The organism is Neisseria sp. CCUG17229 (assembly GCF_047839235.1).
Classification (GTDB): Bacteria; Pseudomonadota; Gammaproteobacteria; order Burkholderiales; family Neisseriaceae; genus Neisseria; species Neisseria brasiliensis.
Window position 1 is genome coordinate 516687 of record NZ_CP181247.1, and the last position, 115343, is coordinate 632029.

General features: G+C 50.2%; 92 protein-coding genes, 1 pseudogene, 1 CRISPR repeat array and 1 riboswitch (2 of these 95 cut by a window edge). Of the genes and pseudogenes, 62 read left to right on the plus strand and 31 right to left on the minus strand.

From position 1 onward, the window contains the following. A protein-coding gene (locus tag ACM67B_RS02505) for a penicillin-binding protein 1A (protein WP_416190016.1) crosses the window boundary here: on the plus strand, positions 1–1586 show its 3' portion. The gene continues 808 nt to the left of window position 1, outside the view; the window shows 1586 of its 2394 coding nt (coding positions 809–2394); the start codon falls outside the window, past its left edge; it ends in the stop codon at positions 1584–1586. Positions 1587–1691: 105 nt separating this feature from the next. Here ACM67B_RS02505 and yihA read toward each other — a convergent pair whose 3' ends face one another. Then, positions 1692–2324, minus strand: a complete 633-nt coding sequence (yihA, locus tag ACM67B_RS02510) for a ribosome biogenesis GTP-binding protein YihA/YsxC (RefSeq protein WP_095502383.1) — start codon at positions 2322–2324, stop codon at positions 1692–1694. Between the two features lie 138 nt (positions 2325–2462). Here yihA and ACM67B_RS02515 point away from each other — a divergent pair, with 138 nt between their 5' ends. The 3 genes from ACM67B_RS02515 to ccsB all read left to right on the plus strand — a co-directional run bounded on the left by ACM67B_RS02515 (position 2463) and on the right by ccsB (position 6456). Further along, complete coding sequence (locus ACM67B_RS02515; RefSeq protein ID WP_416190017.1) at positions 2463–3086, plus strand: c-type cytochrome; 624 nt, start codon at positions 2463–2465, stop codon at positions 3084–3086. Positions 3087–3320: 234 nt separating this feature from the next. Then, positions 3321–5285: a cytochrome c biogenesis protein ResB gene (locus ACM67B_RS02520; protein ID WP_416190499.1), complete on the plus strand. Its 1965-nt coding sequence runs from the start codon at positions 3321–3323 to the stop codon at positions 5283–5285. Beyond that, complete coding sequence (gene ccsB / locus ACM67B_RS02525) at positions 5269–6456, plus strand: c-type cytochrome biogenesis protein CcsB (RefSeq protein WP_416190018.1); 1188 nt, start codon at positions 5269–5271, stop codon at positions 6454–6456. Before ACM67B_RS02520 ends, ccsB begins: the two co-directional genes overlap by 17 nt. A gap of 75 nt (positions 6457–6531) precedes the next feature. Here the strand turns inward: ccsB and ACM67B_RS02530 are convergent, their stop codons facing one another. Then, a complete protein-coding gene (locus ACM67B_RS02530) occupies positions 6532–6903 on the minus strand; it encodes a hypothetical protein (RefSeq protein WP_416190019.1) in 372 nt (123 codons plus the stop codon). Between the two features lie 277 nt (positions 6904–7180). Here ACM67B_RS02530 and tsaD point away from each other — a divergent pair, with 277 nt between their 5' ends. Next, positions 7181–8248 (plus strand): tRNA (adenosine(37)-N6)-threonylcarbamoyltransferase complex transferase subunit TsaD, encoded by a 1068-nt coding sequence (tsaD, locus tag ACM67B_RS02535; RefSeq protein WP_416190020.1) that lies wholly within the window; start codon positions 7181–7183, stop codon positions 8246–8248. Between the two features lie 76 nt (positions 8249–8324). On the opposite strand, the gene ACM67B_RS02540 is transcribed toward tsaD, so the two are convergent. After that, entirely contained in the window at positions 8325–9131 is an 807-nt protein-coding gene (locus ACM67B_RS02540) for a DsbC family protein (RefSeq protein WP_416190021.1), read from the minus strand. A 153-nt stretch (positions 9132–9284) separates the two neighbouring features. Between ACM67B_RS02540 and ACM67B_RS02545 the strand changes: the two genes are divergently transcribed. Beyond that, positions 9285–11453, plus strand: a complete 2169-nt coding sequence (locus ACM67B_RS02545) for a primosomal protein N' (RefSeq protein WP_416190022.1) — start codon at positions 9285–9287, stop codon at positions 11451–11453. Positions 11454–11576: 123 nt separating this feature from the next. On the opposite strand, the gene ACM67B_RS02550 is transcribed toward ACM67B_RS02545, so the two are convergent. Beyond that, on the minus strand, positions 11577–13310 hold the full coding sequence (locus tag ACM67B_RS02550; protein ID WP_416190023.1) for a SulP family inorganic anion transporter: 1734 nt from the start codon (positions 13308–13310) through the stop codon (positions 11577–11579). Between the two features lie 93 nt (positions 13311–13403). On the opposite strand from ACM67B_RS02550, the gene ACM67B_RS02555 reads away from it, so the two are divergent. The 10 genes from ACM67B_RS02555 to cas2 all read left to right on the plus strand — a co-directional run bounded on the left by ACM67B_RS02555 (position 13404) and on the right by cas2 (position 26451). After that, positions 13404–14279 carry an MBL fold metallo-hydrolase gene (locus ACM67B_RS02555; RefSeq protein WP_416190024.1) on the plus strand — a complete coding sequence of 292 codons (876 nt, stop codon included), beginning with the start codon at positions 13404–13406 and terminating at the stop codon, positions 14277–14279. Between the two features lie 190 nt (positions 14280–14469). Then, positions 14470–15882: a D-alanyl-D-alanine carboxypeptidase/D-alanyl-D-alanine-endopeptidase gene (gene dacB / locus ACM67B_RS02560; RefSeq protein ID WP_416190025.1), complete on the plus strand. Its 1413-nt coding sequence runs from the start codon at positions 14470–14472 to the stop codon at positions 15880–15882. A 666-nt stretch (positions 15883–16548) separates the two neighbouring features. Further along, complete coding sequence (gene putP, locus ACM67B_RS02565; protein ID WP_416190026.1) at positions 16549–18066, plus strand: sodium/proline symporter PutP; 1518 nt, start codon at positions 16549–16551, stop codon at positions 18064–18066. A 171-nt stretch (positions 18067–18237) separates the two neighbouring features. Beyond that, the gene (cas3, locus tag ACM67B_RS02570) at positions 18238–20670 is read left to right on the plus strand and encodes a CRISPR-associated helicase Cas3' (protein WP_416190027.1); all 2433 of its coding nucleotides are present in this window, start codon (positions 18238–18240) and stop codon (positions 20668–20670) included. 14 nt (positions 20671–20684) lie between these two features. Continuing rightward, positions 20685–21428: a type I-C CRISPR-associated protein Cas5c gene (gene cas5c / locus ACM67B_RS02575; RefSeq protein ID WP_416190028.1), complete on the plus strand. Its 744-nt coding sequence runs from the start codon at positions 20685–20687 to the stop codon at positions 21426–21428. Continuing rightward, positions 21425–23527, plus strand: coding sequence for a type I-C CRISPR-associated protein Cas8c/Csd1 (gene cas8c, locus ACM67B_RS02580; RefSeq protein WP_416190029.1), 2103 nt, complete (start codon positions 21425–21427; stop codon positions 23525–23527). The genes cas5c and cas8c overlap by 4 nt, the downstream gene beginning before the upstream one ends. A 22-nt stretch (positions 23528–23549) precedes the next feature. After that, the gene (cas7c, locus tag ACM67B_RS02585) at positions 23550–24386 is read left to right on the plus strand and encodes a type I-C CRISPR-associated protein Cas7/Csd2 (protein WP_416190030.1); all 837 of its coding nucleotides are present in this window, start codon (positions 23550–23552) and stop codon (positions 24384–24386) included. Next, positions 24387–25058 (plus strand): CRISPR-associated protein Cas4, encoded by a 672-nt coding sequence (cas4, locus tag ACM67B_RS02590; RefSeq protein WP_416190031.1) that lies wholly within the window; start codon positions 24387–24389, stop codon positions 25056–25058. It abuts the gene before it with no gap. After that, positions 25059–26072 (plus strand): type I-C CRISPR-associated endonuclease Cas1c, encoded by a 1014-nt coding sequence (cas1c, locus tag ACM67B_RS02595; RefSeq protein WP_416190032.1) that lies wholly within the window; start codon positions 25059–25061, stop codon positions 26070–26072. Positions 26073–26157: 85 nt separating this feature from the next. Next, positions 26158–26451: a CRISPR-associated endonuclease Cas2 gene (cas2, locus tag ACM67B_RS02600; protein WP_100563183.1), complete on the plus strand. Its 294-nt coding sequence runs from the start codon at positions 26158–26160 to the stop codon at positions 26449–26451. A gap of 188 nt (positions 26452–26639) precedes the next feature. Continuing rightward, a CRISPR array of direct repeats spans positions 26640–32455; the repeat unit is 32 nt; unit sequence CCAGCCACCTTCGGGTGGCTGTGTGTTGAAAC. A gap of 183 nt (positions 32456–32638) precedes the next feature. On the opposite strand, the gene ACM67B_RS02605 is transcribed toward cas2, so the two are convergent. Beyond that, complete coding sequence (locus tag ACM67B_RS02605; protein ID WP_095502869.1) at positions 32639–33121, minus strand: Lrp/AsnC family transcriptional regulator; 483 nt, start codon at positions 33119–33121, stop codon at positions 32639–32641. Positions 33122–33372: 251 nt separating this feature from the next. Continuing rightward, a riboswitch (glycine riboswitch) is annotated at positions 33373–33470 on the plus strand. A 220-nt stretch (positions 33471–33690) separates the two neighbouring features. On the opposite strand from ACM67B_RS02605, the gene gcvT reads away from it, so the two are divergent. The 7 genes from gcvT (at position 33691) to gcvP (ending at position 41570) form a co-directional block, all read left to right on the plus strand. Next, positions 33691–34791, plus strand: a complete 1101-nt coding sequence (gcvT, locus tag ACM67B_RS02610) for a glycine cleavage system aminomethyltransferase GcvT (RefSeq protein WP_416190033.1) — start codon at positions 33691–33693, stop codon at positions 34789–34791. Positions 34792–34852: 61 nt separating this feature from the next. After that, positions 34853–34981, plus strand: a complete 129-nt coding sequence (locus tag ACM67B_RS02615) for a hypothetical protein (protein ID WP_416190034.1) — start codon at positions 34853–34855, stop codon at positions 34979–34981. A 39-nt stretch (positions 34982–35020) separates the two neighbouring features. Beyond that, positions 35021–35404, plus strand: coding sequence for a glycine cleavage system protein GcvH (gcvH, locus tag ACM67B_RS02620; RefSeq protein ID WP_416190035.1), 384 nt, complete (start codon positions 35021–35023; stop codon positions 35402–35404). Between the two features lie 68 nt (positions 35405–35472). Further along, on the plus strand, positions 35473–36024 hold the full coding sequence (locus tag ACM67B_RS02625) for a DNA-3-methyladenine glycosylase I (protein ID WP_416190036.1): 552 nt from the start codon (positions 35473–35475) through the stop codon (positions 36022–36024). Between the two features lie 141 nt (positions 36025–36165). After that, on the plus strand, positions 36166–37338 hold the full coding sequence (locus ACM67B_RS02630) for an MFS transporter (protein WP_416190037.1): 1173 nt from the start codon (positions 36166–36168) through the stop codon (positions 37336–37338). Positions 37339–37391: 53 nt separating this feature from the next. Continuing rightward, positions 37392–38624 (plus strand): chloride channel protein, encoded by a 1233-nt coding sequence (locus tag ACM67B_RS02635; RefSeq protein ID WP_416190038.1) that lies wholly within the window; start codon positions 37392–37394, stop codon positions 38622–38624. Between the two features lie 96 nt (positions 38625–38720). Then, a complete protein-coding gene (gene gcvP / locus ACM67B_RS02640; protein ID WP_416190039.1) occupies positions 38721–41570 on the plus strand; it encodes an aminomethyl-transferring glycine dehydrogenase in 2850 nt (949 codons plus the stop codon). Positions 41571–41673: 103 nt separating this feature from the next. Here the strand turns inward: gcvP and ACM67B_RS02645 are convergent, their stop codons facing one another. Next, the gene (locus ACM67B_RS02645; RefSeq protein WP_416190040.1) at positions 41674–42816 is read right to left on the minus strand and encodes an extracellular solute-binding protein; all 1143 of its coding nucleotides are present in this window, start codon (positions 42814–42816) and stop codon (positions 41674–41676) included. A gap of 311 nt (positions 42817–43127) precedes the next feature. Here ACM67B_RS02645 and rpsT point away from each other — a divergent pair, with 311 nt between their 5' ends. The 5 genes from rpsT to lpxH all read left to right on the plus strand — a co-directional run bounded on the left by rpsT (position 43128) and on the right by lpxH (position 48339). Then, positions 43128–43391: a 30S ribosomal protein S20 gene (rpsT, locus tag ACM67B_RS02650; protein ID WP_416190500.1), complete on the plus strand. Its 264-nt coding sequence runs from the start codon at positions 43128–43130 to the stop codon at positions 43389–43391. Positions 43392–43632: 241 nt separating this feature from the next. Further along, entirely contained in the window at positions 43633–44775 is a 1143-nt protein-coding gene (locus ACM67B_RS02655; RefSeq protein ID WP_416190041.1) for a phospholipase A, read from the plus strand. Positions 44776–44935: 160 nt separating this feature from the next. Next, complete coding sequence (locus ACM67B_RS02660) at positions 44936–45634, plus strand: DUF502 domain-containing protein (protein WP_416190042.1); 699 nt, start codon at positions 44936–44938, stop codon at positions 45632–45634. A 78-nt stretch (positions 45635–45712) separates the two neighbouring features. After that, entirely contained in the window at positions 45713–47521 is a 1809-nt protein-coding gene (gene aspS, locus ACM67B_RS02665; RefSeq protein ID WP_095503348.1) for an aspartate--tRNA ligase, read from the plus strand. 110 nt (positions 47522–47631) lie between these two features. Then, positions 47632–48339 (plus strand): UDP-2,3-diacylglucosamine diphosphatase, encoded by a 708-nt coding sequence (gene lpxH / locus ACM67B_RS02670; protein WP_416190043.1) that lies wholly within the window; start codon positions 47632–47634, stop codon positions 48337–48339. A gap of 293 nt (positions 48340–48632) precedes the next feature. Here lpxH and ACM67B_RS02675 read toward each other — a convergent pair whose 3' ends face one another. The 3 genes from ACM67B_RS02675 to secA all read right to left on the minus strand — a co-directional run bounded on the left by ACM67B_RS02675 (position 48633) and on the right by secA (position 53338). After that, positions 48633–49094: a ProQ/FINO family protein gene (locus ACM67B_RS02675; protein ID WP_416190044.1), complete on the minus strand. Its 462-nt coding sequence runs from the start codon at positions 49092–49094 to the stop codon at positions 48633–48635. A 155-nt stretch (positions 49095–49249) separates the two neighbouring features. Beyond that, entirely contained in the window at positions 49250–50347 is a 1098-nt protein-coding gene (aroC, locus tag ACM67B_RS02680; protein ID WP_416190045.1) for a chorismate synthase, read from the minus strand. A gap of 234 nt (positions 50348–50581) precedes the next feature. After that, positions 50582–53338, minus strand: a complete 2757-nt coding sequence (gene secA, locus ACM67B_RS02685; protein ID WP_416190046.1) for a preprotein translocase subunit SecA — start codon at positions 53336–53338, stop codon at positions 50582–50584. 152 nt (positions 53339–53490) lie between these two features. Here secA and ACM67B_RS02690 point away from each other — a divergent pair, with 152 nt between their 5' ends. From ACM67B_RS02690 to argF, 7 genes and pseudogenes are all read left to right on the plus strand, one after another. Next, a complete protein-coding gene (locus ACM67B_RS02690) occupies positions 53491–53919 on the plus strand; it encodes a DciA family protein (RefSeq protein ID WP_416190047.1) in 429 nt (142 codons plus the stop codon). Between the two features lie 219 nt (positions 53920–54138). Next, the gene (gene azu / locus ACM67B_RS02695; protein ID WP_095503353.1) at positions 54139–54720 is read left to right on the plus strand and encodes an azurin; all 582 of its coding nucleotides are present in this window, start codon (positions 54139–54141) and stop codon (positions 54718–54720) included. 118 nt (positions 54721–54838) lie between these two features. After that, entirely contained in the window at positions 54839–55348 is a 510-nt protein-coding gene (locus tag ACM67B_RS02700; RefSeq protein WP_416190048.1) for a hemerythrin domain-containing protein, read from the plus strand. A 98-nt stretch (positions 55349–55446) separates the two neighbouring features. Further along, positions 55447–56064 (plus strand): HI_0552 family protein, encoded by a 618-nt coding sequence (locus tag ACM67B_RS02705; RefSeq protein ID WP_416190049.1) that lies wholly within the window; start codon positions 55447–55449, stop codon positions 56062–56064. A gap of 148 nt (positions 56065–56212) precedes the next feature. Then, positions 56213–57346, plus strand: a complete 1134-nt coding sequence (gene dapE / locus ACM67B_RS02710; RefSeq protein ID WP_416190050.1) for a succinyl-diaminopimelate desuccinylase — start codon at positions 56213–56215, stop codon at positions 57344–57346. 79 nt (positions 57347–57425) lie between these two features. Continuing rightward, positions 57426–57932, plus strand: a pseudogene (locus ACM67B_RS02715) (methylated-DNA--[protein]-cysteine S-methyltransferase); the annotation flags it as partial. A gap of 82 nt (positions 57933–58014) precedes the next feature. After that, positions 58015–59010, plus strand: coding sequence for an ornithine carbamoyltransferase (gene argF, locus ACM67B_RS02720; protein WP_416190051.1), 996 nt, complete (start codon positions 58015–58017; stop codon positions 59008–59010). 79 nt (positions 59011–59089) lie between these two features. Here argF and ACM67B_RS02725 read toward each other — a convergent pair whose 3' ends face one another. From ACM67B_RS02725 to ACM67B_RS02745, 5 genes are all read right to left on the minus strand, one after another. Continuing rightward, the gene (locus ACM67B_RS02725) at positions 59090–60745 is read right to left on the minus strand and encodes a multidrug ABC transporter permease/ATP-binding protein (RefSeq protein WP_416190052.1); all 1656 of its coding nucleotides are present in this window, start codon (positions 60743–60745) and stop codon (positions 59090–59092) included. 56 nt (positions 60746–60801) lie between these two features. Continuing rightward, entirely contained in the window at positions 60802–62055 is a 1254-nt protein-coding gene (gene hemA, locus ACM67B_RS02730) for a glutamyl-tRNA reductase (RefSeq protein WP_416190053.1), read from the minus strand. A 187-nt stretch (positions 62056–62242) separates the two neighbouring features. After that, the gene (rpoH, locus tag ACM67B_RS02735) at positions 62243–63106 is read right to left on the minus strand and encodes an RNA polymerase sigma factor RpoH (RefSeq protein ID WP_095503369.1); all 864 of its coding nucleotides are present in this window, start codon (positions 63104–63106) and stop codon (positions 62243–62245) included. 443 nt (positions 63107–63549) lie between these two features. Next, a complete protein-coding gene (gene lnt, locus ACM67B_RS02740) occupies positions 63550–65094 on the minus strand; it encodes an apolipoprotein N-acyltransferase (protein WP_416190054.1) in 1545 nt (514 codons plus the stop codon). 111 nt (positions 65095–65205) lie between these two features. Beyond that, complete coding sequence (locus tag ACM67B_RS02745; RefSeq protein ID WP_416190055.1) at positions 65206–66078, minus strand: DUF808 domain-containing protein; 873 nt, start codon at positions 66076–66078, stop codon at positions 65206–65208. A gap of 288 nt (positions 66079–66366) precedes the next feature. Between ACM67B_RS02745 and ACM67B_RS02750 the strand changes: the two genes are divergently transcribed. Next, positions 66367–68097 carry a potassium/proton antiporter gene (locus ACM67B_RS02750; protein WP_416190056.1) on the plus strand — a complete coding sequence of 577 codons (1731 nt, stop codon included), beginning with the start codon at positions 66367–66369 and terminating at the stop codon, positions 68095–68097. Between the two features lie 218 nt (positions 68098–68315). Here ACM67B_RS02750 and nagZ read toward each other — a convergent pair whose 3' ends face one another. The 5 genes from nagZ to hemC all read right to left on the minus strand — a co-directional run bounded on the left by nagZ (position 68316) and on the right by hemC (position 74547). Then, positions 68316–69368 (minus strand): beta-N-acetylhexosaminidase, encoded by a 1053-nt coding sequence (gene nagZ / locus ACM67B_RS02755; protein WP_416190501.1) that lies wholly within the window; start codon positions 69366–69368, stop codon positions 68316–68318. An 86-nt stretch (positions 69369–69454) separates the two neighbouring features. Further along, a complete protein-coding gene (locus ACM67B_RS02760) occupies positions 69455–70978 on the minus strand; it encodes a Na+/H+ antiporter NhaC family protein (RefSeq protein WP_416190057.1) in 1524 nt (507 codons plus the stop codon). A gap of 159 nt (positions 70979–71137) precedes the next feature. Continuing rightward, positions 71138–72622 (minus strand): DegQ family serine endoprotease, encoded by a 1485-nt coding sequence (locus ACM67B_RS02765; protein WP_416190502.1) that lies wholly within the window; start codon positions 72620–72622, stop codon positions 71138–71140. A 248-nt stretch (positions 72623–72870) separates the two neighbouring features. Further along, positions 72871–73509: an endonuclease III gene (gene nth, locus ACM67B_RS02770; RefSeq protein WP_416190058.1), complete on the minus strand. Its 639-nt coding sequence runs from the start codon at positions 73507–73509 to the stop codon at positions 72871–72873. 102 nt (positions 73510–73611) lie between these two features. Beyond that, positions 73612–74547, minus strand: a complete 936-nt coding sequence (gene hemC / locus ACM67B_RS02775; protein WP_416190059.1) for a hydroxymethylbilane synthase — start codon at positions 74545–74547, stop codon at positions 73612–73614. A gap of 237 nt (positions 74548–74784) precedes the next feature. Here hemC and ybeY point away from each other — a divergent pair, with 237 nt between their 5' ends. Both ybeY and ACM67B_RS02785 read left to right on the plus strand, forming a co-directional pair. Continuing rightward, entirely contained in the window at positions 74785–75300 is a 516-nt protein-coding gene (ybeY, locus tag ACM67B_RS02780) for an rRNA maturation RNase YbeY (RefSeq protein ID WP_416190503.1), read from the plus strand. Between the two features lies 1 nt (position 75301). Then, positions 75302–76132, plus strand: coding sequence for an HlyC/CorC family transporter (locus ACM67B_RS02785; RefSeq protein ID WP_416190060.1), 831 nt, complete (start codon positions 75302–75304; stop codon positions 76130–76132). Between the two features lie 69 nt (positions 76133–76201). Here ACM67B_RS02785 and ACM67B_RS02790 read toward each other — a convergent pair whose 3' ends face one another. Further along, positions 76202–76657, minus strand: coding sequence for a type IV pilin protein (locus ACM67B_RS02790; RefSeq protein ID WP_416190061.1), 456 nt, complete (start codon positions 76655–76657; stop codon positions 76202–76204). Between the two features lie 329 nt (positions 76658–76986). Here ACM67B_RS02790 and ACM67B_RS02795 point away from each other — a divergent pair, with 329 nt between their 5' ends. The 14 genes from ACM67B_RS02795 (at position 76987) to ACM67B_RS02860 (ending at position 93190) form a co-directional block, all read left to right on the plus strand. Further along, the gene (locus tag ACM67B_RS02795) at positions 76987–78159 is read left to right on the plus strand and encodes an efflux RND transporter periplasmic adaptor subunit (protein WP_416190062.1); all 1173 of its coding nucleotides are present in this window, start codon (positions 76987–76989) and stop codon (positions 78157–78159) included. 88 nt (positions 78160–78247) lie between these two features. After that, positions 78248–80182: a MacB family efflux pump subunit gene (locus ACM67B_RS02800; RefSeq protein ID WP_416190063.1), complete on the plus strand. Its 1935-nt coding sequence runs from the start codon at positions 78248–78250 to the stop codon at positions 80180–80182. Between the two features lie 56 nt (positions 80183–80238). Further along, a complete protein-coding gene (locus ACM67B_RS02805; RefSeq protein WP_416190064.1) occupies positions 80239–81621 on the plus strand; it encodes an efflux transporter outer membrane subunit in 1383 nt (460 codons plus the stop codon). Between the two features lie 125 nt (positions 81622–81746). After that, complete coding sequence (gene recO / locus ACM67B_RS02810) at positions 81747–82535, plus strand: DNA repair protein RecO (protein ID WP_095502706.1); 789 nt, start codon at positions 81747–81749, stop codon at positions 82533–82535. An 83-nt stretch (positions 82536–82618) separates the two neighbouring features. Then, complete coding sequence (pdxJ, locus tag ACM67B_RS02815) at positions 82619–83350, plus strand: pyridoxine 5'-phosphate synthase (RefSeq protein ID WP_416190065.1); 732 nt, start codon at positions 82619–82621, stop codon at positions 83348–83350. Between the two features lie 60 nt (positions 83351–83410). Further along, complete coding sequence (acpS, locus tag ACM67B_RS02820) at positions 83411–83788, plus strand: holo-ACP synthase (protein WP_095502700.1); 378 nt, start codon at positions 83411–83413, stop codon at positions 83786–83788. Positions 83789–83905: 117 nt separating this feature from the next. After that, on the plus strand, positions 83906–84712 hold the full coding sequence (locus ACM67B_RS02825) for an NUDIX domain-containing protein (protein WP_416190066.1): 807 nt from the start codon (positions 83906–83908) through the stop codon (positions 84710–84712). A 2-nt stretch (positions 84713–84714) separates the two neighbouring features. Beyond that, positions 84715–85140 (plus strand): hypothetical protein, encoded by a 426-nt coding sequence (locus ACM67B_RS02830; protein WP_416190067.1) that lies wholly within the window; start codon positions 84715–84717, stop codon positions 85138–85140. Positions 85141–85333: 193 nt separating this feature from the next. Beyond that, positions 85334–86476, plus strand: coding sequence for a THUMP domain-containing class I SAM-dependent RNA methyltransferase (locus tag ACM67B_RS02835; protein WP_416190504.1), 1143 nt, complete (start codon positions 85334–85336; stop codon positions 86474–86476). A 295-nt stretch (positions 86477–86771) separates the two neighbouring features. Then, complete coding sequence (locus ACM67B_RS02840) at positions 86772–87299, plus strand: thioredoxin family protein (protein ID WP_416190068.1); 528 nt, start codon at positions 86772–86774, stop codon at positions 87297–87299. A 288-nt stretch (positions 87300–87587) separates the two neighbouring features. Further along, complete coding sequence (gene fdnG / locus ACM67B_RS02845) at positions 87588–90704, plus strand: formate dehydrogenase-N subunit alpha (protein WP_416190069.1); 3117 nt, start codon at positions 87588–87590, stop codon at positions 90702–90704. Positions 90705–90715: 11 nt separating this feature from the next. After that, a complete protein-coding gene (fdxH, locus tag ACM67B_RS02850) occupies positions 90716–91630 on the plus strand; it encodes a formate dehydrogenase subunit beta (RefSeq protein WP_416190070.1) in 915 nt (304 codons plus the stop codon). Beyond that, positions 91630–92301 (plus strand): formate dehydrogenase subunit gamma, encoded by a 672-nt coding sequence (locus ACM67B_RS02855; protein WP_416190071.1) that lies wholly within the window; start codon positions 91630–91632, stop codon positions 92299–92301. Before fdxH ends, ACM67B_RS02855 begins: the two co-directional genes overlap by 1 nt. Positions 92302–92773: 472 nt before the next feature. Further along, entirely contained in the window at positions 92774–93190 is a 417-nt protein-coding gene (locus ACM67B_RS02860) for a phage virion morphogenesis protein (RefSeq protein ID WP_416190072.1), read from the plus strand. Positions 93191–93337: 147 nt separating this feature from the next. Here the strand turns inward: ACM67B_RS02860 and cytX are convergent, their stop codons facing one another. Both cytX and ACM67B_RS02870 read right to left on the minus strand, forming a co-directional pair. After that, positions 93338–94537 (minus strand): putative hydroxymethylpyrimidine transporter CytX, encoded by a 1200-nt coding sequence (gene cytX, locus ACM67B_RS02865; RefSeq protein ID WP_416190073.1) that lies wholly within the window; start codon positions 94535–94537, stop codon positions 93338–93340. A 190-nt stretch (positions 94538–94727) separates the two neighbouring features. Beyond that, positions 94728–95030 (minus strand): DUF2288 domain-containing protein, encoded by a 303-nt coding sequence (locus ACM67B_RS02870; RefSeq protein WP_416190074.1) that lies wholly within the window; start codon positions 95028–95030, stop codon positions 94728–94730. Positions 95031–95297: 267 nt separating this feature from the next. Between ACM67B_RS02870 and ACM67B_RS02875 the strand changes: the two genes are divergently transcribed. The 4 genes from ACM67B_RS02875 (at position 95298) to ACM67B_RS02890 (ending at position 99794) form a co-directional block, all read left to right on the plus strand. After that, positions 95298–96023 carry a metal ABC transporter ATP-binding protein gene (locus ACM67B_RS02875; protein ID WP_416190075.1) on the plus strand — a complete coding sequence of 242 codons (726 nt, stop codon included), beginning with the start codon at positions 95298–95300 and terminating at the stop codon, positions 96021–96023. A 98-nt stretch (positions 96024–96121) separates the two neighbouring features. Beyond that, a complete protein-coding gene (locus tag ACM67B_RS02880; RefSeq protein WP_095503217.1) occupies positions 96122–96997 on the plus strand; it encodes a metal ABC transporter permease in 876 nt (291 codons plus the stop codon). An 82-nt stretch (positions 96998–97079) separates the two neighbouring features. Continuing rightward, positions 97080–97994 (plus strand): metal ABC transporter solute-binding protein, Zn/Mn family, encoded by a 915-nt coding sequence (locus ACM67B_RS02885; RefSeq protein ID WP_416190076.1) that lies wholly within the window; start codon positions 97080–97082, stop codon positions 97992–97994. A gap of 138 nt (positions 97995–98132) precedes the next feature. Continuing rightward, on the plus strand, positions 98133–99794 hold the full coding sequence (locus tag ACM67B_RS02890) for an electron transfer flavoprotein-ubiquinone oxidoreductase (protein WP_416190077.1): 1662 nt from the start codon (positions 98133–98135) through the stop codon (positions 99792–99794). Positions 99795–99900: 106 nt separating this feature from the next. Here ACM67B_RS02890 and ACM67B_RS02895 read toward each other — a convergent pair whose 3' ends face one another. Then, on the minus strand, positions 99901–101049 hold the full coding sequence (locus ACM67B_RS02895; protein WP_416190078.1) for a polyamine ABC transporter substrate-binding protein: 1149 nt from the start codon (positions 101047–101049) through the stop codon (positions 99901–99903). 336 nt (positions 101050–101385) lie between these two features. Between ACM67B_RS02895 and ACM67B_RS02900 the strand changes: the two genes are divergently transcribed. The 3 genes from ACM67B_RS02900 to ACM67B_RS02910 all read left to right on the plus strand — a co-directional run bounded on the left by ACM67B_RS02900 (position 101386) and on the right by ACM67B_RS02910 (position 104763). Next, a complete protein-coding gene (locus tag ACM67B_RS02900) occupies positions 101386–101910 on the plus strand; it encodes an RNA pyrophosphohydrolase (RefSeq protein ID WP_095503725.1) in 525 nt (174 codons plus the stop codon). A gap of 126 nt (positions 101911–102036) precedes the next feature. Then, positions 102037–104016, plus strand: coding sequence for a DNA topoisomerase IV subunit B (locus ACM67B_RS02905; RefSeq protein WP_416190079.1), 1980 nt, complete (start codon positions 102037–102039; stop codon positions 104014–104016). Positions 104017–104202: 186 nt separating this feature from the next. Beyond that, the gene (locus tag ACM67B_RS02910) at positions 104203–104763 is read left to right on the plus strand and encodes a cysteine hydrolase family protein (protein ID WP_416190080.1); all 561 of its coding nucleotides are present in this window, start codon (positions 104203–104205) and stop codon (positions 104761–104763) included. Between the two features lie 63 nt (positions 104764–104826). Here the strand turns inward: ACM67B_RS02910 and ACM67B_RS02915 are convergent, their stop codons facing one another. Continuing rightward, positions 104827–106356: a helicase HerA-like domain-containing protein gene (locus ACM67B_RS02915; protein WP_416190081.1), complete on the minus strand. Its 1530-nt coding sequence runs from the start codon at positions 106354–106356 to the stop codon at positions 104827–104829. Positions 106357–106616: 260 nt separating this feature from the next. Between ACM67B_RS02915 and ACM67B_RS02920 the strand changes: the two genes are divergently transcribed. Beyond that, positions 106617–107852 (plus strand): multidrug effflux MFS transporter, encoded by a 1236-nt coding sequence (locus ACM67B_RS02920; protein ID WP_416190082.1) that lies wholly within the window; start codon positions 106617–106619, stop codon positions 107850–107852. Positions 107853–108011: 159 nt separating this feature from the next. Continuing rightward, positions 108012–109094, plus strand: coding sequence for a prephenate dehydratase (gene pheA / locus ACM67B_RS02925; protein ID WP_416190083.1), 1083 nt, complete (start codon positions 108012–108014; stop codon positions 109092–109094). Between the two features lie 76 nt (positions 109095–109170). On the opposite strand, the gene nqrM is transcribed toward pheA, so the two are convergent. Further along, positions 109171–109395, minus strand: coding sequence for a (Na+)-NQR maturation NqrM (gene nqrM, locus ACM67B_RS02930; RefSeq protein ID WP_416190084.1), 225 nt, complete (start codon positions 109393–109395; stop codon positions 109171–109173). 21 nt (positions 109396–109416) lie between these two features. Beyond that, on the minus strand, positions 109417–110457 hold the full coding sequence (locus ACM67B_RS02935) for an FAD:protein FMN transferase (RefSeq protein WP_416190085.1): 1041 nt from the start codon (positions 110455–110457) through the stop codon (positions 109417–109419). Positions 110458–110736: 279 nt separating this feature from the next. On the opposite strand from ACM67B_RS02935, the gene ACM67B_RS02940 reads away from it, so the two are divergent. Then, a complete protein-coding gene (locus ACM67B_RS02940; RefSeq protein WP_416190086.1) occupies positions 110737–111198 on the plus strand; it encodes a DMT family transporter in 462 nt (153 codons plus the stop codon). Between the two features lie 191 nt (positions 111199–111389). Here the strand turns inward: ACM67B_RS02940 and nqrF are convergent, their stop codons facing one another. The 5 genes in view from nqrF to ACM67B_RS02965 are tightly spaced (at most 12 nt apart) and all read right to left on the minus strand, a layout consistent with a single transcriptional unit that may run on beyond the window. After that, a complete protein-coding gene (nqrF, locus tag ACM67B_RS02945) occupies positions 111390–112607 on the minus strand; it encodes an NADH:ubiquinone reductase (Na(+)-transporting) subunit F (RefSeq protein ID WP_095502002.1) in 1218 nt (405 codons plus the stop codon). A gap of 12 nt (positions 112608–112619) precedes the next feature. Further along, positions 112620–113213 carry an NADH:ubiquinone reductase (Na(+)-transporting) subunit E gene (nqrE, locus tag ACM67B_RS02950; protein WP_416190087.1) on the minus strand — a complete coding sequence of 198 codons (594 nt, stop codon included), beginning with the start codon at positions 113211–113213 and terminating at the stop codon, positions 112620–112622. 3 nt (positions 113214–113216) lie between these two features. Next, positions 113217–113843: an NADH:ubiquinone reductase (Na(+)-transporting) subunit D gene (locus tag ACM67B_RS02955; RefSeq protein ID WP_416190088.1), complete on the minus strand. Its 627-nt coding sequence runs from the start codon at positions 113841–113843 to the stop codon at positions 113217–113219. After that, the gene (locus ACM67B_RS02960) at positions 113843–114613 is read right to left on the minus strand and encodes a Na(+)-translocating NADH-quinone reductase subunit C (protein ID WP_416190089.1); all 771 of its coding nucleotides are present in this window, start codon (positions 114611–114613) and stop codon (positions 113843–113845) included. Before ACM67B_RS02960 ends, ACM67B_RS02955 begins: the two co-directional genes overlap by 1 nt. Then, positions 114606–115343, minus strand: partial view of an NADH:ubiquinone reductase (Na(+)-transporting) subunit B gene (locus ACM67B_RS02965; protein WP_416190090.1) — the 3' portion only. It continues 495 nt past the right edge of the window; only the last 738 of its 1233 coding nucleotides appear in the window; its start codon lies beyond the right edge, outside the window; it ends in the stop codon at positions 114606–114608. The genes ACM67B_RS02960 and ACM67B_RS02965 overlap by 8 nt, the downstream gene beginning before the upstream one ends.

The window sequence follows — 115343 nt, forward strand, 5'->3', positions numbered from 1 at the left end:
TCCGCCAAGAGTTGTATGAGAAATATGGTGAAGATGCCTACACCCAGGGCTTTAGGGTGTATACCACTGTCAGTACCGATCATCAAAAAGCGGCAACGACTGCGTTGCGGCGTGCTTTACGCAATTTTGATCGTGGCAGCAGCTATCGCGGTGCGGAAAATTTTATTGATTTATCTAAAGTGGATGATGTGGAAGATGCGGTCAGCCAGCATCTTTCCACACTTTATACGGTAGACAGTATGGTGCCGGCAGTGGTGTTGGAAACGGCGAAGAAAAGTGTACAGATTCAATTGCCAAGCGGCCGTAAAGTAACGTTGAATAGTGCGGCATTAGGTTTTGCTGCGCGTGCAGTAGAAAATAAAAAAATGGGTGATGACCGTATTCGGCGTGGTTCGATTATCCGCGTGAAAGGCAGCGGTGACAGTTGGCGTGTGGTTCAAGAGCCGCTGCTGCAAGGTGCGCTGGTATCGTTGGATGCACAAACTGGTGCAGTACGCGCTTTGGTGGGCGGTTATGATTACCACAGCAAAACGTTTAACCGTGCTACTCAAGCCATGCGTCAACCGGGTTCAACGTTCAAGCCATTCGTGTATTCTGCGGCATTGGCAAAAGGTATGACGGCATCAACCCAAGTGAATGACGCGCCGATTTCCTTGCCGGGAAAAGGCCCTAACGGCACGGTATGGACACCGAAAAATTCAGACGGCCGCTACTCGGGCTATATTACTTTGCGCCAAGCGTTGACTGCTTCAAAAAATATGGTTTCTATCCGTATTTTAATGTCGATTGGTGTGAACTATGCGCAGCAATATATCCAGCGTTTTGGCTTCAAGCCGTCTGAAATTCCGCCAACATTGTCGATGGCCTTGGGTACCGGTGAAACCACGCCGTTGCGCATGGCAGAAGGTTATGCTGTATTTGCCAATGGCGGTTACCGCGTATCGGCGCATGTGATTGATAAGATTTACGACAGCCAAGGCCGCTTGCGTGCGCAGATGCAGCCGTTGGTGGCTGGAGAAAATGCGCCGCAGGCAATTGATCCGCGTAATGCGTATATCATGTATAAAATTATGCAGGATGTGGTGCGTTCCGGTACGGCGCGCAGTGCAAATGCTTTAGGTCGTTCGGATATTGCTGGCAAAACCGGCACGACTAACGACAATAAAGATGCATGGTTTATCGGTTTCAATCCGAGTGTGGTTACGGCGGTATATATCGGTTTCGACAAACCGAAGAGCATGGGACGTGCAGGCTATGGCGGTACAATTGCTGTGCCGGTATGGGTTGAGTACATGCGCTTTGCACTGAAAGGTACGAAAGCAACAGGCATGAAAGCCCCGGAAGGAATGGTCACTAAAAACGGTGAATATTACATGCGGGAGCGTCAGGTAACCAGCAGTGATTTGTCGCTGGATAATAGAGGCAGCGTACCGCGTAATAATGCTGCGCCACGACGTGCTAGTCCTAGTGCTGCCGAAACGCGGAGACAAACGAATGAAGCAACACCGTCCGAGCCGGTAGAAAAGCCTTTGCCACCTACCAGTAGTCATGATGGCGGCAACAAACAGTTGGATTCGTTGTTTTGATGATGTGAAAGGCCGTCTGAAACGTTTCAGACGGCCTTGTTTTTATTATTTGCCCGTGATTTGCGGTTTATCAATACCGCATGGGCTACACTTGGTTACAATATTTTAATCGTTTGATTGCATTCCGGCTATTTCTGCATGATGATGGGCAAACCATTCGCCAACAACTTGATTTACTTCCTCAATGCCTTGTTTTTTTAAGCTGGAAAAGAGTTGAATGCTGATGCGTTGGCGTTCCATGTAAGGTTTGAGCGATTTTTTTACCACACCCAGCGTTTTAATTTGGTCGTTTTTGGAAAGTTTGTCGGCTTTTGACAACAGAATATGCACCGGTCGGCCGGTAATATGGAAAAAGTCCAACATCTGAATATCCAAGGCTTTTAACGGATGGCGGGCATCCATAATCAGTACTAAACCAATGAGCTGATGGCGGGTCTGTAAATAGTCCCCTAAGAGTTTCACCCAGTGCGCACGGATGGCTTCCGGTACTTGTGCATAGCCGTAGCCGGGTAGGTCGACCATGAAGTTGCCGTTGGTCAGCTCAAAGAAATTGATGTGTTGCGTGCGGCCGGGGGTTTTGGAAACATAAGCCAAGCGCACATGATTGGTAAGTGTGTTAATCGCGCTGGATTTGCCCGCATTACTGCGTCCGACAAAGGCGATTTCGGCCGGTGTGTCGGGTAAATCTTTCAAATGATTAACGGTGGTGAAGAATTTTGCGTTTTGGAAGAGATTCATAGTAGTAATTTAATGTAAATTTAGTATAGAATACCATGTTTATAGAATCATCGGTTTTAATCCGGTAAAAATATATCCGGTATTTGAGTATAAAAAAGGCATTGTTTCGCTACGCAATGCTGTAATCAGGAGCACTCCATGAAACGATTCACTTTATTGGCTTTAGCCTTGGCAGCTGGTGCGGTAACAGCTGCGCCAAAAGCCGATGTGGCAAAAGGCAAAGAAATTGCAAACAACGTTTGTGCGGCGTGTCACGCTGCCGACGGTAACAGCGGTATTGCCATGTATCCGAAAGTATCTGCCCAACACGAGGCTTATATTTTCCAACAAACGCTGGATATTAAAGAAGGTAAACGTATCCACGGTTCTGCTGCGGCAATGAAACCTTTGGTGATGGGTTTGTCTGAGCAAGACATCCGCGATGTGTCTGCTTTCTATGCTAAGCAACAAGCCAAACCGGGTGAAACCAATCCGAAAGAAAATGCGGAATTGGGTGCGAAAATTTTCCGTGGCGGTATTGCGGATAAGAAAGTACCGGCTTGTATGTCATGCCACGGCCCGAGCGGTGCAGGTATGCCGGGCGGTGGTGCCGATATTATCGCCTATCCGCGCATTGGTGGTCAGCACAAAGCCTATATCGTGGCACAAATGCAGGCTTACCAATCTGATCAGCGTGAAAACGCGATGATGCAGGATATTGCCAAACGCATGTCGGCTGAAGAATTGGAAGCAGTAGGTAACTTCATTCAAGGTCTGCATTAATTTGCACGATTACGCGATTGCATAATAAGGCCGTCTGAAAGAATTTGATTTCAGACGGCCTTAAGCACATACGGTAACAAATCATTTAAAATAATTATCAATATTTTCTGATTAATTGTACTCAATGATTTATACTGTATTTTTAAAGTTGTTGTATAGAATCTACATTTTATGAGCACTACTTCAAAACCCGTTCCGTTTATCCGTCGGCCATGGTTTGCTTTTTTAAGCTCCATGCGCTTTGCCGTTGCCCTGTTGAGCTTGTTGGGCGTGGCTTCGATTATTGGTACGGTGTTGCAGCAAAATCAGCCGCAAGTGAACTATGTGGTGAAATTCGGCCCGTTTTGGTCGCAGATTTTCGGTTTCTTGGGCTTGTACGATGTGTATGCATCGCTTTGGTTTGTCATCATCATGCTGTTTTTGGTGATTTCAACCGGTTTGTGTCTGATTCGCAATGTGCCACCGTTTTTGCGTGAGATTAAATCCTTTCGTGAAAATGCCAAAGAGAAATCACTGGCGGCCATGCGCCATTCTACAGAGCTGGAGCAGAACATTTCACCTGACGTGGCGCAGCGCTATTTGGAAGTGCAGGGCTTTTCTGCTAAAACCGTGCAGCGTGATGACGGCTCGGTATTGGTGGCAGCCAAAAAAGGCGCAATGAACAAATGGGGCTATATTTTTGCCCACGTTGCGCTGATTGTGATTTGTATCGGTGGCTTGATTGACAGTAATTTGTTGCTCAAAGTGGGTATGCTCACCGGCCGTATTGTGCCGGACAACAATGCCATGTACGCCAAAGATTTTAAGCCGGAAAGTGTGTTGAGCACCGCTAATCCGTCTTTCCGCGGCAACGTCAATATCAACGAAGGGCAGAGCGCCGATGTGGTGTTTGTGAATGCGGATAGTGGCATGCTGGTGCAGGATTTGCCGTTTGAAGTGAAGCTGAAAAAATTCCACATCGATTTCTACGATACCGGCATGCCGAAAGACTTCGCCAGCGATTTGGAAGTGACTGACAAAGCCACTGGCGAAAAAATCGAACAAACCATCCGCGTTAACCATCCGCTGACTTTGCACGGCATCACCATTTACCAAGCCAGCTTTGCCGATGGCGGCTCGGATTTGAAATTTAAAGCGTGGAGCTTGAGCGATCCAAGTCGCCAATCGATTGAGCTGAAAGCCACGTCGATGCGCGATTTTCCGTTTAATATCGGCGATACCTCATACCGCTTGGAATTCGATCAGTTTACGGCCATGAACGTTGAAGACATGAGTAAGCCGTCTGAAAAAGCGGATGCCGGTTTGCAGGGCACGATTAACGATGTGCGCGCCGTATCGCAGGAAAACAAAAAATTCACCAACATCGGCCCATCGATTATCTACCGCTTGCGAGACAGCGCAGGGCAGGCCGTAGAATATAAAAACTACATGCTGCCGATTAAGCAGGAAGAAGATTATTTCTTCATCACCGGCACGCGCGCAGGCTTGGCGCAACAATACCGTTGGCTGCGTATCCCGATGGATAAAAGCGGCAAAGTTGATACCTTTATGGCTTTGCGCGAGTTGCTGAAAGACGAAGCCGAGCGCAAAAAAGTGGTGCAGCAGGCCACGCTTGGCGCGCCGTCTGAAATCAGTGAGCAGTTTAAGCAGGCAGCGACCAATACCTTGAGTATTTTTGCACAAGGCGGCTATTTGGCCTTGGATGAGTTTGTTACGAAAAACATTCCAAAAGAGCAGCAGGAAAAAATGCAGGGCTATTTCTATCAAATGCTGTTTGGCGTGATGAATGCTGCCGTTGATGAAACCCTGAAAAAATATAATTTACCCACTTGGCCGCAAGATGACGCGCGTAATCGTTTTGTACTGCACAGCATGGATGCCTACACCGGCTTGACCGAATATCCGGCGCCGATGTTGCTGCAACTTGACGGCTATACCGAAGTGCGCTCATCAGGCTTGCAGATGACGCGTTCGCCGGGCGCATCATTGGTGTATTTAGGCTCGGTTTTGCTGGTGCTGGGCACGATTTTCATGTTCTACATTCGTGAAAAACGCGCATGGCTGCTGTTTTCAGACGGCCGCATCCGCTTTGCCATGTCATCAAGCCGTAACGAGCGCGATTTACAAAAAGAATTTCCGCAACACACCCAGCGTTTGCAACAGCTGGCGAAGGATTTAAACCATGACCACACAAAATAAAGCCGTGCCTGAACACGAGCTCTTAACACACAAATCATTCATGCGCAGCCTGAATGCCTTGGATTGGGGCTTTGCTTTAGTCATTGCCGCCATTGCCTATTTTGCGCAAACCCACGTCGGCCATCACATGGATATTTACGAGATGGTGATTTTGTGGACAAGCGCGGGCATTGCCATTTTCTTGGGCTGGTTTTTCAAACCGATGCGCTGGTATATCGTGCTGTGTTTGGCCTTGGCGTATGCGGCAGTGAATTTGTACGCGGGCGACATCAAGAATGCAGACAGCTTCTTGCTGAAATATTTCCTAAGCAGCCAATCGGCGATTATGTGGCAATGCGCGTTTGTGTTTTTTGCGCTGTTTGCCTACATTGCCGGCGCAATTATTGCCAACCGCCAACATCAGGAAACTAATACCTTGCTCGGCATGGGCACAGTATTCGGCTGGATTTCTGCGGTGGCCGGCTTTACCGGTTTGTTGGTTCGCTGGCATGAAAGCTATTTGCTGCGTCCGGATGCCGGTCATATTCCGGTATCCAACCTGTATGAAGTGTTTATTTTGTTCTTGGTGATTACCGGTTTGATGTATGTGTATTACGAAGGCCGTTTTGCCGTGCAGAAGCTGGGCGGGTTCGTTTATACCTTTATGGCGGTGGTGGTGTGTTTTGTGTTGTGGTACAGCATTTCGCGTGAAGCGCACACCATTCAGCCTTTGATTCCAGCCTTGCAGTCGTGGTGGATGAAGATTCACGTTCCGGCCAACTTTATCGGCTACGGCGCATTCTGTATTGCCGCCATGTTGGGTGTGGCGGAACTGTGGTCGTTGCGCAGCGAAGAGAAGGGCAAGAAATCATGGTTGCCTGCTTCGCAAGTGATTGAAGAAGTGATGTATAAAGCGATTGCTGTCGGTTTCTTGTTTTTCACCATCGCGACGATTCTCGGCGCTTTGTGGGCAGCAGATGCATGGGGCCGCTACTGGAGCTGGGACCCGAAAGAAACATGGGCGTTTATCGTGTGGTTGAACTACGCGGTTTGGTTGCACTTACGCTTGGTGGCCGGTTGGCGTGGCCGTGTATTGGCTTGGTGGGCGATTATCGGCTTGTTTGTCACCGCCTTTGCCTTTATTGGCGTGAACATGTTCTTGAGTGGTTTACACTCGTACGGTACGCTGTAAATTTTATCATAAAGGCCGTCTGAAACAGATTATGTTTCAGACGGCCTTTTATCATTTTAAATGGATTCAATCCAATTAGTTTTTATCCAAGTCCAAATCGGCTTTATATTCGATACGGCCATGGTCTTTGTCTTCGATTGATACGTCTAATTCATGATTGCCGCGTTTGAATTTCAAATCGGCATCGTCGCGTTTGATTTCAGATTCAACCACTTTAAAGCCTTTGCGTTTAGCGTGGGCAATCACTTTTTTGGCTAATGCAGGAATTGAAGTATTGCGTGAAGACAGTTCGGCTTCGTATTCAAATTCGCCATTACCTTGACGATCGGCTTTGATGGTTTTCGCGCCGGCAGGTTTGTAGATTTCAGACGGCACTGGTGCGGCAAACGCGCTGGCTGAAAACAGAGCCAAAATACCGGTCAACATCAAAGATTTGGTTTTATTCATGATAGATTCCTTTTCTTCAAGGGTATTAAATTTGTGATGTAGCGGATTGTAGCGCCAGCCTGAAAAAATCGGCAAGCGGCTAAACCAGCTTTTACCTTGGCGGATTTTCTTACCATTTGGCTTAAGAATCTTTGCAAAATCTGCGGAAACTTACGCAAATTGCTGCGCATAAATCAGTAAAAAACTAAGCTTTAAATATAGTCTTCATCAATGTGCGCAGCAAGCAAGATTAAAATCGGCTAAAATACAGCATTATTTTTTCAGACGGCCTTAAGTTATGTTGGTATTGGGAATCGAATCTTCTTGTGATGAAACCGGTGTTGCCTTGTATGACACCGAACGCGGCTTGCTGGCGCATCATCTGCACACGCAAATGGCCATGCATGCCGAATATGGCGGCGTGGTGCCTGAATTGGCCAGCCGTGACCATATCCGCCGCGTGGTGCCGCTTACCGAAGGCGCGTTGCAGGAAGCCGGTGTCGGCTATGACGATATTGATGCGGTGGCCTTTACCCAAGGGCCGGGCTTGGGCGGCGCATTGTTGGCCGGTTCCAGCTATGCGAATGCCTTGGCCTTTGCGCTTAATAAGCCGGTGATTCCGGTGCACCATTTGGAAGGGCATTTATTGTCGCCGTTGTTGGCGGATGAAAAACCGGCATTTCCGTTTGTCGCCTTGCTGGTGTCGGGCGGCCACACGCAATTTATGGCGGTGCGCGGTATTGGCGATTACACGCTGCTGGGCGAAAGCGTGGATGACGCAGCAGGCGAAGCGTTTGATAAAACCGCCAAGCTGCTGGGTTTGCCGTATCCGGGCGGGGCGAAATTGTCGGAGTTGGCTAAATTAGGCACGCCTGATGCGTTTACCTTTCCGCGCCCGATGCTGCATTCGCACGATTTGCAAATGAGCTTTTCCGGCTTGAAAACCGCCGTGTTGACTGCGGTGGAAAAAGTACGCGCGGAAACGGGCAGCGATGAGATTCCCGAGCAAACGCGCAACGACATTTGCCGAGCGTTTCAAGATGCGGTGGTCGATGTGTTGATTGTCAAATCGAAAAAAGCCTTGCTGGATACCGGATTCCGCACCTTGGTGGTGGCCGGTGGTGTGGGGGCAAACTGGAAGCTTCGCGACGAATTCAGTCGCTTGAGTGTAACCATGCCGTCTGAAAAAGGTAAGCCGAAACCAAAAGAAGAAGCGGTAAACGTGTTTTTCCCGCCGATGGCTTATTGCACCGATAACGGCGCGATGATTGCCTTTGCCGGTGCCATGCGTTTGCAGGATAGGCAACAGGCAGCCGGTTTTAATGTCAAACCGCGCTGGCCACTGTCGGATATTGTGAAAGCGTGATGCTTTCACCTGATTGAACAAAAAGGCCGTCTGAAATCAAATTCTTTCAGACGGCCTTTCCTGTATCTAAACCAAATTATTTTTGGTTTTTCTCAATAATTTCTTTCAGCTGCGGCATCGGGCTGTAACCGCTTTGCGTGCGGCCGTTCGGGAACACGATGGTCGGTGTGCCGGTGAAGCCCAGTTGCTCGCCTAAAGACATGGTTTCGGCGACCGGATTGTCGCAAGCTTTGGCGGCAGGCGGGGTTTTGCCTTCGCGCATCCATTCTGTCCATGCTTTGGTGGCGTTTGGTTGGCACCAGATGTTTTCGGCTTTGCGCTGCGCATCAGGGTGCAGGCTGGCGATTGGCATCATGAAGTTGTAAATCGTGATGTCGGTCATTTTGGCAAATTCGTGCTCCAAGCGTTTGCAGAACGGGCAATCCGGATCGCTGAACACGGCTACTTTTAATTTGCCGTTGCCACGCACTTCTTTAATCGCTTTATCCAAAGGCAGGCTGTCGAAATCAATCTTGTTCAATTCCGCTGCACGCTCGTCGGTCAGGCTCGCGCGCGAGTTCACGTCAATCAAATCGCCGACCAGCATGTAATCGCCTTTTGAGTCGGTGTAGATAATTTGATTGCCGCTCACAACCACTTCATACACGCCTTGCATCGGGGTTTCGCCCACGCTCATCACTTTCAAATCCTGCGCTTCATACACTTTTTCCAGCTTGGTTTTCAGTGATTCGGCTACGCTTTTATCGGCGGCTTTCGGTGCGGCAGCAGAAGCGGCTGCAGCAGGAGCGGAAGCGGCGCCTTTATTGGTCACGGTGGTTTGGCCGCAGGCAACCAAAGGCAGCATGGCCAATGGCAGTAAGGTGTTGATTAATTTTAATTTCATGTTGCTCTGAATGAGAATGTAAAAACCGCATTGTAGCAAAACTCGGCGCACTATGCAGATAAGTTTATTGCTGTGTGGCTTACTGATAAAATGGCTTTTTTCAGGCCGTCTGAAACATCAGGCGCGCAAAACCCAAACTAATTGATTTAAATCATGATTTATCATCATATTGCCCTTAATGTACCGCTTTCAGACGGCCTGTTGACCTATGCGCACCACGAAGCCTTGCCGGTTGGCACGCGCGTGGTGGTGCCGTTTCGCAACAAACCGCAAGTCGGCATGGTGTGGGCAAACGATGTCATGCCCGATATTGATGTGCGCAAGATTCAAAGCGTTCAGACGGCCTTTAGCGATGAACCGCCGCTACCGGAAGATTGGCGCGCATTGTTGGCGTTTACCGCGCGCTATTACCATTATCCGCTGGGGCAGGCCGTGTTCACCGCGTTGCCGCAAGGCTTGAAGGAAACCAAGCCTGTGGCCATGCCCGAGCCGCCGCTGTTTTACCGCTTAAACGAATGCGGCAGGGTGCAAACGCCGCCGCCCGAGCGCTTCCATAAAAAACGCGCCGTGTGGGAGGCTTTGCTTTCAGACGGCCTTACCTTATCCGTGTTGAAAAAAATCCATGCCCAAGCAGAAAAATTGTTAGATGAATGGGCGGAACCAGGCTGGATAGACGCGTTTCACTCCGCCGCACCAAAATTGATGCCGTCTGAACACATGTTAAACGCCGAGCAGCAACACGCTTCGCAGCAGATTCAGACGGCCTTCGGGCAGTTTCAACCGTTTTTGCTCTACGGCATCACCGGCAGCGGCAAAACCGAAGTGTATTTCGATGCGATTGCCCAAGTGTTGGCGAAGGGGAAACAGGTGTTGTTTTTACTGCCCGAAATCAATTTGACGCCGCAGCTGTTGAAGCGCGTGCAAAATCGTTTTGCCGATGTGCCGACCGCTGTGTTACACAGCCAAACCGCCGCCGGCAAGCGCACGCAGGATTATTTGCGCGCGATGTCGGGGCAGGCGCAATTGGTGATTGGCACGCGGCTGGCGGTGTTTACGCCGATGAGCGACATCGGTCTGATTGTGGTCGATGAAGAACATGATTCGTCGTTCAAACAAGACAACGAATTGCGCTACCATGCGCGTGATTTGGCGGTGTGGCGGGCGAAACAGGCCGATTGCCCGATTGTGTTGGGCAGCGCGACGCCGAGTCTGGAAAGCTGGCACAAAGCGCAGAGCGGTGCTTATCAGCTGCTTGAATTGACCGAACGCGCCCACACCGCCGCGCAGTTGCCGCAAGTGGAGATTTTAAACGTAGGCCGTCTGAAACTCGACAACGGCTTTTCGCCGCAAGCCTTGAAATTGCTACAGCAAAATTTTGAAGCGGGCGGCATGTCGCTGGTGTATCTCAACCGCCGCGGCTTTTCACCGGCCTTGTTTTGCGGCGATTGCGGCCATACCTTTGGCTGCCCGAACTGTTCGGCCAAAATGGTGTTGCACCAACGCGCGCGGCAATTGCGCTGCCACCATTGCGACCACCGTGAGCCTGTGCCTTACAAATGCCCCGATTGCGGCAATCAGGATTTGACCGCCGTCGGCCACGGCACGCAGCGCGTGGAAGAAACGCTGCGAAACTTCCTGCCGCAAGCCAAAGTGGTGCGCGTGGATCGCGATAGCACGTCACACAAAGATGATTGGGCGGATTTGTACCAACGCATTGCCGCGGATGATGTGGATATTTTGGTCGGCACACAAATGTTGGCAAAAGGGCACGATTTCGCACGGCTGAATCTGGTGATTGTGCTGAATGCCGATGGCAGCTTATACAGCTCCGATTTCCGTGCGCCCGAACGTTTGTTTGCCGAGCTGATGCAGGTGTCCGGCCGAGCGGGGCGCGCCGACAAAGCAGGGCAGGTGCTGATACAAACGCAATTGCCCGACCATGCCGTATTTGCCGCTGTAAAAGCGCAGGATTACCGCCATTTTGCCGCCAACGAATTGAGCGAACGAGAAATGTTTGCCATGCCGCCATTCGGTTTTCAGACGGCCATCCGCGCCGATGCGCCGAATGTGGCGCAGGCGATGGATTTTCTAAATGAAATGAAAGCCCTAGTTCAGCCCTTGCTGCAAGAGAGCGTGACCCAATTCGGCCCCGCGCCCATGCTGATGGTGCGGTTGGCCGAGCGCGAACGGGCGCAGCTTTTTCTGGAATCGGCTTCACGCAAGGATTTGCATCATGCGGTAAGTTTGTGGGTGCAGGTATTGCAACAAAACCGTGACCACAAAATCCGCTGGAGTGTGGATGTGGATGTGCAGGATATGTAGCAATAGTCGTTCCAAATCAAAATAATATAGTGTTACCAGCTTCTTTAAACGATTATATTTTAGACAGATAAAACGAGGCCGTCTGAATCTTCAGACGGCCTTGTTTGCTTGATTCAATGATATTCAAATCATCGGTGACCACACGCTTTCTTCTTTTAACAGGGTATCGACCGCTTCGGCAGTGCTGACAAAAACGCTGCCGGAGAGGCTTTTGATCATCACCGAATGCTGCAGCTTGTCTGCCAACGGGCCTTTGATGTCGGCAAAGTGCAGCGAAATTTGCTGTTTTTGCAAATCATAATTGAGCGCGAGCAGCATTTCTTGTGCGGTTAAGTCGATGTTATTCACGGCAGAAAGCATTAAAATCAAATGTTTGCAGTCGGATTTTTCGGCAAGGGTACGTTCCAAATAATGGCGGACTGGCTGGGCGTTGCCGTAAAACATACTTTCGTCGATGCGCACAATCAGCAGGCTAGTGTATTGCGTGGTTGCGTAGCGCTTGATGCTGCGGAAATGGCCGTCTGCCGTTTGGCCGACAACGGTTAAATGCGGATGGCTTGATTGCCAAATCAAACCGGCAAACGACACCAAAATCCCCAATACCAAACCAATATTCAAACCAAACAGCAACACGCCGAAACAGGCCGTCAGAAATGCGGCGACATCGGTTTTGTCGCTGCGGACGGCGCGTTTGAGCGTGTCCCAATCCATCATGCTGAGAATCGCCACCATGATGTTGGCCGCCAATACGGCATAGGGCAAAGGCTCGAGATAATCGGTCAGCAGCAATAAAAAAGCTGCCATGACACCGACTGAAATGATGCTGGCTAACGGCGTTTGCGCACCGGCATCGACATTCACCGCCGTGCGCGAGAAGCCGCCGACTACAGGGAAACTTTGGAAAAACGCGCCAATCATGTTCGCCCAGCCCAAGCCTTTCAATTCCTGATTGGTGTCGAAGACTTCCTGCCGTTTGCGCGCGCAACTGGCGGCCACGGAATTGCTGGATATAAAGGTAATCAGCGCCATCAAGGCGGCAGTGGGCAAAAGCTGAATGACTTGGTTCAACACATCATGCAGGCCGCCTGAAAATGGCAGCACAAAATGTGGCAGCTTGGCCGGCACATGCTCGATCACGGCAATGCCGCGGTGTTGGAAATCCAATATCAAACTAAACACCACCGCCGCAATCATGATGATTAAAGGCAGCAGGCGCACGATGAATTGGGCGGTTTTGGGTGCAAGCCAATGTGATAACCAGCGGTTGAGATAATAGCGGTTGATAAAAAACAGGCCAAACGCCAGCGCACCGACCATCAATGTCGGCAAATGCAGCGTGTGAATGCGGTTGAGAAAGGCTAAGGCGTAATCGATGATGGTGCTGCCGGAAAGGTTAATACCGACTAAAAATTTGATTTGGCTGATAAAAACCAGAACCGATGCGCCGGTGACAAAACCGGCCGTGACCCCTTGGCTGATAAAGCGGGTAATCCAACCCAAGCGAAACAGCGAAGCCAGCCACAATAATGCGCCCATCAGCAAAGCCAAAAATCCGGCCAAGAGCGCATATTGCTCTGGCGACAGATGTTGGTAGTTTTGCAGTGCATGGGCGGTCATGATGGCGGTCACCGCCACAGGCCCCACCGCATTGACATTGCTCGCACCAATCCACGCATACACCAACACCGGCACAATCGCGCTGTATAAACCATACACCGGCGGCAAACCTGCCAGCGCGGCATAACCCAAGCTTTGCGGAATCACGATGATGCCGACAATCAGTCCGGCCATAATATCTTGGCTCAGACAGCGGCGGTCGTAGCGGCGCAGCCAATCAGGTAGAAAAGATAAAGGCATAGTGAATCTCAACAAAGTCTAAGAATTTTTTATTTTATATATAATAAAAATATAATATAATGGTTCCGTGATGAAATCAATCAGGAGAAAAACATGACCATGCAGATAAAATCGTTTTTGGATCCCGATACAGAAACCTTCAGCCATATTTTGACCGACGAAGGCAGCAAGCTGTGTGCCGTTATCGATCCGGTATTGGATTTTGACCCTAAAGCCGGCCGTGTTTCTTATGATAATGCCGATAAACTGATTGATTTTGTGCGGCAAAACCAGCTGCAGCTTGAATATATCATCGAAACCCACGCCCATGCCGACCATTTATCGGCGGCGCCTTATTTAAAGCGCGAATTGGGCGGGCGTTTGGTCATCGGCAAACACATTGAAAAAGTGCAGAAAGTATTCAAGCCCTTGTTTAATTTGGGCGATGATTTCAAAACCGATGCACGTCAATTCGATATTCTAACTGAAGAGGGCAGCGAACTGTGTTTAGGCAGCTTGCGCATCAAGGCGATCCATGTGCCGGGACATACCCCTGCCGACATGGCGTATCTGGTTTCAGACGGCCTGAAAACGGCGGTGTTTGTCGGCGATACCTTGTTCGCACCCGATGTCGGCACCGCGCGTTGCGATTTCCCCAAAGGCAGCAGCAGCGATTTGTATGATTCCATACAGCGTTTGCTGGCGTTGCCTGATGAAACCGAGCTGTATTTGTGCCATGATTATCCGCCGGAAGAGCGAACGACATACATTGCCAAAACCACTGTGGGTGAACAAAAATGCAGTAATATCCATGTCAAACAAGGTACTGACAAAGCCGCGTTCATCAAAATGCGCGATGAGCGCGATGCCACATTGGCCATGCCGCGCCTGATTTTACCGTCGGTGCAGACCAATATTAATGCCGGCCAATTACCGCAACCGGAAGACAACGGCGTGCGCTATCTGAAAATTCCGCTGAATCAGTTGTAGCTTGTTCAGACGGCGTTTGGGATGGCCGTCTGAAACGCAAAGCCGCAGTGTAGAATATGCGGCTTTGCTGGGGATGCCGTCTGAAATGCTTTATGCGTTTCAGACGGCCTTTTTATGTAAACCAAGACTCAGGCCGTCTGAATGGCTTATAATATTGCCGTTTTACCCAAAACAATCTCTTGAAATCACAATGAAATTACGCGAAAGCCTTACTCTTTTCATGCTCACCGCCTTCTCGTTACCCGCTATGGCCTTAAACTTCGGAAAAATCCCTGCCGATGAAATTTCGGTGTATGTGCAGGATTTGGACACGGGCAAAGTGCAGATTGACCATCGCTCGGGCGTGTCGGTGAATCCGGCTTCCACCATGAAACTGGTGACCGCGTTTGCCGCGTTTCAAGCCTTGGGCAAAGATTACCGCTGGACGACCCATTTCAAAAGTGCGGCGCCTATTGTTGGCGACACGCTCAACGGTGATATTTATTGGGAAGGCAGCGGCGACCCGGTGCTCGATCAAGACGGCCTGATTGCTTTGCAGCAGCAATTGCGCGACCGCGGTATCCGCAATATTGCCGGACAACTGGTGCTCGACCGCAGCCTGTGGGGCGACATCAGAAACAGCAAGGAATTTGCCGCCGACGAAGCCGAGACCTACATGACGCCGCCCGACCCCAACCGCTTGGCGTATAAAGTGGTGGCGGTGAAGGGCGAACGCAGTCCTTTGGGTGATATTGTGTGGACGACCAATCCGCCGCTCCCTAATATCAAGCTCGACAATCAAACCACCATTGTCCCATCTGCTGCCGAATGCAAATCCATCAGCCGCTACATGAGCGGACGATACAGCGGCGGCGCATTGATTATCAGCGGCAATGTGCCGGAAACCTGCTTGAGCGAGACTTTGTATGTGAACATGCTCACGTCGCAAGATTTCGCCCGTCGCAGTTTTATCAATCAATGGCGCGCTGGCGGCGGCTCGATTTCAGACGGCCTGAAAGTCGCGGCCACGCCGTCTGAAGCCAAGACCTTAGCCAGCTTGCAATCCAAGCCTTTGAGCGAGATTTTGGTGGATATGAACAAGTTTTCCAATAATCTGATTGCGCGTTCGGTGTTTTTAAAACTGGGGCAAGACAAGGATTTACATGAAGCCTTACACCGCGCTGATTCGGCGGTGAAGCTGGAATTGGGCATGGCGGGTGTGGATACCACCAATTTGGTGCTGGAAAACGGCTCGGGCTTGTCGCGCAAAGAACGCGTGACCGCGAAAATGATGGGGCAATTATTGGAACAAGCCTATTTCAGCCGCTATAAAGACGAGTTTATCAACACTCTGCCGATTGCCGGTGTCGACGGCACGCTGAAAACGCGTTTGAAACAAGCCGGCGACAGCCTGCGCTTGAAAACTGGCACACTCAAAAACGTGCGCGCGCTGGCCGGCTATTGGCTGGGGAAAGAGCCTAAAATTATTGTGGTGATGATCAACAGCCCGAATTCGGATGCTTATGTGAAAGATATGGATAGGCTGGTGTCAGAAATTGTTTTGCCCGGCGGCAAAAGTTGGGTGGCATTAGGTAACACTTGCGAAGTGCGGCAAGATGTTTGATTGGGTTGAATTTATATAACAAGCCGTCTGAAACCATGGGGTTTCAGACGGCTTGTTTGTCAATTTAAAAGCTTCACAAAGATTGAGACCTTTACAAAATCTCATGAATACCAATAAAACTCTACTAGCCGTCATTCCCGCGCAGGCGGGAATCCATCTCAACGTTTAAGAACCTTGTTTTATTCAATAGCTTGCTATGCTGAAAAATGGATTCCCGCCTGCGCGGGAATACGTAGGTTTTTTATGCGCGGGCGTTTAGAGAGGTTTTGCAAAGATTTTAGATTGCTTCTGTTGTTCAATTACTTTTTATTTCAAATAATTAGCTAAAAGCAAGGAAGATAGTTTCATGTTGGGTGCGAAAATAAAGCCGGTTGATTTTTCGGTAAATATTTGTTTTATTTATAAAATTGAATAGATTTTATTCGATTATCAAAAAAATCATGGCTGGTCGCTTTGCAAGGCGCGGGAATTGCGGTATGCTGAAACCAAATATTTACAAATCTTGATGTAATTTAAACATATCTAATTGTAAATGAAATAAATTTGTCTTGAATGTGCATGAAAAACGCATAAAAGCCAAGTTGTTGTTTTTTTTAACAAAAGAAAAAAGCCCAGATCTGAATCTGCTTATCAAAAGTAAGTTTATTAAAAATGAGGAGCGATAACATGAATCCCATGTATATCACGTTTGGTTTATACCTTGTGGCGGTGTTGCTGATTGGCTTGGCCGCTTATTTTTCCACCCGCAACTTTGACGACTATATTCTCGGTGGCCGCAGCTTAGGCCCTTATGTGACGGCGATGTCGGCAGGTGCATCCGATATGTCGGGCTGGCTGTTGATGGGCTTGCCGGGTGCTATTTACGCGGTGGGTTTGAGTGAGGCTTGGATTGCCATCGGCTTGACTATCGGCGCGTGGCTGAACTGGTTGTTTGTGTCCGGTCGTTTACGCGTGCACACCGAATACGCCAACAATGCCTTGACTCTGCCGGATTATTTCTTCCACCGCTTCGGCGCCAAAGGCCAAGCGATGAAAGTGATTTCCGCGATTATTATTCTGTTTTTCTTCACTATTTACTGCGCTTCAGGCGTAGTGGCCGGTGCGCGTTTGTTCCAAAGCCTGTTTGAAGGTATGAGCTACGAAACCGCCATTTGGCTGGGTGCGGGTGCGACCATTGCCTACACCTTTATTGGCGGCTTCTTGGCAGTAAGCTGGACGGATACCGTACAAGCGACCCTGATGCTGTTCGCTCTGATTTTGACGCCGGTGATGGTGTATTTGAGCTTGGGCGGTGCGGAAGAAATGAGCGCGGCAGTGCAAGCCGTAGCTGCAACCACCGGCAAAGAATACGGCAGTCTGTTTGCCGGAACCACCTTCTTGGGCATTATTTCTACCGCCGCATGGGGCTTGGGCTACTTCGGCCAACCGCACATCTTGGCGCGCTTTATGGCGGCTGAAAACGTGCAATCGCTGAAAAGCGCCCGTCGCATCGGCATGACATGGATGATTGTCTGCTTGGCCGGTGCCGTAGCCGTAGGTTATTTCGGTATCGCCTATTTTGGCGGTCATCCTGAACAAGTGGCTGCGATGGAAGGCAACAACGAACGCGTATTCATTGCCTTGGCCACCTTATTGTTTAACCCATGGATCGCCGGTGTGATTTTGAGCGCGATTCTGGCAGCGGTAATGTCCACCTTGTCTTGCCAATTGCTGGTGTGTTCAAGCGCGATTACCGAAGACTTCTACAAAGGCTTCCTGCGCCCTGATGCCGAACAAAAAGAATTGGTATGGGTCGGCCGCATCATGGTATTGGCCGTAGCCGTGATTGCCATTCTGATTGCCGGTAATCCCGACAGTAAAGTCTTGGGCTTAGTGTCTTACGCATGGGCAGGCTTCGGCGCTGCGTTTGGCCCGGTGGTAATCTTATCCGTATTCTGGAAACGCATGACCGCCAATGGCGCATTATGGGGCATGATTACCGGTGCTGTTGTGGTGGTATTGTGGGCAGAGTTTGCCAATCCGGCACTCAAAAACGCCGGCATGGCCACCATGTACGAAATCGTGCCGGGCTTTATCGCCTGCTGGTTGGTGACTTACATTGTGTCACTGATGGGCAAAGAGCCTAGCCGCGAAGTGATTGAGAAATTCGAAAAAGCCGACGCGGATTATCGTGCAGCAAGCTGATTGAAATAAGTAAATGAGGCCGTCTGAAAAGAGATTTTCAGACGGCTTTTTTATGTGTTTTAAATTTTATTTATTTGTTATATTTATAATGAAAATCACGGGGCAAACAGTTACAATGATTTGGTATGAATGTCTGGGATTGTTTGAATATTAGCTGAAAGGAGGAGGGAAGTGAAACAAGCTATTGCGCATGTGCGGCAATCTGATAAAGCCGTGCAATCGGTTGAAACTCATTTGATTGAAACGGCAGAGATTGCTCAGGCTTTGGCAAAAAAGCTGGAATTGTCTGAAGCAGGGGCATTGATGGGTTTAATGCATGATTTTGGAAAATATTCTAGTGCTTTTCAAGAATATATCCGCGCAGTTACCAAGCAGGATCCTGATGCGGATAATGATTATGTGTTGCCTAATGGGAAAAAAATTGACCATTCTACAGCTGGGGCGCAATGGATTTACCGCCGTTTGAAAAAATTCGGGGCACAAAACGGAATCGGCGAGTTGGTCGGGCAAATATTGGGCTTGTGTATTGCTTCGCATCACGGCGAAGGCTTGATTGACTGTTTAAGCATGAACGGTGAAGCGGTGTGGCAAAAACGCTTTGATAAAGAAGATGCATTGACCCATTTAAGCGAATGCGAACAACGTGTTGATAAGGTGGTAAAAATACGGGCGGAAGAACTGGCAGGCGAAAATTTGGTGAAATCGCTATTAAAGCCGCTTGCCGCCATTTGTAAGAACCCTGACAGTAACGACAAAATCAAAGAATTCTATCTCGGCTGTTTAACCCGTTTCCTGTTTAGTTGTCTGATTGATGCCGACCGCATCAACAGCGCCGATTTTGAACGGGAGGAGCAGAAAGACTTACGCCGCCTGAATCAATCCCCTGATTGGCAGCAAGCCATTGATAAATTGGAAACGCATTTGGCAAATTTTGAAATCCGTTATCCGATTGATGAAATCCGCCGTGAGATTTCCGCCACTTGCCTAGAGCGTGCAAATGATCTTCAAGGCATTTACACTTTAACCGTGCCGACAGGCGGCGGTAAAACATTGGCCAGTCTGCGTTACGCCCTTCACCATGCGAAAAAGCACAGTCTTGACCGTATTATCTACATCATTCCCTACACGTCCATTATTGACCAGAATGCTTCTGCCGTGCGAGAGATTTTGGGCGAAGACTGGGTGCTGGAACACCATTCCAACCTTGAACCCGAACAGCAAAACTGGCAAGACAAACTGCTTTCGGAAAACTGGGACAAGCCGATTGTTTTCACCACCATGGTGCAGTTTCTGGATGCCTGGTTCGGCGGCGGTACGCGTGGTGTGCGGCATGTGCATGCGATGACAAAAAGTGTACTGATTTTTGACGAAATCCAAACCTTGCCGGTGAAGTGCGTACATCTGTTTTGCAATGTGCTGAACTGGCTGACGCAATTCGGCAAATCTAGTGCGGTATTGTGCACGGCAACCCAGCCATTACTGGATAAATTGCACAAATCCGATTTGGGGGCGTTAAAGCTGGCGGAAAATGCGGAAATTATGGGACGGAACAAAACGCTGAATCAATTATTTGATGATTTATCGCGCGTGGAAATTCACTATAAGCCAAAGGCGGGCGGTTGGTCGACGGATGAAGCCGGTGCATTCTTGCTGGAACAGTTTCAGACGGCCTCAAGCTGCCTTTTTATCGTCAATACCAAAAAATGGGCGCAGGAGCTGTATCAATATTGCCAACGGCAGGATGTACCGCCCGAAGCCTTATTTCATCTCAGCACTAATCAATGTTCGGTACACCGCAAAGCCATCTTTGATGAAATCAAAGGCCGTCTGAAAAACAAACAACCCGTGATTTGCATTAGCACCCAGCTGATTGAAGCGGGGGTGGATATTTCCATGAGTTGTGTGATTCGAGCCTTGGGCGGGCTGGACAGCATAGCTCAAGCGGCGGGGCGTTGTAACCGTCATGGTGAGAAAGCGGGCAAAGGGCAGGTGTATGTGCTGAACCTGCAAGAGCCGAATTTGGCACGGGTACTGCCCGATATTGACCAAGGGCAGCAAAATGCCGAACGCGTACTGCGCGAATTCGCCGAACAGGATATTTTACAGCCTGATGCCATGCGGCAGTATTTTGAATACTATTTTTATAGTCGCAGCAACGAGATGAGTTATACGGTTAAAGGCAGCACTTCAGGCAGCCTGTTAGACTGGCTTTCCGATAACCGTTTAAACGCCTATGCCGCGAAAAACGACAAACGCCGCCCTAAATTACCGTTGCTGATGCAGTCGTTCAAAAGTGCGGGGAGAGCCTTTCAGGCGATTGACGCACCGACCCGCGCAGTTATCGTGCCTTATAGCAAGGGCAAAAATTTAATCGCCGAACTGTGCGGCGCCTGGAATCCGAAAGAAATGTGCCGCACTTTGACCAAAGCGCAGCGTTACAGCGTGAACGTATTTCCGAATGTGTGGGAAAAGCTGGAAAAAGAACAAGCCGTGCAGGAAGTGCAGGCCGGCTTGGGTATTTATTATTTAAAAGATCGTTATTACAGCGACGAATACGGCTTGTCCGTCGATGAAGTCGGTGCGATGACTTTTTATGAATTGTGATTTAAGGAAATGTGATGAACAACAAAAATACATTCCGCAGTAAACCGTTCTGCTTCCGTGTCTGGGGACGGCAGGCGTTGTTTACCGACCCCGTCACCAAAATCGGCGGCGAAAAATTCAGTTATCAAGTGCCGACTTATGAAGCGCTTAAAGGCATTTTAAAAAGCATTTACTGGAAACCGACCCTGATTTGGCACATCGACCGCGTGCGGGTGATGAAAGCGATCCGTACCCAAAGCAAATCCACCAAACCGCTGGATTGGAACGGCGGCAACACACTGGCGATTTACACCTTTCTGCAAGACGTGGAATATCAGGTAGAAGCGCATTTTACCTGGAACGAAAACTGGGAAGAACTCAAAGGCGACCGTAATGAAGGCAAACATACCGCGATTGCCGAACGAATGCTCCATCGTGGTGGTCGACAGGATATTTTCCTCGGCACCCGCGATTGTCAGGGCTATGTCGAACCATGTGAATTCGGTTCAGGTAAAGGCTTTTACGATGAAATCGACAATCTGGATTTCGGGTTGATGTTCCACAGCTTCGGCTATCCGGAAGAAACGGGCAAACATGAGCTGATCAGCCGCTTTTGGAATGCCGGTATGCAGCGCGGCAAGATTGAGTTCCCAAGCGTGAATGACGTTTCGGGCAGCCTGAAAACCCGCTTTATCCGAAAAATGAAACCCGAAAAACCGTTTAAACGCGGTGAAAACGTGAAGCCTGTGGAAGACGAGACTAAGGAGTTGGGATTATGAGCTGGATGCAGAAACTGTATCGGACGTATGAATTTGTCCAAAACCAAGGATTGGATGATGAAGAATTAGCATTGCCTTTTCATCTGTCCAAAGCGGTTCACTTGAAAATTGTTCTAAACGACAAGGCGGAATTGGTGCGGGCAGAACGGTTTGAAGGCAAAAAGCAGGTTCCTATTCAAGTAACTGAAAAATCGTCAAAACGTTCCGGAACAACGATTGCAGCATACGCGTTACACGATGGTTTGCAATATATCGCCAAGACCGCAAAACGATATTTGACGATTGAATATCTTTCCAAAATAGCGGAAAAAACCAATGGCAAAAAATGGAAAGAATTTCTTGCAGGCACTGACGAGGAAAAACAAAAATTTGTCGATGCGGAAAAAGCAAAATATCAAAGCTGCTTTGAATTTTATGAGAAGCAACTATCCGATTGGGCTGAGTTTAGCCATTTGCAGGAGATAAACATTGTCTTGCGGTATATCCAAAAAGGTTCGCTGATTGAAGATTTGATCGAGAAAAAATATTTTTCTTTTGAAGATAATATTCTGTTATCTGTTAAAGATGATCCGTTTGGTCTGACGATCGTATGGGCAGTGGAAATGCCTGATGACCCTCATTCCGATTTATGGAGCAAAGGTAATATCAAGAACCAATGGATTAAATACCAAGAAAATCAATCTGAACAAGGCAATAAAAATAAAGCGTTATGTTACGTAACCGGAGAAGAAGATTATCCGGTAGAGGCATATCCGAAAATCGACGGTAATGCCAAATTAGTTTCTGCTAATGATGATACCGGATTTACTTTTCGGGGCAGGTTTTATGGAGATAAAGACAATGGAGAAAAATCTGAGCTAGGTAGCCAGGCTGTGACTTTGGGAAGAGATGTTTCTCAAAAGGCATTCAATATATTGAAATGGTTGATAAAACGTCAAGGTCTCAGCAATGGTGATCAAAAAACAGTTGCTTGGGCAATTAGCGGTAAAGAAATTCCCTCCCCGATGAAAGATTCTTTTGGTGTGATTGACTGGGACAATTTAGATACGAGTGCGGTTGAAAGTGAAACTGAAATTGATATGCTGTTTGAAGAAAAAACTTCAAGCAAAGATTGGTCAAGTAATGTTGGGAAGCCGGCAGCAGAAATTATCAAGAAAAAACTGCATGGTTATAAAGCCGAACTGGAAGAGCATGAGCAAATTTCTTTGTTAATGGTAGATAAATCAACGGATGGTCGCATGGCATTAACTTACTATCAAGAATTCCTGCCTGCTGATTACTTCGCTAATCTAGACGCATGGGTAGACGATTTTGCCTGGTATCAACGCCTCAGTATTGAAAAGAAAAACAGCAAAAAAAACGACAAACAAATCTGGCCGGTACTGCCGCCTTCGCCTTTTGACATCGGCCACGCCGTTTACGGAAAGGCATTGAGCGATACCCTGAAAAAACAGCTCTACGCCCGATTATTACCTGTGATTGCCGGCGGCAGACAAGCGCCGATCCCATACGATTTGGTACAGAAAAGCTTTCAGACGGCCTGCAACCCTTATGCACATCATCGCCCTGAAGATGGAGAAAAAATTCGTCATACAAACTGGCAACGCAATATCGGTGTCGCCTGCGCCTTATATAAAGGCTGGCGCGCCCGTCATCATGATTTATCACAACGGAGAATTTACCTTATGAGTTTAGACAAAGAAAACCGTTCGCGCGATTATCTGTTCGGCAGATTATTGGCGGTGGCGGAAAAATTGGAAAGTAAGGCTTTAAAAATTGCCGATGAAAATCGATCAACTAACGCCGAAAGGTATATGCAGCGTTTTGCTGTGCGTCCTCTAAGCACTTGGTTGCAAATCGAGCTCGGACTCGAACCCTACAAAAACCGCCTGCGCAGCAACCGCTATATAGGATTTTTACGCAATCGGGAAAAAGAGATTGATGAAATTATGTCGGCACTGAACGAATTGAACAGCCCGCTGGACAAACCGTTGGACGGCGAATTTCTGCTTGGTTATCACAGCCAAAAAATGGCTTACCGCAACAGCTCAAATACCACGTCTGAACAAGATGAACAAGAGCAAACCGAAACCCATTAACCCCCTTATGGAGATGAATAAAATGTCTTTAACTAAAAAAATCGATTTCGCCCTGATTCTTAAAGTAACCAATGCCAATCCCAACGGAGATCCCTTAAACGGCAACCGCCCGCGTACCGATTTTGCCGGAATCGGCGAAATGACCGATGTTTGTTTAAAACGCAAAATTCGCGACCGTCTACAAGACAGTGACGAAAGAATTTTTGTTCAGGCTAATGAACGCAAAGATGATGGAATGGGGAGTTTGAAAAATCGTTACGATGCTTTTATTAAATACCTAAAAAGTAATGATAAAGAAGAATTGAAAAAAGACCAAATTGCACATGAGGCTTGTAAAAAATGGGTAGATGTTCGTAGCTTTGGGCAAGTATTTGCTTTTAGTGGAAAGGATGAGGGGGGTGTTTCAATCGCTGTAAGGGGGCCTGTAACCATTCATTCGGCATTCAGTATAGAACCGATAAACATTACTAGTACACAAATCACCAAAAGTGTAAATGGTGATGGAGACAGTGATGTGAAAAAAAGCTCGGACACCATGGGCATGAAACACCGCGTGGACAGCGGAATTTACGTTGCCTTCGGTGCCATGTCGCCGCAACTTGCCGAACGCACCGGTTTTTCTGACGAAGACGCTGACAAAATCAAAGCCGTGCTCACCAAACTGTTTGAAGGCGACGCATCTTCCGCCCGTCCTGAAGGTTCAATGCAGGTATTGAAACTGATTTGGTGGGAACACAACTGCAAATCAGGCCAATATTCATCTGCCAAAGTACACGGTAGCTTAACGGTAAATCCTGACGGAAGTTACCAACTGGAGAATCTTGAAGGATTGCAGCCACAGGAAATTGAAGGTTTCTAAATGTCGATTGATTTGCCATCCACTACGCAAATCCCAGCAGCAGGGCAGAATAAAGAATATGACCAACGTCAGATTTCCCTATCCGCCCTGCAGCATTACGCCTTTTGCCCGCGCCAATGCGCATTGATTCACAATGAGCAGGTGTGGGCAGAGAATTTTCTCACCGCGCAAGGGCGTACTTTGCATGAGCGTGTCGATTCGGGCGAGCCGGAAACCCGCAAAGGCGTGCGCTTTGAGCGCAGCGTGCATGTGTCGGCAGAAAAGTTGGGCGTGAGTGGTATTGTCGATATGGTGGAACACGACTTGCAAACAGGCCGTCTGAAACCTGTGGAGTACAAGCGCGGCAAACCAAAGCCGACGGCGATGGACGAGATTCAATTATGCGCCCAAGCTTTGTGTTTGGAAGAAATGACCGGGCAGTCGATTGATGAAGGGGCATTGTGGTATATGCAAACCCGTCATCGCGTGCCTGTATTGTTTTCAGACGGACTCAGGGCACAAACGCTGGCAGCGATCGAACAGGTACGGGCGTTACTGGAAAGCGGGCAAACGCCGCTGGCAGAATACGGTAAACATTGTCAGGCATGTTCGCTGTTGGATATTTGTGAACCGAAATTGTTTGGGCAGGATCGGTCGGTAAAATATACAGAAGCGTTATTTGGAGAAAGCTAAATGAAAAAACTCCAAAACACTCTCTACATCACCACGCAAGGCTCTTATCTTCATAAAGAACGGGAAACCTTGGTCGTGGAGCAAGAGCGTAAAAAAGTGGCGCAGTTGCCGATTCATTCCATCGGGCATATTTTCTGTTTCGGTAATGTGCTGGTGTCGCCTTTTTTAATGGGGTTTTGTGGTGAAAATAACGTCAATTTGGCGTTTTTTACCGAAAATGGGCGGTTTTTAGGGCGCTTGCAGGGGCGACAGAGTGGCAATGTGTTGCTGAGGCGAGCGCAGTATCGGCGGTCGGAAAGCGATCCTGTACCGATTGCGCGTAACATTATCGCTGCCAAAATTCAATCCACTAAGCGGGTGTTGCAACGTCAAATCCGCAATCATGGGGAGAATGCCGATATTCAGACGGCCATTACGGCTTTGAATTTCAGCGTGCAGCAATTGAAGCTTGCCCATGATTTGGATGTGATACGCGGGATTGAAGGCGATGCGGCGGCGCGTTATTTTGGGGTGTTTCAGCATTTGGTTAATGAAAAAAGCGGTTTTGTGTTCGACGGCCGCAACCGCCGCCCGCCGCGCGATGAAGTCAATGCGTTGTTATCATTTACATACAGTATTTTAGGCAAAGATATCAGTGGTGCGCTGCAAGGCGTGGGGCTGGATCCGCAAGTGGGCTTTTTGCATGTGGATAGGCCGGGGCGCGACAGTTTGGCACAAGACATCTTAGAAGAATTCCGCGCTTGGTGGGCGGATAGGTTGGTGTTGTCGCTGATTAACCGCGGCCAAATCAAGCCGCAGGATTTTACCCGTGAAGCAGGCGGCGCAGTAGTTTTAAAGGCTGAGGCGCGCAAATTATTATTTCAAACCCTGCAGGCAAAGAAACAGGAAAAAATTCTTCATCCTTTTTTGCAGGAAGAAGTGGCAATCGGTTTACTACCGCATATTCAGGCCATGCTGTTGGCCAGACATTTGCGTGGCGATTTGGCCGAATATCCGCCATTTTTAATGCGTTAGGCAGGGTATGCTTTAGGCCGTCTGAAAATAAGTGGAAGAAACAATATTCAGACGGCCTCTGCTGTTGATTAATAGGGAAAGATTGATGTTAATGCTGATTACTTACGATATTTCATTGGAAGATGCGCAAGGCCAAGCCAGATTGCGGCGAATCGCCAAACACTGCCAAGATTACGGCGTGCGCGTGCAATTTTCGGTATTCGAATGCGACATTGCCCCCGATCAATGGGTCGTGCTCAAAGACAAACTGCTCAAAACCTACAACCCCGAAACAGACAGCTTACGCTTTTACCATTTGGGCAGCAAATGGCGCAGAAAAGTCGAACATCACGGCGCCAAACCGGCGGTGGATATTTTCCAAGATACATTGATTATCTGAATCGCTGACCACTGGTTCTCATGAAATCATCAGGAAGTTAGCGATTGAGAAATGTTCTTTAAAAATGAGGACTTATTTTTGATTAATGCCTTTTGCAGGAGTGTGCTATAATTTTTTCGGCTCTCTTGAATAACGCTAGCGAATCAGTGCATTATCTGCCTTGATTGGTAAGGATTGTACAAGGGGCTCCAGCCACCTTCGGGTGGCTGTGTGTTGAAACTTCATACAGCATCTCTCCATGCAGATCGGAAACAGCCAGCCACCTTCGGGTGGCTGTGTGTTGAAACAGTCCTTAGTCCAACACCTAGGGTTGCCTTCCCGACCAGCCACCTTCGGGTGGCTGTGTGTTGAAACTATACCACTGGTAACACCTCAATGTACGACATCATCCAGCCACCTTCGGGTGGCTGTGTGTTGAAACCGTAAGGGGGGATTTATACCCGCCACCACTCCCACCCAGCCACCTTCGGGTGGCTGTGTGTTGAAACCTCTTCAGGAATCTGAGGTACAACCACTTCATAATACCAGCCACCTTCGGGTGGCTGTGTGTTGAAACTCAACGAACTCAACATCAACCCCGCCTTGCAGCGCCAGCCACCTTCGGGTGGCTGTGTGTTGAAACACCTGCCAGGTGGCGCTGCGTGTGTATGGTGACCCCCAGCCACCTTCGGGTGGCTGTGTGTTGAAACTCTTCAAACTACGCATTTACCAACCAATCACTGCCAGCCACCTTCGGGTGGCTGTGTGTTGAAACATTGCCCTAGGCTACAAGATTGGCGGCGCACATACCCAGCCACCTTCGGGTGGCTGTGTGTTGAAACGTGTTGACGAGAGCAGCAGTCCGAACCGACCACAGCCAGCCACCTTCGGGTGGCTGTGTGTTGAAACAACCGCATTAGCGATGCTAAATTGTACATCAGCAGCCAGCCACCTTCGGGTGGCTGTGTGTTGAAACAGCGGAAAGATTACCTGAATAGATAAAGTCAATCCCAGCCACCTTCGGGTGGCTGTGTGTTGAAACAAATTCGCCCTTAGGTGGTCTGGTTACTTTTTCCTCCAGCCACCTTCGGGTGGCTGTGTGTTGAAACAAGTTCCCGTGCAGATAAACCGTCATCATGTTCACACCAGCCACCTTCGGGTGGCTGTGTGTTGAAACCATGCTCAATTTCTCAAGCAACGCGCGGAAATGCCAGCCACCTTCGGGTGGCTGTGTGTTGAAACCGACACGAAAATCCAAGCCTCGGCGAATAATGCAGCCAGCCACCTTCGGGTGGCTGTGTGTTGAAACTTCCACGCCACCATGGCGGGCGACGTCTCGCTGTCCCAGCCACCTTCGGGTGGCTGTGTGTTGAAACCTCTTGTTCGGCAGCTGCTCTGGTTGACTGATACCCAGCCACCTTCGGGTGGCTGTGTGTTGAAACACCCAATAAATCAATGATTTCCGCAACCTGTGCCCAGCCACCTTCGGGTGGCTGTGTGTTGAAACCAGTCTGTAGTTATCACCTTCTTCCCGCATGAGCCAGCCACCTTCGGGTGGCTGTGTGTTGAAACATTCCGAATCGGTTTGTTACTTCGGGAATAGGCAACCAGCCACCTTCGGGTGGCTGTGTGTTGAAACATCTGCACTGGTGACGTGACGAGTTGCTTTCAACCAGCCACCTTCGGGTGGCTGTGTGTTGAAACACTCAAGACGGTTTTAAACCGCCTTGATAAGGTTCCAGCCACCTTCGGGTGGCTGTGTGTTGAAACAAGTTCAAACCTAATAGCCTTCAGGAGCGCTGTACCAGCCACCTTCGGGTGGCTGTGTGTTGAAACCTCATTCCGCCCTCATAATTTTGAATACGATACAGCCAGCCACCTTCGGGTGGCTGTGTGTTGAAACGCCAACCGAGTTGTCGGTCAAACTTCAACGATTGCCAGCCACCTTCGGGTGGCTGTGTGTTGAAACCGCTCGGGCTTTGTCGTTGTCTGCAACAGTCTTTCCAGCCACCTTCGGGTGGCTGTGTGTTGAAACAAATGGAAATGGGCGCATATTCTGAATTGAGTGAACCAGCCACCTTCGGGTGGCTGTGTGTTGAAACCCTCACCAAATTGGAAGTTAATTCTAGCTACTTCCCAGCCACCTTCGGGTGGCTGTGTGTTGAAACAAGGTATTCACTATCCACTAATAGGTTAACACCACCCAGCCACCTTCGGGTGGCTGTGTGTTGAAACTTTTAAATTGAATCGTGATTGTTTGTTGTTTTGACCAGCCACCTTCGGGTGGCTGTGTGTTGAAACTACGCTTCGATACATGCCATCCCCTTAAATCTTACCCAGCCACCTTCGGGTGGCTGTGTGTTGAAACATACCCATGCCGCACGTTCCTGCCATGCGGTAATCCAGCCACCTTCGGGTGGCTGTGTGTTGAAACCTGATTGCTATTCAGCAGGGCGGTCAGTTGCGTGCCCAGCCACCTTCGGGTGGCTGTGTGTTGAAACGTTTTGACCAATACGGGATTTGGCAGCACGTAACCCAGCCACCTTCGGGTGGCTGTGTGTTGAAACCTTTGGTTTGTTGTTTCGATAGCTGCAACCGAAGCCAGCCACCTTCGGGTGGCTGTGTGTTGAAACAGGTTTCGGCATGGGCGGAAACGCGTGTTGGGGCCCAGCCACCTTCGGGTGGCTGTGTGTTGAAACATCGACCATCGCGCTTGTGATGGTCTGCTTGCCTACCCAGCCACCTTCGGGTGGCTGTGTGTTGAAACAATGCCTTAACCGCTTGTTGCTGCGGCTTCGACAACCAGCCACCTTCGGGTGGCTGTGTGTTGAAACTTGCCATCGGGCATGACCTTAGGGACATGTGTGTCCAGCCACCTTCGGGTGGCTGTGTGTTGAAACTCTTCAAACTATGCATTTACCAATCAGTCACTGCACCCAGCCACCTTCGGGTGGCTGTGTGTTGAAACTCCAAGCTGGCCGAGCCGGTAAGCAGGGGGAGCCCCCAGCCACCTTCGGGTGGCTGTGTGTTGAAACCACGGTTCGCTCTCAGCAGCACGCATTTCCCAAAGCCAGCCACCTTCGGGTGGCTGTGTGTTGAAACATCGGCATGGTGTGGCCGCCCGACCGGTTGAAATCCAGCCCCCTTCGGGTGGCTGTGTGTTGAAACCACACCAACCCAGCTCTCGGCGTCCACCTCTTTCCAGCCACCTTCGGGTGGCTGTGTGTTGAAACCCATAAAGTAAGGCCGCCTGAAATTCAGACGGCCCCAGCCACCTTCGGGTGGCTGTGTGTTGAAACCCGAGAAGCCCAGCAGCGAGCAATCAACGACATGCCAGCCACCTTCGGGTGGCTGTGTGTTGAAACCCCTTAATCTTGTAGGAGGTGGAATGACAGTATCACCAGCCACCTTCGGGTGGCTGTGTGTTGAAACATTTCTAATTCAAAAATTCTTTCTCAATCCGCACACCCAGCCACCTTCGGGTGGCTGGGTGTTGAAACTCCTTCGGGACTGGCTTTTTTTTATGCCGCCACATCCAGCCACCTTCGGGTGGCTGTGTGTTGAAACTGCTACAGTAATTTGCATTTCTCCTCCCTCCTACTTCCAGCCACCTTCGGGTGGCTGTGTGTTGAAACATACGTTGCGATGACCGGATTGCCGTCATCATCCCAGCCACCTTCGGGTGGCTGTGTGTTGAAACATTGTCGGCAAACGCCGCCACATCGTGCAAGCTCACCAGCCACCTTCGGGTGGCTGTGTGTTGAAACCCGCCGGAGGCTTTTCAGCGGCAGATTTGGGAAACCAGCCACCTTCGGGTGGCTGTGTGTTGAAACGGCAGCAACCATTTTGACTACATTGACACGCCGGAAGCCAGCCACCTTCGGGTGGCTGTGTGTTGAAACGCACAGATGGACGATGACTTTGTCGGCTTGGTGCAACCAGCCACCTTCGGGTGGCTGTGTGTTGAAACAGTTGGTGGCCCGAAAAAAGCCTATGAATACTACGCCAGCCACCTTCGGGTGGCTGTGTGTTGAAACTTGTTTGAAAACGCCGTGGGTTAATGCAGTGGGCCAGCCACCTTCGGGTGGCTGTGTGTTGAAACTTCAATTTCACCGGCGGCCAAGCCGTAAAACTTTGCCAGCCACCTTCGGGTGGCTGTGTGTTGAAACTTCGACACCGACCATCCGGTCAACAGCAAAACAGCCAGCCACCTTCGGGTGGCTGTGTGTTGAAACACACCGGCAACGGCGGAAACGATGGCAGCAAGACCAGCCACCTTCGGGTGGCTGTGTGTTGAAACATTAAACCATTGGGCTGACGAGGCCGCGCCATCCCCAGCCACCTTCGGGTGGCTGTGTGTTGAAACTTGGTTGTATGCGCCTCGGCAATGGTTCGCCTGCCCAGCCACCTTCGGGTGGCTGTGTGTTGAAACCTCGACAACGTAGTCGATGTTTTCGGACTGGTAGCCAGCCACCTTCGGGTGGCTGTGTGTTGAAACTGCACGATGTTGATTTTGCTCAAAAATGCGGAGCTCCAGCCACCTTCGGGTGGCTGTGTGTTGAAACGCCGACGAACGAAACGCGCGTTTTGTCCAGGCCACCAGCCACCTTCGGGTGGCTGTGTGTTGAAACAAGAATAAAACGTTTATTCAAAGCAGTAGCGATGTCCCAGCCACCTTCGGGTGGCTGTGTGTTGAAACCACGCCCAAATTCGGCATTATCGGCTTCAGAATCCCAGCCACCTTCGGGTGGCTGTGTGTTGAAACATCTGCCCGTAGGCGGTTGGTTGTTGTGGTAGGCCCAGCCACCTTCGGGTGGCTGTGTGTTGAAACCTCACCAATCTTAATTTCAACACGCAGCCGCTTAACCAGCCACCTTCGGGTGGCTGTGTGTTGAAACAATTTTTTTAACATCGGCCGCAAAGTCGCGTGATCCAGCCACCTTCGGGTGGCTGTGTGTTGAAACAATAGAAGCAGAAACGTCTGCCGCATGGTGGATCCAGCCACCTTCGGGTGGCTGTGTGTTGAAACGCCGACCAGCATTTCATGCTCGTCTTCGTCCTCTCCAGCCACCTTCGGGTGGCTGTGTGTTGAAACCCGGCAGTGTGTTTGCCGAACTCATGAAAAAATCCAGCCACCTTCGGGTGGCTGTGTGTTGAAACTACGCTGCGCGTAACCGACACGCCCGTCCAACCGCCCAGCCACCTTCGGGTGGCTGTGTGTTGAAACCTGCGTCCAACCGGCTACCGTTACCGATAAGCTGGTCCAGCCACCTTCGGGTGGCTGTGTGTTGAAACCAGCGTGAAAGCCAATAAAGCACCTTCGCCGCCACCCAGCCACCTTCGGGTGGCTGTGTGTTGAAACTGCTGCTTGGATGATTTTTGTCGGAGCTATTTTTACCAGCCACCTTCGGGTGGCTGTGTGTTGAAACGTCTTAATCAAACAGGCCGTCTGAAATTCAGACCCAGCCACCTTCGGGTGGCTGTGTGTTGAAACCGCGTTTCGGCGGGTTTCGGCGCAATCGCCGCGCCAGCCACCTTCGGGTGGCTGTGTGTTGAAACACCGCTCACCGTATCGATGGTGTAGTTTTCGCCTCCAGCCACCTTCGGGTGGCTGTGTGTTGAAACCGCCATTACGAATATATCGGTCGCTAACCTTAGGCCCAGCCACCTTCGGGTGGCTGTGTGTTGAAACTGCAAGCCGTCGAAGCCATCGCAGATGCGGTGACCAGCCACCTTCGGGTGGCTGTGTGTTGAAACCACCGCCGATTCATACAGTGAGCGCAACAGCGGCACCAGCCACCTTCGGGTGGCTGTGTGTTGAAACATATTTATTACCCCATCTCCATCATCTCTTGCGCCGCCAGCCACCTTCGGGTGGCTGTGTGTTGAAACTGCGTCCTAAGCTTCAAACATGGGATGTGTAGAACCAGCCACCTTCGGGTGGCTGCGTGCTGAAACAGGTAACAATAACCGCGCTGTTTGCCCAGCGTAAATCAGCCACCTTCGGGTGGCTGAATGTTAAAATACAGAAAAATACGGCGCACTTTGGCTGTATTGCACCACAAAGAAAAGGCCGTCTGAACATTTCAGACGGCCTCAGCTACTGAGCCATTTTCTTTGAAGTGAACTCGTTAAAGTATTTGTTTAAGCTTCTATAAGGACAAACGGTTGCTTTGAGAAGAATATATTTAAATAGGAATATTTTCTTTTAGTCTTGCTGCAAATGCGACAGCGGCAGGGCGGTAGTGTTTTTGATTTCTTTCAGCACAAAGCTTGATTGTGCATCTTGCACGCCGTGGTGTGACAATAGGGTATCCAGAACAAAATGGGAGAACGCGTTCATATCGGTGAAAAAGGCGTGCAGCAAGTAATCGGTTTCACCGGTCAGCGCAAAGCAGCTCAACACTTCAGGCCAGTTTTGCACTGCTTGCGAAAAATCATCACGCGCATCAGCCGCTTTGCTGATGGAAACGCGGATAAATGCTTGTAAGCCTAATTCAACGGCAACCGGCGACAATAAAGCCGCATATTTGCGAATGATGCCGGCATCTTCTAATTGTTTCAGACGGCGTAAACACGGAGAAGGAGAGAGGGCAACACGTTCGGAAAGCTCGACATTGGTCAGGCGGCCGTTTTCCTGCAAAACCTGTAAAATTTTAAGGTCTGTTTTATCCAAAGTGATTTGAGCCATTTATTATCTCCCTTTATTCGTGTGGCCTGCGTGTTAAAAAAAATGAAGGATAACAGTTTTTTATAATCTTAAGCTAAATAAACTTAACATACAATAGTTCAATAAAATAATCTTTACAAAAATAATCTGTGTTAAAAACCGAAAATCGGGCAAAATTAATTTAATCATGCTATTAATATTTTGTTGTTAATAGGTTGCATAAAAATAATCCCAAAGAATGCTTGCCCCGAAAAAAGAATCACGCCATAATCAAAAAACGTGCAGGAGAGCGCTGCTGATCCAACTACCGGCAGCCACCGAAGGCGCAGATGCCCTTAAATCGCTCAGGTAAAAGGACTGCTCGTTGAAATAAAACATCTGGAGAGCGGCACGATATTGCATCATGCCCACCGAAGGGGAGAAGGCCGTCTGAACCACCATTCAGACACCCGTTGCCAAATGGCGCGCAATGAGCAGATTGCGGTCGAAACGACACGGCGCCGAAAATCTCAGGTTCAAGGACAGATAGGGTCATACGCGCAGATAAAAACAGCAACGTGCGATGACGCTAATATACTGGAGAACTTGATATGACTGCCCCCAACATCACCCCTTTTCATCAAAACCATATCGAAGCAGGCGGCAAGCTGGTTGATTTTGCCGGCTGGGAATTGCCTGTGAATTATGGTTCGCAAATCGCCGAACACGAAGCCGTGCGCACCGATGCCGGTATGTTCGACGTATCCCATATGCTGGTTACCGATGTGGCCGGCGAACAAGCCAAAGCCTTTTTCCGCAAATTATTGGCCAACGATGTGAATAAATTAGCCTTTGTTGGTAAAGCCTTGTATTCTGCTTTGCTGAACGACAACGGCGGCGTTATCGATGATTTAATCGTTTACCGCATGAACGAAGCCGAAACGCAATACCGTATTGTGTCCAACGGTGCGACCCGCGAAAAAGACAGCGCCCAATTCCAAAAAATCGGCCAAGCCTTCGGCGTAAACTTAACGCCGCGCACCGATTTGGCGATGCTGGCTGTACAAGGTCCGAAAGCGGTTGAGAAATTATTGAGCGTCAAACCCGAATGGGCGGCGCAGGTAAACGCGCTCAAACCATTCCAAGGCCATGATTTCGGCGGTGATTGGTTTGTTGCCCGCACCGGCTACACCGGCGAAGACGGCGTGGAAGTGATTTTACCGGCAACCGAAGCATCTGAATTTTTCAAAGCCCTGCAAGCGGCAGGCGTGCAGCCTTGCGGTTTGGGTGCGCGCGACACCTTGCGCATGGAAGCAGGCATGAACCTGTACGGCAACGATATGGATGACGACACCAGCCCGCTCGAAGCCGGTATGGGCTGGACGGTGGATTTAAAAGACGAAGCCCGCGATTTTGTCGGCAAGGCTGCTCTGGTTGCGTTGAAAGAAAAAGGCGTGGCGGTGAAACAAGTCGGCCTGCTGCTGGATAAAGGCGGCGTGTTGCGCGCAGGCATGGAAGTGGTCACCGACAAAGGTAACGGCATCACCACCAGCGGCGTGTTTTCCCCAAGCCTGAAGCAATCCATCGCCATCGCACGTGTGCCGAAAGATTTTGACGGCGAAGCGGCTAAAGTATTGATTCGCGGCAAGGAAGTGGATGTACGCGTATTGAAACTGCCGTTTGTACGCAACGGTCAGAAACAGTTTGACTGATTAAGTTTCAGACGGCCTAATGATGAGTGAGGCCGTCTGAAAAATAGTGGAAGCACAATAAGTGAAACAAAATATCATTTTTTTACTGATTTTTTCGGTATGCCTGAATTTAGCCGGCTGCGATGCCAAAGACCGCTGTTTGGATCAGGGCGGCAGCTACAACGAAGCGACCGGAAAATGTGAAAAATAATGTCAGAGTTTAACCTAACCTACTTTTGGAGAACACAAAATGAGCAATATCCCAGCAGAATTGAAATACGTCGCCAGCCACGAATGGTTGCGCAAAGAAGCCGACGGCACGGTAACGGTCGGCATCACCCATCACGCGCAAGAATTGTTGGGCGACATCGTGTTTATCGAATTGCCTGAAGTCGGCGCCAACTTGGCGGCTGAAGAACAAGCCGGTGTGGTGGAATCGGTGAAAGCCGCATCCGATGTGTACGCCCCGATTGCCGGTGAAATTGTGGCCGTCAACGATGATTTGCCAAGCGCACCGGAAACTGCCAACAGCGATCCATATGGCAAAGGCTGGTTCTTCAAAATCAAACCGGCTAATCCGGCTGATTTAGACGGCTTGCTGACTGCCGAGCAATACGCTAACGAAGTCAATTAATCCGCTGTAAAAGGCCGTCTGAAAACAAACTACTTTTTCAGACGGCCTTTGTGCATTAAAGAAACACCATGAATTATTGCGATTTCGCCAACAGCCTGCCGCCCGATACCGACGACCCGAACAAGCATTACCACGATCATCAATACGGGTTTCCCGTTGATGATGACAATGCGTTGTTTGGTCGATTGATTTTGGAAATCAACCAAGCCGGTTTGAATTGGACGCTGATGCTGAAGAAGCAGCACGCGTTTCAGACGGCCTATGCCGGTTTTGATATTGCCAAAGTAGCGGCGTTTGATGAACACGATATCGAAAGACTGTTGAGCGATGCAGGGATTGTGCGCAACCGTTTGAAAATCAATGCGGCTATTGATAATGCGCGCGCGATTTTGCGTTTGCAGGCCGAATACGGTTCGTTTAAAAACTGGCTCGATGCCCATCATCCGCGCGAGAAAGCAGCGTGGGTGAAATTGTTTAAGCAGCATTTCAAATTTGTTGGCGGCGAAATTGTCGGTGAATTTTTGATGAGTACCGGTTATTTAAAAGGTGCGCATGACGAGCGTTGCCCGATTTATCGGCAAACATTGGCGGCGGGCGCAAAATGGGCTGAGGCCGTCTGAACAGGCCGGTGTTGATTTTCAGACGGCCTGTTTATTAGAGAACAACCGGCTTCCACTTAGGCGGAGGTCGGATAAAAAATAAAATAATTCAAATAAATAGACTAAAATACCAACATAAAAACACACGCAAAGAACTCTATCATGAAACTGAACGGCCTTTTAAAAACCGCTATTTTGCTGACCGGTATGTCGGCATTCTTGCAGGTGTATTCCGTGCAGGCGGTGTTGCCCGTGTTGATGGCGGAGCTGAATGCCACGGCGGTGCAGGCGGGTTTGTCGGTGGGGGCGACGGTGTTGGGCGTGGCTTTGATGTCGCCGTTTATGGGCATGTTGTCGGATGCCTTCGGGCGCAAGCTGTTTGTGGTCGGGTCGCTGATTTATCTGGCTTTGCCGACCATGCTGCTGGCGTGGTCGCCGAATATTGAAATATTTACGCTGTTGCGTTTTTTGCAGGGCTTGGCGGTGCCGGGAATTACGGTGGTGCTGATTGCCTATATCGGCGAAGAGTTTACTCAAAACGAAGTCGTGCAGCTGATGACGATGTATGTGTCGGGCACGGTATTGGGTGGCTTTCTCGGTCGTTTTCTGTTGGGTTATCTGACGGAATGGTTCGACTGGCGCACGGCGTTTTATGTGATGGCGGTGTTGAGCTTGGCTTGCGCGGTGTTTGTGTGGAAGCAGTTGCCTAAATCGCAGAATTTTGTGCCGAAACCGAATTTTCAGACGGCCTTGAATACGCTCAAATCGCATTTGCACAACCGCTATGTGTTTGCCGCATGTTCGTTGGGCGGCTGCGTGCTGTTTTCCTTGGTGGGCTGCTTTACCTACATCAACCTGCATTTGGCCGATGCGCCGTATCGCTTGAGCAGTAGTGCCTTGGCGAACATTTTTGCCGTGTATCTTATCGGCATGGTGATTACGCCTTTATCGGCCAGACTGATGACGCATTTTGGCAGCGTGAAAACGATTTTGCTGGCGGTGGGCGTGTCGATGACAGGTGTGTTGCTGACTTTGGCGACTGATTTGCCAGTGATTATTGTCGGGCTGGTGTTGATGTCTTCGGGTGTGTTCATCACGCAGGCGGCGACCATCAATTATATTGCCGCCAATGTGAAAGAAGGCCGCTCGCTGGCATCGGGCTTGTATTACATGGCGTATTACAGCGGCGGCACGTTCGGCGCGTGGCTGTGCGGTTTGGCATTTAAGGCTGCCGATTGGCATGGCGTGGTATGGGCGTTATTGGCGGTGCAGGTGTTGGCCATCGCCATTGTGTTCAAAGGTATGATCAACAGGCCGTCTGAAACTGTTGCTTAAATGAATCAAACGGATAGCGTTTTTGCTTATCTGTAAAAAACTGAATTAAAACAATGAATGTATTAAAACTTAACGTACGCTTCCTTTCTTCTTTGTTGGTCATCGGTGTGGTCGCCGGCTGCATCGGCGTGTTGTTTACCGTGTTGCTGCATACCATACAGCATTATGCGTTTGGCTATGGCTTTCTCGATGCGCATATGTCGTTTCGCGAAGGGGTGGAACAAGCCACGCCGGTGCGCCGTTTGTGGGTGTTGCTCGCATGCGGTTTGGTGGCCGGTGTCGGCTGGGTGATGGTGCACCGCTATTGCAAACCTTTGGTGGAAGTGAAAAACGCATTAAAAGGCGAAGCGATGCCGTTTCGCGCGACCACTTGGCATGCGTTGCTGCAAATCGTTACCGTGGGCATGGGCTCGCCTTTGGGTCGTGAAGTGGCGCCGCGCGAAATGAGCGTGGCCGTGGCGGAAAAATGGTCGGGTTATCGCGGCTTATCGGCCGATGAACGCCGCGTGTTGCTGGCTTGCGCGTCGGGTGCGGGCTTGGCGGCGGTGTATAACGTGCCGTTTGCGGCGACGATTTTTATTTTGGAAACCTTGCTGTTGAGCTGGGAAACGCCGTTGGTGGTGGCGGCTTTGATGACCAGCGGCACGGCGGCGATGGTCACGCGTACGGTGTTGGGCGATGTGGTGCAGTATGTGGTGCCGCAAATTCCGTTTGAACATTCATTGGTTGGCTGGGCATTGGTGGCGGGGCCGTTGATTGCGCTGGGTGTGTACGCGTTTGACCGCTGCGTATTAAAGCTGCCAAAGCTACCACGCAAAAGCCCGAAGATGATTGTGTTGTCGGTGGCGTGCTTCGGCCTGATTGGCGCGGTGTCGATGTATTACCCAGGTATATTGGGCAACGGCAAGGCGGGCAACCAATTGACCTTTGCCGCGTTAATCGACTGGGAATACGCCACGGGTTTGCTGGCGGCGAAATGGCTGGCAGTGATTTTGGCAATGTTGGCCGGTGCTTATGGCGGCAGGCTGACGCCTTCGATGATGCTCGGCGGATTGTTGGGTTTGCTGTTTGCCGTGGCATGGAATGTGTATTTTCCAGTGGTGCCGTTGGGTGCGGCGGCGTTTGTCGGCGCGGCGGTGTTTTTGGGTTTGTCGCAAAAAATGGTACTGACCGCGCTGGTGTTTATGTTGGAAGTATCGCGCTTTTCGACAGCGTATTGGATGCCCTTGTGCGTGTGCATGGTGGGCGGTTTGTTTGTGTATCAAATGCTGCAAAGAAAAGCATAAAGATGAATGTTTTTTCAGACGGCCTTTATGAATAATCAGGCCGTCTGAACGCTGATTGATGGGCTAATGGCCTGCCTGTTTAAAAGGAGTAAATAGATGAAACTGAGTGAATTATTTGATAAAAACGAATTTTCCGCGCGCCACATCAGCTTTCGCGACCAAGAAGCGCTGTTGGCGGCGCTCGGCGAAAAAAGCATGGCGGATTTTGTTGATCACACCGTGCCGCAATCGATCCGTATGCCGTCTGAACTCGATTTGCCCGAGGCGCTGACCGAAGCCGAAGCCTTGGCCAAAATCAAATCGATTGCCGCGAAAAACAAAATCAACAAATCCTACATCGGCTTGGGCTATTATCCGACCCGTTTGCCGAATGTGATTGTGCGCAATGTATTGGAAAACCCGGGCTGGTACACCGCCTACACGCCATACCAAGCGGAAATCGCGCAAGGGCGTTTGCAGGCTTTGCTGAATTTCCAGCAAGTGTGTATCGATTTGAGCGGTTTTGAAGTAGCTGGTGCTTCTTTGTTGGACGAAGCAACCGCCGCTGCCGAAGCAATGGCGATGGCCAAGCGAGTGGGTAAATCTAAATCCAACCGATTTTTTGTCGATGAACGCGTCTATCCGCAAACGCTGGACGTGATGAAAACGCGCGCCAAATATTTTGATTTTGAATTGGTGGTGGGCGATTTTGCCGCAGCGGCTGAAGGCGAATATTTTGGCGCTTTGTTGCAATATGTTGGCAAAGACGGTGATGTGGTCGATTTGACTCAAGTGATTGGCCGTCTGAAAGAAACCGGCGCGATTGTGGCGGTAGCGGCTGATGTGATGAGCTTGGTGTTGCTGAAATCGCCTGCCGAACTGGGTGCCGACATTGCCTTGGGCAACACGCAGCGTTTCGGCGTGCCGATGGGTTTCGGTGGGCCACACGCCGCGTATTTTGCTTTTAAAGACGAATTCAAACGCTCGGCTCCCGGCCGCATCATCGGCGTATCGAAAGATGCTTCAGGCAAACCGGCCTTGCGCATGGCTTTATCGACCCGCGAGCAGCACATCCGCCGCGAAAAGGCCACGTCCAACATCTGCACAGCGCAAGCCTTGCTGGCAAATTTGGCCGGTATGTATGCGGTTTATCGCGGCCCCGAAGGCGTGAAGCGCATCGCGCAACGCATTCATGCGCTGGCTTCCGCGTTTGCCGATGCCTTGGTTTCAGACGGCCTGAAAGTGGTGCATGAAACTTTCTTTGATACCGTTTTGGTTGAGTGCGGCGATAAAGCCGCTGACATTTATCAAAACGCTTTAAACGCAGGCTACAACCTGCGCCGAGTAGGCGAAAGCCAAATCGCCGTGGCGTTTAGCGAAGAATCAACCGTGGGCGAATTGGCGGTATTGGTTACTTTGTTTACCGGCAAAACCGACGTTGATTGCAGCGGCGAAGTCACAGGCCGCCTGAAACAAAACCTGTTGCGCCAAGACGAAATTCTCACACACGAAGTGTTCAACCGCTACCACACTGAACACGAAATGCTGCGCTACCTGAAAAAGCTGGAAGAGCGCGACTTGGCGATGAACCGCAGCATGATTTCACTTGGCAGCTGCACCATGAAACTCAACGCCACCAGCGAGATGATTCCGATTACCTGGCCGGAATTTGCCAATCTGCATCCGTTTGCGCCGAGCGAACAAACTGAGGGCTACCGCGAATTGCTGCAAGGGTTGCAAACCCAGCTTGAAGCGATTACTGGTTTCGATGCCATCAGCCTGCAACCGAATTCCGGCGCTTCAGGCGAATACACCGGCTTGCTGGCCATCCGCCGCTACCACGAAGCCAACGGCGACATCGAGCGCAACGTCTGCCTGATTCCACAATCGGCGCACGGCACCAACCCTGCCACTGCCGCCATGCTGGGCATGAAAATCATCGTGGTGAAAACTGATGAAAACGGCAACGTCGACGTGGCCGATTTGCAGCAAAAAGCCGAAGAAAACAAAGACCATCTCGGCGCGCTGATGATTACCTATCCATCCACCCACGGCGTGTACGAAGAAGGCATCCGCGACATTTGCCGCATCATTCACGACAACGGCGGCCAAGTGTATATGGACGGCGCCAATATGAACGCCCAAGTCGGCATTATGCAGCCGGCGGAAGTAGGTGCCGACGTGTTGCACATGAACTTGCACAAAACCTTCTGCATTCCGCATGGCGGCGGCGGCCCGGGCATGGGGCCAATCGGTTTGAAAGCCCATCTGGCACCATTTGCCCCAAGCCATGTTGTTGCGCCGGTTGAAGGTGCAACCGAAGGCATGAGCGCCGTATCCGCCGCGCCTTATGGTTCGGCAGGGATTTTACCGATTACATGGATGTACATCACCATGATGGGCAAACAAGGTATGCGCCAAGCCACCGAATGGGCGTTGCTCAATGCCAATTACGTCGCCCAAGCCTTGAGCGAAGACTATCCGATTCTCTACACCGGCAAAAACGGCCGAGTGGCGCACGAATGTATCGTTGATTTACGCCCGCTTAAAGCCGAAAGCGGCATCAGTGAAACAGACATCGCCAAGCGCCTGATGGACTACGGTTTCCACGCACCGACCGTCTCCTTCCCCGTGGCCGGTACGCTGATGATTGAGCCGACCGAATCGGAAAGCAAAGCTGAACTCGACCGCTTCATCGCCGCACTCAAAGCCATCAAGCAGGAAGTGTTGAAAGTGCAAAACGGTGAGTGGCCGAAAGACGACAATCCGCTGGTCAACGCGCCGCATACCTCGTTTAACGTCACCGCCGAAGAATGGACGCACCCATACAGCCGCGAAGAAGCCGTCTTCCCGCTGGCTTATGTGCGTGAAAACAAATTCTGGCCAAGCGTGAACCGTGTGGATGATGTGTATGGCGACCGCAATTTGGTGTGTTCTTGCCCGCCGATGGAAGCGTATGAGGATTGATTTAGGTAGGGCAGGTATGAACCTGCCTTATGTTGAAGCATAGAAAATGCCGTCTGAAAAATATTTTTCAGACGGCATTTTTAGTGAACAAAACTAAAGTAGATTAGTTAGTGCCCACTTTGATTTTTTGCCACAGGCTGACGGTCAGTTTCTTCGCATCAGAACCCATTTGCGGCATTACGAAACCGTTTTGTATGTCTTCCGCAGTTGGGAAGATTGAGCGGGTTTCAACCAACTCTTTCGGCATTTTTTCACGCGCCGGCAAGCTGGCAGGGGCGAAGGTTACGGCAATACCGTTTTTCGCTGCGATGTCGGCATCCAAAGTGTAATTGATGTATTTGTGGGCATTGTCGATGTTTTTCGCATCGGCAGGAATCAACCAAGATTCAATCCAGAAGCCCATGCCTTTAGGAGTCAAGACTTCGATGCCGATGTTGTTGTTAACTTCTTCCGAACGGGCTTTGGCCAAGTTCAGGTCGCCACCGTTACCGGCTGCCAAACACACGTCGCCGCGTGCCAATTCGTCAATTACTGAAGGGCTGAAGCGTTTAACGTCAGGACGCACGGCTTTCAATACTTCGGCTGCGGCGTTGATGTCGTCGGTGCTGGTACCTTTAGGATCTTTGCCCAAGTAGTTCAACACAATCGGGAACATTTCAGACGGCGTATCCCACAAGGCGATGCCGCATGATTTCAGTTTGTTGGTGTATTCTGGTTTGAATAATAAATCCCAGCCGTTTTCAGGCAATTGGCCGCCCAGCAGCTCTTTACCTTTGGCGGTAATGGCCAAAGTGTTCACGCCTGAGAAGTAAGGCACAGCGTATTCGTTGCCCGGGTCGGCTGTTTCCAGCATTTTCAACAGCTCAGGGTCGATATTTTTGTAGTTTGGAATCAGGTCTTTATTAACTTTTTGGTAGGCACCGGCTTCAATTTGGCGCGGCAAAAAGGCGATACCCGGTACAACGAGGTCGTAGCCTGATTTGCCAGTCAGCATTTTGGCTTCGAGGGTTTCGTTGTTTTCATACAAATCGTAGGTCAGCTTCAAATTGTTTTGTTTTTTGAAGTCTTCAACGGTGGTTTCGTCCACGTAGTTTGACCAGTTGTAGATATTTAAGGTATCGGTAGCGGTTGCTTCAGCATTGGCAGCAGGCGCGCTGCCTGCTTGAGGTTGCTCGGCTTGTTTCTCGCCACCGCCGCACGCGGCCAGTGAAAATGCGGCCAATACGGCTAATACGGATTTTTTCATACGGGTTGGTTTCCTGATGAAAGAGTTAAAATTAAAAAGCAACAGACTTGCCCCATAAAACACCCCGGCAAGCTGCAAGGCCATTGTAATGTAAGCTTAATCAAAATCAAAGCCATATCGGGAAATTTATGCAAAAAAAATTCTATCGCCAGCTTTGGAAAGGTGGGGAAGTGGCAGGTGGGTGGTGTGGTTTTTGGGCGAACACACGGCGCGAATCGGTAAGTTTGCAGAGAAAAGACTTGCATATAGGGGCAATCGTCTTTAAAATTGCGCGTTTACAGAATTTATTTTTCATTCAGGAGATATTCAATATGGCAAACAGCGCACAAGCCCGTAAACGTGCCCGCCAGTCGGTTAAACAACGCGCCCACAACGCTAGCTTGCGTACCGCATTCCGCACTGCAATCAAAAAAGTGTTGAAAGCTGTTGAAGCTGGTGACAAAGCTGCTGCTCAAGCAACTTACCGCGAATCAGTAAAAGTGATTGACCGCATTGCTGATAAAGGCGTGTTCCACAAAAACAAAGCTGCTCGTCACAAGAGCCGTTTGTCTGCTAAAGTAAAAGCCTTGGCTTAATCTTTTGCAGCCAGCCGCATAAGGCGGCAACTCTGTAGGTGGCGACACCTGCACTAAGCGATTGCCCCTGACCGCGAAGGTATTTCAGGGGCATTGCTGCATCTTACAGACAGTGATTATTTTTCAGACGGCCTAATTAAATCCATGCCGTCTGAAAAATAAGAACGCATATCGGGTGAATTCGGATAATCCGGCCAAGCAAAAAGCCGGCGGGTTTGGCGGATTGACATAAACGGTGAACATGATGTTGAAACATTATTTATGGGTAGGGGCAGGTTGCGTATTGGCTACGCCAGCTGCTTGGGCTTTGGACGCGGCAGCCTTGCAATGCGCCGCCATGACCGATAACGCCATGCGTTTGGCTTGCTACGATAAAATTTATGCGGCGCAGTTGCCGCCTGCGCAACCAGTGGCAACTTTGGATACCTTAGAAACCAAGCAGCCGGTGGATTTGGCGCAAACGGTCAATGCCAGCATTGAAAATAAAGAAACCACCATTGTTTTCGATGAAAAGGCCGATGATTTGCTTTCTGAATCCGCATTGCGTGATGCGGCTGAAGCCTATACGCCTTTGAGCATAATGTATGATTTGGATGCCAATGATACGCGTGGTATTTTGACGGTGCGCGAGCATAACCCAATGTATCTGATGCCTGCTTGGTATAATTCCAGTCCGAATTACTATCCGGAATCGCCTTCGCGTGGTGTGACCACGGAAGAAAAGTTTACCGAGCAAAAACGCCTTGAAGCCAAAATGCAGGTATCGTTTAAAAGCAAGCTGATGGAAGACGTGTTTAAAACGCGTGCGGATTTGTGGTTTGGCTATACGCAAAAATCTGATTGGCAGCTGTATAACCAAGGCCGTAAATCGGCTCCGTTTCGCAATACCGATTACGAGCCGGAAATTTTCCTGACCCAGCCAGTGAAGCTTGATTTGCCGTTTGGCGGTAAATTGCGCATGGTGGGTGCCGGTTTTGCCCATCAATCCAATGGGCAGAGTCGACCGGAGTCGCGCTCGTGGAACCGTATTTACGCCATGGCCGGTATGGAATGGGATAGATTGACCGTGATTCCACGTGTGTGGGTGCGCACCGATGCGAGTGGTGATGAAGACGATAATCCGGATATTTCCGATTACATGGGTTATGGCGATTTGAAAGTGCAATACCGCTTAAACGATAAGCAAAATGTTTATTCTGTGTTGCGCTACAATCCGAAAACTGGTCACGGTGCGGTGGAAGCGGCCTACACCTTCCCGATTAAGGGTAAACTTAAAGGCGTGGTGCGCGGTTTTCACGGCTATGGCGAGAGCTTGATCGACTACAACCACAAGCAAAACGGCATCGGTTTCGGCCTGATGTTTAACGATTGGGACGGCATTTAAACCGCGGTTGGCGACAGCAGTTCAGCAGGTTTGTGCGCATGGCCGATGCAAGCATGAGCGTTTATGCCACAAACCATGAAAAACACTCGTTTCTTACCGCCCAAACGCGTATAATAATGCGTTTGGGCGGTCATATTGCGTATTTGACGGATAGGAAAACATGGCAGAGCAACCAGCGGAAAGCGGTAAAATTGCTAAATCATTGAAAAGATACCTGATTACGGGTGTTTTGGTGTGGCTGCCGATTGCGGTCACCATTTGGGTGCTTACCTACATCGTCACCGCCGCCGACCAATTGATTAATCTCTTGCCGGCGCATTGGCAGCCACAGCATTTCTTAGGCTTCAATATTCCCGGCTTGGGCGTGATTGTGGCGATTGTGGTGTTGTTTGTCACCGGCCTTTTTGGTGCCAACGTTTTGGGCAAACGCATCATTTCCGCTTGGGATGGCATACTCGGCCGCATTCCGGTGGTGAAATCGATTTATTCCAGCGTGAAAAAAGTGTCGGAATCTTTGCTGTCCGACAGCAGCCGATCGTTTAAAACGCCCGTACTCGTGCCTTTTCCGCAGCCGAATATTTGGACGCTGGCCTTTGTTTCCGGCCATATTCCCGATTCGGTCAAAGCCTCGCTACCGCAAGGGGAAGAATACGTTTCAGTATATGTGCCGACCACGCCCAACCCAACCGGCGGCTATTACATCATGGTGAAAAAAAGCGATATCCGTGAGCTCAACATGAGCGTGGACGAAGCCCTGAAATATGTGATTTCGCTGGGCATGGTGATGCCTGATGAGCATGTGCCAAAAGTATTGGTAGATGATGCGGGCAAGCCTTTATCGGAACCTAATCAACATTAAGTAATTCAGGCCGTCTGAATCTTTCAGACGGCATAACCATTTCAAACCAAATTAAATCAAACACAAAAAGGTGATTTTATGCGTACCAACTATTGCGGCTTAATCAGCGAGCAATATTTAGACCAAACCGTAACCGTCAAAGGTTGGGTGCATCGTCGTCGCGACCACGGCGGCGTGATTTTTATCGACTTGCGCGACCGTGAAGGCATTGTTCAGGTTGTGATTGATCCGGATACCAAAGAAGCATTTGAAACCGCCGATTCCGCGCGTAACGAATACGTTTTGAGCATTACCGGCCGTGTGCGCAACCGTCCGGAAGGCACGACCAACGACAAAATGGTATCAGGCAAAATCGAAATCTTGGCCAAAGAAATCGAAGTATTGAATGCTGCTGCCACGCCACCGTTCCAAATCGACGATGAAAACATCAGCGAAAACGTACGCCTGACCAACCGTGTGATTGATTTGCGCCGTCCGGTGATGCAAAACAACCTGAAACTGCGCTACAAAGTCGCTATGGGCGTGCGCCGTTTCTTGGACGACCAAGGCTTTATCGACATCGAAACACCAATGTTGACCCGTTCGACCCCTGAAGGCGCGCGCGACTATCTGGTGCCAAGCCGTGTGCATCCGGGTGAGTTTTTCGCCTTGCCGCAATCACCGCAATTGTTCAAACAATTGTTGATGGTGGCCGGTTTTGACCGCTATTACCAAATCACCAAGTGTTTCCGCGATGAAGACTTGCGTGCCGACCGTCAACCTGAATTTACCCAAATCGACTTGGAAACCTCGTTTTTGAACGAGGATGAAATCATGGACATCACCGAAGCGATGGCGAAAAAAGTATTCCAAGACGCCATCGGCGTTGAGTTGGGCGATTTCCCACGCATGCCGTTTAGCGAAGCCATGTTCTATTATGGCTCCGACAAACCGGATTTGCGCATCAGCCTGAAATTCACTGAATTGACCGATTTGATGAAAACGGAAGAATTCAAAGTGTTCCGTGGCGCAGCCGACATGAAAGGCGGTCGCGTGGTGGCCTTGCGCGTACCGGGCGGTGCCAAATTGAGCCGTAAAGAAATCGACGATTACACCAAATTTGTCGGCATTTACGGTGCCAAAGGCTTGGCCTACATCAAAGTAAACGATGTGACTAACCTGAGCAACGGCGAAGACAGCGGCTTGCAATCGCCGATTGTGAAATTCCTGTCTGAAAACGCGTTGAAAGAAATCATCGCCCAAACCGAAGCACAAAACGGCGACATCATTTTCTTCGGTGCCGACAAAGCCAAAATCGTGAACGAAGCCATCGGCGCATTGCGCATCAAAGTGGGTTTGGAACACGGTAAAGAAAACGGCTATTTCACCGATGAATGGAAACCTTTGTGGGTGGTTGACTTCCCGATGTTTGAATATGACGACGAAGCAGACCGCTACACCGCCGTACATCATCCGTTTACCGCACCGAAAGAAGGTCATGAAGACCTGATGGAAAGCCAACCGGAAAACTGTTTGGCACGCGCTTACGATATGGTGTTGAACGGCTGGGAAATCGGTGGCGGCTCAATCCGTATTCATCGCGCCGACGTTCAAGAAAAAGTGTTTGCCGCGCTGAAAATTACGCCGGAAGAGCAGCAAGAAAAATTTGGCTTCCTGCTGGATAACCTGAAATTCGGTGCGCCGCCACACGGTGGTTTGGCTTTCGGTCTTGATCGTTTAGTGACCTTGATGACCGGTGCCGAATCGATTCGCGACGTGATTGCCTTCCCGAAAACCCAACGTGCGCAATGTCTGCTGACTAACGCGCCAAACGTGGTGGACGACAAGCAATTGCGTGAATTGAGCTTGCGTTTGCGTCAAAAAGCGACCGAAAACAAAGAAGCTTAATATCCGCTTGATTACAGGCCGTCTGAAAGAGTGATTCTTTCAGACGGCCTTTATATACACAGGCCGTCTGAAAATTTATAATGGCTGAAATTGATTTAATGAACCATTCTATGCCGATTTATTTTATTGCTGACTTACATTTGAGCGAATCACGCCCCGAGCTGACGGCGCTGTTTCTGCGTTTTATGCAGAAAAAAGCACCGCAGGCGCAGGCGGTGTATATTTTGGGTGATTTGTTTGATTTTTGGGTCGGCGATGATGAAACGTCGCTCCTAATTGATTCGGTGCAGCAAGCCATTCGCAAGGTAAGCGATGGGGGTGTGGCCTGTTATTTTCAGCATGGCAACCGTGATTTTATGATTGGTGAACGTTTTGCGCGCGCATGCGGCATGAAGCTGCTGCCCGATTATCAGGTGGTGGATTTATTCGGCCAGCAAGCTTTGCTGTGTCATGGTGATACTTTGTGTATCGATGATGTGCGCTATCAGCAGTTTCGCAAAAAAGTGCATCAAAAATGGCGGCAGAAGCTGTTTTTAATGCTGCCGTTATCGGTACGCTTGAAAATCGCCCATAAAATCCGCCACGCCAGCAGGCAGGATAAACAGCAAAAATCGGCTGAAATCATGGACGTGAATCCTGAATTTACGGCGCAAATCGTCAAGCAATATGGTGTGCCGCTGTTGATTCATGGTCATACGCATCGGGAAAATATTCATGTAAATGAGGATTTTACTCGCATTGTGTTGGGCGATTGGAAAGCGGATTATGCTTCGGTATTAAGCGTGGATGAACAAGGGTTTCGGTTTGTCAGAGAGTAATAAAAAGAGTGGCACAATCTGAGACCTTTGCAAAACTCTTTCAAAAGCTAGCCCCAAAACCGACGTCATTCCCGCTCAGGCGGGAATCCATTTTTTAACGTAGCAAGCTTTTGAATAAAATAGGTTTCTTAGATATTGCGATGGATTCCCGCCTGCGCGAGAATGACGGCCTTTAGAGTTTTTATGGGTGGTTCTTGATGTTTTGCAAAGGTTTCAATCTGCGTAAACCATAAAAAGGCCGTCTGAAATCGAAAATTTTCAGACGGCCTTTTTGATATATCGAAAACACGTGATTATGCTTCAGTTTGCGTTTCAGTAGTGGGTGCAGTTTCGGCGGCAGCCACTTCAGCAGCAGGTGCTTCAGCCTGTTCAGCAGCTTTGGCTGCTTGGCGTTCTGCTTGCGTGGCCATGGCTTGTTGCACGGCAGGGTGTTGTTGCGCAATAGCTTGTTCTTCCCGGCTCACTTCGCCTTTAAAACGGTTGTTCAAATCAAAGCGTTTACCGCCGCGAGCCAATGCTTTCAGATAACGCGGGCGGCGGCAGTGGTTTGCCAATACGCGGGCAATCAGACTGGCGTCGTATTGCGGCAGGGCGGCAACTAAGTCTTGGTCGATACCGACAGCCAGCGGTTTGAAGCGCTTGAATACGTCGTATTTGCTGTAAATATGATCGGCAATCATGTCGGTTTGTTTCTTTTTGCTCATGGTTTGGACGGCGGTTTTGAGTGCGGCGCCCAAAGCGGTTTCTTGTGTCATGTTGTCTGTATTCCTGTCAGTCTGAAGCCGTGCGCTCCCTAGTACACGGCGAATGCTTGCCATTGTAGTATAAAGCGGCTGATTTGGCGAAGTTTTTGTGTGTGAATTTGTTCAGACGGCCTGATTTATCTTAATAGGCCGTCTGAACATGTGGATTATTTGAAACGGGCGATGTCAGGCGTGTTGACGCGAACATCAGCATTTTGGGCACGGTGGCGCAAGGCATGGTCCATCAACACTAAGGCCAACATGGCTTCGGCAATTGGCGCAGCACGCAAGCCGACACAAGGATCGTGGCGGCCGTGGGTGGCGATTTCAACCGGATTGCCGTCGATATCAATACTGCGGCGTGGTGTAGCAATCGAGCTGGTTGGCTTGATGGCGATGTTGACGTGAATGTCTTGGCCGGTGGAAATGCCGCCAAGAATGCCGCCGGCGTGATTGCTCAAAAAGCCTTGTGGAGTGAGTTCGTCACCGTGTTCGCTGCCGTGTTGTGCCACGCAATCAAAACCGGCACCGATTTCAACGCCTTTGACGGCATTGATGTTCATCATGGCGTGGGCGATGTCGGCATCTAAGCGGTCGAACACCGGTTCGCCTAAGCCGACCGGAATGTTTTTCGCTTCAATGTGCAGCTTCGCGCCAACGGAATCCAGCGATTTGCGCACGCTGTCCATATAGTTTTCTAATTCTTCGATTTGGCTTTGATTGGCAGCGAAGAATGGATTTTGGCTGATGAATTCTAGGTTTTCGAAGTGGATGGCTTTTTCGCCGACTTGAGTCACATAGCCAATGATTTCGGTGCCGAATTGTTCTTTCAGCCATTTTTTCGCCACGGCACCAGCGGCCACGCGGGCGGCGGTTTCGCGAGCAGAAGAGCGGCCGCCGCCACGGTAATCACGCGTGCCGTATTTGTGCCAATAGGTATAATCGGCGTGGCCGGGGCGGAATTGCTGTGCGATGTTGCCATAGTCTTTGCTGCGCTGGTCGGTGTTGCGAATCAACAGGGCAATCGGTGTGCCGGTGGTTTTGCCTTCGAATACGCCGGATAAGATTTCCACTTGGTCGGCTTCGCGGCGTTGGGTAACGTGGCGGCTGGTGCCGGGTTTGCGGCGATCAAGGTCGGCTTGTATGTCGGCTTCGGTCAGCGACAATCCGGGCGGGCAGCCGTCGATAATGCAGCCCAAAGCGGGGCCGTGGCTTTCGCCGAAGGTGGTGACGGTGAAGAGTTGTCCGAAAGTGTTGCCTGCCATAATTCTGCTCTAAAAATGTTGTTAAACGAATGGGCTGAATTTTAACATAAAGGCCGTCTGAAACGGATTTTGTTTTCAGACGGCCTTGATTGATGAGTTGATATGATGCATTAAAAAAGATTGATTTTTGAGCATAATAATTCTTTAAAACGCAACAAAATAGATTTTCCGAGATAAAAAGGCCGTCTGAAAACGCAAAATATTTTCAGACGGCCTTGATTCATTTTTAATCAATCAGCTCAATTTACCGTGGCATTGCTTGTATTTTAAGCCGCTGCCGCATGGGCATGGGTCGTTGCGGTGAATGATTTGACCTTTGGCAGCAAGGGCTTCGGGGCTGAAGTCGTTACCGGCCGGATTGAAGGCGCCAGCAGCCAAGTCGCTCTTCGATTCGCCGAGCAATTCTTCGATATCAGGCGCATCGGAATGCATTTCCTGCATATCGGTGATTTGTTGGGCAGAAAAGTCTTCGGCAGGGGTGTCGTTGCGCTCGATTTGTACCGAAGTCAGCAGCGACGCAATGTTGTGCTTGATGCCGCTCCACAGGTTTTCAAACATAGCAAAAGCTTCGCGTTTGTATTCTTGCTTCGGATTTTTTTGCGCGTAGCTGCGCAAGTGAATGCCTTGGCGCAGGTAATCCATCGCCGCCAAGTGTTCGCGCCATTGATTGTCAATGACTTGCAGCATAACATTGCGCTCGAAATCAGCCATTTGCTGTTTGCCGACCAATTCAACTTTTTCCGCGTATTCGGTTTCGATGTGGTCAATCAGACGCTCTTTCACATCTTGGCCGTCTAAGGTGTTGTCGGCTTGCAGCCAGCCCGCAATATCGGCATTCAGGCGGAAATCGGCCAGCAATTTGCTTTGCAGCGTTGGCAAATCCCATTGCTCTTCCATGGTATCCGGCGGCATGTGGGCATCGACCAAATCGCTGATGACTTCGGCGCGGATGTCTTTGGTTAAGTCGGTAACGTCTTTGTTGGTCAGGATGTCGTTGCGTTGGTGGTAAATCACTTTACGCTGGTCGTTGGCCACGTCATCATATTCCAAAACTTGTTTACGCATATCGAAGTTGCGGCCTTCGACTTTGCGTTGTGCGCCTTCGATTTGGCGGGTCAACATGCCGTGTTCGATGGCAACGCCGCGTTCCGGTGCCAAGCGGTTGAGAATGGCGGCGGCGCGGTCAAGCGCGAACAGACGCAACAATGGGTCTTCAAACGACAAGTAGAAACGGCTCGAACCCGGATCGCCTTGACGGCCGGCACGACCACGCAACTGGTTGTCGATACGGCGGCTTTCGTGGCGCTCGGTACCGATGATGTGCAAACCGCCCGCCGCAACCACTTGGTCATGCTCGGCCTGCCAGCCGTTTTCCAACGCGGCGATTTGTGCGGCTTTGTCTTCATCGCTCAAGCTTTCGTCGGCTTGGATGGCATCGGTTTGGTGTTTCAGGTTGCCGCCCAATACGATGTCGGTACCGCGGCCGGCCATGTTGGTGGCTACAGTAATCGCGCCCACTTTACCGGCTTGCGCCACGATTAAGGCTTCGCGTTCGTGTTCTTTGGCGTTCAATACATTGTGCGGCAGGCCGGCTTCGGTAAGCATGCGCGACACCAATTCGGAGTTTTCAATGCTGGTGGTACCGACCAAGACCGGTTGGCCTTTGTTGTAGCATTCTTGGATGTCTTTGACCACGGCTTCAAATTTTTCGTCGGTCGAACGGAAAATCTGGTCGTTGAAGTCTTTACGCTGAATCGGGCGGTTGGTCGGAATAATCACCGTTTCCAAGCCGTAAATGCTTTGGAATTCAAATGCTTCGGTATCGGCCGTACCGGTCATGCCCGATAATTTGGTGTACAGACGGAAATAGTTTTGGAAGGTGATGGATGCCAGCGTTTGGTTTTCGCGCTTGATTTCCACGCCTTCTTTGGCTTCAACGGCTTGGTGCAAACCTTCCGACCAGCGGCGGCCGGCCATCAGACGGCCTGTGAATTCATCGACAATCACGATTTCGCCGTCTTGAATCACATAATGCTGATCCAAGTGGAACAAAGTATGCGCGCGCAAAGCGGCCATCAGATGGTGCATCAGCGCGATGTTGCTGGCAGAGTAGAGCGAGTCGTTTTCGGCCAGTAAGCCCATTTGGGTGAGGATCTGCTCGGCGTGTTCGTGACCTGCTTCGCTCAAAATTACTTGGTGCGCTTTTTCATCGACCCAGTAATCGCCTTCGCCGTCTTCGGTTTCTTGGCGGATTAAGTGCGATGGAACGCTGTCCATCACTTGATAAAGCTGCACGTTGTCGTCGGCTTGGCCGGAAATAATCAGCGGGGTACGCGCTTCGTCAATCAAAATGGAATCGACTTCATCGACCACGGCAAAATTCAAATCGCGCTGAACTTTGTCGTATTGGTCGGTAACCATATTGTCGCGCAGGTAGTCGAAACCGAATTCATTGTTGGTGCCGTAGGTGATGTCGGCGCCGTAAGCGGTTTGCCGGTAGAAAGGTTCCATGTCGGACACAATCACGCCCACGCTTAAGCCTAAGAAGTTATACAAAGGCTCCATAATGCCCGCGTCGCGTGCGGCCAAGTAATCGTTGACAGTCACGACGTGAACGCCTTTGCCGGACAGAGCATTGAGGTAAACGGCCAGCGTGGCGACCAAGGTTTTACCCTCGCCGGTACGCATTTCGGCGATTTTGCCGTTGTGCAACACCATACCGCCGATGAGCTGCACGTCAAAGTGACGCATGCCCAAAACGCGGCGGCTGGCTTCGCGGCAGACGGCAAACGCTTCGACCAAAATGTCGTCTAAAGTTGCGCCATCGGCCAAGCGTTGTTTGAATTCTGCGGTTTTCCCTTGTAATGCCTCATCGCTCAAAGCCTGCATGTCGGCTTCAAGGGCATTGATTTTCGCAACGGATTTACGGTATTGTTTCAGCAAGCGGTCGTTGCGGCTGCCGAAGATTTTCTTTGCAATGTTTGTCAGCATGAATGGTTCCTGCGCCTGATATAAAATAGTGGCGAAAGCTGGATTTTAACACAAGCGATAGTGTAAGGTAGTCATGCCGTCTGAAATAGAGACAGTTTTACCGTATTTCAATATTCGTTGACAAAATCACCGATAAAAAGGCCGTCTGAAACATGAATTTAGAACAATTGGGCAAACGCGACCGGCATTTGCAGGCATTGTTGCAACAAGCGCAACAGTGGCACAGGTTGGACAAGGAAGTGAAAAATATCCTGCCCGCCAACTTGCGTGCGCATTTTCAGACGGCCTGTGTTGAAAATGGCAAACTGGTTTTGCTGGCGGCCAATAATATGGCTTCTTCGCGCCTGAAAATGATTTTGCCCTCGCTGCTGCCGCAATTGAAGCTGTTGCGCGCAGATATTGCCGATGTGCAGGTGCGGGTGTTGCCCAAACCGCCCAAGCCCGAGCGCAAAAATACCTTGCAATTAAGCGATGCGGCGTTGCAGAGTTTTGAAGACACCGCTGCTAAACTGCAGGAACAGCATCCAAAATTGGCCGAACGCTTAGAACAGTTGGCTAAAAAGCATTATCGACAAAGATAATTTGTTAAATAATGTTAGTGTGACAATGAAAAAATAGCCTAATTAAATAGAATGAATTCTCATTTTGTAAGCAGGTGTAAATCTTCATTTAAACTTTGATTTAAATCAAAGTTTATAGCAGAATAAAGTCGCATACTTCTCTTTTGTCACAGAAGGCATGGCGCCTTTTGGCACAAATATTTTGGATAACTGAAACATTCTCATCATTAGGAGATATACATGAAAGCTTATTTGGCTCTGATTTCTGCCGCTGTTATCGGTTTGGCGGCCTGCTCACAAGAACCTGCTGCTCCGGCTGCCCCTGCTAGCGAGCCTGCGCCTGCTGCTGAAGCATCTGCTCCTGCAGAAGCCGCGCCTGCTGAAGCTGCTCCAGCTTCTGAAGCGGCTGCCCCAGCTGCCGACGCTGCTGCTGCCGGTAACTGTGAAGTCGTGGTTGAATCAAACGACGCTATGCAGTTCAACACCAAAGATATCCAAGTTAGCAAAGCATGTTCTGAATTCACCATCACATTGAAACATGTTGGTACTCAGCCTAAAGCCAGCATGGGTCACAACTTGGTGATCACCAAAGCTGAAGACCAAGACGGCGTATTCAAAGACGGCGTGGCTGCAGGTCCTGATGCTGAATATGTAAAAGCTGGTGATGAGCGTATCGTAGCACACACCAAATTAATCGGTGGCGGTGAGGAAGACACCATCAAAATCGACCCTGCTAAATTGGCAGACGGCAACTACAAATTTGCTTGTACCTTCCCAGGCCACGGTGCTTTGATGAACGGTACCATCACTTTGGTTGACTAATATCTTTGCGCAACCGATATGAATCAAACAGCCTGCCTAGTTGCGGGCTGTTTTACTTTCCTAGGCCTTAAAAAACATAGCATAATCAACAGGCCGTCTGAACACAAGGAACCTCATCATGAATCTCTTCAACACCCAAAGCGTGACCTTTGCCGAACCCATCGATATGCTCTATGCCTGTCATGACAAAGTGCGCCGTTTTTGCAGTCAAGTAAAAATGCTGCCCGAATATATGGCTGAAAACGGCCGCAATGATGTGGTGCTGCAGGCGATGCGCCAAATCAGCCAATATTTCAACGTGGCCGCGCCGTTACACCATGAAGATGAAGAAGAAAATTTCTTTCCATTGCTGTTGCAATACGCCCCGCAAGCGCAGGAAAGCATTGACGAATTATTGCGCCAACACGAGAGCCTGCATGCCAACTGGTCGGCAGTGGCAGAAGAGTTTGCCCGCTTGGAAAAAGATGCGGATTATCAGCTAAACACCGAAGTATTGCAGCGCTTTACCGCCGGATACGATGTGCATTTGGGCATTGAAGAGCCCTTGTTTGAAATGGGCAAAACCTTTATCCCGAAAGAAAAGCTGACCGAAATCGGCGAGATTATGGCGGCGAGAAGACGCAAATAATGCTTAGAAATGATTGTTTGATGGTTTCAGATGGCCTTCACACACCATAGGCCGTCTGAAAGCGCAAACCGTTTATTTATCCCATAAAGAGAATCCCCATGCTCACTCCGCAAAGCAGCGAACTTTTCGACATTCCCTTTTATCAGTTTGCCCAAATGAAAAAACACGCGCCGGAAATGATTGAGCCGACCAAAGCCGCGTATAAACACCATTGGCAGATTTGGCGCGAACTCATTGGGCGCGTGGCCGATGATTTGGGCGAACCCTTCGCTCCGCCGCACATCGAGCGCTGGTGTAACGGCTGGCAGGTGCGCGCGCACTTTTTCGCCTATTTCAAATACGCGCAATACCAAGACTCTGCCGCGATTATTTCCGTGTTGCTTAACCGCCGTCGCCTCACCGTCAGCCTCGATTGGCATTGTTACAAAGCCGGCGTATCGCCCATTGCCTTGCCGCAATACAACCAATGGCTGGACGAATTAGACGCGCAAAAATACGCCGCTTTTGATATTTGGCACGGTGCAGAAGACGAATACGCCGATTACGCCACCGTGGTCGACACGCCGTCTGAAAACATCAGCCTGCAGCATTCAGACGATTTTTTCTGCATCGGCAAACACATTGAGCGCGTAGATTTGGGCAAGCAAGATGTGCAGCAATGGATTGTGGATGCGATAGAAGAGTTGATTCCGCTGTATGAAGCCTGTTTTAAATAAAAAAGCCATTTCAGACGGCCTGTTGCGAGTTGCCAGATAAAGCGCATCTCGTTATCATCACAAGCATTCTCAGGCCGTCTGAACAGCGGAATGCGTTTTCTTTCAGACGGCCTCAATCTAAAAAATACCATTGAAAATAAAGCATAAAATGACTGAAACCCAATCCCTAGACCTAGCCAAACAACTCATTGCCCGCCCGTCTGTCACCCCCGATGACCAAAATTGCCAGCAGCTTTTGGCCGAACGCCTGCGAAAAATCGGTTTTATCATCGAAGAAATGAATTTCGGCGACACCAAAAACATCTGGGCGCGCCGCGGTAACACCGCGCCGGTGTTGTGTTTTGCCGGACACTCCGACGTGGTGCCGACCGGCCCTTTGGAAAAATGGGATTCGCCGCCGTTTGAACCGACCGAGCGCGAAGGGCGTTTGTATGGGCGCGGTGCGGCTGATATGAAAACCAGCATTGCCTGTTTCGTTACCGCTTGCGAGCGATTTGTGGCCGAGCATCCCGACCATCAAGGCAGCATTGCGCTGCTGATTACTTCCGATGAAGAAGGCGACGCGCACGATGGTACCACCAAGGTTGTGGACGTATTGAAAGCGCGTGGCGAGTTGATTGATTACTGCATTGTCGGCGAACCGACCGCGACGAAAGTATTGGGCGATATGCTGAAAAATGGCCGCCGCGGCTCGCTTTCGGGCAATCTAACCGTCAAGGGCAAACAAGGTCATATTGCGTATCCGCATTTGGCGGTGAACCCCGTGCATACCTTTGCCCCAGCCTTGCTCGCGCTCACGCAAGAAGTATGGGACGAGGGCAACGATTATTTCCCACCGACCAGCTTCCAGATTTCCAACATCAACGGCGGTACCGGCGCTACTAATGTGATTCCGGGCGAGCTTAACGTCAAATTCAATTTCCGTTTTTCGACCGAATCCACCGAGGAGAGCCTGAAACAACGCGTGCACGATATTCTCGACCGTTGCGGCGTGCAGTACGATTTAGCATGGTCTTGTTCCGGCCAGCCTTTCCTGACCCAAGCCGGCCGCTTGACCGACGTGGCGCGTGCCACGATTCAGCAAATCTGCGGCGTGGAAGCGGAATTGTCCACCAGCGGCGGCACTTCAGACGGCCGTTTCATCAAAGCCATCGCCGCTGAATTGATTGAATTGGGCCCGAGCAACGCCACCATTCATCAGCTTAATGAAAACGTGTTACTAGACGATATTCCGAAATTATCCGCGATTTATGAAGGCATGATGGCGGAATTGTTGAAATAAGAAGTGAAGGCCGTCTGAAATGAATCCTGCCGATTTGCGTTTTGCCCATTGCGATGACTACACCGCCATCTTAAACGTGGCGCGGTTGGACACGCCCATCGGCAAAATCTTGGCCGTGTTCAGCAGCGAAGGTTTGTGTTTGCTCGAATTTACCGATCAAGACCAATTGCAACGCGAATTAAACCAGTTGCACCAAGCCTTGGCAGCCAATTTCAGTTGGCAAAAAAGCGTGTATCATGATGAATTTCAACATGAATTGGCCGAATATTTCGCAGGCTGTCTGAAAACATTCAACACGCCGTTGCACATGGTCGGCACCGATTTTCAAAAGCAGGTGTGGCAGGTGTTGCTGACCATTCCCTACGGCGCGACCTTAAGCTACAAAGAGCAGGCGCAGCAGTTGGGCAATGTAAAGGCCATCCGCGCGGTTGCCGCGGCCAACGGGCAAAACAAAGTGTCGATTCTGATTCCGTGTCATCGCGTGATTGGCAGCGACGGCAAGCTGGTCGGCTACGGCGGCGGCATGACGCGCAAACGTTTTTTGCTGGATTTGGAAAGCGGAATGGAGCAGGGAGAGCTGTTTTAAGGTTTCAGACGGCCTTGTTTACAATCAGGCCGTCTGAAAAAAGATTTGAATTATTTGAAAACATAACGATAGAGAGATTACCATGAACCTCAAAAACCGCCATTTTTTAAAGCTGCTTGATTTTAGCCAAGAAGAAATCCTGCATTATTTGAAGCTTGCCGCTGAACTCAAAGCCGCTAAAAAAGCAGGCAAAGAAGTGCAGCAGATGAAAGGCAAAAACATCGCGCTGATTTTTGAAAAAACATCTACCCGCACACGTTGCGCTTTTGAAGTGGCGGCACGCGATCAAGGCGCGGGCGTGACTTATCTCGAGCCGACCGGCAGCCAAATCGGTCACAAAGAAAGCATTAAAGACACCGCGCGCGTGTTGGGACGTATGTATGACGGCATCGAATACCGTGGTTTCGGTCAAGAAATTGTTGAAGAATTGGCCAAATACGCCGGCGTACCCGTGTTCAACGGCCTGACCAATGAATTTCACCCGACACAAATGCTGGCCGACGCGCTCACCATGCAGGAACACAGCGACAAACCGCTTCATCAAGTGGCTTACGCTTATGTCGGTGATGCGCGCTACAACATGGCCAATTCATTGTTGATTCTGGGCGCCAAACTTGGCATGGATGTGCGCATCGGCGCACCAAAAGCCTTGTGGCCGTCTGAAGAGATTGTGGCACAAGCCAAAGCCGTGGCGGCGGAAACCGGCGCCAAAATCCTGTTGACCGAAAACGCCAAAGAAGCCGTCAATGGCGTGGACTTTATCCACACCGACGTATGGGTGAGCATGGGTGAACCGAAAGAAGTGTGGCAGGAGCGCATCGATTTGCTCAAAGCCTACCGCGTCACGCCTGAACTGATGGCCGCTTCGGGTAACGCGCAAGTGAAATTCATGCACTGCCTGCCGGCTTTCCACAACCGTGAAACCACCGTCGGCGAATGGATTTACGAAACTTTCGGCCTCAACGGCGTGGAAGTGACCGAAGACGTTTTTGAAAGTGAAGCCAGCATCGTGTTCGACCAAGCGGAAAACCGTATGCACACGATTAAAGCAGTGATGGTGGCTGCACTGGGTGAGTAAGGTTTAAGAATAAAATCAAGGCCGTCTGAAACATGATTGTTCAGACGGTCTTTTGTTGTTGATTGGTTTTCAGAAGAAATCAACCTTCACGGCTGTGTTCATCAGCTACTTTCACCGCTTCTTCAGCATTAAATTCGCTCAACACGCCTTGTTTCATCGAGATAATCCGTTCGGCGTGATGGAAATATTTGTCATCGTGGCTGATGGCGAAGACAGTGTAGCCTTGTTGCTGCAAAAGCGGCAGCAGTTCTTCGTAAAACACGCGGCGGAAATGCGGGTCTTGGTCGGCTGCCCATTCGTCGAGAATCAGCATGCTGCGGTTTTTGAGTGCGGCTGCCAACAGGCCGAGACGTTTTTTCTGGCCTTGCGATAATTTGCTGTTGAGAATGCGGTTTTTTTGAAGTTTTACTTTGTCGCTCAATTGCAGGCGGTCGAGCCAGCGGGCAATCATGTCAGCCGAAGCATCTTCGCCCATGTTGTCGACCAGTTGGTCGAATAAATGAAAATCGGTGAATACGCTGGCAAAAAGTTGGCGGTAGGCATCGCGGTTGTGTTCGGTGATTTCGATGTCGTCCACAAAGATTTTGCCCGAAGTCGGGATGTACAAACCGGCCAAAATCATCGACAGCGTGGATTTGCCTGATCCGTTGCCGCCGATGAGAAAAACGGTTTCATGGCGACGAAGTGTGAGATTCACCGGCTGCAATGCGAATGATTGCCCGCCTTGTTCGGGGTAGGTGTAGGTGATATTTTCCAAACGGATGGTCTGCCATTCAGATGGCATGTGATGATGGCTGTGAAACTTTGGGTGGTATGCCGTTAAACCGAGATTGTTCAGTGCTTCGAGTGCCACTTTGCTGTTCATCAGCATGGGAAACGCGCCGATGGCTTGCGACAGCGGCGAGCGCATAAATAAAACGGTCATGGTGACGGTCGCCGCATCGGTCAGGCTCGCCCATTGATGATACACCGACAGATAAAAAATAATGCCGACTGCCGCCAGCATGGCGGTGTTGCCCCAGTTAATCGCCAAGGCATGTAGGCTGTCGGCACGCACCGCCCAACTGCGGTTATTTTGTGCGGCGGTGGTGAAGTCTTCGCGATAGAAGCGCTCGGCGCGGTAGCGGTTGAGCGTTAGCTCTTTATGACCGTCGAGGCTGGTTTCATAATGGGTGTAAAGCTCGTCTTCAAAACCACGCATTTTACGGAAGCTTTGGAACACGTGTTTGACAATCAGATTGGTGCCGACAATCATCAGCAGCAACACGACAGCGGTAACCAGAAAAAGCTTGGGCGACAGCCACATCAAATACAGGCTGCAACCGACGGTAAACAATACGCCTTGTGTAAACTCGGGCAAGCGGGTAAATGCCATGCTCAACGAGCGGATGTCGTTCGACAAGCTGGCCAGCAGTTTTGGTTTGCCCGTCAGCTGGATTTGCGCTTCTTGCGAATCCATAATCCGCTTCAAAAGCTGTGTGCGCATTTCAAACACAAACTGATGACCAATACGCGATAGGCGGATTTGCGACCAAGTGGCCACTACCAAATAAGCCAGTAACAGTAAGCCGAACGGCCACATCAAGCCACTGATCGCGCCGGCTTCACTTTGCAGCAGATAAGTGTTGATAAACATTAATACGCCGATGCCGAACAGGCCGGACAGCAAAGTCAGGCCGAACATAATTAGAAAAGGCTTACGGTATTGGCGGTAGATAAGGGAAATGATGTTCATGTATAAAGCAATAGGAATGCCAAGGCCGTCTGAACGATTCAGACGGCCTTGATGATTTATTCATGATTGTCCAAATGGTAAATTTGGGCAACAGTGTCGATGATGTCGTTGTCGGAAGAGCCGGCTTTGTTGAGCGCACGGGTAGGCGAGTGAAGCAATTTATTGGTCAATTGAATGGATAAACGCTCCAATACTTCTTCGGCCGACGTGCCTTTGGCCAATTGTTTCATGGCGTTTTCCAATACTTGGCGGCGGGCGCGTTCGCCTTCGTCACGCAATGCGCGAATCAGCGGCACGCTTTGGCGGCTTTTCTGCCATTCGACAAATTCACCGACTTTTTCTTCTACCATGGCTTCGGCAGCGGAAGCGGCTTTTTGGCGTGCTTCTTTGCCGCTTTGCACGATGTCCTGCATATCGTCCACGGTGTAGAGATAGGCATCGTTTAATTCGCTGACTTCTTCTTCAATGTCGCGTGGCACGGCTAAATCGAGCATGAACACAGGCATGTGGTGACGTTTTTTTAATGCGCGTTCGACCATGCCTTTGCCGACAATCGGTAATTGGCTGGCGGTAGACGACACAATCACGTCGTACTCATGCATGATGTCGGGCAGTTGGCTTAACAAGCACGGCTCGGCGTTGACGCTGAGTTTGTCGCACAATTCTTGCGCGCGCGGCAGGGTGCGGTTGGCGACGGTAATCAGACGCGGATTTTTGGCGGCAAAATAAGTGGCCACTAATTCAATCATTTCGCCCGCGCCGATAAACAAGACATTTAAATCGGCAATGTCGGGGAAGATTTGTTCGGCCATTTTTACCGAAGCAGACGCCATCGATACCGAATTTTCGCCCACGGCGGTATCGGTACGCACTTCTTTGGCGACGGCAAATGTTTTTTGGAACAAGGCATTCAGGTTGCTGTTGATGCTTTCTTGTTCTTGCGCGATGCGCACGGCATCTTTGATTTGGCCGAGAATTTGTGGTTCGCCCAATACCATCGAATCTAAGCCACAGGCTACGCGGAAGGCATGGCGCACGGTTTCGTTGCTGTCGAAGGTGTAGAGATAAGGGCGGATTTCATCGGCGGGCAAGTCGTGGTATTGCGCCAGCCATTCGATGATTTCTTCGGTGTCGCCGACGCAATAAAGCTCGGTGCGGTTGCAGGTGGACAAAATTACCGCCTCTTTGGCCGCATCGCTGCTGGCCAAGCTTTGCACGGCATCAGGCAGGCTTGCCGCAGCAAAAGCCAGCTTTTCGCGTATGCTCAAAGGCGCAGTTTGATGGTTGAGTCCGACGGCGGTAAGTTGCATGGGAATGTTAAGATAGGGTAGTGTGCGTGAAGGCGTTATTATAGCGTAAGTTGGTTTTAAAAAGAATGTTTTGCGGCTTATGCAATCTGTTTGATTGCTAAATTTTAGCAGAAAATGGTTGAGTTAACTGGTTGAACAGATAGAAAAAGGCCGTCTGAAATGATTCAGACGGCCTTTGATTTTGGTTTTAAACTGCTTCGGCTTCTTCAGCCAAGAAGCCGCGCAATTTTTGCATGGCTTTGGCTTCGATTTGGCGGATGCGCTCGGCCGATACACCGTATTCGGCAGCCAATTCGTGCAGAGTCAAACCGCCATCGTCTTGCAACCAGCGGCTTTCAACGATGTGACGGCTGCGGTCGTCCAGTTGTGCCAAGGCATTTTGCAGGCCATCGGTTTGCAGCGCGTAATGGGCTTGCTTGGCGATTTGCTGGGTAGGCTCGGTTTCATTATCGGCCAGCCAGTCAATTGGGGCGAAGTTGTCTTCGTCATCGTTGCTGTCCGCCAAGATGCCAATATCGTGGCCGGTCATGCGTTGTTCCATTTCCAATACTTCGGAAAGTTTTACACCCAAATCATCGGCGATGTCTTGTGCTTCTTTTGGCGACAAGGCATTCAGGCTTTTACGCATGCTGCGCAGGTTGAAAAACAGTTTGCGTTGCGGCTTGGTGGTGGCAACGCGTACCAAGCGCCAGTTGCGCAGAATAAATTCGTGGATTTCGGCTTTAATCCAATGCACGGCAAATGAGAATAAGCGCGCGCCGCGGCTTGGTTCGTAGCGTTTCACTGCTTTCATCAGGCCGATGTTGCCTTCTTGAATCAAGTCGGCTTGGTTCAGGCCGTAACCGTCGTAACCGCGAGCGATGGACACCACCACGCGCAAGTGGGAAAGAATCAATTGTTTGGCGGCGTTTAAATCGCCTTTTTGTTGGCGTTCTGCCAGTTGGGTTTCTTCTTCGGCAGAAAGCATCGGAATGTTGTTCACGGTATGAATGTATTGCTCCAAGCTACCGTTACCGCTGTGGATTACTGGTAATGCAAAAGCGTTATTCATCATTAAGTGGCTTTCCTTGTTATCTGCGCCGGCCGATAATCGGTAAGCGCTTAAGAATGTGTGGCGAAGCAGTATAACACTACTGTTTTGATATGGCTATTAGACCGCTTTTTTGTGTTAATGTGGTATATCTGATAGGTTAAATTTTGTATTTTTAAAAATATGATTAATTTTTAATATTTGAGTATTTTACTCGGGAATAGTTCATTATAGAACAATTTATGGGTGATGTAAATTCAGACGGCTCCGAGACCTTTGCAAACTCCCCATCTTTGGCACATTTCTTCGTTATGCGCTGCTCGAAAGCTTGCCTATCTTCATGATATGTCTGTGCTTTTTGAGCTGCTATAACTTCGAACTGTACTCAAATCTGGGGTTTTACAAAGGTCTCGGCCTGATAAACAATCAGTCTATCAGGCCGTCTGAACAGGGCAGTGATGGGCTTATTCTTGCTTGTTGCGCAGGGCGAAAAGCAGTAAGGCTGCGGCGCTGAGTAGGCCGATTAGCCACCAAGAACTGCCCATTTTCATGTAAGGCGTTTCACCGATATAGCCTTTAATATGGCCTTCCAGTACGGTTTCGGTATTGGCTTCGGCTTCGCTGATGATGCTGCCTTTAGGCGAAATAATCGCGGTGGCGCCGGTGTTGGTGGCGCGCACCATATAGCGGCCTAATTCCATCGCGCGCGCTTGCGACTGCTGCAATTGCTGATACATGGCGTTGGAATCGCCATACCATGCCATATTGCTGACGTTGGCCAGCAGGGTGGATTGGCGGGCAGTGGCGATTAATTCGTCGCCAAAACCGTCTTCATAGCAGATGTTGAATGCCACACGCTGGTCTTTCATCACCAAAGGCGCTTGGCCTTCGCCGCCTTTGCGGAAGTCGGCCAGCGGCATGTTCATCATGCGGTAAAGCACGTTGGTGATGGCGGGTAAGGGTTTGTATTCGCCAAACGGCACCAAATGGTTTTTGGCGTAATACGGGATTTCTTCGGCGGTGGTGTTGTTGTAGTTGCTTAAGTTAATCACGGCATTTTCATAGCCGTTGCCATCACGTGTGTATTGGCTGATGCCCAAAGCCAGCGCGCTGCCGTTGCTTTGTGCTTGGGCGGCAAAGGTGCTCAACACTTCTTCGGGCAGGGTTTGGCGCATTTCCGGAATGGCGGTTTCCGGCAAAATTACGATGTCGGCACGGGTTTTGCTCAGCTGCTCGTAATACTTTTGAATGGTCGGAACGATTTGGTCTTCCTGCCATTTGATGTGTTGTTCGATATTGCCTTGCAGCAGGGCGACGGTGTTGGTGCTGCCGTCCGGTTCGGTAAATTCGGCTTCTTGGGCGATGTAGCCGACGGTGCACAAAGCCACGCCGCAACATAAAGGCATGAGCCGGTTTTTCAGACGGCCTGCGTTATCGACCAACAATACCAACCATGCGCCAATGCAGGCGGTGGCAAAGGTCACCAAATGAATGCCGCCGATGGGTGCGAAGCCGGCCAGCGGGCTGGTTTTGGTGATTTGCGAATAGCCTAATGCGCCCCAGCCGAAACCGGTCAAGAAACGTTCGCGGGCAAACTCGGTCAGCGTCCATAAAATCGGCAGCACAATACCGATTTTAATCCAGCGCGGAAAGTGGAATTTTTTCCATAACCAAAAACACAGGGCAGGGTAGAGTGCCAAAAATGCCGGTAATAAAACCGTCATTGGAATGGCATAAAGATTTGGCAGGCCGGAAACTTCGTGTAAGGCCGTATGAATCCAGTAAAACTGTGACACATAAGCAAAAAATCCAAACACATAAGCCGTTGAAGCAGCCACACGCGGGCGCAGCTCAATCAGGCGGATCAGCGCACCGAACAGCAGCGGCATTAGCCAAAAATGATAATATGGGGCAAAGGTGAGCGGCGTAGCGGCGCCAAGAATGATGACCAGTGGCCAGTAGAGCAGAGGTTTTTGCCAATATGCTTCGAGCTTACGGAGAATCTTCATGCGTTGTTAGAATAAAAAAGGATTTCAGGCCGTCTGAAAGTTTCAGGTTTCAGACGGCCTTGTTGTTTACAGCAAAATCACATGATTTCAGACGGCCTCACGGCACGCAAATCAATGTTTTTTACGGAATACTTTCATCAAAGGCAAGACCACGGCACACACCACTGCACCGGTGAGTACACCGACCACCAAGTTGGCCACTTGAGCCATCAGGCCGGTATCCCAATGATGGGCGTGCAGGAAATCGTGTACCGGACCGAAGTTGTGGGCGATGATGCCGCCGCCGACTAAGAACATCGCCAAAGTGCCGACCACGCTCAATGCGCGCATAAACCACGGCATAAAAGCGATGATGCCACGACCAAAAGCTTTGGCGGCGCTGCTGCCTTTTTCGATTAAACGCAAACCTAAATCATCGAGCTTAACAATGATGGCAACCAAGCCGTACACAATCACGGTCATGCCGATGCCGATGGCCGACATCACCAAAGATTTGGTCAGCACGCCGTAGGCGCTTACCACGCCCAAGGCGATGATGATGATTTCGGCCGACAAAATAAAGTCGGTGCGGATGGCGCCGGTGATTTTGGCTTTTTCATCAAAAATTTCATCGCTGGCATGTGAAGCGGCTTCAGTGTCGTCGTTTTTATGCAAAAATTTATGCAGCAGCTTTTCCACGCCTTCAAAACACAAATACGCGCCGCCAATCATCAATAAAGGCGTAATCGCAGCCGGTAGGAAAATAGATAACAATAAAGCCGCCGGTACCAAAATGACTTTATTAATCAGCGAGCCTTTGGCCACTGCCCATACAATCGGCAATTCGCGTTCGGCAGAAGCGCCGGTCACTTGGTTGGCATTCAAGGCCAAATCGTCGCCGACCACGCCGGCAGTTTTCTTGGCGGCCATTTTGGTCATTAAGGCCACGTCGTCCAATACGGCGGTAATGTCGTCAAGCAGGGTAAACAGGGAAGCAAAAGCCATTTTGGATGGTTCCTAATTAAAGAAAAAGGTCATGATTTTCTGCTAAGCTCGGCTTATCGGCAGAAGTGTGGCGCGCGAATATGCCTTTAGTGAAACCTAACATTATAACTGAAAATTATGCGGTTTTTATGATTCAGACGGCCTTTAATTAAATTAAAGGAAAGAAAAGATTCTTGAGTGGTTGCCAATTGCATGGCATGCATGTGTTAAAATTCTTCGCGACCGGCTGATGATGCAATAAATCGCCGGTTCCCCATCAACCTTCAGTAGATCAGGAGAAATAAAAACGTGGATTGGATGAATATCTTATTCCTGCTCGGCGGCGCGCTGCTGTTTTTGAGTGTGGTTTCCACCACACTGTCGGCGCGTTTGGGTATGCCCTTGCTGTTGGTGTTTTTGGGGGTTGGCATTTTGGCCGGTGAAGAGGGGATAGGCGGCATTGAGTTTGACAATTTTGTCTCGGCCAACTTCATTTGCCAGCTTGCTTTGGCGGTGATTTTGCTGGATGGTGGATTGCGCACGCGTTTTCAGAGCTTCCGTATCGGTTTGAAACCGGCGGCGGTGTTGGCAACATGGGGTGTGTTTGCCAGCGTAGCTTTGTTGGGTATTTTCACCACGCTTTATTTGGATGTGGATTGGCGCTTTGGTTTACTGATGGCGGCGATTGTCGGCTCGACCGACGCCGGTGCGGTATTCAGTCTGTTGCGTAACAGCGGCGTGCGCTTGAATCAGCGTGTGCAAGCGACGCTGGAAATTGAATCCGGTGCCAACGACCCAATGGCGATTTTCTTGGTGACTGCGGTCATTGCCATGATGGTTAAGCCGGATGAGGGCGGCGTGATGTCGTTTGTGTGGATGTTGCTGCTGCAAATTGGCTTTGGTTTGCTGATGGGCTTTATCGGCGGTAAATTGCTGGCCAAGTTGGTACGCCGTCTGAATCTGCCGGAAGGTTTGTATGCCTTGATGATTGTATCGGGCGGTTTGCTGGTGTTTTCGTTTACCAACTTGATTGGCGGCAGCGGCTTTTTGGCGGTGTATTTGGCCGGCGTATTGGTGGGCAATCAGCATAATCACGCGACGGAGCATGTGTTGCGCGTCATGGACGGCTTGGCATGGCTGGCGCAGGCAACTATGTTTGTGGTGTTGGGTTTGCTGGTAACACCGTCGAGTGTGTTGGAGCGTGGTTCCGATGCGATGGTATTGGCGGCATTTTTGATGTTGGTGGCGCGACCGATTGCAGTGTTTACCGGCTTGTGGCCGTTTAATTACAGCGTGCGTGAAAAGGCATACATCAGTTGGCTGGGTTTGCGCGGTGCAGTGCCGATTACGCTGGCGATGATGCCATTGGTGATGGGCGTGCCCAATTCGCGGGCATTGTTTGATGTGGCGTTTGCGGTGGTGGTGTTGTCGCTGCTGATTCAGGGTACAACCATTCCGGTAATGGCGCGCTTGCTGAAAGTGGCCATGCCGCCGAAGCCGGAGCCGACCGACAGCCGCGATATTTGGTTGGCGGAAAAAGAAGCGGTGCGCATGACATCGTTTAAAGTGGTGAAACAATCCGAAGCAGAAGGCGTGCATCCCGATGATGTGGCGCCAATTTCTGCCAGCTTCGACCGCCGCTGTTTTGCCTTAATTCGAGAAGGACACCGAATCGAGTTGCAAAGCGATACCAAGCTGAAAAAAGACGACATTGCTTGGTATATCCTGCCTGATGATCAGGTTGAAAATATGGCCTATTACTTTACTGAAACCGATAAGAGCGTGTTGCTGAATTTCGATTATTTTGGCGAATTTTCATTTGATCCGGTCAGCCGTGCCGGTGATTTGGCGAAGGCTTATGGTTTAAAATTGCAGCCGAACGAAGAGAGCTTGAGCTTGAGCGAATTATTTGAGCTGCGTTCGGAAAGCACCAAATGGGTGGAGGGCGACCGCGTGAGCATTGGTGAATTTGAGCTGACGATTAAAGAATTGAATAAAGACGGCAGCATTAAATTGATGGGTATGAAGTTCCCTGATTAAACAATGAGCTGTTTATATGAATCGAGGCCGTCTGAAATGTTTCAGACGGCCTCGATTTATTTTTCAGGCTGAGACCTTTGCAAAACCCCAGATTTGAGTGCAGTTCGAAGTTAAAGCAGCACAGAAAGCGCAGACATATCACAAAGATAGGCAAGCTTTCGAGCAGCGCATAACGAAGAAATGTGCCAAAGATGGGGAATTTGCAAAGGTCTCAAGCTTTAAAACGCTTCACCAACTTTCACACCGTTGGCAACATCTTTCGGTGTCGCCAGTTGGGCGGTCAAGGCTTGCGCTGCTTTGAATTCATCACGCTGCATCATTACTTCGGCGGCTTCGGCGCTCAAGGTGTTGGCCATGTAAGCCCAACGCGCGGCCAAGTGCGGATTATGCGGCATATCGAAATCTTCGCGTAATTCATCGACCAAGTCAGGGCGGTTGCACACCAATGCAATATCGCAACCGGCGGCAAACGCGCTTTGAACGCGCGCTTTAATGCCGCCCGCGCTGCCAGCGCCTTCCATGGTGAGGTCGTCTGAAAAAATCACGCCGTCAAAACCAATATCTTGGCGCAAGATTTGTTTCAGCCATTTTTCTGAAAAACCGGCCGGATTCGGGTCGATTTGTGGATAAACCACATGCGCAGGCATCACCGCAGCCATGCCTGCATCGCTGAGTTTGCCGAACGGAATCATATCGGCGGCCTGCAAATCGGCCAAGCAGCGGTCGTCTTGCGGCTGGGTGAGGTGGCTGTCGCCTTTGACAAAGCCGTGGCCGGGGAAGTGTTTGCCGCAGGATTTCATGCCGCCTTTGTTTAAACCTTTTTGCAAGGCCAAGGCCAATTCGGTGACGATGTCGGCACTTTGGTGGAAGCTGCGGTTGCCGATAACGGCGCATTGCCCCCAGTCTAAATCCAGCACCGGAGTGAACGATAAATCCACACCGCATGCGCTCAATTCGGTGGCCAATACCCAGCCTACTTGCTCGGCTTGGGCTTTGGCGGCGACTTCGCCTTGGTTGTCCCAAATTTCGCCCAATACGCGCATGGCCGGCAGACGTGTGAAACCGTCAATAAAACGCTGCACGCGGCCGCCTTCGTGATCAACGGCGATAATCAGTTCAGGCGTGCGCAAGGCTTTGATGTCACGGATTAAGGCTTTGAGTTGCGGCACGTTGTCGAAATTGCGGCGAAACAGAATCACGCCGCCGATGGCAGGGTCGAGCAGGCGTTGTTTTTCTTCGTCGGTCAATGCAAACGCATTCACATCGGCCATCACCGGGCCGCGTTCCATCACGGTTTGGGTCATTTTATTTCCTTTATTCCAAAACGTTTCAGACGGCCTTGAGGCCGTCTGAACAATTAAGCGGCAAGCGCGGCTTTTTTGCTGCGCAACACCAAAATCAATACCGCCAACACCACGGCAGTCACGCCGAAGCCGAGCAGGGCGGAATGGGTGAAGCCCAGGACCAGATAGCCGCTGGTGGCTGCGGCGGCCACGGTCAGCGCGTAAGGCAGTTGCGAAGTGACGTGGTCGATGTGGTTACATTGTGCGCCGGTGGACGACAGAATAGTAGTGTCGGAAATCGGTGAGCAATGGTCACCACACACCGCGCCAGCCATCACTGCCGACAAGCAAGGGATAATCAGGCTCGGGTCGATTTTCACTGCCATGGCCGCAGCAATCGGCAACATAATGCCGAAAGTACCCCAGCTGGTGCCGGTGGCAAACGCCATTACGCTGCCCAAGGCAAACAGAATCACCGGTAAAAAGCCCGGGTGAATGTTGCCCGCGACTAAGGTGGATAAAAATTCGCCGGTGCGCATTTCGCTGACCACGGTACTGATCAGCCACGCCAAAATGAGAATGCTGATGGCGCCAAACATTGATTTCATGCCTTCCCAAATCGCTTTTGGGTAAACATGTGCTTCGATGGTGCCGACTGTGCAGAACAATACTGCCAACACGCCCAACACGCCGCCGAATACCAATGAAGTGTTCACATCGGTGTTTTCAAATGCGCCTAAAATGCTGAAGCTTTCCAAGGCTTGTGCGCCGGTGTAGAGCATGGCGGAAATGGTGGCGAAAATCAGCACCAATACCGGAATAATCAGTGCAAACACACGGCCTTTGGTGCCGTCTGAAACGGCTTGTTCTTCATGCGTTTCATTCAAGGCTTGTTGCTCGAAGCGGCTCATCGAACCGATGTCGAACGAAAAGTAAGCCACAAAAAACACCATCAACAGCGCAAATAAGGCGTAGTAGTTCATCGCGCTCATGGCGACAAACGTGCCCATCGGCGTGTATTCGGTGATGTTGTAGGTCACCAGCAAGCCTGCCAACGTGGCGATAATCGATGCGCCCCAGCTGGAAACCGGCATCAATACACACATAGGCGCAGCGGTGGAATCCAAAATATAAGCCAATTTGGCACGCGATACTTTGAAGCGGTCGGTCACCGGACGGGCGATTGCGCCCACGGCCAAGCTGTGGAAATAGTCATCAATAAAGGTGACGAATACCAAGCAGGCAGTCAACATTTTGGCGCCACGACGGCTTTGAATGTGTTTTTTCGCCCAGTCGGCAAACGCTTGATTGCTGCCGGAATAAGTCAGTAAAGAAGTAAAAATGCCCAATAACAACAAGAAAATCAGGATTTTGAGTTTGCCTAGCGACCATTCGCCATCAGCCCAAACCAACGATACGGCAATGTCTTTAAAGTGGGTTAGGGCATTGAGCGGGTTGCCGCCGGTGAGCATCAAGACGCCAACGATGATGCCGATGGCCAGAGAGAGTAAAACGCGGCGGGTAATCACGGCCAGCGCCAGCGCCAAAAATGCCGGAATCACCGACATAAAAGAGCTTGAGTAATCGATTAATTGCATAAAATAAATAATAAAATGTAAATGAAATCAGTCTGTTTCAGACGGCATAGCGTGTGTATGGATAAGGCCATCTGAAAAAGCGCTAAGGCTAAACGGCAAAATACCCGCCATTTCAAAAATAACGGGTATTTTATCATTACTTTACAAGTTTATGCCGTTTTATTGCAGATTCAAGGCCAAGAAGAGAGTATCGCCGCCGCGACGTACCAGCAGTGGGACATTTTTACCGGCGCTGATTAAGGCACTGCGGAAGCTTGATTCGTCATTCACCGACATTTGCCCTACCGCCATGATTTCGTCACCGCGCTTCAAACCGGCACGTTCGGCCGCACCGCTTGCGCGGGCGACGATTAAGCGTTGTGTGTTATCGGTGGCTTGAGTCTGCAGGGTCAGACCGGCTTCTTCTATCATAAAGGTTTGTACATCATTGGGTGACATCAAGTTTCCCATTTCAGCTTGAGCGCTAGGCGATGATGTCCCCGTACTTCCTAAGGTTACAGTGATGGCAATTTTCTCACCGTTGCGCCACACTTCCAGTGTTACTTCTTTCCCCGGGGTCATGGCGCCGACCATGACCGGTAAGTCGCTGGAAGCGCGCACTTCTTCACCATTTACACTGCGCACAATGTCACCTGCCTGCAAACCGGCTTGTTGTGCCGGGCTGTTTGGCAATACTTTGGCAATCAAAGCGCCGCTGGCACGGTCTAAGTTGAACGATTTCGCCAAGTCGTAAGAGACTTCTTGAATAATGACACCCAATTGGCCGCGCTGCACTTTGCCGGTGGTTTTCAGTTGCTCGGCTACATTCATTGCCACATCAATCGGAATGGCAAACGAAATACCCATAAAGCCGCCGCTGCGGCTGTAGATTTGTGAGTTGATGCCAACCACTTGGCCTTTGAGGTTAAACAGCGGACCGCCTGAATTACCGGGATTGATAGCAACATCGGTTTGGATAAACGGGGTGTAGTGTTCGTTCGGCAGACTACGGCCTTTCGCCGACACAATGCCTGAGGTGACGCTGTTGTCAAAGCCAAACGGTGCGCCGATGGCCGCCACCCATTCGCCCGGTTTGAGCATTTTGGGATCCCCGATTTTGACAGTCGGGAGATTGTCGGCCTCGATTTTCAATAAAGCCACATCAGATTGCTGGTCGGAACCAATCAGCTTGGCGGTGTATTCGCGTTTGTCGTTGAGCAATACTTTGATGTTGCCCATGCCCGCAACAACGTGGGTATTGGTGAGAATGTAGCCGTCGGGGCTGATGATAAAACCTGAGCCGAAGTTCAGCTCGCTGCTGTCGGCTTCTTCTTGAGGCATATCGGGCAGATTGGGTACCAAGCGTTTAAAAAATTCATAGAATGGATCGTTATCCGGAAATTGACTGAGATCCATGCCGCTTTCTTCAGCACGCTGCTGGCTGCGCTTGGCTGCCGTGGCTTGAATATTGACCACGGTTTGCCCTTCGTTTTGTACCAATTGGGCAAAATCAGGCAGCAACATACCGATGCTGCCGTCGTCTTTTTGCGGCTCAATGCGTTGAACCAGTTCTTTTTCTTCGTCTTGGGTGTTGTCGTTACTGAAAAAACTGCCGGCTTTGTCACACGCGCTCAACGCCAGTGCGGAGGCGATGGCTAAAGCCATATATTTTTTGGTATTTTTTGTCACAGTCATTCCTTGTTATGCGTATCTGTTTTATCGGGTTGCGGTTTGTCAATCAGACGGAAGGGCAAGATGCCCGCAATACCTCTAATTCGAATGGATAGGGGCAATTTTACCGATTATGGGCATTTTTTCAAGCGTTTCATTTTCAATGGAAAAGGCCGTCTGAAACGTTTCAGACGGCCTCAAAGCCTGCCTATATTTTATTCTGAATCATGCCGCGGGCAAATTTAATTAACAATATTTTTCGCCTTCCATTCGCACAAATCGTTAATGATGCATTGTTCACATTGCGGCTTGAGCGCTTTGCAGGTGTAGCGGCCGTGTAGAATCAGCCAATGGTGCGCGTCCATCAAAAATTCTTTCGGGATAAAGCGCATGAGTTTGTCTTCCACTTCGCGCACATCTTTGCCCGGGGCAATTTTGGTGCGGTTGGACACGCGGAAAATATGCGTATCGACCGCCATCACCGGCCAGCCGAAAGCCGTATTGAGCACCACATTGGCAGTTTTGCGGCCGACACCCGGCAGCGCTTCCAATGCCGCGCGGTCTTCGGGCACTTTGCCACCGTGTTGCTCCAGCAAAATGCGGCAGGTTTGCATGATGTGTTTGGATTTGGTTTTGTAAAGGCCGATGGTTTGGGTATATTCCATCACGCCGTCTAAGCCTAAGTCCAGCATGGCTTGCGGGGTGTTGGCGACAGGAAACAGCTTGGCCGTGGCTTTGTTTACGCCGACATCGGTGGCTTGTGCCGACAGTAACACGGCAATCAGTAATTCAAATGGCGAACTAAAATTCAGCTCGGTGGTCGGGTGCGGATTGGCAGCGCGGAAACGCTCGAAAATTTCTTGGCGGATGTGTTTGTTCATGGTGTGTTTTTATTAAAATATTTGTGCGTTATTATAGCAAAAAGGCCGTCTGAAACGTATGTTTTCAGACGGCCTGTCTAATCATGTAAACCGATAAACAGTTTACGCAGATTCTTTCAAAACGGCTTCAATCAATTCCATTGCGCCATCATCGGCCAAGCGCTTGGCGACTGCTCGACCTAATGAATCGGCGTATTCTGCCGGCGCTTGGGCATCGGCTTCAAGAATGGTGGAGCCGTCAGGATGGCCGACCAAGCCGCGCAGGGTCAGCAAGCCATTTTCTTCGGTGCAATATGCGGCCAGCGGCACTTGGCAGCTGCCGCCCAAAGCACGGGCTAAGGCACGTTCGGCGGTAACGCAGGCGTGGGTAATATCGTGGTTGAGCGGTTTCAATACTTCCAGCAAGTCTTCGCGGTGGGCGGCGATTTCAATGCCCAACGCACCTTGTCCGGCGGCAGGCAGGCTGACGGTATCGGAAATAATCAGACGAATGCGGTCGTCCAAGCCCAAACGCTGCAAACCGGCGGCGGCAAGAATAATCGCATCGTATTCGCCTTTATCAAGTTTGCCCAAACGGGTTTGCAGGTTGCCGCGCAAAGGTTTAATCACCAAGTGCGGATAGCGTGCGCGCAATTGTGCTTCGCGGCGCAGGCTGGCCGTGCCGACTACCGCGCCTTTTGGCAAATCTTCCAAGCGTTCGTATTGGTTGGACACAAACGCGTCAAACGGATTGGCGCGTTCGCCAATCGCGGCCAGCGCAAAACCTTCCGGCAAATCCATCGGCACATCTTTAATCGAATGCACCGCCAAATCAGCGCGGCCGTCTTGCAGGGCTTGTTCTAATTCTTTGATAAACAATCCCTTACCGCCAATTTTGGAAAGGGTTTTGTCTAAAATCTGGTCGCCGCGCGTGGTCATGCCCAATATTTGCACGTCGCAGTCGGGGTAAAGGGCTTTCAGACGGTCTTGAATATGTTCGGCCTGCCACATGGCCAACAGACTTTCGCGGCTGGCAATCACAAGTTTTTTCGGGTTCATAAGCTTGTTTCGTCAAAGTCGGAATGGGTAGAAGTTTAACACAAACTTTCTATCATGACCGCTTTCTGATGGCCGTCTGAAAGGTAGAATAAGCCTGTCAGACAGGAAATTTTGCCGCGAATACCACATCATTAAGCGCTTGGCATGGCGCTTCGGTGTGAAGAAGATTTCATCCGCAAACGCTTCATGTTATATTGTGGGTGCAATCCGCTTTATCCCTCTAAAATCTCGATTTACATGAAACGCGCCAAAAAATATCCTTTTCTGTCATTACAACGTCAACGTTTTCATTTAAACTTTGACAACGCTTCTTCCGCCGATTCGGTGCCGTCTGAACACGATTTTTACCGCTGGGCTTTTGCCGCATTGAAAGACGAATACCGCCGCGCCGAAATCAGCCTGATTTTGCTCGATGAAGAAGAAGCCCGTGCTTACAACCGCGATTACCGTGGCAAAGATTACGCCACCAATGTATTGAGTTTTGCCTTAAACGAAGGTGAAATTATGCCGCATCAGTTTTCAGACGGCCTCTATGGCGACTTGATTATCTGCCCGCAAGTGGTGCTGAAAGAAGCAAAAGAGCAGGGTAAAACGCCCGAGCAGCACTTTGCTCATCTTACTATGCACGGCACTTTGCATTTAATGGGCTACGATCATATCGAAGACGATGAAGCTGAACTCATGGAAGCCACCGAAATCCGCCTGATGCAGGCCGCAGGTTATCCCAACCCTTATCAAGAGGACGAACATTAATATGGACGACACGCAGTCGAAACCTAATTTTTTTGAACGTTTGGTTTCCCGTTTGACCGGTGAACCTGATTCCGCCGAAGATGTCATCAGCCTGCTGCGTCAGGCGCATGCGCAAGAAGTATTTGATGCCGATACCTTTGCCCGCTTGGAAAAAGTATTGGATTTTACTGAATTGGAAGTGCGCGATGCGATGATTTCGCGCAGCCAGATGAACGTGATTAAGGAAAACGACAGCCTTGAGCGCATTGTCGCCTACATTATCGAAACCGCACATTCCCGCTTTCCGGTGATTGGTGAAGACAAAGACGAAGTGTTGGGCATTTTGCATGCCAAAGATTTGTTGAAATACATGTTCAACGCCGAGCAATTCAATTTGCAATCTATCTTGCGACCAGCTGTGTTTGTGCCTGAAGGTAAATCGCTGAATACTTTATTGAAAGAATTCCGTGAGCAACGCAACCACATGGCAATTGTGATTGACGAATACGGCGGCACATCCGGCTTGGTTACCTTTGAAGACATCATCGAGCAAATCGTCGGCGATATTGAAGATGAGTTTGACGAAGACGAAAGTGCCGACAATATTTTCGCCGTATCGGCCGAACGCTGGCGCATCCATGCCGTGACCGAAATCGAAGACATCAACGAGTTTTTCGGCACCGATTACAGCAATGAAGAAGTTGATACCATCGGCGGCTTGGTGATTCAAGAATTTGGCTATTTGCCGGTGCGCGGTGAGAAAGTGGTGATCGGGCCGCTGCAATTTACCGTCGCCCGCGCGGATAACCGCCGCCTGCATACTTTGATGGCCGTGAAAGCCAAAGAAGAATAAGCGATTATATGATAAAGGCCATCTGAAACGATTTTAGGGTTTCAGACGGCCTTTTTATTGCATTGAATTTTAAGGTTGATAAATGCGGCAATTTTTATCTGAGCCTTTAAAAAAAGCATCATCGTTATTACATGAACTGGCTGAGCTTTCGCAAATAAAAGTAGTCAGCGATTCGTCAATTTTCAATACGCGCGGTTCGTTTTGGCTATTGAAGGCGACGGCTTTCAAAGTGAATTTACCGTCATGAGCGCCCCGGGCATTGTTGTTGGGGCGGATACAGAATTTTTCAGTGGCAATAACCGGCAGTTCGGGCCATGATGTCGAAGTTTTCTTGAATGAACCTTTTTGCTGGTAAAAGCGTTCCATAAACTGCCCGTTTTGCATCAGTACAGCATGTGCCACATGCAAATCCGTTTTTTTAATATATGCCTGATAAGTAGGGTAGGTGAGGGTGGCAAGCAAGGCCACGATCACCATAACAATTAAAATTTCGATTAAATTAAAGCCAGATTGTGCGGTTTTCATCGGTTCAATCGCCACTAAATATCGCTATATATCATTGCTTAAAGAAATGCATTGCTTGTTATTATAAATTTTCTTGCATCGGGTATGTATAGATAAATAGTAGATTTGGGAAAATATGTTAAAGCGGTGCAATATTCTGGAAAATATAGCATATTAAAATATATTAAAAACAATATTTTATATTTATGCAGATAATTTACTAGGCTTGGCTGGGGAAATGAAATCCAGTAAAATTTTCCCGTTTTTAAATCTATTCCAAATAACTGTTGGCATTGTGCGACAAAAATCTTCAGCCGCACGCGCACACACAAATCAGGCAGCTAAAAATCATGGCAAAAACAATCAAATGGGTGTTGGGTGCGGCAATCGTGGCCGTGCTGGCTTATGCGGCATGGAGCTATTTCAAGCCGGCCGATAAGGTGAATTACATTACCGAGCCGGTGAAGCGCACCAGCATTCGTCAAACGGTTTCCGCGACCGGTGAAATTTCGCCGTCAAACTTGGTGGAAGTCGGCGCGCAGGCTTCCGGCCAGATTAAAAAGCTGTATGTCAAACTGGGGCAGGAAATCCAAAAAGGTGACCGAATCGCGGATATTGATTCCACCACCCAAACCAATACCTTAAACACCGAAAAAGCCAAGCTCGATACCTATAAAGCGCAATTGGCATCCGCCGAAATCGCATTGCGCAGCGCGGATAAAAAATACAAGCGCGAAGCGGCCTTATGGAAAGAAGATGCGACATCCAAACAAGAATTGGAAGATGCCGAAGATGCTTTGGCCGCAGCCAAAGCGCAAGTGACGCAATTGAAATCTTCCATCCGTCAAACCCAGATTTCCATCAACACCGCCGAAGCTGACTTGGGCTACACCCGCATTATCGCACCGATGGACGGCACCGTCGTGGCGATTCCGGTGGAAGAAGGTCAAACCGTCAACGCCAACCAAACCACGCCGACAATTATTCAGTTGGCCAATTTGGAAGTGATGCTCAATAAAATGCAGATTGCCGAAGGCGACATCACCAAGGTTAAACCGGGTCAGCCGATTTCGTTTACCATTTTGTCTGAATCGGATATGCCATTTAATGCGCAGCTGGAAAGCATCGACCCCGGCTTGACGACCATGTCGCAAGGCAGCTACAGCAACAGCACCGACACCACCGAAAGCGCGATTTACTACTATGCCCGCGCCTTGGTGCCGAATGAAGAAGGCAAACTTGCCATCGGTATGACCACACAAAACACCATTGAAATCAATGCGGCAGAAGATGTGTTAACCGTGCCGACCATCACCATTAAAAAAGACCGCGAAGGCAAATCATTTGTGCGCGTGTTGGGGCAGGACGGCCAAGCCGTGCGCAAAGACATCACCACCGGCTTGAAAGACAGCATGAATACCGAAGTGAAAAGCGGTTTGAACGAAGGCGACAAAGTGATTGTTTCCGAGACCGGTTCATCCGACAAACCACAAAGAGGCAACCGCCGTATGGGCCCGATGTAATTCGGATTATCTCTCGCAGGCCGTCTGAATGATTTGATTGATTTTGTTTTCAGACGGCCTCATTCCAACTACACTTTGGTAAGCGCACATGAGTTTAATTGAATGCACTGACATCAACCGCTATTTTGGCAGCGGCGAAAACCGCGTCCACGTCTTGAAAAACGTGAGCCTGAAAGTGGAAAAAGGCGATTTTGTGGCGATTATCGGTCAATCCGGTTCGGGCAAATCGACCCTGATGAATATTCTCGGCTGTCTCGACAGTGCAACCACCGGTTCTTATAAAATCGACGGTATTGAAACGTCGCAAATGAATCCCGACCAATTGGCTGCCTTGCGCCGCAGCCGTTTCGGTTTTATTTTTCAACGCTACAACCTGCTCAGCTCACTCACCGCGCGTGACAATGTCGCTTTGCCGGCGGTGTATGTCGGTGTTGATCAGAAAGAGCGTTCTGCACGTGCGGAAAAACTGCTGCACGACTTGGGCTTGGAAAGCAAAGAAGACAACAAACCCAACGAATTATCCGGCGGCCAACAGCAGCGCGTGTCGATTGCACGCGCATTGATGAATGGTGGCGAAATTATTTTTGCCGACGAGCCGACCGGCGCATTGGATACCGCCAGCGGTAAAAATGTGATGGAAATTCTGCATAAGCTGCATGCCGACGGTCACACCATCATCATGGTGACGCACGATCCGGGCATTGCCGCCAATGCCAACCGTGTGATTGAAATCCGCGACGGCGAGATTATAGCCGATACCAGTAAAACGGCCGACATTCCGCCCAGCCAAGTGCAGGCGGTGAAAGAAAAGGCTTCGTGGTCGTTTTATTACGACCAGTTTATGGAAGCATTCAAAATGTCGGTGCACGCGATTTTTGCGCACAAAATGCGTTCGCTGCTAACCATGCTTGGCATCATCATCGGCATCGCCTCGGTGGTGTCGGTGGTGGCTTTGGGCAACGGTTCGCAGCAAAAAATCATGGCCGACATCAACGCCATGGGCACCAACACCATCACCATTTTCCCCGGTAAAGGTTTTGGCGACCGGCGCTCCGGCCGCATTAAAACATTGACCATCAATGATGCCTTGGCCATCGGCAAACAAAGCTATGTCGATTCCGCCACGCCGCAAACGTCTTCCAGCGGCACCATGACTTACCGCAACACCGACTTAACCGGCCAGCTTTACGGCGTGGGCGAACAATATTTCGATGTGCGCGGCCTTACCTTGGCCGAAGGGCGCTTGTTTGATGAAAGCGATGTCAAAGAAGATGCACAAGTGGTGGTGATTGATAAAAATACCCGTAGCAAGCTTTTTGGCGATGAAAATCCTTTGGGCAAAGTGGTGCTGTTTAAAAAGCGGCCACTGACGGTGATTGGCGTGATGGACGACCAAACCAACAATTTCGGCAGCTCCGACAGCCTGATGCTGTGGTCGCCTTACACCACTGTGATGCATCAAATCACCGGCGAGAGCCACACCAATTCAATTGTAGTGAAAATCAAAGACGATGCCGACACGCAGGCTGCTGAAAAAGGCTTGACCGAGTTGTTGACCGTGCGCCACGGCACAGAAGACTTTTTCATGCGCAACAGTGACAGCATCAAGCAAACCGTAGAAAGCACCACCGGCACAATGAAGCTGCTGATTTCCAGCATTGCCTTGATTTCCTTGGTAGTCGGCGGTATCGGCGTGATGAACATCATGCTGGTGTCGGTAACCGAGCGCACCAAAGAAATCGGCGTGCGCATGGCGATTGGTGCGCGCCGCAGCAATATTTTGCAGCAGTTTTTGATTGAAGCCGTGTTGATTTGCTTAATCGGCGGTTTGGTCGGCGTGGCGATTTCGGGCGCAATCGGCTTGGTGTTCAACCATTTTGTCACTGATTTTCCGATGAGCTTTTCGACCTTGTCGATTGTCGGCGCGGTGTTGTGTTCGACCGTGATCGGCGTGGCTTTCGGCTTTATGCCGGCCAACCGCGCGTCGCAACTTAATCCGATTGATGCCTTGGCGCAAGATTAACTTTTTCAGACGGTCTTTATGATTCAGGCCGTCTGAAACATCAGAATGATGAATCCATGAACAGCAAATCTTTTTTTCAGACGGCCTCTGTGTTGGCCGTATCTCTGGCCTTAAGCGCGTGTGCCGTCAATCCCAAAGTGCACACGCCGAGCCTGAACGGCAATACATACATCATGAGTGAAGCCGAAGCGGCCGAGCGCTATCAGATTAACGGCGACTGGTGGGAAATCTATCAAAACGCCCAACTCAATGCCGTGATTCAGCAGGCTTTAGACAACAACATCGATTTGAAACAAGCCGCGATTTCGGTGAACCGCGCCTTGTATCAGGCCAATATTTTGGGCGCGAACTTGGTGCCGTCGTTTAACGGCTCGGTCGGCGCGTCTGCTTCCAAAAACCTCAAATCCGGCAGCAGCAACAACAGCTTCAGCAGCCAGTTGGGCTTGAGTTACGAACTCGATTTATGGCAGCGTTTGAGCGCCACCGCCGACGCGCAAGTGTGGGAATACCGTGCCACGCAGGAAGATTTGGCCAACACGCGCCTGACCTTGGTAAACAATGTTGCCGATGCTTATTTCAACATCGCCTACATCAACGAAGCCATTGCCTTAACCCAGCAATCGCTGAAGCAATATCAGGAAATCGCCCGCATCGCCGATGCCAAATACCGCCATGGAAAGGCCGATTCCAGCCAAAGCACACAGGCAAAACAATCTTTATTGAGTGCGCAAAATAATTTGTTGTCGCTGCAAAACAGCCGCGATGCGCTGGAGCAAACCTTGCGCAATCTGCTCAATCTGAAACCAGGCGAAGCCATCGCCGCCGCGCCGTCAACATACCGCTTGCTGGCCGTCAAAGGCGTGGATTTGAATGTGCCGATTTCAGTATTGGGCAACCGTCCTGATTTGCGCGCAGCGGAATACCGTTTGCAATCATCGGTACAAACCTTGGCGGCGCAGCAGCGCAGTTGGTATCCGAGCATCACTGTAGGTGCAACTTTTAGTACCAAATCAAGTCAAGCGCGTACTATGTTTGACATACCGTTTTTGGGCAGTTCGGCGCAAATCAATCTGCCGTTTTTAGATTGGAAAACGCTGCAATGGGAAGACAAAGATGCCCAAGCGCGTTTTGATAGCGCGGCATTGAATTTCGAGCAGGCGTTAACCACTGCGCTGAATGAAGTCAACACCAACTATCTGGCCTACCAAAACGCGCAAGCCACTTTGAAGAATACCCGACAGCGTTATGCCTTGGATCAGAAAAACAGCCGCTATTACCAAGTGCGCTACCAATACGGTAAAAATGAGTTGAAAGACTGGCTTGAAGCCTTAAACAGCGAATACAGCTCGGCGCAAAACGTCTTAAACCAACGCTATGACGTGTTGAAATACGAAAACATGGTGTATAAAGCCATGGCAGGGCGCTACACGCCGAAATAAGGTGCTTGATGTATCAAGGCCGTCTGAAAAATACTTCACGATTTTTCAGACGGCCTCGTTTTATTTTCATCACCCTTTTATTTGAAAACCGTTATAATTCCTTCATTCTGTTCAGCCGCAAAACCATGTCCAACCACCGCATCAACCACGAACCCGTCTTCATGCTCGCATCTGCGCCTTGGCGCGAAAGCAGCCTGTGGCTGGAAGTGTACAGCCGCCGCTACGGCCGCGTGGCTTTGCTGGCACGCAGCGCCCGCAAGCGCATGAGTGAATTGCGCGGCGTGTTGGTACCTTTTGTGCCGATGAGCGCGTCCTGGTATGGCAGCCAAGAACTCAAAACGCTGCACCGCGCCGAATGGTTGGGCGGTTGGCCGCAGCCGCAGGGGCGGGCTTTGTTCAGCGGCTTGTATGTTAATGAGCTGATGCTGAAACTCACCGCGCGTGAAGATCCGATGCCCGAGTTGTACGACATCTTTGCCGAGACCATGCAAACCCTGTGCCGCGAGCCGAACCACATCGCCGCTTTACGCCGCTTTGAATGGCAATTGCTGCACCATTCGGGCTATGCGCTGGATTTGCAGCATGATGTTCACGGAAATGAAATTGACCCTGAGGCACAATATTGGCTGCGCCCCGAAGAAGCCTTATTACCGCTGGCCGAAGCCAACGGCTTGGGCAATCAGCAGCAAATTGGCATTGCGGTTAACGGCAGCAGCTTAATCCAATTGCGCCAAGGCGGGTTTTCAGACGGCATTAGTTTGCAACAGGCTTTAAAAATCAACCGCTTGCTGATTGATTTTCACATTCCCGAAGGCATTAAATCGCGGCAGGTATTGCAGCAGTTGCAGCAGTTTGATTTAGATCCGCTGTCGTTCAGAAGGCATGAAGCCGCCGAGCCTCCGCAGGCCGTCTGAATCAGCAATCAACCAAAACTATTTTTTCAGACGGCCTTAATAATGAACAGGCCGTCTGAAACCGAATCAGCGAAAGGAAACCCATGTTATTAGGCGTTAACATCGACCATGTCGCCACCGTCCGCAACGCACGCGGTACGATTTACCCGAGTCCGGTGGAAGCCGCGCTCATCGCCGAAACCCACGGCGCGGATTTGATTACGCTGCATTTGCGTGAAGACCGCCGCCACATCAAAGATGCCGACGTGTTCGCCGTGAAAAACGCCATCCGCACGCGCCTGAATCTGGAGATGGCACTGACCGAAGAAATGCTGGAAAACGCGCTGAATGTGATGCCGGAAGACGTGTGCATCGTGCCGGAGAAACGCCAAGAAGTGACTACTGAGGGTGGCTTGGACGTGTTGGCGCAGCAAGAAAAAATCGCCCAATTCACGCGCACGCTTACTGATGCCGGTATCCGCGTTTCGCTGTTTATCGATGCCGACAAAGCGCAGATTCAAGCGGCTAAAGACGTTAGCGCGCCCGTGATTGAACTACACACCGGTGCCTATGCCGATGCGCATACGCCGTCTGAACAGGCGCAGCAATTGGCGCGGATTGAAGAGGGTGCACATTTTGCCGATGAATTGGGCTTGGTGGTGAACGCCGGACACGGTTTGACCATTCATAATGTCACGCCGATTGCCCGCATTGCCGCGATTAAAGAGCTAAATATCGGCCACGCGCTCATTGCTCAAGCCGTGTTTTTAGGTTTGCCCGAAGCGATTCGTCAAATGAAAGACGTGATGTTTAAAGCGCGTTTGTTGGCGAAATAATGTAGCCGTCAGAGATTTCAAACGGCCTGTTAATCTTGCACAGATAATAAGGAGAACCCCATGATTTATGGTATCGGCACCGACATCGTTTCCCTGAAACGCATCATCCGACTGAATAAAAAATTCGGCCAAGCCTTTGCCGAGCGTATTCTCAGCCCCGAAGAATTAATGGAGTTCCCCCAAGCCGGCAAACCGGTGAATTATCTGGCCAAGCGTTTTGCCGCCAAAGAAGCGTTCGCCAAAGCCGTCGGCACCGGTATCCGCGGCGCGGTATCGTTCCGCAACATCGGCATCGGCCACGACGAAATGGGCAAGCCCGAATTTTTCTACGCGCCGGTGCTGGAAAAATGGCTCAAAGAGCAGGGCATCGGCCACGTCAGCTTGAGCATGGCCGATGAAGAAGATACCGTCTTGGCTTTTGTGATTGCCGAAAAATAACACCACTTCATGCGTGGGCAAGCAGGATTTGTCGGCGCATGTTCAATGACGTTCAGGCGGCCTTAACGTATTGCGTAACAAGGCCGTCTGAAAATTTATATAAATTACCCAAACATCATGACTACATCAGATCCACGCCCCTTAATCCGCGTTGTTGCCGGTATTTTACTCAATGCCGACGGCGATTATTTGCTTAGCTCACGCCCCGAAGGCAAACCTTATGCCGGTTATTGGGAGTTTGCCGGTGGTAAAGTGGAAGCGGGCGAAACCGAGTTTCAGGCTTTACAGCGCGAATTGGAAGAAGAACTCGGCATCCGCATTCATCATGCGACGCCGTGGCTGACCAAAATCCATGCCTACGAACATGCCCATGTGCATTTGCGTTTTTTACGGGTGGAGGCCGATGAATGGTCGGGCGAATTGCAGGCCAAAGAAGGGCAGACGTGGTCATGGCAGAAAGCGGGCGATTTTACCGTGTCGCCGATGTTGCCCGCCAACGGTGCGCTGCTGCAATCGCTTTCCGTGCCGCGCGAATTGTCAGGCCGTCTGAAAAGCGGTTTGCACGGTTTTAACCGCATGGGCGAATATCGTGTGGTGCCGTATCATTTGGCAGAGCCGCAGCATGAACATATTTTGATTGAAGAACCCGAATTGCGTAAGCTTGGCAAAATGCCGTCCGCGCAAAGCGTGTGGGTGGTGGTCGAAACCGCCGAACAATGGCGCAATGTGCAGGATGCCAATGTGGTGGTGTGGCGTGTGCAAAACCAAACCGCTGCCGAAGCTGCTTTGCAGACCTTGCAACAAGGTGTCTCTATGCCGTTGGTGATTGCTGCTTTGCCCTATTGGGTAGCGCAGTATCAAGCGCAATGGCGACAAGCGGGCGCGCATGCGGTGGTGGTTGATGATGAGATTGAGGCCGTCTGAACATGAGTCAAAACAAAAAGTTAATCATCGTTGGCGTGTTGCTGCTGGTGTTTGCCGCCATCAAACTCATTGCCTTGGATTGGTGGCAGCAGCAACAGCCGCAAGCCAAGCAGGCCGAATGCCAAGTGACACAGGGTTGTACTTTGCCCAACGACGTATATGTCAAATTCAGCGACAAAGTCGAAGCCAAGCAACCCTTTGATATTGTGTTGAAAAACGTGCCGGAATCGGCTCAAGAAATCACCGTCAGCTTTAGCATGAAAGACATGGACATGGGCTTCAACCGCTTCAATATCCGCCGCCAAGATGACGGCACATGGGCGGCGAAGAAAATCCGTTTGCCGATGTGTGTTGAAAACCGACATGATTATTTGGCCGATATCAACATTGATGGCGAAGTGTTTCAGACGGCCTTTACGGCTGATTAGTCGAGCCGTCTGAAAACCGATTTTATCAATGCAGTCTGAAATAATTTATCAACGCCGTCTGAAATAAATGATTTCAGACGGCGTTTTATTCAAAAAATCCTGAAAAATAAATACTTTACTTTTATAATCTACGCTATAATCCATCTCTTTATTGACACGCAGAAAGCCTGTGTGGCCGACCCAGAAAGGAATCATTATGACGCAATACGCCTTATTCATCACCTGTCCGCGCGGTTTGGAAACGCCGTTGACCGACGAACTCACCTCCCTGAATATTCAAGACATTCAAGCCACCGATGGCGGCGTAGCCTGCAAAGCCAGCATGGAGCAGGTTTACCGCATCAATCTGCACTCGCGTACCGCCAGCCGTGTGCTGCTGCGCCTGACCAAAGGCAGCTACCGCAGTGAGCAGGATATTTACAAATTAGCCAAAAACATCAATTGGTTCAACTGGTTTACGCTGGAGCAAACCTTTAAAGTGAAGGTGGAAGGTAAGCGCGCCAATGTCAAAAGCTTGGATTTTGTCGGTCTAAAAATCAAAGATGCACTGTGTGATTCGTTCCGCGACATTTATGATGCGCGCCCGAGCGTGGGCAAAATTCGTCCCGATGTGCGCGTGCATGCGTTTATGGATGAGCGCAATATCGAGATTTTTATCGACACTTCCGGCGAAGCCCTGTTCAAACGTGGCTACCGTGAAGACACCGGCGAAGCGCCGTTGCGTGAAAACTTGGCTGCCGGTTTGCTGTTGCTGGCCGGATACGACGGCTCACAACCGTTTCAAGACCCATTCTGCGGCAGCGGCACCTTAGCCATTGAAGCGGCATGGATTGCCGGCCGCCGTGCGCCAGGTTTGATGCGCCGTTTCGGTTTTGAAAAGCTGCAAAATTTCGACAAAGCCGCGTGGGTGAAAATCCGCCAAGAAGCGCGTGAACAAATCGTGCCGGTTACCGCGCCGATTGCCGGTAGCGACAACGACCGCCACATGATTCGCGCTGCCGAACACAATGCCGAGGCGGCCGAAGTGGCTGAATTTATCCGTTTTGAAGTGAAAGACGCGCAAAATGCCCGCCCGAATGGCGATAATGGCATCATGATTTCCAATCCGCCATATGGCGTGCGCTTGGCGGAAATGCAGGCTTTGCAGGCATTGTATCCGCAGTTGGGTTCGTGGCTGAAGCAGCATTATGCGGGCTGGCTGATTGGTATGTTTACCGGCGACCGTGATATGCCGAAATTCATGCGTTTGTCGCCGAAGCGCAAAATTCCATTATATAACGGTAATTTGGATTGCCGCCTGTTCTTGATGGATATGGTAAAGGGTTCTAACCGATAGAATAGGTGAGGCCGTCTGAAGATATAAGTTTCAGACGGTCCTGAGACCTTTGCAAATTCCCCATCTTTGGCACATTTCTTCGTTATGCGCTGCTCGAAATCTTGCCTATCTTCATGATATGTCTGCGCTTTCTGCGCTGCTCTAACTTCGAACTGTACTCAAAGCTGAGGTTTTGCAAAGGTCTCAGCCTTTTCAATTGCGTTTTATCAAATCATCATCAAATATTTAAATTTTTGTTGTTAAACGGGTTTATACTGGTTCAATAAGATATTCATTATCCAATGAGGAGCTTGCTATGAAAACCGCTATATTGTCACTTGCCGCTATCTTAATGCTGGGTGCATGCAGCCACCATCAAGAACTGGATAAATTAAAAAGCGAATTGTCGGAAGCGCAAACGGCAGTGAAGCTTTCTGCGGCCAATACTAAGCGTTTGGAAGACACGTATTCCGATATGTATTTTGAGCTCAACAGCCTGACCGTGGAAAATTTCAAAGCCAAAGTGGCGAAGGGCGATAAATTTTATGCCTATATCGGCCGCCCGAGCTGCGGCGATTGCAGCGCATTCGAGCCGATGTTCAAACGCTACATCACGCAATATCATCTCAACGATAAGATCTATTTTGTCAACGTACACCGCCTGCATCAGGATAAAGCCGCTTGGGCAGCATTCAAGCAACAATACGGTTTGAGTGGTACGCCGGTATTGGCAGCTTATGGGGCAGGTCGTCAGTTGAATAAATTAGACTTGGAAGACAATGGCGGCAAATTAAGCGCCGAAGATTTGGAAAAATGGTTGGATGCAAACCGTTTGCGCCGTTGAATAGCCGTTTAATCAAAGTATAAATAAAAGGCCGTCTGAAATGGATTTTTTCAGACGGCCTTTTATTTAATCCTGATAAAATCACTTGGATATTAATAATAAAAATCAATTAAAACGGATTTAAAATAAAGTTAGACTATCAATGTCGAATGACTTACAATTCACTACAGTAGTTTTAATTTGTCGCAATATAATACTAAAGTATTAGCTTTAAAGTATTATTACAAAAACAAAAACATAGTGAGGCCGTCTGAAAATGCGGCTTCCTAATCAAGCAGGAACGAAACCATGAATGTATCAAGACGGCAGTTTTTTAAAGTGACCGCCGCCGGTGCCGGCGCGTCGGGTTTGGCCGTAATGGGCATGATGCCGACCAACGCTTGGGCGGAAGTGCGCCAGTATAAACTTTTGCGCGCTACTGAAACGCGTAACAACTGTACTTATTGTTCCGTAGGTTGCGGTACGATTTTGTACAGCATGGGCGACGGTGCCAAAAATGCCAAAAAAGTGATTTTCCACATCGAAGGCGACCCGGATCATCCGGTGAGCCGCGGTTCATTGTGTCCGAAAGGCGCAGGTTTGTTGGATTTTGTACACAGCCCGAACCGTTTGCATTTCCCGGAAGTACGCGAGCCGTTTACCAACGAATGGAAACGCATTTCTTGGCACGATGCCTTAACCCGCATTGCCAAGCATCTGAAAAAAGACCGTGACGAAAACTTAATCGTTAACAACGAAAACGGCGTGCCGGTACACCGCTTGCCTACCGTGGCCATGTTGACGGCTTCTGCTGCTTCCAACGAAACCGGTATCCTGACCCAAAAATGGATGCGTGCCTTGGGTATTGTGGCTACCGATGCACAGGCGCGTGTGTGTCACGGCCCGACCGTATCTGCTTTGGCTTCGACTTTCGGCCGCGGTGCGATGACCAACACCTTTATGGACATCCAGCATGCCGACTTCATCATGGTGATGGGCGGTAATGCGGCAGAGGCGCACCCAGTGGGCTTCAAATGGGTGATTGAAGCGAAAAAGAAAAAGGGTACTAAATTATATGTGGTTGACCCGCGCTTCAACCGTACTGCTGCGGTATCCGACTTCTACGCGCCTATCCGCTCGGGTAGTGATATTGCCTTCTTGGGTGCATTGATTAACTGGCTGATTGAAAACGATAAAATACAATGGGAATATGTGAAAGCCTATACCAATGCGAGCTTTATCGTTTCCGAAGGTTTTGACTTTGATGAAGGCTTGTTCTCGGGTGCTGCCGAATTCAAGGCGCCTGAAGCCAAACAAGGTGAGCAACAGCCTGAAGTGACCAGCCGTACCGGCAACCGTAAGAACTACTACGACAATGAAACGTGGTTCTACGAATTGGATGCCAATGGTCACGCCAAAACCGACCCTACCTTGCAAGATCCACGCTGTGTGTTCCAAATGTTGAAAAAACATTACTCACGCTACACGCTGGATGTGATGGAAACCACTTGCGGTACCAGCAAAGAAGATTTCTTGAAAATCGCCGAAGCATGGGGCGAAACTGCTGCACCGAATAAAGCCGGTACCATTCTGTATGCATTGGGCTGGACACAGCATACTTACGGCTCGCAAATCATCCGTACCATGGCGATGGTTCAATTGCTGTTGGGTAACATCGGTATGGCAGGTGGCGGTGTGAACGCATTGCGTGGTCACTCTAACATTCAAGGTCTGTCTGACTTGGGCTTGTTGTCAACTTCATTGCCGGGCTACTTGACTCTGCCAAACGAAGACAACCACCCGACTTTCCAAGACTATATTGCTAAGCAGACCCCTAAAGCGCTGCAAGCTAATCAGTTGAACTATTGGAGCAATACGCCTGCATTCTTCGTCAGCTTCATGAAATGGATGTACGGTGAAAACGCCACCAAAGAAAACAACTGGGGCTACGACTGGCTGCCGAAGTGGGACAAAATGTATGACATTTTGCAAGCCACTGAATTGATGTATCAAGGCAAAGTAAACGGCTTATTGGTGCAAGGCTTTAACGCGCAAGGCTCATTCCCTGATGCCAGCCGTGTGACCGAAGCATTCTCTAAGCTGAAATACATGGTCGTGATGGATCCGCTGAAAACCGAAACCGCCTCTTTCTGGGAAAACCACGGTGAAGCGCATGATGTTGACCCATCTAAAATCCAAACGGAAGTCTTCCGCTTGCCAACGCCATGTTTCGCAGAAGAAGCCGGTTCGATTGTGAACTCTTCACGCTGGTTGCAGTGGCACCACCCGGGTCAAAACCCTCCGGGCGAAGCCTTGCCTGACTTGGATATTTTGGGTGAATTGTACATTTTGCTGAAAGAAATGTACGAAAAAGAAGGCGGTACTGCGCCTGAGCCGATTACCAAGCTGGCATGGCACTATAAAAACCCAGTGGCGCCGACACCGGAAGAAATGGCCAAAGAATCCAACGGTTATGCCTTGGCAGACATCAAAGATGCCAATGGCAATGTGATTCGTAAAAAAGGCGAATTGCTCGACGGCTTCTCGCAATTGCGTGATGACGGTACCACCGAATGCGCCACTTGGATTTTCTCAGGTTCATGGACGCAAGCCGGTAACCAAATGGATCGTCGCGACAACACCGATACCGGTTTGGGCAATACCCCACGCTGGGCATGGGCATGGCCTGCCAACCGCCGTATTCTGTACAACCGCGCATCCTTGGATCCGAGCGGTAAACCGTGGGATCCGAACCGCGTGTTGATTGAGTGGGACGGTAAAAAATGGACCGGTGCCGACGTGGCTGACTTTAAAGCTGATGAAGCACCAGGCAGCGGCATGAATCCGTTCATCATGAACGAAGAAGGTGTGGGTCGTCTGTTTGCACAGCGCAAGTTGGTTGACGGTCCGTTCCCAGAGCACTACGAGCCGTTGGAATCGCCAATTGGTACCAACCCGCTGCACCCGAAAGTGGTTCAATCACCTGCTATGCGTTTGTTTGACAGCGTGAAAGACCGTATCGGTACGGCTGAAGAGTTCCCATACGTCGGCACCACTTACCGCCTGACCGAACACTTCCAATTCTGGACCAAGTCTGTGAAGCTTTTGATGATTGCCCAGCCTGAGCAATTCATCGAAATCAGTGAAGAATTGGCTGCCGAAAAAGGCATTAAGAAAGGCGATTGGGTCAAAGTTAGCTCCAAACGTGCTTATATCAAGGCCAAAGCCGTGGTAACGAAACGCGTGAAACCCTTGACCATCAATGGCAAAACGGTTCACCAAGTCGGTATTCCGTTGCACGGTGGTTGGGAAAATGTATCAGGTCAGAAGCAGTATATCGTGAACACGCTGACGCCTTTTGTGGGCGACTGCAACACGCAAACGCCTGAATACAAAACCTTCTTGGTTAATATTGAGAAAGCGTAAGGAGCGGAACAATGGCATTACAATCATTAGACATCAAACGCCGCTCTGCAACATCGCGTATTACGCCACCGCCTCAGGTGCGTAAACCGGTTGAAGTGGCAAAATTAATCGACGTCAGCACCTGTATTGGCTGTAAAGCCTGTCAGGTGGCGTGTTCGGAATGGAACGACATCCGTGACGAAATCGGTGAAAACGTCGGCGTATACGACAATCCGATTGATTTGACCGCAAAAAGCTGGACGGTAATGCGCTTCAGTGAGACCGAAGAAAACGGCAAACTGGAATGGCTGATCCGTAAAGACGGCTGTATGCACTGTGCCGATCCGGGCTGTCTGAAAGCGTGTCCTTCACCGGGTGCGATTATTCAGTATGAAAACGGTATCGTCGATTTCCATCAGGAAAACTGTATCGGCTGCGGCTACTGTATTTCAGGCTGTCCGTTTAACATTCCGCGCATCAACAAAGAAGACAACCGTGCGTACAAATGTACCTTGTGTTCAGACCGCGTGGCTGTCGGTCAAGAGCCTGCTTGCGTGAAAACCTGTCCGACCGGCGCAATTCAGTTCGGCAGCAAAGAGCACATGAAAGAAGTGGCTCAAGAGCGCATTAAAGACTTGAACAACCGCGGCTACCAAAATGCCGGTCTGTATGACCCGCAAGGTGTAGGCGGTACGCACGTGATGTATGTATTGCACCATGCCGACAAACCTAACCTTTACAACGGCTTGCCTGAAAATCCAAGCATCAGCTCAACCGTGAAAGTATGGAAAGGTTTGCTCAAGCCTTTGGCAACATTCGGTATTGCTGCGGCAGCGGTTGCCGGTTGGATGCACTACATTACCGTAGGCCCTAACCGTGAAGACGAAGATAAACCTGAAGTCATCGGCAAAGACGGTAAAATCTTGCACGGTGAGGAGGACGCATAATGAAACCAAAGTTAATTCAGCGTTACAAACGCAGTGAACGCATTAATCACTGGGTTGTTGCCTTGTGTTTTATTTTGCTGGCCATCTCCGGTTTGGCATTTTTCTATCCGGCATTTTTCTGGTTGACCGGCATTTTCGGTACGCCACAATTAGCACGGATTTTGCACCCGTTTATCGGCGTGGTGATGTTTATCGGCTTTTTCATTCAGTTTTTCCGTTACTGGAAATTCAACTTCTTCGATAAAGAAGATGTGAAATGGATGAAGTCGGTGACCACCATTTTGAAAGGCCATGAAGTGGGCGACGTCGGCAAATACAACGGCGGTCAGAAAGGCATGTTCTGGTTGATGACGGCTTGTATGCTGGTATTGGTGATTACCGGTGTCATCGCATGGCGTCCGTATTTTGCTGAGATGTTCCCGATCCCGGTGATTCGTTTGGCGTTGTTGTTCCATGCCGGTGCCGCGATTGTTCTGATTGCCGGTATTATCGTGCACGTTTACGCAGCGATTTGGGTTAAAGGCACGGTTCGCGCCATGACCGAAGGTGTGGTGTCGCAACAATGGGCGAAGAAACACCACCCAAGATGGTATCGTGAAGTGATGGCCAAAACCGACGACAAACCGGTTGAAACGCCAATTACTGATATTAACAACCAAAACAAACTGTAATGGTTAGGATAGCCCGAGGATAATGATCGGGTATACATAGCGAAAGCCGCTTGAAATTTTTCAGGCGGCTTTTTTCTTGTAAACAAAAGAGGTGGTTGTTGAGTGACGGGACAGAAATATATAAGACAAGTCCTTTGCAAAATCTCCATCTTTATCTTCGGCATATTTCTTTGTTAGAAGCTCGAAAGCTTGTCTATCTTTAGGGGGCTGAGGATATTGAGATAAGCCGCGATAGCGGCAAAAACAAATGGTGGAAAATAACAGGGTATTTTAAGGGTAAGCCGTATTTGATGGTTATCAAACATATAGGCTTTTCAGATGAACTCTACTTGGAATCAGTGAGAAGGATGAGGGAAAAATAAAAGGAACTAGGCCGGGCTCCCACCGCCGGCACACGCTCTCTCACACCCTTACGGGCAGGCTGCGAACGGGAGATTCATCGCTTTTCTAGTTCCTTTAAAGAGATTATAACATGATTGAAGTCCGAATCGACAACCTGTTTGTGGTGCAAAACCAGCTCGAACGCTTGGGTAACGGTGTGGAAAACCGCTATCTGCTTATGCGCCGCTTATCGGAAACCATGCGCAAAGGCGTGCGTGATAATTTCCGTGCGGGCGGCCGTCCGAAATGGTTGGGGCTGAAATACCGCAACGGCAAGCCGCTGAACGATACCGGTGCGCTGCGCAACAGCTTCAGCACTTCTTCCGATAACGATACCGCGCTGGTCGGCACCAATCTGGTTTATGCTGCGATTCACAATTTTGGTGGCATGGCGGGACGTGGCCGCAAGGTGCGTATTCCGCAGCGTGAATTTTTGGTTTTGAGCAACGACGACAAGCAGGCTTTAATGGATGATGTGCAGGATTATTTCGCCAATCTGATCGGCTGATTTTCAGACGGCCTGAAAAACGCGCTTTATGATATGCCTGCGCTTTCCGCTCAGCCTTAATTTAGAGTAATCAAGTACGGTATTTTGCAAAGGTCTTGACCGTCTGAAAAAATAAAAAATCATTCAGGCAGTTTTATTTCTATTCATTTATTTCGCTGTCACCCCTACGCGCACACTAATCAATTTGCGCACAATAATCGTTACCACGAAAATCACCGCCATCACCGGAAAGGTAATACCTAGCGGTGTTTCGCTGGTTAAGAAGTTGCGATAGAGCAAGAAACCGGCTAGCCACAAGCTTAAACCGACAAAATCAAATTCGTGCTTTGACGCGTCGTGTTTGAGCACAAAATAGTCGGCAATCAAAATCGCCACCATTGGTGCGAACACCGAGCCAATCATCAGCAAAAAGCTTTCAAACTGGGTGACGGGCAGGGTGATTGCTAAGATAGCGCCGATGATGGTCACGACCGCGCCGACGTGGATTTCATTGGCTTTGCTGAAAATGGTTTTGCTGCTCACGCCGGCGGAATAAGCATCTAAATAAGTGGTGGTCACGGTGGATAAAATCACCACCAACACGCCGCCGATGCCGATACCGGCCATCAGGAAAATCTTGGCAATATCTGATTCCTGTAAAAACAATACTGCGCCCAAGCCCAATAAATACATCCATGTGCTGGTGATAAAATAAGCCAAAGTCGCAGCAATGGTGGCGGCTTTTGGTTTGGCAGCGCGGCGGGTATAGTCGGCCACTAAAGGCAGCCAAGACAAAGGCATCACGGCCGAAAGCTCGACTGCCAAGCCGAATGACATTTGCCCTTCAACCGTTTGCATGCCGCTGGTGTTACCGAACACGCGCACGCTCAGCCATATTGTTACCAACAGCATCAAACCCAGCGAGATTTTTTTCAGTAGACCCACATCGCTGCCGCCGCGGTAAAGCCAGCCGACAATCATCAGGCCAACGATGATGCCCCAAGCTGCTTGCGAGCCGAAACCCCACAGCGAATCGCTCAACGCCGCGGCAATTTGTGCACCGGTGTAAATCATAATGGCTGTCCAGCCGATAAGTTGCAATACGTTGGCGCTGGAAAACAAGACCGAACCGCGTATGCCGAACGAGCGTTGCACTGTTTCCATCGCGCTTTTGCCGGTTTGCGCACCGATTAATGCCGCGCAGAAAAATAACGCGCAGCCGATGATGTGGCCGAGAATGACTGCCTGCACGCCGCGTTCCCAACCCAAAGGCGCGAGAAATGTGCCGGTGAGGATTTCGCTCAGAGAAACCGCCGCGCCAAACCAAATCAGGCCGCTGGCGGCGGTGGAAAGTTTGTTTGATGTCATGATGAATCCCGCAAGGATAGCTGATAACAAGCGGATTATAAGGCTTGGGAATAGGAATGAACAGCCGCAAGCGCTAATCAAAACGGCGTTTTAGGGAGAGATTAAAGGTTTCAGACGGCCAAACAGAATAGTCAGGCCGTCTGAAACATAAATTGAGTTAATGAAACCAAAAAACGAAAAGCCGATACGTTCAGACAGCCTCAACCACAGGTTGAACCAACACCCACGGCGCGACCACCACTGCCCACATTTCCTGATTGTCGGCATAAAACGCACGCGCTTGGTCTTCGCCGACCACGCCGAATTTGCCGGCTACCATCAAAGGCTGCAATTTGGCGGCGGCATCGTCGGCAACGTAGCGGGCGATTTCAATCAAATCCAAATCGGGTGCCACATACACCGCTGCGCCGCGGGCGAAATGGGGTTGCAATTCTGCCCATGCGATGCGGGCGGTTTCGGTGTTTAATTTTTCGTTGAGCAAGGGGGCGGACATGATGTGTGCTTTCAGGTGTTTAGGGTGAAAGGGCGTATTTTACCCAAATCATGTAGTGATTTGTAGCTGGAGAATCGGATTTACAAGCATAATGTTATACAGTATCATTAACAACTTTCTATTTATTCAGACGGCCTGTCAGAGGCCGTCTGAAAACATTGGGTTGACCATGAATTCGATTTTATTAACCGGATTGTTCCAACGACTGCTGATTGCGCTGATCGCACTCGGTGCGCTGTGGGGCATTTATTTTTGGGCGGTCGGCACATGAGCATTATCGTCGATAACCTAACCGTCAGCTATCAACGCCGTCCGGCGGTGCATCATGTGTCGATGGCGTTCCCAGATAACGGCATGTGGGCGATTTTCGGGCCCAACGGCGCGGGTAAATCCACGCTGTTGAAAGCGGTGATGGGCTTGGAGAAAGCCGAAACCGGCACGATAGAATGGGCGGGTTTGCAGCGCAAAGACATCGCTTATCTGCCGCAGCAGGCCGAAGTTGACCGCACGCAGCCGATGACGGTGTTTGAATTAGCGGCGATGGGTTTGTGGTATGAAATCGGCTTTTTCGGCCGTGTGAACGCAGCACAGCGCAAGCGGGTGTATGAAGCGCTCGAGCGCGTGGAAATGCACGAATTTGCCCAGCGCAGCATCGCGCATTTGTCCAACGGCCAATTCCAGCGCGTGTTGTTTGCCCGCATGTTGGCGCAAAACGCTAAGTTTTTGCTGCTGGATGAACCGTTTAACCACATCGATGCGCGTACCACTTATGCCTTGCTCGATGTGTTGCGCCGCTGTCATCAAAGCGGTCAGGCGGTGATTGCGGTATTGCACGATTATGAACAAGTGCGCGCGTATTTCCCCGAAACTTTGCTGATTGCACGGGAAAAAATTGCCGCCGGTGCCACAGAAAATGTGTTAACCGACGAATATCTGCTGCAAGCCAATGCCGCCATGCAGCAGCAAGAATCGGTCGATTGGTGCGCGGCATAATGTTTCAGACGGCCTCAAATCAATCAAACGCTTGAAACCATCTCTCAATATTCAGGCCGTCTGAAAGAAGTTCAGACGGCCTATCATAGAAATCCATCATGAATTTTCACGAATTATTCATCGAGCCTTTTGTCGAATTCGATTTCATGCGCTATGCGCTGGCCTCGATTTTCTGCTTGGCGTTGAGCGCCGCGCCGGTGGGCGTATTTTTGGTAATGCGCCGCATGAGTTTGGTCGGTGATGCCTTAGGCCATGCCGTGTTGCCCGGTGCGGCCATCGGCTATATGTTTGCCGGATTGAGCCTGCCGGCAATGAGCATCGGCGGTTTTGTGGCCGGTTTACTGATGGCTTTGCTGGCCGGATTGGTGAGCCGCTTTACCACATTAAAAGAAGATGCCAACTTCGCTGCTTTTTACTTAACCAGCTTGGCCATCGGTGTGGTGTTGGTGAGTAAAAACGGCGACAGCGTCGATTTGCTGCATTTACTGTTTGGCTCGGTGTTGGCGGTGGACGTGGCGGCGTTGACGCTGATTGCGGCAGCCGCGTCGATTACCGCGCTGGCCTTGGCGGTGATTTACCGACCACTGGTGTTGGAAAGCATTGACCCGCTGTTTTTAAAGGCGGTCAACGGCAAGGGCGGCTTTTGGCATGTGCTGTTTTTGGTGCTGGTGGTGATGAACATGGTCGCCGGTTTCCAAGCGCTCGGCACGCTGATGTCGGTCGGTTTGATGATGCTGCCGGCGATTACCGCGCGCTTGTGGGCGAAAAGCATGGGCATGATGATTTCGATGGCGGCTTTGATTGCTCTGCTGTGCGGTTTTGCCGGATTGCTGTTTTCTTATCACATCGAAATTCCATCGGGGCCGGCGATTATTTTGTGCTGCGGCGTGTTGTATGTATTCTCGGTGGTGTTCGGTTGGGAAGGTGGTGTGGTCACCAAATGGCTGAAACGCCGCCGCCACAAAGTCGGTTGATTTTTCAGACGGCCTGCTTGTCTAACTGGGCAGGCTGTTTTAAAATGGCTGAAATGTTACGTTATATCAAAAGGAATAAAACATGAAACAATGGAAATTGGGTGTTATTGCGGCGTTGTTGTCCGGTGCGGCTTATGCAGCGCCTTTGCCGGTGGTGACCAGCTTCAGCATTTTGGGTGATGTGGCCAAGCAGGTGGGGGGCGAGCGTGTGGCGGTGACCAATCTGGTTGGTCCAAACCAAGATTCGCATGCTTATCACATGACCAGCGGCGATGTGAAGAAAATCCGCGCGGCCAAATTGGTATTATTGAACGGCTTGGGCTTGGAAGGTGCCGATGTGCGCCGTGCCGTGCAGCAGAGCAAAGTGCCGTTTGCCGAAGCCACTAAAGGCATCCAGCCATTGAAAGCACCGGAAGGCGGCCATCACCATCATCATCACGGTGAAGGCGAAGGCCATCACCATCACGACCACGGCGAATTCGACCCGCATGTTTGGACCGACCCTGTGTTGATGGTCACCTATGCGAAAAACGTATCTGACGCGTTGGTTAAAGCCGATCCGGCGGGTAAAGCCTATTATGAGCAACGTTTGACTGCGTATCAAAACCAGCTGAAAAAATTACACAGCGACACCCAAGCCGCGTTCAACAGCGTGCCGGTGGGCAAACGCAAAGTGTTAACCGGTCATGATGCATTTGCCTACATGGGTAAACGCTACAACATCAATTTCATCGCCCCGCAAGGTGTGAGCAGCGCGGCAGAGCCATCGGCTAAAACGGTGGCTTCGATTATCCGCCAAATCAAACGCGAAGGGATTAAAGCCGTGTTCACCGAAAACATCAAAGACACGCGCATGATTGACCGCATCGCCAAAGAAACCGGCGTGAAAGTCAGTGGTCAGTTGTATTCTGACGCTTTGGGCAATGCGCCTGCCAATACCTATGTCGGCATGTACCGCTACAATGTGAAAATCATGACCGATGCCATGAAAAAATAATGGCTGGGTAAGGTAATGAGACAAGGCCGTCTGAAAAACAAGTTGTTTTTCAGACGGCCTTGTAGCGTTTGGTAACAATATGATATGGCTGTATAATATATTTAAAATCTATATATATTTTAAATTCAGGAACCAACCATGATAGAAACCATTGAACGCGACAGCATGCAATACGATGTTGTGATTGTGGGTGCAGGTCCGGCAGGTTTGTCGGCAGCCATCAAACTCAAGCAGCTTGCTCAAGCCGCCGAGCGCGAAATCAGCGTGTGCGTGGTGGAAAAAGCTTCCGAAGTGGGTGCGCATATCTTATCTGGCGCGGTGATTGATCCGATTACCTTATCGGAATTACTGCCTGATTGGAAAGAGCGCGGCGCGCCGTTGCGCGTGGAAGTGACACAAGACAAAGTATTATTCCTGACTGAGAAACGTGCCATTCCGCTGCCGGTTACCCCCAATTTCGACAACCATGGCAACTACATCATCAGCTTGGGCGAATTGGTGCGCTGGTTGGGCGAGCAGGCGGAAGAGCTTGGTGTGGAAATCTACCCGGGCTTTGCTGCTTCGGAAATTCTCTATCATGCCGATGGTTCGGTAAAGGGCATTGCCACTGGCAACATGGGCGTGGGCAAAGACGGCGAGCCGACCGACAATTTCCAGCCGGGCATGGAACTTTGGGCGCAGCAAACCCTGTTTGCCGAAGGTTGCCGTGGTTCATTGAGCCAACAAATCATTAAACGTTTCGATCTCGATAAAAACAGCGATGCGCAAACTTATGGCATTGGCATCAAAGAAATTTGGGAAGTCGCGCCGGAAAAACACCAACAAGGCTTGGTGTTGCACAGCAGCGGTTGGCCGCTCGACACCAAAACCTACGGCGGCTCGTTCCTTTATCATTTAGACGACAATAAAGTCGCCGTTGGCTTCGTTGTCGGCTTGGATTACCAAAATCCTTATCTGTCGCCATTTGAAGAATTCCAACGCTTCAAAACCCATCCGGCCATCCGCGATACCTTTGCCGGCGGCCGCCGCATTGAGTACGGTGCGCGTGCTTTGGTCGAGGGTGGTTATCAAAGTATTCCCAAGCTTTCATTCAACGGCGGCGCATTGGTCGGCGATGCGGCCGGTTTCCTGAATATGCCGCGCATCAAAGGCATTCACACCGCCATGAAATCAGGCTTGCTGGCCGCTGAAGCCGTGTTCCCGATTTTGGATAATTTGGAAGAAGTCGAAAGCGTGGAGCAGGGCAAAGAAGCGGCGCAATACCGCGCCTTGTTTGACCAAAGCTGGGCGCATACCGAATTGTATGCCGCGCGTAATGTGCGCCCGTCGTTCCAATGGGGTTTGCTGTTCGGCGTGATGTACACCGGTATGGAGCAATTATTTTTCAAAGGTCGCCTGCCGTTTACCTTCAAACACCACGGCAAAGACCACGACCAACTGAAAAAAGCCGCCGCCTGCAAGCCGATTAACTATCCGAAACCGGACGGCGTGTTGACTTTCGACCGCTTGAGCAGCGTGTTTTTGGCCAATATCGCGCACGAAGAAAACCAGCCGAGCCATCTGACCTTGAAAAATCCGCAAGTGATGATCGACATCAACCACAAAGAATATGCTTCACCGGAAACGCGTTATTGTCCGGCGGCGGTGTATGAAATCGTGGAAGAAAACGGCGCACCGCACTTGCAGATTAATGCGTCCAACTGCGTGCATTGCAAAACCTGCGACATTAAAGACCCAACGCAGAATATTGTGTGGATTTGTCCGGAAGGGGCAAGCGGTCCGAATTACGGCGCGATGTAAGGCTGTCTGAAAAGCTAGGCTTACTGGTGTTGAATTTTTGTTTATCAAACGAAAAGGCCGTCTGAAACACAATGTTTCAGACGGCCTTCTTTATTAAAGCCTCACTTTATTGGCCGGCTTTCAAACCTTGCCACAAGCGTACGCTTAATTTGCTGGTTTCAGGTGATTTTGGTGAAATCACGAAGCTCTTATCCATTACTTCTTTGCTTGGGAAGATAGACGTGTCTTCTGAAAGCTTGGCATCCATCAATTTACGCGCCGGTTGGCTGGCTGGTGCGTAGGTCACGAATGAGCCGTTTTTCGCCGCCACTTGCGGGTCGAGCGTGTAGTTGATGTATTTGTGTGCATTGGCCACGTTTTGCGCATCACGTGGAATCATGAAAGAATCAATCCAAATACCCACGCCGGTTTTCGGGGTCAATACTTGCAGATTGACGCCGTTGTTGGCTTCGATGGCGCGGTTTTTGGCGATGTTCAAGTCGCCGCCATAGCCCACAGCCACGCACAAGTTGCCGTTGGCCATGTCGTCGATGTAGCCTGACGAGCTGAATCGTTTCACGTCACCGCGCACTTTTTTCATCATATCAACCGCGGCTTTGAGGTCGTCGGCGTTTTCGCTGTTCGGGTCTTTGCCGATGTAGTTCAAGGCCAGCGGCATTTGTTCAATGGCGCTGTCTAAGTAGCTGATACCACAAGATTTCAGCTTAGCAGTGTATTCGGGGTTGAACACCAAATCCCATTCGTTTTCAGGCAAAGTATCGCTACCTAAAGCTTTGGCAACCAAGTCTTTGTTAATTGCCAAGGTGTTGATGCCCCAGAAATAAGGCACGGCATATTTGTTGTTCGGGTCAACACTGGCCATCAGCGACAACAGGTCAGGGTCAATGTTGTTGTAGTTGGAAATCTGGCTCTTGTCGATTTCTTGATATGCGCCGGCTTTGATTTGGCGGCCGACATTGGCAATAGATGGAGCAACCAAGTCGTAACCGGATTTGCCGGTCAATACTTTGGCTTCCAAGGCTTCGTTGCTGTCGTAATAATCGTAGCGGACTTTGATGTTGTTGTTTTTCTCAAAATCGGCCAAGGTTTGCGGATCAACGTAGTCAGACCAGTTGTAGATATTCAGATTGCTGGATTGCGGTGCGGCTTGTTGTGGTTCGCTGGCTTGTGGCGCGGTGGTTTCGGCCGGTTTTTCAGAGCCGCCGCAGGCCGCCAATGCTAATGTGATGCAGGCGGTGAGGAAGGTTTTTTTCATGGTGTACAGTCCTTTTGTCGGGAAATGGAATAAATTGCAGCGGTGGGCAAAGGATTTAACCTTTAAACCACATACAAAAGGGAAACTGTGGTGGGGGCGGCAGGCGCTAGATACCTCGTGCCGTCCTTGATTCAGCAAGCTTGCATTAAACGTTAAAAACCTTGCAAATGCAATAGTTTAAAAGCGGTAAAATGACACTTTTGCCGGTGTTTTTTGCTATGGGTTTATCTGCAAACGATAAAATTTTTCAGACGGCCTCAGAAATGTTGTGTTGATTTGTCAAAACCGTATGATTTGTGGGAAAATCGGCAGATTAAATTTTTAAAGGGCGAGACCGTGTTAGACAGAGAAGGCTATCGCCCCAATGTCGGTATTATCCTTACGAACGATAAGAATCAAGTATTTTGGGGCAAGCGTGTGCGCGAGCATTCGTGGCAGTTTCCGCAAGGCGGCATCAAGCCGGGCGAAAGTCCGGAAACGGCGATGTACCGTGAATTGCTGGAAGAAGTGGGCCTGTTGCCGCAACACGTGAAAATTTTAGGCCGCACGCGCGATTGGCTGCGTTACGATGTGCCGACGCATTGGGTGCGCCGTGAGTGGCGCGGCTCATACCGCGGTCAGAAGCAGATATGGTATTTGCTGCGCTTGGTCGGCCGTGAGAGCGATGTCAACCTGCGCGCCACGCACCATCCTGAGTTTGACGGCTGGCGTTGGCACGATTATTGGGCACCGGTGGATGAAGTGATTGATTTCAAACGCGATGTGTATTTGGGTGCACTCACGGAATTATCGCGCTTTGTGCGCAGCGTGGAAACTTATGGCGAATTTGCCCAGCGTATTCAGCAGCAAAAAGAGAAGTAAGGTAAGCGCTTTCAGGTCGTCTGAAAGCGTTTTTATTTTATAGTCCAACAATCTTGACGGGCCGTTTGAAATGGCGGTCATTGTGTTAGAATACCGCCCAAACGATTATAGGCAGCACAGCAAAACATGAGCAAAACATCATACAGTGAATCCAGTATTACCGTCTTAAAAGGCTTGGAGCCGGTGAAAGAGCGTCCGGGCATGTACACCCGCACCGACAGTCCGACCCATATCTGCCAGGAAGTTATCGACAACGCTGCTGATGAAGCCTTGGGTGGCTTCGCCAGCGAAATCGGCGTGACGATACACGATGACGGTTCTTTATCTGTGCGCGACAATGGCCGCGGCATTCCGACCGGCATGCATCCGGTGGAAGGTTTGCCGGTGGTGGCGCTGGTGTTTACCCAATTGCACGCAGGCGGAAAGTTCAATAAAAAAGACGGCGGTGCTTATGCTTTTTCAGGTGGCCTGCACGGCGTGGGTGTGTCGGTGACCAATGCGCTGTCGAAACGCTTGGAAGTGACCGTTAAGCGCGAAGGCAAAATCCACCGCATCGTGTTTGCCGGCGGCGATGTGATTGAACCCTTAAGCGAAATCGGCAAATGCGCGGTGAAAGATTCAGGCACCGAAGTGCGCGTGTGGCCGGACGGCAAATATTTCGAATCACCGCAATACAGCATTCCCGAATTAGAACGTCTGTTGCGCGCCAAAGCCGTGTTGCTGCCGGGTGTGACCGTGTCGCTGACGCGTCCGGTAAAAGGCGAAACCGAGCCACAAACGCAAACATGGCATTACCCCAACGGCCTGAAAAGCTACCTGATGGATTTAATCAACGAAGCGCAAGAAGCCGTGCCGCTATTTGCCAGCGAAAACTATATTTCAGACGGCCACGACAGCGATTTTGCCGTGGGTGAAGGCGCGGCCTTTGCGCTGACTTGGCTGGAAGAAGGCACGTGCGCCAATGAAAGCTATGTCAACCTGATTCCGACCCCGCTCGGCGGCACACACGAAGCCGGTTTGAAACAAGCCGTGTTCAACGCCGTTAACAACTTCATCACGCTGCACAATTTATTGCCGCGCGGCGTGAAAGTGCAAAGCGATGACGTGTTCAACAAAGTCGCTTTTGTCTTGAGCGCGCGCGTGCTCGACCCGCAATTTCAAGGCCAAACCAAAGACAAACTCACCAACCGCGATGCGCTGAAGCTGGTGGCTGCCGTATCGGGCGACCCGTTGGAATTGTGGCTGAACCAAAACGTCGAAGCTGGTAAAAAAATCGCCGAATTGGCGATCAAACAGGCGCAGGCGCGGATGCGTTCGGTGAAAAAAATCGAGAAGAAAAAAGGCAGCGGCGTGGCCGTGTTGCCCGGTAAACTCACCGACTGCGAAAGCGAAGACGTGCGCGAAAACGAGCTATTTTTGGTTGAGGGCGACTCAGCCGGCGGTTCGGCCAAACTGGCGCGCGACAAAGCCACCCAAGCCATTTTGCCTTTGCGCGGTAAAGTGTTGAACAGCTTTGAAGTGCATCCCGACCAACTGTTCGGCAATGCGGAAATCCATGATATTTCCGTGGCCATCGGCGTCGATCCGCACGGTGTGAACGACAATCCCGATTTAAGCGGCTTACGCTACGGCAAAATCGCCATTTTGTCTGATGCCGACGTGGATGGTTCGCATATTCAAGTGTTGCTGCTGACCCTGTTTTACCGTCATTTCCCGAAATTGGTTTCAGACGGCCATATTTACGTTGCCCAGCCGCCGTTGTTCCGTGTCGATGTGAATGCACAAGGCAAATCCAAGCCTGCCCGTAAATTTTACGCGCTTGACCAAGCCGAGCTCGATGGCATTTTAGAGCGCCTGCAAAAAGAAGGCGTGAAAGAAACCACCTATTCTATTAGCCGCTTCAAAGGCTTGGGTGAGATGAACCCCGACCAGCTTAAAGACACCACCATGCACCCCGATACCCGCCGCTTGTTGCAAGTGCAGATTCCCGAAGACAGCAGCGACGAAACCTACGACATTTTCGTGAAGCTGATGGGTAAAGGCGAAGCCGCCAGCCGCCGCGCGTGGATGGAAGCGGAAGGCGATACGGCGGAAGTGGATATTTGATTGAATGGATTGTGATGGAGGCCGTCTGAAAACAAGCTATCTTTTTCAGACGGCCTAAACAAAAGAATCGGGTTATTATTGACCCGATTCTTTTGTTTTTTGATTCAAAACACACTATTAGCGCCATCCAATTACGGCTAGACTGCGGTTTTGATTCCCATCTTTTACACCGCAAGGAGCTGTAACATGAAAACTGCATTATTGATTGTCGATTTCCAAAACGATTATTTCCCAAGCTTTGAAGGTGCCAAATTTCCTTTGGTCGGCACCGAAGCGGCAGCGGAGCAGGGCGCAAAATTGTTGAAGGTGTTCCGCGACAAAAACTTGCCTGTGTTTCATGTGCGCCATGTGTTTGCCGGAGAGAATGCGCCGTTTTTTGCGGAAAACAGCGATGGCGTGCAGTTTCATCCTTTATTTGAACCAAAAGAAGGTGAAGCGGTCATTACCAAGCATGAAATCAACAGCTTCCGCGGCACCACTGATTTACACGCGCAATTGCAGGCGCAAGGCATTGAGCGCTTGCTGATTATCGGTGCGATGAGCCATATGTGTATCGATGCGGCTACTCGTGCGGCGGCCGATTTGGGCTACCAATGCCATGTTGCCCATGATGCGTGCGCGACACGCGATTTGGAATTCGGCAGTAAAACCGTGGCTGCGGCCGATGTACACGCGGCGTATATGTCGGCATTGGCGTTTGCGTATGCTAATGTGGATACTGCGGATAATTTGGCAAAATTGGTTTGATGATTGATTCGATATAAAAATCAAGGCCGTCTGAATATTTCAGACGGCCTTTGTTTTCACTGATTATTTCAACAGACTTTTAATAATGCCCATCACGCTGCGGGAAATGGCGTTGGTCACTTTGCGGTTGATTTGGCTGCCAACGGCATCGGCTACATTGTAACCAATGCCTTGGCCGGATTTTTTACGTCCCCCGGTTAGGCCGCCGATAAAACCACCGAGTAAGCCCGGGTCTTGGTTGGCTTGGGCTTTGGCCGCTTCTTTTTCGGCTTGCGCCTGCGCTTTGGCGGCTTCTTCCGCTTGTTTGGCCGCAGCTTGTTCGCTGTCAAGTTCAGCTAAGGCTTCAAAAGCCGAGTAGTTATCGATCATGTCTTTGTAGGTCGGATACAGATCGTCGCGTTGATACAAGGCATCTCGCTCTTCTTTGGATAACGGGGTCAACGCGGATTGCGGCGGCAGAACATAAGCGCGTTCCACCGGTGCAGGCATGCCTTTTTCATCTAAGAAGGACACCAAAGCTTCGCCCACACCCAGTTCGGCGATGGTTTCGGCAACTTTGATATTCGGGTTGCTGCGGAAGGTTTCGGCAGCGGCGCGCACGGCTTTTTGGTCGCGTGGCGTAAAGGCGCGCAGGGCGTGTTGCACGCGGTTACCCAATTGGCCGAGAATGGTATCCGGCAAATCGAGTGGGTTTTGCGTCACGAAATACACGCCCACGCCTTTGGAGCGAATCAGGCGCACCACTTGCTCGACTTGTTCTACCAATGCGGTCGCGGCGTTGTCGAACATCAAATGTGCTTCGTCGAAGAACATCACGAATTTTGGCTTTTCCGGGTCGCCGACTTCGGGCAGCATTTCAAACAATTCGGCCAGCATCCACAACAAAAACGCACTATACATACGCGGCGAGCGCATCAGTCTTTCCGAATTCAAGATGTTAATCACGCCTTTGCCGTTTTCAGACTGCATCCAGTCTTCCAAATTCAGCGCCGGCTCGCCAAAGAAATCATTGGCTCCCTCGTTTTCCAAGGTCAGTAATTGGCGTTGAATCGCGCCGATACTGGCGGCAGAAACGTTGCCGTATTGGGTGCGGTATTCGGCGGCATGATCGGAAACGTGTTTCAACATGCTGCGCAGGTCTTTCAAATCCAAAATGTGCCAGCCGCGGTCGTCGGCCACTTTGAACACCAAATTCAACAAGCCCTCTTGAGTGTTGTTCAAATTCATCAAACGCGCCAGCAGCATCGGGCCCATTTCAGATACGGTCACGCGCACGGGAATGCCGGTTTCGCCGAATACGTCCCAAAAACGCACAGGGAAATTTTGCAGCCACTCATCGCCCAATCCAAATTCAGCAATGCGTTCACCCACCTTACCGCTTGCGGCACCAGCTTGTGAAATGCCTGATAAGTCGCCTTTGACGTCCACCAAAAATACCGGCACGCCTTGGTTGCTGAAGGCTTCAGCCATGCGGCGCAGGGTCACGGTTTTACCGGTACCGGTCGCGCCGGCAATCAGGCCGTGGCGGTTGGCCATTTTTCCTTGGATTTCAAGAGAGACATCGCCGACGCGGGCGATAGGGAAGGTGGTCATGCAGGTTTCCTCTCGGATTCGGATAATCAGGTAAACGCTTATTTTCTTATGAAATGAAGCAGGGTGCAATGACATTGGCGCGGGTGTTGGATTTTTCAGACGGCCTTTAAGGCAATAGGAACAGGCCGTCTGAAACACGGTTTTGAATATTACCCTGTTTTCAGACGGCTTTGTGCTTTCAAAGCAATCTGATATGGGCTATAATTTTAGGTTTTTCAACCGCCTAGCGCGGTTTATTTTAATGTGAACAGAAAGAAGTTATGACTGCTGCGAAAAAGCCTTTGGGCGAAAAGCAGATGGCGGTATTGATGGCGATGTTGATTGCGCTGATGCCGTTTTCGATTGATGCGTATCTGCCGGCGATTCCCGAAATGGCAGAAAACTTGGGTTCGAATATCCATCGAATCGAGCAGAGCCTGAGTATGTTTATGTTTGGTGCGGCATTTGGCCAATTGGTCGGTGGCTCGGTGTCGGACATCAAAGGGCGCAAACCGGTGGCGTTGGTCGGCCTGGTGCTGCATTTCATCAGCGTGCTGGGACTGACGATGATCAGCAACGTCGACCAATTGCTGACCTTGCGTGCGCTGCAGGCGTTTGGCGCAGGCATGACGGTGGTGGTGGTCGGTGCTTTGGTGCGCGACCATTACGATGGGCGTAAAGCGGCGCAGATGTTTGCGCTGATTGGCATTATTTTGATGATTGTGCCGCTGATGGCACCGATGGTCGGCGCGTTGTTGCAGAGTTTGGGCGGTTGGCGCGCGATTTTCTGGTTTTTAACCGCTTATAGCGTGTTATTGTTGGTGTTGGTAACATTTTTCCTGCCCAAACCGACGCGCACCGATAAAATCAGCCGCGAGATTTTTGCTGTGGTCGGTGGCCGGTTTAAGCATGTATTGCGCAATAAAGGCGCGATGGGTTATCTGTTTTTCCAAGCATTCAGTTTTGCTTCGATGTTTGCTTTTTTGACTGAATCTTCGTTTGTGTATATGCACTTATACGAAGTGTCGTCGCACGGCTATGCGTGGATTTTCGGTTTGAACATCATCACCATGGCCTTGTTCAACCGCGTAACAGCATGGCGCTTGAAAACCGGTGTGCATCCGCAGAATATTTTGCGCTGGGGCATTATTATTCAGTTTGTCGCCAATTTATCGATGGTACTGCTGGTGTTGGTGAGCGGTTTGCCGCCGATGTGGGCGCTGGTCGGTTGTGTGATGCTGTCTGTCGGCACGCAAGGTTTGGTCGGTGCCAATACGCAGGCGTGCTTTATGAGCTATTTCAAGAAAGAAGGTGGCAGCGCCAATGCGGTGTTGGGCGTGTGTCAATCGGTGATTGGCGCGGTGATGGGGATGCTGACCACATGGCTGCACAACGGCACCGCCTTGATTATGCCGGTGATGATGCTCACGGCGACGGTGTGCGGTATTGTGTTGCTGTGGGTGTGTTCGCATGAAGCGTGGATTGAAAATGATAAAAACCGCGGCGAGTTTAAATAAAAATAGTAGTTTTACCTGATTGGTGCAATGAAATACTGTTTTTCTACAATCATTGGGCTTTAATGCTTTAATTTCTATTATCAGGCCGTCTGAAAGTCTTTCAGACGGCCTGTTTAATGCTAAAATCGCTAAATTCACGAATCATGCAAGAGAAACATCATGTCGATTGATGAACAGTTAAAACCTCACCGCGATGCGATTGACGAAATCGACGCCACCGTATTGCGCCTGTTGAACCAACGCGCCGGCCATGCCCATGCCATTGGCGAACTCAAAGGCACCGGCACAGTATATCGCCCCGAGCGCGAAGCCGCCGTATTGCGCCGCATTCAGGCATTGAACGAAGGCCCGTTGCCGAATGAATCGGTGGCGCGCCTGTTCCGCGAAATCATGAGCGAATGTCTGGCGGTGGAGCGCCCGCTGACCATCGCTTATTTAGGCCCGCAAGGCACGTTTACCCAGCAGGCCGCCATCAAGCATTTCGGCCATGCGGCTTATACCCAAGCCTGCACTACTGTGGATGATTGTTTCAAAATGGTGGAAACGCGCCAAGCCGATTATTTGGTGGCGCCGGTGGAAAATTCGACCGAAGGCTCAATCGGCCGCACCTTGGATTTGCTGGCCGTATCGGCGCTTAAAGCCTGCGGTGAAGTGGTGGTGCGCATTCATCACAATTTGCTGCGCAAAAACAGCTACGAAATCAACGGCGTGACTAAAGTTTTTGCCCACGCACAAGCCTTGGCGCAATGTAACGACTGGCTGGGTCGCAACCTGCCCAATGCCGAGCGTATTCCGGTTTCCAGCAATGCCGAAGCCGCACGTATTGTGGCTGAGTCTGATGATGGCACCTTAGCCGCAATTGCTGGTATTACTGCAGCGGAAATTTATCAATTAAACATTGCCGGAGACTGCATCGAAGATGAACCGAACAATACCACGCGCTTTTTGGTGCTTGGCCATCAAGATACCAGCAGCACCGGCAGCGACAAAACTTCATTGGTGATTTCAACACCAAACCGCGCCGGTGCAGTGATGGGCTTGCTGCAGCCGTTTACCGATTTGGGCATTTCCATGACCAAATTTGAGAGCCGCCCGAGCAAATCGGCTTTGTGGGAATATTTGTTCTTCATTGATATTGAAGGCCATAAAGACGATGAACGCGTGCAAAAAGCCCTGCAATTATTGAGCGAACGCGCATCGTTTGTTAAAGTGATTGGCTCGTATCCGACTGTGGTGTTGTAAGGTTTTTAATAAACAAAAGGCCGTCTGAAACCTAATTGTGTGGGTTTCAGACGGCCTTTATTTTTATAAACATGGATTAATGATCAACCACAATGCCTTTGCTTTCGCCGGCTGCTTTTTCGGCATCCAATTTCTTTTGTAGCGTATAGCAAGGGGTTTCACAATCGCACATTTTTTCCATGCCCAAAGCGGAAATGCCGCCGCAGCTGCCTTTAATCGAGCGTTTGGAGAAAATGTAGCCGACTGCCATGCCTAAAATCACCAGCAGGAAAATGCCGAAGGTTAAAAAGAGGGTTTTCATGATGTGGGTTCCAAGGTTAAATTAATTAAGTAACTGTTTGAATGCGCTTGACATTTCAGTTTTGTAGCCGTTGCCATCGTAGATGATTAAGAATACTGCCAAACCGTGTTGCTCGGCAAGTGCCAAGGCTTTTTCTTCGCCTAGCACGAATAAACCGGTGGACAGGCCGTCAGCGGTGGTGGCGCTATCGGCAATCACACTAATGGACGCGAGCTTGTGGCGAATCGGCGCGCGCGTTTGCGGATTGATGATGTGGGAGAGGCGATTGCCGTTTTGATCCAAATGGAAATTGCGGTAATCGCCCGAAGTAGCTAAAGATTGGTTATCCAGCGGCACGATAATTTGTGTGCCGCTACCTTGCACCATATTCGGCTGCTCAATGCCCACGCGCCAAGCTTCGCCGGAAGCGTTGCGGCCTTTGCCGTGTAATTCGCCGCCTATTTCTACCAAATAGTTGCGAACGCCTGATTTTTCAAGATGTTGTGCCACTTTATCCACGCCGAAACCTTTGGCGATGGAAGATAAATCCAAATAAACACCGGCTTGGGTTTTGGCAAGCGTGGCTGATTCGCCATCGTGCGCCAACACGATTTTATCGATGCCGACCGCCTGCGCGGCTTGTTCGATTTCGGCTTTGTCGGGCGAGTAGGTGACCGCTTTATCCGGCCCAAAACCCCATAAGTTCACTAAAGGGCCAACGGTCACGTCTAATGCGCCTTGGGTCATTTGGTTTAAACGTACGGCTTCGGCGGCCACATCAGCAAAATCTTGGGAAATCTTCAGCGGGCGGTTGGCTTTGCGCATTTGGTTGAATTGGCTGATTTCTGAATCCGGCTGATAGGTGGACATTTGGCGATTGACTTCTTTCAGCACATCATCGATTTGTGTCTGCATGATTTCCGGTTTGGGCAAATCAAGGCCGTCTGAAAGGTATTTGACGGTGTATGTCGTGCCCATAGTTTCGCCTTGCAGCGTGACCGTTTGCGCTTGTTTGCCGCAAGCAGCGAGCAGAAACAGCGTAGCAGTGAAGAATAGGACGGCGAGAGATTTTAAAACGGACATGAGTGTGTGCGACAAAATTTTTCAGACGGCCTATTGTAACGTAAAATGAACATCAACGGGCTGCTCTGAAAGACGATGGGGCGGTGGAAAATCGGCTGAACAGGCCGAGACCTTTGCAAAACCTTAGATTTGAGTACAGTTCAAAGTTGTAGCAGCGCAGAAAGCGAAGGCATATTACAAAAAGGTTAAGCTTTCGAGCAGCGCACAACGAAGAAATGTTCCAAAGATAGGGATTTCCAAAGGTCTCAGCTCAGGCCGTCTGAATTTTTGGAGCGCTATATGTGGGCAATTTATCTGGGTTTGGCTTTTGCAGCGGGTATGGCTTCGGCCATGCAGGCGGCCATTAATACGCAACTGGCGCGGTCAATGGGTGGCGAAACCTTAATCGCCACTTTAATTTCGTTTGCCGTCGGCACGGTTGCGTTGTTTTTCATCACCTGGGCCAAAACGGATTTGTTCGGCTATTTGGCCACTATTGGGCAGCAGCCTTGGTGGAAATTAAGCGGCGGTTTGCTCGGTGCGATGTTTGTGTTCACCAGCGTATTGTTGGCGCCTAAATTGGGTATTGCGAACATGTTGTTTGTCATTATCATCGGCCAATTGCTGGCGGCGGCGGTGATTGACCATTATGGCTTGATCGGCATGGCAGTGCGGGAAATGACGATGCCGAAATTAATCGGCTTGGTGGTAATGGGGGTAGGGTTGGCTTTGTTTTCGTTTGGGGATAAGGTTTGGAAGTAGAGAGGCCTTTGCAAAATCCCCATCTTTGGCACATTTCTTCGTTATGCACTGCTATAACTTCGAACTGCACCCAAATCTGGGGTTTTGCAAAAGTCTCAGGCTGCTTGATTTAAAGGATGATGCCGTCTGAAAAGGTTCAGACGGCATCTAAAACAAAAAAAGGAAGAAACCGAAGTTTCTTCCTTTTTTTGTTAGCCGCCGAAATCGTCCAGCAGGATGTTTTCGTCTTCTACGCCCAAGTCTTTGAGCATTTTAATCACGGCTTGGTTCATTACTGGTGGGCCACACATGTAGAATTCGCAATCTTCAGGGGCTTCGTGGTTTTTCAGGTAGTTTTCATACAAGACATTGTGAATGAAGCCTGTGTAACCATCCCAGTTGTCTTCCGGCAGTGGGTCGGAGAGGGCAACGTGCCATTCGAAGTTGTCGTTTTCTGCAGCCAGTTCGTCGAAATCTTCCACGTAGAACATTTCGCGTTTCGAACGTGCGCCGTACCAGAATGAGATTTTGCGTTTCGATTTCAGACGGCGTAATTGGTCGAAAATGTGTGAGCGCATAGGCGCCATGCCTGCACCACCGCCGATGAATACCATTTCGGCATCGGTGTCTTTGGCAAAGAATTCACCAAATGGGCCAGAAATCGTCACTTTGTCCCCCGGTTTCAATGACCAGATGTAAGAAGACATTTGACCTGGAGGCGCATCAGGTTCGCGTGGTGGCGGGGTTGCGATACGCACGTTCAGCATGATGATGCCTTTCTCTTCCGGATAAGAAGCCATCGAATAGGCACGCAGAATCGGCTCGTCCACTTTAGAAACATAGCGCCACAAGTCGTGTTTGTCCCAGTCTTCGTGGTATTCCTCAGGAATATCGTAGTCTTTGTAGGCTACGGTGTGCGGAGGCGCATCGATTTGGATGTAGCCACCAGCACGGAACGGCACTTCTTCACCTTCAGGAATGGCCAGTTTCAATTCTTTAATGAAAGTGGCTTTGTTGTCGTTGGAAATGACGGTACATTCCCATTTTTTCACGCCGAATACTTCTTCCGGCACTTCAATATCCATGTCGGTTTTGACATTGACTTGGCACGACAAACGGCAGCCTGCTTTCGCTTCACGCTTGGTGATGTGAGACAGCTCGGTTGGCAAAATATCGCCGCCGCCGCTATTCACTACCACGCGGCATTGGCCGCATGAACCGCCACCGCCGCAAGCTGAAGGAATGAAAATGCCTTCATTGGCCAAGGCGCCTAAGAGCTTGCCGCCAGCGGGCATGGTTAGCTCTTTTTCGCCGTTTACTTTAATGGTGATGTCGCCTTCGTTAACCAATTTTGATTTGGCAAACAGAATCATCAGCGCCAAAATCAAAATGATGACGGTAAACATCACAATACCTAAAATAATTTCCATTGTGTGTCTTCCTTATAACTGAATGCCGGAGAACGACATAAAGGCCAAAGCCATCAGGCCGGCGGTGATAAAGGTAATACCCAGACCTTTTAAGCCGTCAGGTACATCGGCATACTTCAGTTTTTCGGTGATGCCGGCCAATGCCACAATCGCCAGCATCCAGCCGGTGCCTGCGCCGAAGCCGTAAACGATGGATTCGGTGAAGTTGTATTCACGCTGTACCATGAACGACACACCACCGAAGATGGCGCAGTTTACGGTAATCAGCGGCAGGAAAATACCGAGCGCGTTGTAGAGGGCAGGGAAGAATTTGTCCAATACCATTTCCAAAATTTGTACCAATGCGGCAATCACGCCGATGAAGGTAATAAATTTCAAAAAGGTCAAATCCACGCCGTCAATCAGTGCGCCTTCTTTCAGCAGCGAGTAAACCAATTGGTTAACCGGTACGGCAATCGTCAATACTACGATAACCGCAATACCCAAACCAAAAGCAGTGGAGACTTTCTTAGACACGGCCAAAAAGGTACACATGCCTAAGAAGAAGGCCAAGGCCATATTCTCGATGAATACGGACTTAACAAATAAGCTCAGATAATGTTCCATGGATTATTTCTCCACCTGTTCAGGTTTCCAAGTGCGGATGGCCCATACCAGAAAACCGATAATAAAGAATGCGCTTGGCGCCAGCAGGAACAAGCCGTTGGCCTGATACCAGCCGCCGTCTTGGATGGTTTGGAAAATAGTCATGCCGAACAATTTGCCCGAACCAATCAATTCACGCAGGCTGGCTACGATGATCAAAATCAAGCCATAGCCCAAGCCATTGCCGAAACCGTCAACAAAGCTTTCCAGCGGCGGCTCTTTCATCGCGAATGCTTCCGCGCGACCCATAACGATACAGTTGGTAATAATCAGGCCGACGAATACCGACAATTGCTTAGACAATTCATAAGCAAATGCCTGCAAAACCTGGTCAACCAAAGTTACCAATGAGGCAATAATCGCCATCTGTACGATAATACGGATGCTGTTGGGGATGTAATTGCGCACCAGCGAGATAAACAGGCTGGAGAAACCGGTTACGAATGCTACGGAAATACCCATGACGATGGCGGTTTCCAATTTGGTGGTCACGGCCAGTGCCGAACAAATACCCAATACTTGCAATGTAATCGGGTTGTTGTCTACCAGTGGGGAGAACATTAAATGTTTCAAACGTTTGGTATCAGCCATTATTCTGCTCCTGCTTTCAGTTTGGCTAAGTAAGGTTTATAACCGTTTTCGCCAAACCAGTAATCGAACGTACCTTGCACGCCTTTGGTGGTCAGGGTGGCGCCGGACAAACCATCTACGCCGTGTTCTTGGTCGGCGCCTGCGCCTTTACCGACGCGGATGGCAACGTTGCCTTGCTCGTTGTAGAGTTTCTTGCCGACAAATTTTTGCTGCCACAAAGGATTAGCGATTTCACCACCCAAACCCGGGGTTTCGCCCTGCTCGTAGTAGGTGATGCCGTTGAGCGTGTTGCCGTCGGGTTTTACTGATACAAAACCATACATCACTGACCACAAACCATTGCCGTGCATAGGCAGAACGATTTGTTCGACTGTGCCGCCTTCGTCTTTCACCAAATAAACATCGGCGAGTTTGGCACGGGTTTTGATGCTGGCCAAATCGTCTTCAGGGGCGATGCGCACATTTTGCTGCGGGTCTTTGGCCGCGCTGCGGGCATCGAAGCCTTCCGGCGAATTGTCAACGTATTCACCGGTTGCCAAATCCACAACACGCGGTTCGATTCTTTCTGAATAGGTTTTGGCGATGTCGGTTTTCTCATCGAGCAAACCGGCTACGCTTAAGATGTAGCTTTGTTTGTCTTTGGCTTTTTGTTCAAGCTGTTTGGGTTTGAGGCCAACAGCAGAACCGGCTACCACCACAGAACAAACCAAGCTCACCACAATCACGACGGCCAGCGTGCCGCCGAAGCTGTCTTTATTGAATTTAGCCATTGGTGCGCGCCTTTCTGCGTTTGATGTTCGCTTGTGCGACGATGTAGTCGAAAATCGGGGCAAACAGGTTGGCAAACAGAATCGCCAACATCATGCCTTCCGGATAGGCTGGGTTAACCACGCGGATTAACACCGCCATCACACCGATTAATGCGCCATACCACCATTTACCGGTGTTAGTAAACGAAGCAGAGACCGGATCGGTGGCCATAAACAGCATACCGATAGCAAAGCCGCCCAATACCAAATGCCAATACCAAGGCATGGCAAACATCGGATTGGTGTCGGAACCGATGGCGTTAAACAGCAATGAAGTGGTAATCATACCAATCATTACACCGGCGATAATGCGCCAAGAAGCGATGCGGGCGAATACAATCATCAAGCCGCCGATAATTAGCGCGATGGTCGATACCTCGCCAACCGAGCCTGGCATGTTCCCGATAAAAGCATCCATCCAAGTAATCGGTTGACCGGTGGCAACGTTTTTCAAGCCGGCCATGCCGTCTGAAGCCCATTGTGCCAAAGCGGTTGCACCTGAATAGCCGTCAATGGCAGTCCATACTTTATCGCCGCTGATGTTGGCAGGATAAGCAAAGAACAGGAACGCACGGCCTGCCAGTGCAGGGTTCATGAAGTTTTTACCGGTACCGCCGAATACTTCTTTCGCCACCACAACACCAAAGGTAATACCCAAGGCGGCCTGCCACAACGGCAGGGTAGGGGGAAC

Excerpts from the sequence above, each read along its gene's own strand:
- cas7c (WP_416190030.1), top strand. The coding sequence starts at position 23,550 with ATGTCTTTAACTAAAAAAATCGATTTCGCCCTGATTCTTAAAGTAACC.
- gcvH (WP_416190035.1), top strand. The coding sequence starts at position 35,021 with ATGAGCAATATCCCAGCAGAATTGAAATACGTCGCCAGCCACGAATGG.
- ACM67B_RS02785 (WP_416190060.1), top strand. The coding sequence starts at position 75,302 with ATGGACGACACGCAGTCGAAACCTAATTTTTTTGAACGTTTGGTTTCC.
- ACM67B_RS02550 (WP_416190023.1), bottom strand. The coding sequence starts at position 13,310 with ATGCCTTTATCTTTTCTACCTGATTGGCTGCGCCGCTACGACCGCCGC.
- rpsT (WP_416190500.1), top strand. The coding sequence starts at position 43,128 with ATGGCAAACAGCGCACAAGCCCGTAAACGTGCCCGCCAGTCGGTTAAA.
- ACM67B_RS02765 (WP_416190502.1), bottom strand. The coding sequence starts at position 72,622 with ATGGCTTTAGCCATCGCCTCCGCACTGGCGTTGAGCGCGTGTGACAAA.
- ACM67B_RS02935 (WP_416190085.1), bottom strand. The coding sequence starts at position 110,457 with ATGTCCGTTTTAAAATCTCTCGCCGTCCTATTCTTCACTGCTACGCTG.
- ACM67B_RS02515 (WP_416190017.1), top strand. The coding sequence starts at position 2,463 with ATGAAACGATTCACTTTATTGGCTTTAGCCTTGGCAGCTGGTGCGGTA.
- dapE (WP_416190050.1), top strand. The coding sequence starts at position 56,213 with ATGACTGAAACCCAATCCCTAGACCTAGCCAAACAACTCATTGCCCGC.
- ACM67B_RS02725 (WP_416190052.1), bottom strand. The coding sequence starts at position 60,745 with ATGAACATCATTTCCCTTATCTACCGCCAATACCGTAAGCCTTTTCTA.
- ACM67B_RS02655 (WP_416190041.1), top strand. The coding sequence starts at position 43,633 with ATGATGTTGAAACATTATTTATGGGTAGGGGCAGGTTGCGTATTGGCT.
- ACM67B_RS02540 (WP_416190021.1), bottom strand. The coding sequence starts at position 9,131 with ATGAAATTAAAATTAATCAACACCTTACTGCCATTGGCCATGCTGCCT.
- ACM67B_RS02660 (WP_416190042.1), top strand. The coding sequence starts at position 44,936 with ATGGCAGAGCAACCAGCGGAAAGCGGTAAAATTGCTAAATCATTGAAA.
- ACM67B_RS02605 (WP_095502869.1), bottom strand. The coding sequence starts at position 33,121 with ATGGCTCAAATCACTTTGGATAAAACAGACCTTAAAATTTTACAGGTT.
- cas5c (WP_416190028.1), top strand. The coding sequence starts at position 20,685 with ATGAACAACAAAAATACATTCCGCAGTAAACCGTTCTGCTTCCGTGTC.
- ACM67B_RS02630 (WP_416190037.1), top strand. The coding sequence starts at position 36,166 with ATGAAACTGAACGGCCTTTTAAAAACCGCTATTTTGCTGACCGGTATG.
- ACM67B_RS02645 (WP_416190040.1), bottom strand. The coding sequence starts at position 42,816 with ATGAAAAAATCCGTATTAGCCGTATTGGCCGCATTTTCACTGGCCGCG.
- ACM67B_RS02805 (WP_416190064.1), top strand. The coding sequence starts at position 80,239 with ATGAACAGCAAATCTTTTTTTCAGACGGCCTCTGTGTTGGCCGTATCT.
- ACM67B_RS02905 (WP_416190079.1), top strand. The coding sequence starts at position 102,037 with ATGAGCAAAACATCATACAGTGAATCCAGTATTACCGTCTTAAAAGGC.
- gcvT (WP_416190033.1), top strand. The coding sequence starts at position 33,691 with ATGACTGCCCCCAACATCACCCCTTTTCATCAAAACCATATCGAAGCA.
- ACM67B_RS02830 (WP_416190067.1), top strand. The coding sequence starts at position 84,715 with ATGAGTCAAAACAAAAAGTTAATCATCGTTGGCGTGTTGCTGCTGGTG.
- nagZ (WP_416190501.1), bottom strand. The coding sequence starts at position 69,368 with ATGGCCGATGTGAATGCGTTTGCATTGACCGACGAAGAAAAACAACGC.
- ACM67B_RS02855 (WP_416190071.1), top strand. The coding sequence starts at position 91,630 with ATGAAACCAAAGTTAATTCAGCGTTACAAACGCAGTGAACGCATTAAT.
- lpxH (WP_416190043.1), top strand. The coding sequence starts at position 47,632 with ATGCCGATTTATTTTATTGCTGACTTACATTTGAGCGAATCACGCCCC.
- hemA (WP_416190053.1), bottom strand. The coding sequence starts at position 62,055 with ATGCAACTTACCGCCGTCGGACTCAACCATCAAACTGCGCCTTTGAGC.
- argF (WP_416190051.1), top strand. The coding sequence starts at position 58,015 with ATGAACCTCAAAAACCGCCATTTTTTAAAGCTGCTTGATTTTAGCCAA.
- nth (WP_416190058.1), bottom strand. The coding sequence starts at position 73,509 with ATGAACAAACACATCCGCCAAGAAATTTTCGAGCGTTTCCGCGCTGCC.
- ACM67B_RS02890 (WP_416190077.1), top strand. The coding sequence starts at position 98,133 with ATGATAGAAACCATTGAACGCGACAGCATGCAATACGATGTTGTGATT.
- azu (WP_095503353.1), top strand. The coding sequence starts at position 54,139 with ATGAAAGCTTATTTGGCTCTGATTTCTGCCGCTGTTATCGGTTTGGCG.
- ACM67B_RS02910 (WP_416190080.1), top strand. The coding sequence starts at position 104,203 with ATGAAAACTGCATTATTGATTGTCGATTTCCAAAACGATTATTTCCCA.
- cas8c (WP_416190029.1), top strand. The coding sequence starts at position 21,425 with ATGAGCTGGATGCAGAAACTGTATCGGACGTATGAATTTGTCCAAAAC.
- fdnG (WP_416190069.1), top strand. The coding sequence starts at position 87,588 with ATGAATGTATCAAGACGGCAGTTTTTTAAAGTGACCGCCGCCGGTGCC.
- ybeY (WP_416190503.1), top strand. The coding sequence starts at position 74,785 with ATGAAACGCGCCAAAAAATATCCTTTTCTGTCATTACAACGTCAACGT.
- nqrF (WP_095502002.1), bottom strand. The coding sequence starts at position 112,607 with ATGGAAATTATTTTAGGTATTGTGATGTTTACCGTCATCATTTTGATT.
- recO (WP_095502706.1), top strand. The coding sequence starts at position 81,747 with ATGTCCAACCACCGCATCAACCACGAACCCGTCTTCATGCTCGCATCT.
- ACM67B_RS02705 (WP_416190049.1), top strand. The coding sequence starts at position 55,447 with ATGCTCACTCCGCAAAGCAGCGAACTTTTCGACATTCCCTTTTATCAG.
- nqrM (WP_416190084.1), bottom strand. The coding sequence starts at position 109,395 with ATGAAAACCCTCTTTTTAACCTTCGGCATTTTCCTGCTGGTGATTTTA.
- ACM67B_RS02690 (WP_416190047.1), top strand. The coding sequence starts at position 53,491 with ATGAATTTAGAACAATTGGGCAAACGCGACCGGCATTTGCAGGCATTG.
- ACM67B_RS02920 (WP_416190082.1), top strand. The coding sequence starts at position 106,617 with ATGACTGCTGCGAAAAAGCCTTTGGGCGAAAAGCAGATGGCGGTATTG.
- ACM67B_RS02790 (WP_416190061.1), bottom strand. The coding sequence starts at position 76,657 with ATGAAAACCGCACAATCTGGCTTTAATTTAATCGAAATTTTAATTGTT.
- ACM67B_RS02940 (WP_416190086.1), top strand. The coding sequence starts at position 110,737 with ATGTGGGCAATTTATCTGGGTTTGGCTTTTGCAGCGGGTATGGCTTCG.
- ACM67B_RS02700 (WP_416190048.1), top strand. The coding sequence starts at position 54,839 with ATGAATCTCTTCAACACCCAAAGCGTGACCTTTGCCGAACCCATCGAT.
- ACM67B_RS02870 (WP_416190074.1), bottom strand. The coding sequence starts at position 95,030 with ATGTCCGCCCCCTTGCTCAACGAAAAATTAAACACCGAAACCGCCCGC.
- gcvP (WP_416190039.1), top strand. The coding sequence starts at position 38,721 with ATGAAACTGAGTGAATTATTTGATAAAAACGAATTTTCCGCGCGCCAC.
- ACM67B_RS02760 (WP_416190057.1), bottom strand. The coding sequence starts at position 70,978 with ATGCAATTAATCGATTACTCAAGCTCTTTTATGTCGGTGATTCCGGCA.
- ACM67B_RS02520 (WP_416190499.1), top strand. The coding sequence starts at position 3,321 with ATGCGCTTTGCCGTTGCCCTGTTGAGCTTGTTGGGCGTGGCTTCGATT.
- cas1c (WP_416190032.1), top strand. The coding sequence starts at position 25,059 with ATGAAAAAACTCCAAAACACTCTCTACATCACCACGCAAGGCTCTTAT.
- dacB (WP_416190025.1), top strand. The coding sequence starts at position 14,470 with ATGAAATTACGCGAAAGCCTTACTCTTTTCATGCTCACCGCCTTCTCG.
- ACM67B_RS02960 (WP_416190089.1), bottom strand. The coding sequence starts at position 114,613 with ATGGCTAAATTCAATAAAGACAGCTTCGGCGGCACGCTGGCCGTCGTG.
- pdxJ (WP_416190065.1), top strand. The coding sequence starts at position 82,619 with ATGTTATTAGGCGTTAACATCGACCATGTCGCCACCGTCCGCAACGCA.
- cytX (WP_416190073.1), bottom strand. The coding sequence starts at position 94,537 with ATGACATCAAACAAACTTTCCACCGCCGCCAGCGGCCTGATTTGGTTT.
- ACM67B_RS02895 (WP_416190078.1), bottom strand. The coding sequence starts at position 101,049 with ATGAAAAAAACCTTCCTCACCGCCTGCATCACATTAGCATTGGCGGCC.
- ACM67B_RS02635 (WP_416190038.1), top strand. The coding sequence starts at position 37,392 with ATGAATGTATTAAAACTTAACGTACGCTTCCTTTCTTCTTTGTTGGTC.
- ACM67B_RS02955 (WP_416190088.1), bottom strand. The coding sequence starts at position 113,843 with ATGGCTGATACCAAACGTTTGAAACATTTAATGTTCTCCCCACTGGTA.
- rpoH (WP_095503369.1), bottom strand. The coding sequence starts at position 63,106 with ATGAATAACGCTTTTGCATTACCAGTAATCCACAGCGGTAACGGTAGC.
- ACM67B_RS02825 (WP_416190066.1), top strand. The coding sequence starts at position 83,906 with ATGACTACATCAGATCCACGCCCCTTAATCCGCGTTGTTGCCGGTATT.
- ACM67B_RS02840 (WP_416190068.1), top strand. The coding sequence starts at position 86,772 with ATGAAAACCGCTATATTGTCACTTGCCGCTATCTTAATGCTGGGTGCA.
- cas4 (WP_416190031.1), top strand. The coding sequence starts at position 24,387 with ATGTCGATTGATTTGCCATCCACTACGCAAATCCCAGCAGCAGGGCAG.
- lnt (WP_416190054.1), bottom strand. The coding sequence starts at position 65,094 with ATGAAGATTCTCCGTAAGCTCGAAGCATATTGGCAAAAACCTCTGCTC.
- acpS (WP_095502700.1), top strand. The coding sequence starts at position 83,411 with ATGATTTATGGTATCGGCACCGACATCGTTTCCCTGAAACGCATCATC.
- ACM67B_RS02675 (WP_416190044.1), bottom strand. The coding sequence starts at position 49,094 with ATGACACAAGAAACCGCTTTGGGCGCCGCACTCAAAACCGCCGTCCAA.
- ACM67B_RS02530 (WP_416190019.1), bottom strand. The coding sequence starts at position 6,903 with ATGAATAAAACCAAATCTTTGATGTTGACCGGTATTTTGGCTCTGTTT.
- hemC (WP_416190059.1), bottom strand. The coding sequence starts at position 74,547 with ATGAACCCGAAAAAACTTGTGATTGCCAGCCGCGAAAGTCTGTTGGCC.
- pheA (WP_416190083.1), top strand. The coding sequence starts at position 108,012 with ATGTCGATTGATGAACAGTTAAAACCTCACCGCGATGCGATTGACGAA.
- ccsB (WP_416190018.1), top strand. The coding sequence starts at position 5,269 with ATGACCACACAAAATAAAGCCGTGCCTGAACACGAGCTCTTAACACAC.
- ACM67B_RS02545 (WP_416190022.1), top strand. The coding sequence starts at position 9,285 with ATGATTTATCATCATATTGCCCTTAATGTACCGCTTTCAGACGGCCTG.
- ACM67B_RS02885 (WP_416190076.1), top strand. The coding sequence starts at position 97,080 with ATGAAACAATGGAAATTGGGTGTTATTGCGGCGTTGTTGTCCGGTGCG.
- fdxH (WP_416190070.1), top strand. The coding sequence starts at position 90,716 with ATGGCATTACAATCATTAGACATCAAACGCCGCTCTGCAACATCGCGT.
- tsaD (WP_416190020.1), top strand. The coding sequence starts at position 7,181 with ATGTTGGTATTGGGAATCGAATCTTCTTGTGATGAAACCGGTGTTGCC.
- ACM67B_RS02800 (WP_416190063.1), top strand. The coding sequence starts at position 78,248 with ATGAGTTTAATTGAATGCACTGACATCAACCGCTATTTTGGCAGCGGC.
- yihA (WP_095502383.1), bottom strand. The coding sequence starts at position 2,324 with ATGAATCTCTTCCAAAACGCAAAATTCTTCACCACCGTTAATCATTTG.
- putP (WP_416190026.1), top strand. The coding sequence starts at position 16,549 with ATGAATCCCATGTATATCACGTTTGGTTTATACCTTGTGGCGGTGTTG.
- ACM67B_RS02795 (WP_416190062.1), top strand. The coding sequence starts at position 76,987 with ATGGCAAAAACAATCAAATGGGTGTTGGGTGCGGCAATCGTGGCCGTG.
- ACM67B_RS02745 (WP_416190055.1), bottom strand. The coding sequence starts at position 66,078 with ATGGCTTTTGCTTCCCTGTTTACCCTGCTTGACGACATTACCGCCGTA.
- ACM67B_RS02915 (WP_416190081.1), bottom strand. The coding sequence starts at position 106,356 with ATGACCACCTTCCCTATCGCCCGCGTCGGCGATGTCTCTCTTGAAATC.
- ACM67B_RS02860 (WP_416190072.1), top strand. The coding sequence starts at position 92,774 with ATGATTGAAGTCCGAATCGACAACCTGTTTGTGGTGCAAAACCAGCTC.
- aroC (WP_416190045.1), bottom strand. The coding sequence starts at position 50,347 with ATGGCAGGCAACACTTTCGGACAACTCTTCACCGTCACCACCTTCGGC.
- ACM67B_RS02555 (WP_416190024.1), top strand. The coding sequence starts at position 13,404 with ATGACCATGCAGATAAAATCGTTTTTGGATCCCGATACAGAAACCTTC.
- aspS (WP_095503348.1), top strand. The coding sequence starts at position 45,713 with ATGCGTACCAACTATTGCGGCTTAATCAGCGAGCAATATTTAGACCAA.
- nqrE (WP_416190087.1), bottom strand. The coding sequence starts at position 113,213 with ATGGAACATTATCTGAGCTTATTTGTTAAGTCCGTATTCATCGAGAAT.
- cas2 (WP_100563183.1), top strand. The coding sequence starts at position 26,158 with ATGTTAATGCTGATTACTTACGATATTTCATTGGAAGATGCGCAAGGC.
- ACM67B_RS02875 (WP_416190075.1), top strand. The coding sequence starts at position 95,298 with ATGAGCATTATCGTCGATAACCTAACCGTCAGCTATCAACGCCGTCCG.
- ACM67B_RS02625 (WP_416190036.1), top strand. The coding sequence starts at position 35,473 with ATGAATTATTGCGATTTCGCCAACAGCCTGCCGCCCGATACCGACGAC.
- secA (WP_416190046.1), bottom strand. The coding sequence starts at position 53,338 with ATGCTGACAAACATTGCAAAGAAAATCTTCGGCAGCCGCAACGACCGC.
- ACM67B_RS02880 (WP_095503217.1), top strand. The coding sequence starts at position 96,122 with ATGAATTTTCACGAATTATTCATCGAGCCTTTTGTCGAATTCGATTTC.